This is a genomic window from Streptomyces sp. NPDC059008, assembly GCF_042749045.1.
Taxonomy (GTDB): Bacteria; Actinomycetota; Actinomycetes; order Streptomycetales; family Streptomycetaceae; genus Streptomyces.
Window position 1 is genome coordinate 114,570 of record NZ_JBHYJC010000007.1, and the last position, 113,440, is coordinate 228,009.

Sequence of the window (113,440 nt, forward strand, 5' to 3'; positions counted from 1 at the left end):
CGAGGCTCCGTCGACCGCCGCCCCCGTCGCGGCGCCCGCCGCCCCGGCTTCCACCCCTCCCACCCCTCCCGCTCCCGCGGCCTGCGCGGACACCCCGGACACCCCGGACACCCCGGATGCCCCGGACGACGACGGCATCGCCGTGGTGGGCATCGCCGCCCGCTTCGCGCAGTCGCCCGACGCCGCCGCCCTGTGGGCACACCTCGCCGCGGGCGACGACCTGGTCGGCGAGGTCACCCGCTGGGACCTGGCCAAGGAGCTGGGCGCGGGCGCCGGGCGCCAGTACGGAAGCTTCGTCGACGACATCGAGCGCTTCGACGCCTGGTTCTTCCGGATGTCCGGCAAGGAGGCCACCCACACCGACCCGCAGCAGCGGATCTTCCTGGAGGAGTGCTGGCACGCCCTGGAGGACGCGGGCTACGCCGGTGAACGCCTCGACGGCCGCGGCTGCGGCGTCTACGTCGGCGGCTCGCCCAGCGACTACCAGCAGCTGATCGGCGACGACGCGCCACCGCAGACGCTGTGGGGCAACATCTCCTCGGTCATCGCCTCGCGGATCTCCTACTTCCTCGACCTGCAGGGGGCCGCGCTGTCGGTCGACACCGCCTGCTCCAGTTCGCTGGTGGCCGTCCACCAGGCCTGCCAGGACCTCCGCCTGGGCAACACGTCGATGGCGCTGGCGGGCGGGGTCTTCGTCCAGTCCACGCCGATCTTCTACCGGTCCGCCGTGCGGGCGAACATGCTGTCCGCCCGCGGCCGCTGCCACACCTTCGACGAGCGCGCCGACGGCTTCGTGCCGGGGGAGGGCGCCGGGGTGGTCGTGCTCAAGCGGCTCGCCGACGCGCTGCGCGACGGCGACCAGGTCTACGGAGTGATCCGCGGCTCCGGCATGAACCAGGACGGCACCACCAACGGGCTCACCGCCCCCAGCGCCGGATCGCAGGAACGCCTCCTGCGCGGCGTCCACGAGCGCGCCGGCGTCGACCCGGCCGGAATCCAGCTGATCGAGGCGCACGGGACCGGCACGCCGCTGGGCGACCCCATCGAGTTCGAGGCGCTGCGCGCCGCGTTCGGCGACGCGCCCGAGGGCGGCTGCGCCCTGGGGTCGGTCAAGACCAACCTGGGGCACACCCAGTTCGCCGCGGGCGTGGCCGGTGTCATCAAGGTGCTCCTCGCGCTCCGGAACGAGCAGTTGCCCCCGTCGCTGCACTTCCGCCGGCCCAACCCGGCGCTCACGCTGGCGGGCAGCCCCTTCTACGTCAACACCGAACTGCGCCCGTGGCCCGCACCCGCCGACGGTCCGCGCCGCGCCGGTGTCAGCTCGTTCGGCGCCGCGGGCACCAACGCGCACGCGCTGATCGAACAGGCCCCCGCCGTGCGGACCGCCGGGCACGCCCCCCGGCAGGCCTGGTTGATCGTCTTGTCGGCACAGGACGACGCCGGCCGCCGCGCCCAGGCCGAGCGCCTGCTGGAGCACGTCCTCGCCCACGAGGACCTGGACCTGGGCGACACGGCCTACACCCTGGCCACCGGACGCCGCCACTGCAGCCACCGCTGGGCGGGTGTGGTCGCCGACCGCGAGCAGCTCGCCGCCGTGCTGCGGACCTGGCTGCGCGACGGCCGGGCCGAGCACGTGGTCACCGGTGAGGCGTCCGACGGGCACCGCCGCCAGGATCCCGACGCAGCCGCCCGCGCCGCCCGCCTGATGGCCGGGGCCGAGGGCCACGACGGCCTCAGCGAGCTGGCCGGGCTCTTCGCCCGGGGCCAGGATCTGCGCTTCGCCCCGCTCTTCGGCGACGGCGGCTTCCGGATCGTGTCCCTGCCGGCCTACCCGTTCGCGGGCGAGCGCTACTGGGTCGGATCGCGTCCGGCGGTGCCCGCCGCGCCTCCGGCACCCGCCGCGCCTCCGGCACCCGCCCCGGTCGGCGCCCCGCTTCCGGTCGCGGCACCGTCGCCGCTGGCCGGCCGCCGGCTGGACCGTGACCCCGGCTCGCCGTCCTTCGCCGTCGAGCTGACGGGCCGTGAGTTCTTCCTCGACGACCACCGGGTGCGCGATGTGCCGGTGCTCCCCGGCGTGGCTTATCTGGAGCTGGCGTACGCGGCGGCCCGGGCCGAGGGCATCGACCCCGCCCACGTCCGCCTGCGCAACGTCGTCTGGTCGCGCCCCGCGACGGTCACCGGCCCGACCCCGGTCGAGATCGCGCTGCGGCCGGGCGGCGACGGCGCCCTCGCCTACGAGATCACCACGGCGGCCGGCGGCGAACCGCCCGTCGTCCACGGCCAGGGACGCATCGAGCGCTGCGCGCCGCCGTCCCCCGCGCGTCTGGACATCGCCGCGCTGCGCGCCCGGTGCGAGGTGCGCACGGTGGAACACGACGACTGCTACCGGCTCTTCGACCGTATGGGCATCGGCTACGGCCCGGCCATGCGCGGCATCCGGCGGATCCACGTCGGCGCCGGGCTCGCGGTCGCCCGCCTGAGCCTGCCGCCGGCCGCCCGGGACGGCGCCGGCTGGGACCTGCACCCGTCGCTGCTTGACGCCGCCGTGCAGGCCACCTTGGGCCTGTCACTGGCCGAGGACACCGGCACCGTGGCCGCGGCACTGCCCTTCGTCGTGGAGGAGGTGCGGCTGCTCGCGCCCGTCCCGGCCGACGGGTGGGCCGTGGTGCGACCCGCCGCGGGCACCGGCGGCGGAGCGGTACGCCGCATCGACATCGAACTGTGCGACGACGACGGCGCGGTGTGCGTCCGCCTGCTCGGGTTCACCGCACGCCTCCTGTCCGCCGGTGACGACCTCGCCGGTGGACCGGGCACCGCGGACGACGGTGCCGTGGACGACGGTGCCGTGGACGACGGGGCCGGGGACGACGGGGCCGGGGACGCCACGCTCACCCTGATGCGCGCCGGCTGGCGCCCGGCCGAACCCGCCCGGGAGGCGCGTGCGCCGCAGCGGCACGAGGTGCTGCTCGGCCTCGGCTCACTCACCGGGATCGACCCCGAAGCGGTCCGCGACGCGCTCGGCGTGCCCTGCACCGCGCTGCCCTCCGACGACGACCTGGCCCGGCGCTTCACCCGCCAGGCCGAGACGGTGCTGGCCCGCCTCCAGCAGCTCGTTCCGGCGACCCGCGACGGGCAGGTCCTGCTGCAGGTGGTCGTGCCCGCCGACGGCGACGACCGGGTCCTCGCGGGCCTGGGCGGCCTGCTGCGCACGGCCCGTATGGAGCACCCCAGGCTGCTGACCCAGCTCGTCGAGGTGGCGGCGCCGCTCGACACCGCGACGCTGTGCGCGCGTCTGCGCCAGGACGCGGCGAGCCCCGACGACGAGTCCGTGCGCTACTCCGGCGGGCAGCGCCGGGTGCCGCAGTGGACGGCTGTCGAGGACGCTCGGCCGGTCCGCCCGTGGAAGGCCGGCGGCGTCTACCTCCTCACCGGGGGAGCCGGCGGGCTCGGCGCCCTGTTCGCCCGCGAGATCGCCCGGCGGGCGCCCGGCGCCGTCCTGGTGCTCTGCGGGCGCTCGCCGGAAGGCCCCGCCCAGCGTGAACTCCTGCGTGAACTCGGTGCCTTGGGGGCGTCGGCCGCCTACCGGGTGCTGGACGTCGCCCGACGCGACGCCGTGACCGCCTGCGTGCGCGACGTCGTCGCCGAGCACGGCCGCCTCGACGGCGTCGTCCACACCGCCGGTGTGGTGCGCGACGGCTACCTGGCCCGCAAGAGCGCCGAAGAGCTGCGGGAGGTCCTCGCCGCCAAGGTCGCCGGTTTCGTCCACCTCGACGAGGCCACCGCCGCCCTCGACCTGGACTGCTTCATCGGGTTCTCCTCGCTGTCGGCGTACGGCAACCAGGGCCAGGGCGACTACGCGGCGGCCAACGCCTTCATGGACGCCTACGCCGGCCTCCGCCACGAGCGGGTGGCCAGGGGCGAGCGCCGCGGCCGCACCCTGGTCGTCGGCTGGCCCCTGTGGGCCGACGGCGGTATGCGGGTCGACGCCGCCACCGAACGCCGTCTGCACGACAGCGTCGGCATGGTGCCGATGCGCGCCCCGCACGGCGTGGCGGCGCTGGAACGCGCCTTCGGCACCGGCGACCCGCACGTCCTGGCCGTCTTCGGCGACCGCGCCCGCATCGACGCCACCCTCCTGGCGGCCCCGCGGTCCGAGGGCGCCGCACCGGCGGTGACCGCACCCGACCGCGCCGCCCTCCACGCCTCGGTCCTCGGCCGCGCGCTCGGCCACGCCGCCGCCGTACTGGGCGTGCCGCCGCAGGAGCTGGACGGCGCGGTGCAGCTGAGCGAGTACGGGTTCGACCCGGTCTCGCTCACCGGGTTCGCCGCCCGTCTCACCACGGAGTTCGGGCTCCCGCCCGTGCCCAAGCCCTTCGCCGAACACCTGACCCTGGGAGAGGTCGTGGACCATCTGCTCGACAACCACCCGGATCGCTTCGGGACACTCCCGCCGGCTCCCGCGCCCGAGCGCGCCGCCGGGCCCGCAGGCGCCACCGTGACGGCCGGCCGGGAGCAGCGGCACAAGGCGCTGCTGAAGAGGCTGATCGCCCGTGTGTCCGGCCTGCTGGACGTGCCCGCCGAACGGATCACCGGCGCGGCCGAGATGACCCGCTACGGCTTCGACTCCCTGTCGTTCATCGGGTTCGCCGACGCGCTCAACGCCGAGTTCGGGCTCTCCCTGGCCCCGACCCTGTTCTTCGAGAACCCCACTCTGGACGGGGTGGTCGACCACCTCCTCGACCACCACGCCGACCGCGTCGCCGCGACCGCGGCACCGCAGTCGCCACCGCGCGCGGCGGCCCCCGCCGCCTCGGAGGCCGCCACGGCCGTCACCACCACGTCCGCCGTATGGACACCCGGCGACGAGCCGATCGCGGTCATCGGCATCAGCGGCCGCTTCCCGATGGCCGACGACCTCGACGCGTTCTGGGAGAACCTCAGCGCGGGCCGCGACTGCACCCGTGAGGTCCCCGCCGACCGCTGGGACTGGCGCGCCCACTACGGCGACCCCCTCAGGGACCCCAACACCTCCCATGTGACGTCCGGCGGCTTCATGGACGGCGTCGGCGACTTCGACCCGCTGTTCTTCGACATCTCCCCCAAGGAAGCGGAGCTGATGGACCCGCAGCAGCGGCTCCTGATGCTGTACGTGTGGAAGGCGCTGGAGGACGCCGGTTACTCGGCGGGCGCCGTCGCGGGCACGAACACCGCCCTCATCGCCGGCACCACCAGCACCGGCTACAGCACCCTGGTCACCCGGTACTCGCCGGTGATCGAGGGGTACGACATCACCGGCGCGGCCCCCTCGATGGGCCCGAACCGGATGAGCTACTTCCTGGACCTGCACGGCCCCAGCGAGCCCGTCGACACGGCCTGTTCGAGCGCGCTGGTCGCCCTGCACCGGGCCGTCCAGGCCCTCCGCGACGGCCAGTCGGACCTGGCCGTCACCGGCGGCGTCAACACGATGGTCAGCGTCGACGGGCACATCAGCATCTCCAAGGCGGGGATGCTGAGCCCGGAGGGCCGCTGCAAGACCTTCTCCGACCGCGCCGACGGCTATGCGCGGGGTGAGGGCGTGGGGATGCTGGTGCTCAAGCGGCTGTCGGCGGCCGAGCGCGACGGCGACCACATCTACGGTCTGATCCGCTCGACGGCCGAGAACCACGGCGGCCGGGGCAGCTCCCTGACCGCGCCCAACCCCAAGGCCCAGGCCGCCCTCCTGAAGGAGGCCTACCGCGCCGCCGGGATCGACCCGCGGACGGTCGGCTACATCGAGGCGCACGGCACCGGCACCAAGCTCGGCGACCCGGTCGAGATCAACGGGTTGAAGGCGGCCTTCCGTGAGATGTACGAGGAGCGGGGCGCGGTGGTGGAGGAGGCCCACTGCGGTGTCGGTTCGGTGAAGACCAACATCGGTCATCTCGAACTCGCCGCGGGCGTCGCCGGTGTGATCAAGGTGCTGCTCCAGATGCGGCACCGCACGCTCGCCAAGAGCCTGCACTGCGACACCGTCAACCCCTACATCGACCTCGACGGCACCCCGTTCCACCTCGTGCGCGAGCAGCAGCCCTGGCCCGCACTGCGCGACGCCGAAGGCCGTGAGCTGCCGCGCCGGGCCGGAGTCAGCTCCTTCGGCTTCGGCGGCGTCAACGCCCACGTCGTGCTCGAGGAGTACGTGCCGCGCACGGCACCCGAGCCGGAGCGGGCGCCCACCGCACCCGTCCCCGTCGTCCTGTCGGCGAGCCACCCCGACGTGCTGTGCGCACTCGCCGAGAGCTGGGTGGACGCGCTGCGCCGCGGCGACTACGACGACACCGACCTGGCGTCGATGGCGTACACCGCGCAGACCGGACGCACGCCCATGACCGAGCGTCTGGCCTGCCTGGCCCGCACGACCGGCGAACTGCGGGAGGCGCTGGAGTCCTGGCTGCGCGGCGAGCCCGTGGCCGGCGTCTTCCGCGGCACGGTCCCGCGCGGCGTCGACCTGCCGGACGCACCGGCCGGGTTCGGCCCGCACGACGACCGCTCCGCCGCGGTCCGGCCCGACTGGGCCCGTCTGCTCCAGGCGTGGGCCGACGGCGCCCCCGTCGACTGGGACCGCCTGCACACCGGGCACCGCCCGCGCCGGATCGCCCTGCCGACCTACCCGTTCCGCCTCCGGCGCTACTGGGTCGACACCACGCGCCCCGCGCACGGCGCCCGGCCGGCGGCGCTGCACCCCCTGGTGCACACCAACACCTCGGACCTGAACGGGACCCGCTTCACCTCGCACTTCACCGGCCGCGAGTTCTTCCTCGCCGACCACCGCGTCCAGGCCCGGGTGATGGACACGGTCTCCACCTGGCGGCCCGGCGGCCGGCCCGGCGCCTCCGACGGACCCGTGGACGCCGTACCGGTGCTGCCGGCGGTGGCCTACCTGGAGATGGCGCGCGCCGCCGCGGCCTCGGCGGCCGGCGGTGACGCGCACGCCTGGTCGCTGAAGCTGGCCTCCTGGCTGCGCCCGCTCACCGTGGAGCGGGCGACCGACGTGCACACCGCGCTGACCACCCGGGCCGGCGGCGGACTGGGCTACGAGGTGTACGTCCTGGGCGAGGACGGCGAACGTGTCGTCTTCGGCCGCGGCCAGCTGCGCAGCGCGTCCGCCGCACCCGCCGAGCGGCTCGACCTCGCGGCCCTGCGCGCGCAGTGCGACGGCCCGGTGCTCGACGCCGAGGCCTGCTACGCGCGCTTCTCCGGCATCGGCATGGCCTACGGCCCGGCACTGCGCGGCATCGAACGCCTGCACACCGGCTCACGGCAGTCGATGGCGCGGCTGCGGCTGCCCGCCGCCGCGTCCCGCGAGAGCGGCCACGTCCTCAACCCGGCCCTGCTCGACGCCGCTCTGCAGGCGACGGTCGGCCTCTTCGTCGACGACCCCGGCACGCCGCGCACGGCACTGCCGTTCGCGCTGGCCGAGCTGGAGGTGCCGAGGGCGGTCCCGGACACCGGCTGGGTGGTCGTCCGCTTCGCCGAGGACGACCACGTGGGCGCGGTGCGCCGCCTCGACCTCGACCTGTGCGACGACGACGGCGAGGTGTGCGTACGCCTGCGCGGCTTCAGCGTCCGCACGCTCGGCGGCGGCGAGCCCACCGGTGACGACGGGCCCGCCCGGCCCGCCGAACCGGCACCCGAGCCGCCGTCCGGATCCGACGACGCCCACCTGCTGGACCTGATCGAAGCCATTGGCCGGCGCGAGATGAGCGCGGACGAATTCAAGAGGAGCCTGGCATGAGCACCACCCGCATCGCATCCCTGGACGACCTGCACCGGCTCATACGCGAGGGACAGGTGGGACAGGACGAAGCACTCCGCCTGATCCGCGACTGGAAGCAGGCGCAGCGGCAGACACCGACGCCGGCCGCCCGCCCGGCCGAGGTCGCCGACACCGAGGCCCTGACGGAGCGGGTCTGCGCCGTCGTGGTGGAGAAGGTCTGCGAGCTGCTGAAGGTCACCCCCGACGACCTGGACGTCCACGTCGACCTCAGCGAGTACGGGCTCGACTCCCTCGTCATCACCCAGCTGGTGAACATGGTCAACGACGCCCTGGGCCTGGAGCTGGTGCCCACCGTGCTGTTCGAGCACGCCACGATCCAGGCCTTCGGCGCCCACCTGGCCGACGAGTACGGTCCGGCGCTCGCCGCCCGCCTGGGGCTGCCATCGCCCGGCGCGGCCGTGGAGCAGCCGCCCGTGGAGCTGGCGCCTGTGGAGCCGGCGGCCGTGCAGCCCGCCGGCCCGTCCGTGCCGGCCGCGGCCCTCCCCGCACGGGCCGCTGTACCCGCCCCCGCGCCCGCCGACCGGCCGGGCGACCCGATCGCGGTCGTCGGCATGAGCGGCCGCTTCCCGATGGCCGACGACCTCGACGCCTTCTGGCGGAACCTGCGCGACGGCCGCGACTGCATCGCCGAAGTCCCCGCCGACCGGTGGGACTGGCGCGCCCTGTTCGGCGACCCCCTGCAGGAGCCGGGCCGCACCAACGTCAAGTGGGGCGGCTTCATGGACGGCGTCGCCGACTTCGATCCGCTGTTCTTCGGCATCGCCCCGAGGGACGCCGTCCACATGGACCCCCAGCAGCGCCTGCTGATGCTGTACGTGTGGAAGGCGCTGGAGGACGCCGGCTACGCCGCCGACGCCCTGGCCGGGAGCAGCCTCGGCCTGTTCGTCGGCACCAGCGACACCGGCTACGGCCTGCTCTCCGACCGCAGCAGCGGCCGGGGCGACAGCGTCACGCCCACGGGCAGCGTGCCCTCCGTCGGCCCGAACCGGATGAGCTACTTCCTGGACGTGCACGGGCCGAGCGAGCCGATCGAGACCGCCTGTTCGAGCTCCCTGGTCGCCATGCACCGCGGCGTCGTCTCGATCGAACGGGGCGAGTGCGACATGGCTGTCGTCGGCGGCATCAACACCATGGTGATCCCCGACGGCCACGTCAGCTTCGGCAAGTCCGGGATGCTGAGCCCGGAGGGCCGCTGCAAGACCTTCTCCGACCAGGCCGACGGCTATGCGCGGGGCGAGGGCGTGGGAATGCTGGTGCTCAAGAGCCTGTCGGCGGCCGAGCGCGACGGCGACCACGTCTACGGTCTGATCCGCTCCACGGCCGAGAACCACGGCGGCCGCTCCAACTCCCTGACCGCGCCCAACCCCAAGGCCCAGGCCGCCCTGATCCGGCGCGCCTACCGCGCCGCCGGGATCGACCCGCGGACCGTCGGCTACATCGAGGCGCACGGCACCGGCACCAAGCTCGGCGATCCGATCGAGGTCAACGGGTTGAAGGCGGCCTTCCGTGAGATGTACGAGGAGCGGGGCGCGGTGGTGGAGGAGGCCCACTGCGGTGTCGGTTCGGTGAAGACCAACATCGGTCATCTCGAACTCGCCGCGGGCGTCGCCGGTGTGATCAAGGTGCTGCTCCAGATGCGGCACCGCACGCTCGCCAAGAGCCTGCACTGCGACACCGTCAACCCCTATATCGACCTCGACGGCAGCCCGTTCCACCTCGTGCGCGAGCAGCAGCCCTGGCCCGCACTGCGCGACGCCGAAGGCCGTGAGCTGCCGCGCCGTGCGGGAGTCAGCTCCTTCGGCTTCGGCGGCGTCAACGCCCATGTCGTCCTGGAGGAGTACGTGCCGCGCCCCGCGCCGCCGGTGAGCACGCCGGACCCCGTGGCCGTCGTCCTGTCCGCCCCGGAGCCCGAGACGCTGCGCGCCAGGGCCCGGCAGCTGGCCGAGTGGATCGACGCGGGCCGGCTCGGCGAACCCGACCTGCCCGACCTCGCCTACACGCTGCAGGTGGGCCGGGTCGCGATGGACGAGCGCCTCGCCTTCCTGACCCCCTCGCTCGCCGACCTGCGCGAGCGGCTGGGCAGCTTCCTCGACGGGGGCACCGCACAGGGCCTGCACACCGGCCGGGCACAGCGCCAGGGGCCGTGGAACGAGCTCGCCGCCGACGACGACATCGCCCTCGCCCTCGACAGCTGGATAGCCAAGGGCAAGCTCGGACGCCTGCTCAAACTCTGGGTCACCGGCTTCGACGTGGACTGGCAACGCCTGTACGCCGGCCGGCCGATGCGGCGCGTCCCGCTGCCCGTCTACCCGTTCCGGCTGCAGCGCTACTGGATCGCCGACGCCAAGCGCGCCACGCCGAGCACACCGCGCCCGGCACCGGTGGCCGCGGCGCCGGCCGCACCGCCGGCGCCCTACCGCAGCGAACTGAGCGGGCACGAGTTCTACCTGCGCGACCACCGCGTGGCGGACACGCCCGTCCTGCCCGGCGCCGCCTACCTGGAGTTCGTCCGCGACGCGCTCGTCCGGGCCGCGGACCACGGCACCGCCACGGGCGTGCGCCTGCGCGACGTCACCTGGCTGCGCCCCCTGGAGGTGACGGCTCCGCACACCCTCACCGTCGAAGTGGCCCCGACCGGCGGGGCGTTCGAGGTGTACGCCCAGGGCGACGGCGACCGCGTCCTGCACGCGACCGGCACCGCACACACCGACCCCGCCCTCCTCGCCGCCGACCACACCCACGACATCGACGCACTGCGCGCGAGCCTCCCCTCCCGGCGCGAGGGCGCCGAGTGCTACGCGCTGTTCGCACGCATGGGCCTGGACTACGGCCGCGCGTTCCGGGGCGTGCAGGAGCTGTACCACGGCGCGGACACCGCCCTCGCGCGCCTGCTCCTCCCCGAGGAGGCGACGGCCTCGTCGACGCTCAACCCGGGCATGCTCGACGCCGCCCTGCAGACGACCCTGGGACTGTCGCTCGGTGAGCACGGCGACGCCCCGGAGGGGACGGCGCTGCCGTTCACCGTGCGCGAGGTACAGGTCCTGGCCCCCACCCCGGTCGAGGGCTGGGCGCTGGTGCGCCGGGCCGCGGACGACCGCCGCGACTCCGGCGTACGCCGCCTGGACATCGACCTGTGCGACACACGGGGCAACGTCTGCGTACGGCTGCTGGGCTTCAGCACACGGATGAAGCCGAGCCCGGCGCCCCGCGCCGCCGAACCGGCCGCCGCGCCCGCCCTGCTGATCCAGGCGGACTGGCGCGACAGCGCGGCACCACAGCACCACGGCGACGACCTCGAGCGGCACGTCGTCCTGTGCGAACTCCCGGCGACGGACGCCACCGCGCTCGCCGCGGCGCTGGACGGCGCCACCTGTGAGACCTGGCAGGCCCGCGGTGAGACCCCCGCCCGCTACACCGAGTACGCCGAGCGGTTGCTGGAGCTGCTGCGCGACACCGCGCAGCGGGCCGCCCGTGCGCCGCGCCTCATCCAGGTCGTCACCCCCGCGCACGCGCCCTGGCTGGGCGGACTGAGCGGCATGCTCCGCACGGCCCGCATGGAGCACCCCAAGCTGCTGACCCAGTGGATCGAACTGGACGGTGACGGCGACCCGGCCCCGGCGGAGCTGGCCGGACGGCTGCGGCGCGACGGCGCCGACCCGGCCGAGGAGGCCGTGCGCTATCGCGCCGGACGCCGGCAGGTGCCCCAGTGGCGCGAGGTGGCACCGGCCGCCCCCGAACGGCCCTGGCGCGACGGCGGCGTCTACCTGCTGACCGGCGGCGCCGGAGGGCTCGGCGCCCTGTTCGCCGAGGACATCGCCCGGCGCGTCGCGTCGCCCGCCCTGGTCCTGTGCGGCCGCGGCCCGGCCGGCCCGGCACAGCGGGAACTGCTCACCACCCTGCGCGCCCTGGGCGCCCGCGCCGACTACCGGGTGCTCGACGTCGCCGACCGCGCCGCCGTGACCCGTGCCGTCCGCGAAATCCAGGCCGAGTACGGCGCGCTGCACGGCATCGTGCACGCCGCCGGAGTGCTGCGCGACGGCTTCGTGGCCAGGAAGACCGCGGACGACCTCCGCGCGGTGTTCGCGGCCAAGGTGGCCGGGCTGTACCACCTCGACGAGGCGACCGCCGCCGTTCCGCTCGACTGCTTCATCGGCTTCTCCTCCATGGCCGCCTTCGGCAACGTCGGACAGGCCGACTACGCCGCCGCCAACGCCTTCATGGATGGATACGCCGCCCACCGCGCCCTGCTGGTGGACCGCGGCAGCCGGTCGGGCCGCACCCTGATGGTGAACTGGCCGCTGTGGGAGAAGGGCGGTATGGGCGCCGACCCGTCGACCGTCCACCTGCTGCAGTCCGTGGGCATGCGGCCGATGCGGGCATCCGTGGGCGTCGAGGCACTGGACCGCGTCTGGGCCGCCGGCCTGCCCAGCGCCCTCGCCCTCGACGGCGACCACGCCCGGCTGCGGGAGCGCTTCCTGCCGGCGCCCCCCGAGCCGGGGACGCACCCCGAGCCGGAGGCCGCTGCCGACCCGGCGCCGGCCGCCGAGCCGACGCCGGCCGTCGCACCGGCCACCGAGCCGACTCCGACCGTCGCACCGACACCCGCCGTCGCACCGGCCGCCGAGCCGGCCGATCCGCAGGCCGTGGGAGACCTCGTCGCCGACCTCATGGCGACGCTGCTGGAGGTCGACACGGCGACCCTGCGGTGGGACAGGTCCCTGGGCGACTACGGCTTCGACTCCATCTTCATGATGCAGTTCCTCACCCAGGCGCAGACCCACATCGACGCCTCCCTCACCCTCGACGTCATCGCCGGCTGCGAAACGCTGCAGGACGTCGTCGACGCGATCGCCGGCACGGCCGCGGCCCCGGAGCCCGCTGCGCTCGCCGAGGTCGAGCCGACCCCGGCGGCCGCCGCGCCGGCCGAGGCCCCGGCACGGCGCGCCGAGCCCGCATCGCCGGGCGACTTCCCCGAACTGGTCCGCATGAACAAGGTCACCTCCGGCCGTCCGGTGTTCTGGATCCACCACGGCAACGGCGGCGTGGAGTCCTACGCCCCGCTGGCCGCACGCTGCCCGCGCCCCTTCTACGGCATCCAGCCCAAGGGCTGGATCGACTCCACCGACATCCTCACCGGCCAGTACGCCATGGCCGAGTACTACGCCTCCCTCATCCTCGCCGTACAGCCGGAGGGCCCCTACGACATCGGCGGGTTCTCCCTGGGCGGCCTGTTCGCGTACGAGACCGTGCGCCAGCTCCAGCTGAAGGGCGCCGACGTGCGCACGCTGGTCATGCTGGACACGCTGGACGCCGCCGCCACCAACAAGGCCAACGCCCTCATCGTCGGGGGGAACTTCGACGCCGACGTGGTCACCAAGGTGAGCGACTTCCGCGCCGTCAACCTGATCCTCGGCAACAACCGCTTCGACTCGCACGGAGGCGCCAGCCCCATCCTGCGCCGCGACGAGGTCGACACCACCCTGGACACCACGGCGTTCCTCGACTCCCTGATCGCCGCCGCCCTCGACCGCGGCGTCAGCAAGACCGAGGCGCAGCTGCGCTCCCGCGTCCGTCAGCTGTCCCGCTACTTCGAGGCCACACAGGGCGAGAAGTACTCGGTGGACCCGTTGCCGCGGCGCGACGGAGTGCGCTGCTACTACCTGCGCAACCGGGGCGGCGAGTTCTTCGGCGCCTTCGAGGAGCACATGGTGCTCTTCCCCAACCCCGACCTGCCCACCGTGGACGGCGTGGCGTACTGGCAGGAGTGGGCCGACCAGATCGACGACTTCTTCACCATCGACGTCGACACCTCGATGCACGCCGAGGTCATGACGGCCCCGCAGTCCCTCGACAAGCTGATGCGCCTGGCCGACCGGCTCTACGCCGCCGAGGACGCAGCCCCGGCGACCGACGCGCAGGGAGGCCGCTGACATGAAGGCAGTGGTCTTTCCCGGCCAGGGCGCCCAGCATCGCGGCATGGGGCGCGAGGTGTTCGACGCGTACCCCGAACTCGTCGACGAGGCGTCCGAGATCCTCGGCTACTCCCTGCGCACACTGTGCCTGGACGATCCGCACCGCCAACTGGGCCGCACCGAGTACACCCAGCCCGCGCTGTTCGTGGTCGGCGCGCTCGCCCACCAGCAGTGGCGCGAGCGCACCGGCGGCGAGCCGGACTTCCTCGCCGGGCACAGCCTGGGGGAGTACTGCGCCCTGCACGCCGCCGGCGCCTTCGACTTCGCGACCGGACTGCGTCTGGTCCAGCGGCGCGGCGCACTGATGGCCCAGGCGCGGGGCGGCGGCATGGCGGCCGTGGTCGGGCTCGACGCGGCGGCGCTGGACGAACTCCTCGACGACGGCGGTTTCTCGGGCCGGCTGACCGTCGCCAACGACAACGCCCCGCGGCAGAAGGTGGTGTCCGGCGACACCGCGACCGTCGACGCGCTGGTCGCCCACCTCGACGCGCGCGACGTCCGCTGTGTGCGACTGAACGTCTCCGGCGCCTTCCACTCGCCGCTGATGCGCCGGGCACAGCAGGACTTCGCCCGCTTCGTCGACGGCTTCGCCCTCGGGGACCCGGCCACGCCGGTGATCGCCAACGCCACGGCGCGCCCGTACGTCCCCGGCCGGACCGCGCACACGCTCGTCGACCAGATCGTGCGGCCGGTGCGCTGGACCGAGAGCGTGCACCACCTCCTCGACCAGGGCGTCACCGACTTCGTCGAGCTCGGCGGCCGGGTACTGGGCAAGCTGGTCGACCAGATCCGCTCCGCGCCGCGGCCGGTCGCCCGGCCCGAGGCACCGGCCGCCCCACGCGAAGAGCCGGCCGCCCCACGCGATACGGCGGCCGACACACCGGCCGCCGCGCTCGGCAGCCCCGTGTTCCGCCGGCGGATGGGCGTCCACCACGCCTACGCCGTGGGCGGCATGTACCGGGGCATCGCCTCGGCCGAGATGGTCATAAGGCTCGGCAGCAACCGCATGCTCGGCTTCCTGGGCACCGGTGGCCTGCCGCTCCCGGAGATCGAGCAGCGGGTGAAGGAGGTCCAGCACGGCCTGGCCGACGGGCAGCCCTACGGCGTCAACGTGCTGGCCGACCACGACGACCCCGCGGCCGAGCGCGCACTGGTCGACCTGCTGATGCGCCAAGGGGTCCCCGTCATCGAGGCGTCGGCCTTCATGCAGATGACCCCCGCGCTCGTCCTGTACCGGGCGCGCGGACTGCGCCGCGGTGCCGACGGCCGCACCGTGTGCGACCACCGCATCATGGCCAAGGTCTCCCGGCCGGAGGTCGCCGAGCAGTTCATGGCACCCGCCCCCGGACCCGTCCTGGACAGGCTCCGCCGGGAGAACGCCCTCACCGACGAACAGGTACGGCTCGCCCGGACGGTGCCGATGAGCCACGACATCACGGTCGAGGCGGACTCCGGCGGCCACACGGACGGCGGAGTCGCCACGGTGCTGATGCCCGCCATGCTGGGGCTCCGGCAGCGGGCCCAGGACCGGTACGGCTACCACGAGCCGCTCTGCCTGGGCCTCGCCGGCGGCCTCGGCACCCCCGCGGCGCTCGCGGCGGCCTTCATGCTGGGCGCCGACTACGTACTCACCGGATCCATCAACCAGTGCACGGTGGAATCCGGCATGAGCACCGAGGTCAAGGACATGCTGCAGGACGCCGGCATCGCCGACACCGGCTACGCCCCCGCAGGCGACATGTTCGAGTTCGGCGCCAAGGTGCAGGTGCTCCGCAAGGGCGTCTTCTTCCCCACCCGGGCCAACCGACTGTTCTCCCTGTACTCCCATTACGACGGCCTCGACGACATACCGGAGAAGACCCGTTCCCTGCTGGAGCGGACCTATTTCGGAAAGAGCGTCGAAGAGGTCTGGGACGAGGTGTGCGGTTATCTCCGGTCGCAGGGCCGCGACACCGAAATCGACCGGGCCGACGCCGACCCGAAACAGAAAATGGCCCTGGTATTTCGCTGGTACTTCTTCCACTCCACGCGCCTGGCAATGAACGGCGACGGCTCGGGAAAAGTGAACTACCAGATCCAGACCGGACCGGCGCTGGGCGCCTTCAACCAGTGGGTCGAAGGCACCGCACTCGCCTCGTGGCGGCACCGCCACGTCGACCGCATCGGGCTCATGCTGCTCGACGGCGCCGCCGAGCACATCGCCACCGCGTGCCGGCACTGGCGCGACACCCTCGGAGCGCCCCGTGCGTGACGGACACCCCACCGCAGTCGAGGAGAACGTGATGACCGTGCCGACCACGGGCACCGAAGTCCGGCTCGCCGCCCGCCCCGAGGGGCGGCCGACCACCGCGGACTTCTCGGTCGTGCGGGCGGAACTGCCCGCCGTCAGGACCGGGCAGGTGCTGATCCGCAACCTGGTGATGAGCGTCGACCCGTATATGCGCGGGCGGATGAACAACACCCGGTCCTACGTTCCGCCGTTCACCGTCGGCAAGGCCCTCGACGGGGGCGCCGTCGGCGAGGTCGTCGTCTCGAAGTCACCGCGGCTGGCCGTCGGCGACCTGGTCCTGCACGGCCTCGGCTGGCGGGAGTACGCCGTCGTGGGTGCCGCCGGCGTGGTCCGGGTCGACCCGGCGCTCGCACCGCCCGGCGCGTACCTCGGCGTGCTCGGCATGCCCGGGCACGCCGCCTACACGGGGTTGCTCAAGGCCGCCGAATTCCGTGCCGGCGACATCGTGTTCGTCTCCGGGGCCGCGGGCGCGGTGGGCTCCCTCGTCGGGCAGATCGCCCGGCTCTGCGGGGCCAAACGCGTGATCGGGTCGGCGGGGAGCCCCGAGAAGGTCGCCTATCTGACCGAGGAGCTGGGCTTCGACGCGGCCTTCGACTACAAGGACGGACCGGTCCTCGAACAGCTGGCGAAGGCCGCTCCGGCGGGCATCGACGTCTACTTCGACAACGTGGGCGGCGACCATCTGGACGCGGCCCTGATGGTGGCCAGGCTGGGCGCGCGGTTCGCCCTCTGCGGCAGCATGTCGCAGGGTGACCACAAGGACGGCCCGGCCGGTCCACGGAACCTGACGCAGGCCATCGCCAAGGGCATCACCCTGCGCGGCTTCCTCGTCTGGGGCCACGGCGACCTCGGTGACGAGTTCACCGCCCGTATGGGCGGCTGGCTGGCATCCGGGAGGCTCTCCTACCGGGAGACCGTCGTCGAAGGTCTGCACAACGCGCCCACCGCGTTCCTCGACATGCTGCGCGGCGCCCACACCGGGAAAATGCTCGTGAGAATCGCCGAATGAGGCCGCCGCGCCGTGCAGCGGATAACGGTGAACTCCAAGAATTTCCCGAACTCCATGGAAATTCCCGCGCACATGTTCCGCAAATGCCTTTCGGTCGGTATTCTGATCTCCAGGCGCATACGCCACGCAGTTGGCGGATAGACGGCGAACTCCACGCCGTGCGCAGGGACTTCCCCACCGGCCGTGTCCTTCCCGGCCGTTCGACCCGCGGCGAGTCGGCACTGTCCGACCGACCGGACCCACGCACCCGCCGTGCCGGCACCACCTTCTGATGCACCGGAAAGAAATCGGAGAACTCTCATGTCCAGCACGTCCACGCCCACGTCCCCGGCCGAGTCCACCCTCACGGCCACCCCTGTCCCCGAAGAGGTCGGACGCCTCTACGACCGCCTCACCGCACTGGACACCGAAGCGGTCGGCGGCAGCCTCCACCTCGGTTACTGGGACGTCGACGACCACGACACCCCGCTGGTGGAGGCGGCCGACCGGCTCACCGACGAGATGACCGACCGCCTGCGGATCGTCGAGGGCCAGCGGGTCCTCGACGTCGGCTGCGGAGTCGGTCAGCCGGCCATGCGGATCGCCCGGCGCACCGGCGCCCATGTCACCGGCATCGCGATCAGCAAGGACCAGATCGCCCGCGCCACCGCCCTCGCCGAGGGCGCCGGCCTGGGCGACCGGGTGGAGTTCCGGCACGCCGACGCCATGGAACTGCCCTTCCCCGACGACTCCTTCGACGCCGCCGTCGCCATCGAGTCGATCTTCCACATGCCCGACCGCGGACGGGTCCTCAGCGAGATCCGCCGCGTCCTGCGCCCCGGCGGCCGCCTGGTCCTCACCGACTTCTTCGAGCGCGGCCCCATCCCCGCGGAGAAGCAGCCCGCCGTGGACCGGCTGCTGCGCGACTTCATCATGACGCTGGCCCGGCCCGAGGACTACGTGCCCATGCTGCGCGACGCGGGCCTGCGCTTCGTCGAGCTGCTCGACATCACCGAGCAGAGCGTGCGCCAGACCTTCGAGCAGATGAGCCGGGGCTCCCAGGAGATGCAGACCGTCTTCGACGACGAGGCGGAGGAGAAGTTCAGCCCCGCCTCCATGATCGACGTCGACGAGTTCGGCTCCGTGCTGCTGACCGCTCAGAAGCCCCTCTGACCGGGGACGTTCACGCGGTGGCGCCGCAGGCGCGCCGTCCCGGCCGCCGGGCGACGACGCGACGCACCTCCGGCGCCACCGCGCACCCACCACCGACCAGGAGCGACCTCCCATGACCGAACCGACCGACGGCGGCACCCCGCCCGCCTTCCCCTTCCCCCGCACCTGCCCCTACCGGCTGCCCGCCGAGTACCACGGCCTCCGCGAGACCGGGCCCGTGTCGAAGGTGGTTCTGCCGACCGGCAAGCCGGCGTGGATCCTGACCCGCTACGACGATGTGCGCAAGGCGCTGCTCGACCCCCGCCTGAGCTCCGACCGCGCCGATCCGAACTTCCCGATGCTGGTCGAGATGGCCCGGAGCGACAAGGACTCCACGCTGTCCCTGGCGGGCATGGACGCGCCCGAGCACACCCGGGCGCGGCGCGCCGTGGTCGGCGAGTTCACCTTCCGCCGGATGGAGGCCCTGCGGCCGCGCATCCAGGAGATCGTCGACGAGTGCGTCGAGGCGATGCTCGCCGGCCCCAACCCGGCCGACCTGGTGAAGGCGATGGCCTTCCCGGTGCCCTCCCTGGTCATCTGCGAGCTGCTCGGCGTGTCCGTCGACGACCGCGACTTCTTCGAGGACCGCACCTCCCGCATGCTCAGCATGGCCCTCCCGCCGCTGACCCGGCAGCAGGCGTTCTTCGACCTGCAGGCCTACCTGGACGAACTCGTGACGACCAAGGAGAAGGTCCCGGGGGAGGACCTGCTCAGCCGTCAGATCGCCAAGGGCCGCAAGGACGCCGTCTACGACCACGACGCCCTCGTCGACCTGGCGTTCCTGCTGCTGACCGCCGGGCACGACACGACCGGCAACATGATCTCGCTGGGCATGCTCGCCCTGATGGAGACGCCCGAGCTGCGGGCGCGCATCACCGGCGACCCCGGCAGCACGCCGCAGGTCGTCGAGGAACTGCTGCGCTACTTCACCATCACCGACATCATCACCACCCGCGTGGCCAAGGAGGACGTCGAGATCGGCGGACAGACCATCCGCACCGGCGAGGGCGTCTTCGCGCTGGGCGGCTCGGCCAACCACGACCCGGCCGTCTACGAGAACCCCGGGGAACTGGACGTCGACCGCGGCGCCCGCCAGCACCTCGCCTTCGGCCACGGTCCGCACCAGTGCCTCGGACAGAGCCTCGCCCGTATGGAACTGGAGATCGTCTACGACACCCTGCTCCGCCGCGTCCCCGAACTCCGCCCGGCCGGCCCCGTCGAGGCCCTCCCGCTGAAGAACGACGCGGCCATCTTCGGCCTGCACGAGCTCCCGGTCACCTGGTAGCCGGAGACGATCGGGTGCGGCTCCGGATCCCGGCGGTCAGGGCATACGGCGCGTCACTCAGCAGCGGCGTGGTATTTCGCATTAGCCTTCAGTAACTGTATGAATTCGATCGATTACCAACCGAATTCATTCGATCTACCGGAGATGATATGCAAAAGCTTCGCAAGGCTGCCGTCGTGACAGTCGTCCTCGCCAGCGTCGGCCTCGTCGGCGCCGGCACCGCCTACGCCGGCGGGACGGGTGGCGGCACCCCCAGCCGCACCCGGACGACCCACGTCGAGGCGCCTCAGCAGCAGACGGCCCCTCAGGTCGTCAGCCGGCAGCAGTGGGGCGGCGACCACCACCACCGTCGCAAGGCGCACGGCCACAAGGTCGAGATCCGCCAGCACACCTCCTGCAGGACGCACGACGCGAACGTCGACGTGCTCGGCAACGTAGGCATCCTCAACGGCCTGTTGGCCAACGCCGGCGGCGGCGAGGGCAGCTCGGGCACGCAGTCCACCAGGATGGGCACGCACCTGGGGTGCAACAACATCATCCGCAGGTAACGGAAGCGGGCTTCGGCCCGAGCCGCGGGCGCGGCGCCGGGCCCACGCGAAGAACGGTCGCGTGGGCCCGGCCCATGGTGGGCCGGCCGCGCTCCCTGCCCCGATCTCCGCCCCGTGCTCCTGGACAGGAAATGCCTGAAGACATTCTCCGCGAGAAGATGCGCAAGCTGTTCGACGTCTATGACACCGACGGCAACGGATACATCGAGCGCAGCGACTTCGAAGCCCTCGCACAACGCATCAACGACGGTTTCGCGGACACCGGTTCGCCACGAGCGGCCGAGGTGACCGCCGTCCTCCACGACACCTGGGAGGACCTGGCCTCCCGCATGGACGTCGACTCCGACCAGCGCATCTCCCTCGAGGAGTTCCTCGCCGACAAGCTCGACGCGACGCGAGGCGGGGCGGCCGCCTCGCGCAGGAAGACGCGGCAGGAACGGCGGCGTCTGCTCTTCGGCGTCATGGACCGCGACGGCGACGGACACATCGATCTGGACGAACACCGGCGCTTCTACCGGGCCTTCGGGGTGTCGGCCGCGGACGCCGAAGAATCCTTCGCGGTCCTCGACGTGAACAGCGATGGCCTGCTGTCCGTCGACGAGATGGTCCAGGCGTCCCTGGAGTACAGCACCAGCACCGACCCGAACGCCCGCAGCAACGACCTGCTCGGCCCGCTGGACTAGGGCCTGTCCGATGGGTCAGGGCCGGGTCCGACCCTGACCCATCGGACCGGCCCCAGCGCTCCACCGGCCGGTATTTTCACGCCACATGGCCGGTCCTGCGGCGCACTTCGCCGGGCGCGGGGAGGACGCGGCCGGGGCTGGCACGATGAACGACCATGAATGATCAGGAAACCGCCGCGGCGCACGCTCTGCGCCTGGTGACGGCTCGCTTCCCGCACGCGCTGGGGGCCCTGCTCGGTGGCTCGGCCGCCCATGGCCGCGCCGGCTCGACGAGTGATCTGGACGTGGCCGTCCTCGTACCGGACTCCGACCGCAGCCGCCGGGAGGTCGTCCGCCATGACGGGCGCCTGGCCGAGTTGTTCGTGAACACCGTCGCGGACGTGGCCGAGTTCTTCGAGTGGGACCGAGCCCGTCGCCGCGGCACCGTGCTGTTCGTCTATGCCGACGGCCTGCCCCTGCACGACCCGCACGGGCATCTGGCGCGTACCCGCGATCAGGCGCGAGCGGTGCTTGCGGCCGGCCCTCCCCAGCTCAGCCCGGCGGAGTGGGAACACGGCCGTTACGTCCTGACCTGCTACCTGGACGACCTGGTCGACACCTCGCCCGCCGACCGGTACGAGCAGCTGGCCCTCGCCGACCACGCCCTGCGCGAGGCGACGCACTTGATCACTGCCCACCACCGGGCATGGACGGGGATCGGCAAGTGGCTTCCGCGCAGGCTGCTGAGCGCGGACCCGGAACGGGGCAGGGCCCTGCTGGACGGCCATCGGGCGGTGGCCGAACGCGCCGACCCCGCGCCGTTGGCGGCCGCGGTCGAGCAGGTACTCGACCTGCTCGGAGGGCCGCTGCGGGAAGGGTACGCACGCCCCTGGCGCGCCTGAGTCGCCGGGCAGGCCACCGACCGCGACCCCGGAGCGGCTGTCGGCGGCTCGACGCGACCGCGACACGACACCGTCAAGTGATCGGCGCGTCGTTGAAGTGGTTGTGGGATATGTCGTATTAGCCTTCAGTAACTGTACGAAGTCGATCAGTCACAGATCGCATCCGTCCAACTTACCGGAGATGAATCAATGCGCAAGCTTCACAAGGCTGCTGTGGTGGTTGCCGCCCTCGGCAGTGTCGCCTTCCTCGGCGCCGGCACCGCTCAGGCCCACGACGGCAAGGGAGGCGGCGACACCTGGGTCGTCAAGTCGGGCAGCTCCTGCCGGTCGCACGACCTGAACGTCGACGTCCTCGGCGAGGTCGGGATCCTCAACGGCGTGCTGGGCAACGCGCTCAACGGCGAGGGCCCGGCAGGTGCGCAGTCCACCCCGATCGGCTCGAGCATGGGCTGCAACAACCTGGTCGGCGGCGGCGGCAAGTAAGCACATCGGGCCCGGTGTCCAGGCGCGAGCCTGGCACCGGGCCCTTTCGCGTCGTGGGGACGCCGGCCGACCGGTCGCCGTGCTCGCGGTGCACCTCAGGCGGAGCGCCGACCCGGTGACCGATCCGGGAACGGGCTCCGCCTTCCGTCTCGGGCGAGACGGAAGGCGGAGGGGGCGGAAGGCGGAGGGGCGGGCGGGCTCAGCCGAGTTGGGATCCGGTCTTCTCCAGGGCCTCGCGCACCGGCTGGTAGAAGGTCTGGCCACCGAGGGTGCAGTCGCCGCGGCCGCCCGAGGTCAGGCCGATTGCGTGGTCGCCGTCGAAGAGCGGGCCGCCGCTGTCGCCCGGCTCCGCGCAGACGGTGGTCTGGATCAGGCCGTCGACCGCGCCCTGCTGGTAGTTGACGGTCACATCGAGCGCCATGACCAGACCGTTGCGGACATGGGTGGTGCTGCCGCTGCGCTGCACCTGCTGGCCCACGATCGGCTCGGCCGCCTTGGTGATGGTCTGCATCTTGCCGTTGTAGAGGCTCACCGCGCTGGGGTGCACCACGTCGGCCGCTGTGTACCGGGCGAGCGCGAAGTCGTCGCCGGGGAAGGTGGCGTCCTCCGTCGCCGCGGCCTCGGTGCCCCCCATCGTCGCCGACCAGCTCCGCACCGCATCGCCGCAGTGTCCGGCGGTCAGGAAGTACGGCTGGCCGCCCTTGACGACGTTGAAGCCGAGCGAGCAGCGGGCGGTGCTGCCCCAGATCGCCTCGCCGCCGGCGAGCAGCGGTCGCAGTTCCGCCGACGAGCGGGTGAGGCTGGCCCGGTCGCCGAGCGCCGAGGCGGCCGCCTTGAGCTGCTCGAAGTCCTTGCCCTTGACGGTGGGGTCGGCGACGATGACGACCTTGTTGACGCGGGGATCCATCGCCCAGGACGTCCCGGGAATCCTCACCTGCTCCTTGAGGGTGGCGCGGGCGGTGTCCAGCGTGGCGAGGGAGTGCTTGACGATCTTCGGCTGGGCGCCCGCCGCGCGGACCTTGGCGGCGGCCGCCTCACTGGTCACGTTCACGATGAGCGCGCGGTTCTCCGCGTCGTAGTAGGAGCCCGCCCCCTCGCCGCCGAGACTGGAGCTGATCTCCTTGGCGCGCTGTGCGGCGGTGGTCGCCGTCGGTGGATCGGAGGGCGGGCCGGGAGCGGCATCGGCGCTCGGCTGGGTGAGTACGGCAGTGATCAGGGCCAGGGCCCCGGCACCGGCGACGAGGGTGCGAGGCTTCGATACGCTCGTGCTCTTCAATTCAGGACCTCTGGTGGAGTTCGGGCCGGTAGCGGATGTCCGGCCCCGGAGGGGGGCGGGGGCGTTCCCCGGTGACCAAATCTCTCCCCTGCCCCTGCTGGGTACTACACCCGCACAGGCCACAGCTGAGGCGGAATCACCTGTACGGCCGGTGCGGGGGCTTGCTCCGTGTGACACGACCTCAAGGGGCCGGTGCGGGCCCGGGCGTCCAGCCCGCGCCGGTACCGCCCCCGGCGTGTGTCGACCCACCAGTCGTGGGGCGTATTCCTGATCGAGGCACCGGGTTCCGGCCAACCTGACAGGGGAAGTTGCCCGTTCAGTTGTTCGACACGTTCAATCGACCTTGATCGCGGGAGCACGGATCTTCGGTCGCCGTGCGCCGCCTGAACGAGGAGCAGCTTGCGTGAACGCCGATACCCCCCACATCGACCCGGGTGACTCCTACACCTCGTCCGGCCGGACGGAGAGCCCCGTGTGTTCCTACACGGAGTGGGATCCGCTGGAGGAAGTGATCGTCGGCATCGTCGACGAGGCGAGTTTCCCGACCTGGCACATGGCCTTGCCGCCGGTGCTTCCCGGCGACCAGCACGCGACCTTCCGCCGTAACGCGGGGCAGCCTTTCCCGCCCGAGCAAGTCGCCGCCGCCCGCGCCGAGCTGGAGGAGCTGGTGCACATTCTGGAGGGGGAGGGGGTGACGGTCCGGCGGCCGGAAACCATTCCTCAGCGGACCCCGTACACCACCCTCGACTGGACCAGCACCGGCATGTACGCGGCGATGCCCCGGGACGCGATTCTCGTGGTCGGCGACGACATCATCGAATGCCCCATGGCCTGGCGCTCCCGCTATTACGAGAACCTCGCCTACCGGCCGCTGCTGAAGGAGTACTTCCACGGCGGCGCGAAATGGACCGCGGCGCCGAAGCCGGAGCTGACGGACGCACAGTTCGACCAGGACTGGACCGACCCCGGCGAGGACGGCCCGCAGCGGCTGGTGGTGACCGAATTCGAGCCGACCTTCGACGCGGCAGACTTCACCCGCTGCGGTCGTGACATCATCGCCCAGAAGAGCAATGTCACCAATGACTTCGGCATCGAGTGGCTGCGCCGGCACCTCGGCGACGAATACCGCATTCACGTTTTCGAGTTCAACGACTCGCACCCGATGCACATCGACGCCACGCTCGTTCCGATGGCGCCGGGCAAGCTGCTCATTCACCCCGATCGGGTGCCCGAGGTGCCGCAGCTCTTCAAGGGCTGGGATGTGATGGCCGCCCCCGCTCCGGTCATTCCCGATACGCACCCGCTGTACATGACCAGCAAGTGGATCAACATGAACATCCTGATGCTGGACGAGGAGCGGGTGATCGTCGAGGCGCAGGACGAACCGATGATCGCGGCGATGAAGAAGTTCGGCTTCCAGCCGATCCCCTGCAATTTCCGCAATTTCAACACCTTCGGCGGATCGTTCCACTGCGCCACGGCCGACGTCCGGCGCCGCGGAACCCTGCAGTCGTACTTCTGAGTCGACCGACGGGCCACCCGCCGCCTTCCGGCCGGGAGCCCGCGGCGCGGGCCGTCCTGCGGGGCGGCCCGCGCCGCGGTCACGGACCCCACCTCGTCGCCGGCCACCCCACGCCTACCTGGCTGCGCGCGGTCAGCACGACCTGGGCGGGCGGGCCGGAGACATGAAGTGCCCCGACCACACGAATTCGCCGCCGGGCCGCAGGGTTTCGAGGCTGTACCACAATCTCGTGCCCTTCACGAGCTGGCAGATGATGACCACTTCCGTCCCCTGCCGAAGGTGCGCGAGCTTGCGGGACGAAGAGCTGGGCTTCTCATATATGGGCGCACCAGCAGGATTCAGCACCGACAAGGTATAGCGCGATGCCGCGGCCTTCGGCGTGACCGGGTGTGCGTCCGCGGTCGGTGACAGCGTCGTGAGGCCCAGGAGAGGCACCGCTATCAGCGCGGCTTTTCTTGCGAGCGTGCGAAGGGTCATTTTCCCTCGATTCCAGGAAGGGTGGTCGGGTCGGGTCGTCCGGCGAACGTTGTCGCAGGCGCCACGTTTCATCCTGGTCGGGTGAATTCCCCTTCACAAGGTCCTATTGATTCGCAAGAGCACGGGATTGATGCCCTTTCCTGCATTACCGGAATGAAGGGCCGTCACGGAGGTCCGTGACGGCCGGGGCGACGCCTGGTCACGCCGGCCGCCCGGGGCGTCACGGCCTCCGCCGACGTCCCGGGCCGCCGGCCGGCGCCTGGGCGCAGACGACAAACTCGCCGACCGCGGGGGTCACGTGATGTGCTGAAGGCCCTCGGTGCCTTCATGCCGGGGTACTTCAGCACAACAGGACAAGGAATCACCGTGCCTCCCACAGCAAACGGACCGAAGAAGTCGGAGATGCCGACCCTGCCCACCTGGGTCACCGTCCCCGTCGGCTTCGTCGTCTCTTTCGTCCTCGGTGAGCGCTACGGCTTCCCGTGGTACCTGCGCCTCGCGGTCATGGTCGCCGTCAGCCTCGTGCTCGAAGCGGTCAACCAGGCGGTCCGGCGCGTGGCACGCGGCAGTGCGGACGCGGGCAGGGCGTGAACCGCGGAACCGCCGTGCGGCACACGGCATCGGGGGAGAGCAGTTGACCCCGTACTCCCTGGCGTTCTACATGGACGTCGTCACCACCGGCACCGTGCTCGGTGCGCGTCCCACGGACTCTCCCGACGGGGTCGCCGAGGTCCTGGGGCCGGACTTCGGCGAGAACAGGTTCGGCGACACCGCCTTGTGCCGTGACTACGGCCTGGCCGAGTTCCACTGGGACCGCGCCTGCGCCGAATCCCCCTGGTCGGGCCACCACTTCACCGTGCATGTGCACCGGCTCGGATACCGGAGCCACACGAAGGCGCTCGTCGGCGACGCGCTCCGGGCCCGGTACGGGCGGTTCACGCCCAGGCTTCGGTTCCAGAAGCTGCGGCGCCTACTGGAGCGGCGCGGCATCCCCCTGACGGAGATCCCGGAGTACCCGTCGAACGTGCCTTACTACCGCACGTTCTGGCAGCCGGATTCCCACGTGGCGGTCTCCGTCATCGGCACCTACGGCGAGTACAGCACCCCGGACGATCTACGGGTCGGCGATGTGTACAGCCTCCAGGCGCCGGTGTCCGCCGACGAAGTGGCGTGGCGGAGGAAGAGGGCGGGGTAGCGCCGGGCCGGTGGGTGGGTGGAGGCGACGGGAGGGGCCTGCCACGGCCGCGTACGGCGCGGGGCGCGCGCCCCTCACGTCACGGAGAAGCCGCCGTCCACGAACACCGTCTGCCCCGTCACATACGCCGCGCCCGGACCGGCCAGGAACACCGCCGCGCCCACGAAGTCGTCCGGTTCGCCGTTGCGCCCGGCCATCGTCCGGTTCGCCAGCGCCGCGGGTCGGTCGGGGTCGGTGAACAGCTCCTCGGTCAGCGGGGTGCGGACGAAGCCGGGCGCGATCGCGTTGACGCTGACGCCGTGCCGCGACCAGGCCTCCGCCTGGGAGCGGGTCAGGGCGGAGAGCCCCGCCTTGGACACCCCGTAGGCCCCGCTGTTGCCGAACGCGCGGATCGACTGCTGTGAGGCGAGATGGATGATCCGCCCCCAGCCGCGGTCCGCCATGCCGGGCCCGAAGCGCTGCCCGAGCAGGAACGGCGCGTCGAGGTTGACCGCCATGGTGCGATCCCATTCGGAGGTGGTCAGCTCGCCCAGCGGGGGACGGGGGTTGACCCCGGCGGCATTGACCAGGATGTCCGGTTCGCCGTGCTGTCGCGCCATCTCCTCCGCGCCCTCGCGGACGGCCTCCCGGTCGCGCAGATCGGCGGCTATCCAGTCCGCCGTACAGCCCGCCGCACGCAGCCGCGCGGTGGCGGCGCGCAGCGGCTCCTCGCGCCGGGCCAGCACCACCACCTCGGCCCCGGCGCGCCCGAGTGCCTCCGCGATGGCCAGGCCGATGCCCGAACTTCCGCCGGTGACCAGGGCGGTGCGGCCGGCGAGTGAGAAGAGCGCGTCGAGGTAGGCGGTGGTGGTCATGGTCTGCGGTGCCTCCTGCTGAGGTGCGGCCGTACGGGAGAGATCCGGCGGGTCGGGTACCGGTACCGAGCTGATCTTGCCGGAGGCGTACGGCGCCGCGTCATCCGCCCTCCCGTAGCCCACCCTCCCGTGGCCCGCCCGCCCGGTCGCCCCGTGCGGCTCGGAGCGGGCGCTCCGTGCGAGGGGCGCTCCGGTGACCGGTTTACGGCGGTTCGAGGGGATCGGAACCGCCTCCTCCGGTTTCGCCCCGGGCGGGGTCCTGTCGAGTGGGAGGCGATCACGAGATATCTTGATGTCGAGCAATGTTGCAGACGTGGAGCGGAGCACCCGGTGACTGACTCGACCATCATCTACACCCACACTGACGAGGCCCCGGCCCTGGCGACGTATTCGTTCTTGCCTGTGATCCAGGCATACGCGTCGACGGCGGGCGTCAATGTGGAGACCCGTGACATCTCTCTGGCCGGGCGCATCATCGCGAGCTTCCCCGAGCGTCTGGAGGAGGGCCGGCGCATCGAGGACGCCCTCGCCGAGCTCGGCGAACTGGCCAAGACGCCCGGGGCCAACATCATCAAGCTGCCCAACATCTCGGCCTCGATCCCGCAGCTGAAGGCCGCGATCGCCGAGCTGCAGGAGCAGGGCTACGCGCTGCCGGCCTACCCGGACGACCCCAAGACCGACGAGGAGCGCGACATCCGCGCCCGCTACGACAAGGTCAAGGGCAGCGCCGTCAACCCGGTCCTGCGTGAGGGCAACTCCGACCGCCGGGCGCCGGCGTCGGTGAAGAACTACGCCAAGGCCCACCCGCACCGCATGGGCGAGTGGACCGCCGGCTCCAAGACCAATGTCGCGCACATGACCAACGACGACTTCCGCTCCACCGAGAAGTCCGCGGTGATCGCCGAGGACGGTTCGCTGCGCATCGAGCTGTCGGGCGACGACGGCTCGACCACGGTCCTGCGCGAGTCGGTCCCCGTGCTCGCCGGTGAGGTCGTCGACGCCTCCGTGATGCGGGTCGCCGCGCTGCGCGAGTTCCTCGCCGCGCAGGTCGCCCGCGCCAAGGCCGAGGGCGTGCTGTTCTCCGTCCACCTCAAGGCCACGATGATGAAGGTCTCCGACCCGATCATCTTCGGCCACGTGGTCCGGGCGTTCTTCCCGAAGACCTTCGCCAAGTACGGCGAGGCGCTCGCGGTGGCCGGCCTGACCCCGAACGACGGCCTCGGCGGCATCTTCAAGGGCCTGGAGCTGCTGCCCGAGGGCGCCGAGATCAAGGCGTCCTTCGACGCCGAGCTGGCCGACGGCCCCGAGCTGGCGATGGTCGACTCCGACCGCGGCATCACCAACCTCCACGTACCGAGCGACGTCATCGTCGACGCCTCCATGCCGGCCATGATCCGCACCTCCGGTCACATGTGGGGCCCGGACGGCCAGGAGGCCGACACCCTCGCGGTGCTGCCCGACAGCAGCTACGCCGGCATCTACCAGGTCGTCGTCGACGACTGCCGCGCGCACGGCGCCTACGACCCGTCGACCATGGGCTCGGTGCCCAACGTCGGTCTGATGGCGCAGAAGGCCGAGGAGTACGGCAGCCACGACAAGACCTTCGAGATCCCCACCACGGGCACCGTCCGGGTCGTCGACGCGGCCGGCAACACCGTGCTGGAGCAGGTCGTCGGCGCCGGCGACATCTTCCGGATGTGCCAGACCAAGGACCTGCCGATCCGCGACTGGGTCAAGCTGGCCGTCACCCGCGCCCGGGCGACCGGCAACCCGGCGGTGTTCTGGCTCGACGAGGACCGCGCGCACGACGCGCAGCTGATCCAGAAGGTCAAGACCTACCTCGCCGACCACGACACCGACGGCCTGCAGATCGAGATCATGGCGCCGGTTCACGCGATCAAGTTCTCCCTCGACCGCATCCGCCGCGGTGAGGACACGATCTCGGTCACCGGCAACGTGCTGCGCGACTACCTGACCGACCTGTTCCCGATCCTGGAGCTCGGCACCAGCGCCAAGATGCTCTCGGTCGTCCCGCTGATGAACGGCGGCGGCCTGTTCGAGACCGGTGCCGGCGGCTCCGCGCCCAAGCACGTCCAGCAGCTCGTCAAGGAGAACTACCTCCGCTGGGACAGCCTGGGCGAGTTCCTCGCGCTCGCGGTCAGCTTCGAGCACCTCGCCCAGAAGACGGGCAACGCGCGCGCCCAGGTGCTCGCCGACACCCTCGACCGGGCGACCGGCGCCTTCCTCAACGAGAACAAGTCGCCGAGCCGCCGGCTGGGTGGCATCGACAACCGCGGCAGCCACTTCTACCTCGCCCTGTACTGGGCCCAGGAGCTGGCCAAGCAGACCGACGACGCCCAGCTCGCGCAGGCGTTCGCCGGCCTCGCCAAGACCCTCGGCGAGCAGGAGCAGACCATCGTCGACGAGCTGATCGCGGTGCAGGGCTCGCCGGCCGACATCGGCGGCTACTACCAGCCCGACCCGGCGAAGGCCGCCGCCGTCATGCGTCCGTCGGCGACCTTCAACCAGGCGATCGCGACCCTTTCCTGACGCGAGCGCCGCACACACGGTCCACCCCGCCCCGGCCGGCACCGCGCCCGGCCGGGGCGGCCCCGTCGCACGGTGCGCGCGACGCCGAACCGCCGCCCGGAAGCGATTGCTCCGGCGCCGTACGCGGCATCATCACGCCGTGGACTCCACCCAGCCGCTCCTCTTCCTCGACGTCGACGGCCCCCTCAACCCCTGGCTGGCCAAGCCGCATCGCCGCCCCAAGGGCTACACCACGCTGCGGATGCGCCCCACGGGCTGGGAGCCGCCCCGCCCGGCCCTGCGGGTATGGCTCAACCCCGACCACGGCCCGCTCCTGATGGGTCTGGGCTTCCGGCTGATCTGGGCGACGACCTGGAAGACGGAGGCCAACACCTGGATCGCCCCCGTCCTCGGCCTGCCCGAGCTGCCCGCGCTGGACTGGCCGCGGATGCACCATCAGGACCCGGACGGCGTCCACTGGAAGACCCGCCACCTCGTCGACGCCGCCGGGGGCCGCCCCTTCGCCTGGGTGGACGACGAGATCAGCGCCCGCGACCACGCCTGGATCGCCCGCCACCACAAGGGGCACGCCCTCCCGCACCGCGTCGACCCCACCAAGGGACTCCTCCCGGACGACTTCGCCACGCTCCGGGCCTGGGCAGCCGGACGCTCCGGTACCGGGAGCGGGACGGCGGGGAGGTAGCGCCCGCCGCCGGCCTCAGCCCACGAGGTCCAGTACGGGCCGCAGCCCGTCCGGGCGGCGGTCCACCGGCAGCGGGTCCACCGGCAGGAACCCGCATCCGATCGCCGTGGCGCCGCCGTCCGCCCGGCGGTCGTCCCCCACCATCAGCACGGCGGACGGGGCGAGCCCCAGCTGCCGGCAGGCGAGGGCGAAGAGCCGCGGGTCGGGCTTGTGGATGCCCTGCTCGAAGGAGAGCACACAGCCGTCCACATACCGCTCCAGACCATGGGCGCGCAGCACCGGCCGCAGATCCCAGCCGATGTTGCTCAGTACGCCGACGCGGACACCGCGCCGGTGCAGCTCGGCCAGCACCTCGGCGGCGTCCGGATACGGGTCCCAGGCCTCCGCTGCTTTGTGGCGCTCGTAGAGCGCCTCGTACAACTCCGGGCGGGGGAGCGGCACTTGGCGCGCCAGGCCGGTGTACACCGCGCGGTGGGTTCGGGCGTCGCGGTCGCGGAGCTCCCACAGCCCGGCCAGCTCGGCGGGCAGCTCGGCGGGCGGGGAGCCGCCGGGCAGGGCGCCCGCCCGCTCCAGCTCGGCCGCCTTGCGCGCGAGCTCGGCGTCGTCCATGTCCGTACCGGACGCGGTCAGCGCGGCACGCAGCCAGGACTCGGCGGACTCGGTCCGCAGCAGGGTCCCGGAGAAGTCGAAGAGCACACCCTTGATCGTGGTCATGGGCCTCATCCTGGCCCGTGTGCGGCGCCGGGCCCAGACCGCCTCCCGGGCGCGCGGGCGGTGTACACCGCCGCCGCCCCGGCCACCAGGGCGCCGCCCAGCAGCCAGCCGCCGAGGACGTCCGACGGCCAGTGCACGCCCAGGTACACGCGGGTGACGCCGACACCGACGACGGAGACGGCCACCACCGTCCGGGCGGTCCACCGCCACACCGGCCGCACCCCGTACTCACGCAGCAGCCACAGCAGCAAGGCCCCCGCGACCAATACGGACAGCGCATGCCCCGAGGGGAACGCCGCGTAGTGCGCCGTGTCCACCGGATCCGGCCAGACCGGGCGCGGCCTGCCGACCGCCGCCTTCAGGGCCTGCTGGAGGGCCGCACCGGCGAGCGCGGTGACCGCCACCCAGGCCCCGAGCAGCCGCGCACCGCGCCGTACGAGCAGACACACCGCCACCGCGAGCCCCGCCCGCATCGTCCACGGGTCCCACACCCAGTCGCTGAGCAACCGGTTCAGACGGGTCCAGCCGGGCGAGGACACGGCAGTGGGGTGCAGCGCGCCGGTGACGGCGGCGTCCAGGGACATCAGCGGCGCCCAGCGCAGCACTACCAGAGTGAGCAGCACCGTGAACAGGGCGGCGCAGACCAGGGCGGGGCGGGTGCCGTGGGGCATACCCGGACCCTACGTCAGCGCACTGAGCCCCGGGACGAACGTCACCAGCAGCGGCACCGCGGGCACCAGCGCCGCGACCGCCGTCATCCGCAGCCGGCGGCCGGGGGTGAAGCGGGGCGCGGGGGACAGCAGCCGGTCCACCCGCTGCGGCACCTGGGCGAGCTGGGTCGGGCAGGGGCCGAACACCCCGCGGTCCTCGTTGAGTTCGACCAGCGCCAGGGCTATCGTCAGCCGGCCGAAGCGGCGCGAGGCCGCGTCGTCGGCGGCCAGTTCGACCAGCCGGTGCACCTGGTCGCGGAACGCGGCGAAGACCGGGATCTGCGGGAAGCCGGCCGCGAGCGCCGAGGCGCAGTACAGCAGCAGATCGTGCCGGGCCCGCGCATGACCCTGCTCGTGGGCGATCAGCGCATCGAGCTGACGCCCCTTCAGCCGCCGCAACGCCGAGGTGGTGATGACCAGTTGGGGCGACGGGTGCGCCAGCCACCAGGCCTCCGGGCGGTCGCCCTCCAGGACGACCAGCCGCTCCCCGAAGGGCTTCTCGCCGGGCAACAGAGGGGCGCGCCGCAGGAGGTCGGCCCGACGCTGCCGGCGGCGGGCCCGTACGGCCCGCACCTCGCGGGTCAGCGCGACGGCCGTCCACGCGCCGCCGCCCGCCAGGAGCAGCGCCAGCACACCGGCCCACGGCCCGTACCCCTTGAGCGCGTACGCCTCGACGACCACCCGGGGCGCGAACCCGAACACCGGGTTGCGCACGGACTCCCAGGCCGCGGCCGCGCTCAGCGACATCGCCAGCACACAGCACAGCAGCACGGCGGCCACCACGCACTGCCACACCCACAGCGCGAGCACCGGCTCGCGGTCGGGCCAGTCGGAACGGGCCATCAGCCGCGGCGCCGTCGCCGCGGCCAGCGCGCCGAGAACCATCAGCGCGATCGGGACCATCATGCCGTCACCCTATGAGCGCGCGGATACTCGTTGGTACGGTCACGCATCGGAAGTGACGTATGCCACGCATGCCCCGGGTGCGCCTTCCGGAAGGGCGCCCTCACCCCGGACGGCGGCCCCGCGGGGGTCCGCCGCAGCTCACAGCGCCAGCAGCATCGCCAGCATGGCGATGCCCATCGTCAGCCGGCAGGCCCGCAGCACCCCGGCTGGCCCGGCGGCCGTCGCCACCACCGGCCCGTCCGCCACCGGCCCCCCGGCCACCGCACCGGAAGCCGGCACCAGCCGCAGCCCCGCGGCGAGGACGTACACCGTGTAGTAGACGAGCAGCAGCCCGGTCAGCAAGGGCACTCCGCCGGGCGCCGCGTGGGTCATCGTCATGGCGCCCATCGGCCCGCCGTGGTGCGTCCCGCCGGCGGGCACCGCCATCGCCAGCGCCATGTACACCATCGCCCACGCGCCCACCGCGTGATGCAGATGCCGATGCGTCAGCGCCCACAGGCCCGCGGCCCCGAACGCCGCGGTGAACAGCCAGGGCGACCACGCCGGCGGCGGCACCGCGGACGCCGGCAGTCCCATCACCGCCATCCCCAGCGCCATCAGCCCCTCACCGCGCGCGGCCACCCGCTGTGCGGCCGGTCCGCGGTGCGCCCGGACCAGGCAGTACGCGCCGGTGCCGGCGCACAGCAGCACCAGCAGCCAGCCGACCAACGGTGGTTGGTGCACGAAGCGCCTCCCCAGGGCCCCTGGTACCCGTACGCGTCGGCTGCTAGATGCCCGGCAGGTGCCCGGCACACGGGAGCGCACAGGCGCACAAGAGGGGAGCGCGGGCCGTCTGCCCGGACCGCGAAGGGGAGAAGCGGCGGCCCTTCAGGGCCGGTAGCGCAGCGGATGGTCCGCCGGGACCTCCGTCAGCACGATGCGGTGGCCGTCCGGGTCGGCGATCCACATCTCGACGAGCCCCCAGGGCTCCTGCACGGGCGGCCGCAGCACCTCCACCCCGTGTGTCAGCAACTCCTTGTGCGCCGCCGCCGCGTCCGCCACCTGAAGCCACAGCTGAAGGGTCTGGGTGCCGGGCCCGGCGGCGCGGCCGGAGACCTCCAGGAAACCGCCGCCGAGGAAGTACACCGTGCCGCGCTCGGGGCCGGTGCCGAACTCCCGGTAGATCTCCAGGCCCAGCGCCTCGCCGTAGAACGCCCGGGACCGCTCGGGGTCGGACGGCCGCAACAACACCCTGCTGCTCAGTACGTGCACCATGCCAGGACCCTACGCCGCCGGCCCGCGGGGCCCGCCGAACGACCCGGCGAACGGCACTGACATGACGCGCACGGCTCTTGTTAGCCTCGTTTCGTCGTTTCCGCCCCTGTCGCCGGCCGCATCTCCCGGGCCTGAGAGGACTCCGCAGACCATGCCCACCAGCGAGCTGACCTTTCGTACCGCCCTCGAAGCCGACATCCCCGGGCTCGTCGAGCTGGTCGAGTCGGCATACCGAGGGGACGCGAGCCGGGTCGGCTGGACGACGGAGGCGGATCTGCTGGAGGGGCAGCGCACCGATCCCGAGGGCGTCGCCGCCGTGGTCCGCAACGAGACCGGCCGGCTGCTGATCGCCGAGCGGGACGGCGAGCTGATCGCCTGCTGCCAGCTCGAACACCGTGGGGACCACGCGTACTTCGGGATGTTCGCGGTGCGCCCGGAGCTCCAGGGCGGCGGCCTCGGCAAGATCATCATCGCGGAGGCCGAGCGGACCGCCCGGGAGACCTGGGGCTCCCGCGAGATGCAGATGACGGTCATCCGGCAGCGCGAGGACCTGATCGCCTGGTACGAACGCCGCGGCTACCAGCGCACCGGGAAGCTCAGCCCGTTCCCGTACGGCGATGAGCGGTTCGGCATCCCGCGGCGCGCCGACCTGGAGTTCGAGCTACTGGTCAAGCCGCTGGCCTGAGCGCTCCGCGGCGCTGCCGGGGCGGGCCCTACAACCGCCCGGCCTGGACGATCCGCTGCAGGAACCGCCGGGTGCGGTCCTGGACCGGATCGCCGAAGACCTGCTCGGGGGTGCCGCGCTCCAGCACCACCCCGCCGTCCAGGAAGCACACCTGGTCGGCGACCTCCCGCGCGAAGCCCATCTCGTGGGTGGCCAGGACCATCGTCATGCCCTCTTCCTTGAGATCGCGGACCACCCCGAGCACCTCGCCGACCAGCTCGGGGTCGAGCGCCGCGGTGATCTCGTCGAGCAGCAGCAGCCGGGGCCGCCCGGCCAGTGCGCGCACGATCGCGACCCGCTGCTGCTGGCCGCCGCTGAGCCGGTCCGGGTACTCGCCGGCCCGCCCGCCGAGCCCCAGCCGCTCCAGCAGCTCGTGGGCGCGGGCCTCCGCCTCGGCGCGCGGTACGCCGTGCACCCGGCGCGGCGCCAGCGTGATGTTGTCCAGCACCGTCATGTGCGGGAAGAGGTTGTAGGCCTGGAAGACCACGCCGATCCGGCGGCGCACCGCGTCGGCGTCGGCCCGCGGGTCGGTGATCTCCTCGCCGTCCAGGAAGATCGCGCCGTCGTCGATCTCCTCCAGCAGGTTCGCGCAGCGCAGCAGCGTGGACTTGCCCGAACCGGACGCGCCGATCAGCGCGGTCACGGTGTGCGGGGCGACCTCCAGGTCGACGTCCCGCAGCACGACCGTGCCCCGCCCGTACGTCTTGCGCACAGACTCCAGCCGCAGCACCGGGCCGCCGTCCGGGGTGCCCTTGGTGAGATCCCCGGCGGTCCCGGTCCGCCCGGCCTCCCCGGTGCCCGGCACCGGCGTGTTCTCCGTCGTCCTCATACCAGGCCTCCCTGGGCGCGCCTGCGGTCCATCCGTGCCGTGACCCAGTCCGTGAAGCGCGTCATCGGGATCGTCAGCGCGACGAAGACCAGCCCGGCCACCACGTACGGCGTGAAGTTGAAGTCCTTGCCGGCGATGATCTGCGCCGCGTACACCGCGTCCACCGCGCCGGCGATGGAGACCAGACCGGTGTCCTTCTGCAGCGACACCAGATCGTTCAGCAGCGGCGGCACCACCCGGCGCACCGCCTGCGGCAGGACGACGAACCGCAGCGCCTGGCCGCCGGAGAGCCCCAGCGACCGGGCCGCCGCGCGCTGCGAGGGGTGCACCGACTCGATGCCGGCCCGGAACACCTCGGCCACATACGCCGAGTACGTCAGCACCAGCGCCGAGCCGCCGAGCGTCACCGGGTCGGTGGTCACGCCCTGCAGCCGCAGCGCCGGGACGCCGAAGACCACCATCAGCAGACAGATGATCAGCGGCAGTCCGCGGAAGAAGTCGGTGTAGGCGGTCGCCAGCGCGCGCAGCGGGAAGAACACCGGGCCGCGCAGCGTCCTGGCCACCGCCAGCAGCAGCCCGAGCACCAGCACCGCCGCCCCGCACACCACCAGCAGCCGCAGATTCAGCAGCAGCCCCTCCAGCACCTCCGGCAGCGCCTTGCGGGCGTACTCGGCGCTGAAGAAGGTTTCGCGGGTGCGCGGCCAGCCCGGGGAGTTGGTGATCACGAGGAAGAGCACGACGGCGGTGACCAGCGTGCTCAGCGCGGCGACGGCGGTGGCCCGCCGGGCCCTGGCCCGCTTGACCCGCTCCCGCTCGATCCGCCGCGGCGAGGGCACATACCCGTCGCCGCCGGGCTCCCGGACCTCGTCGCTCTTCTTCAACGCCCCTTCCACGCCGCTCACTTGAGCACCGGAGCGTCGACGGCGTCGCTCAGCCACTTCTTCTCCAGCGCGGCGAGCGTGCCGTCCTTGCGCAGCGCGTCGACCGCCGCGGTCACACATCCGGTGATCCGGCTCTCCTTGTCCAGGACCAGCCCGAACTGCTCCTTCGCGGCACCGGAGACCGGGAACTGGCCGACCACCTCGGCGTCCGTCACCTCCGCCGAGGTGATGTAGAAGGCCGTCGGCAGATCGGTGACGATCGCCTCCACCTGCCCGTTCCTCAGGGCGGACTTGGCGAGGTCGTTCTTCTGGAAGACCGCGGCGGGGCGGGTCGGGCGGATGGTGTCGTTGACGACGTCCAGGCTGGTGGTGCCGACCTGCGCGCCGAGCCTGACGTCCTTGAGGTCGGCGATGCTCTTGGCCCGCGCGGCCTTGGAGCCCTTGAGCGCGACGACCGCCTGGCGCACGTCGTAGTAGCCGGAGGAGAAGGCCACCGCGCGCTTGCGCTCGGCGCTGATGGAGATCTGGTTGATGTCGAAGTCGAACTTCTTCGCACCGGGCGCGAAGGCGTTGTTGAACGGCACGGTCTGCCAGTCCACGGAGCCCTTGCCGTAGCCCAGCCGCTGGGCGACGGCGTAGGCGACCGCCGACTCGAAGCCCTTGCCGCCGGCGGGGTCGTCGTCGACGAACCAGGGGGCGTAGGCGGGCTTGTCGGTGCCGACGGTGAGCCTGCCGGCCGTCACGGTGGCCAGCTTGCCGCGGTCACAGCTCTGTTTGCCCTGCCCGGCGGCCCGCGGGCCACCGGGGGACTCGTCCTGCGGGGCACAGCCGACGGCCGCGGCGAGCAGTACGGCGCCGGCACAAGCGGCAAGGCGAAGAGGGCGGTTGACGAGACGCATGCCCGGAGAGTGGCAGCGCAGCACGCCGTCTGTCGAGATCATTGCGGAAAACGTCCGCATGCTGGAAGTCCGTTGCGCGCCTGTGAACTGCGGATTTCCCCGGCGGGCGGCCGCTACGCGGTGAAGCGCACCGCCCGGCGGATCTCCGGCATGTCCGTCACCACGCCGTCCAGGCCCAGGCCGCGCGCCAGCCGGAGCTGATCGTGGGTGTTGACCGTCCAGCCCAGCACCTTCAGATGCGCGGCGTGCGCCCGCTCGACGAGTTCGAGGGTGAGCCGGCGGATGTTCAGCGAGAGCATCGACGCGCCGACGGCCTGTGCGCGGTCGACGACGTCCGCGCCGTAGCGGCTGCCGACCAGTGCGGTGCGCACCCCCGGCAGCAGGGTGCGGATCGCGGCCAGCGCCTCGTCGTGGAAGGAGATGACGTCCACCCGGCCGGTCAGGTCGCGCGACCGCATCACCTCGGCCAGCGCCTGCGCGGCCGCGACGTCCTTGATCTCGGCCTGCAGCGGCGCCTTGACCGCCTCCAGGACCTCCTCGAAGACGGGGATCCGCTCGCCCTGCCCGGCGTCCAGCTCGCGCAGCTCGGCCAGGGTGCGCTCGGCGATCGGCCCGGCGCCGTCGGTGGTGCGGTCCACGTCCGCGTCGTGCATCACCACGAGCGCGCCGTCCTTGCTCAGATGCAGATCCAGTTCGATGACATCGAGGCCTTCGTGCTCGGCGCGTACGAAGGAGCGCAGGGTGTTCTCCGGCTCCACGCCCATGATCCCGCGGTGTCCGATGGTGAGAAAGGACAAGGCTGCCTCGCTTCTGTCGGCTCGGTACTGCTGTCGGCTCTTTGTCAGTGTCGACCGTCGACCGTCGGCAACGGCGTTCCGAAATGGCGTTCAGCCTAACGGGGACAAGTGCAGATGAACCGGTTGCGGACGCAACCACGGTGTGTCCAGTACGGGTACCCGCCATATCCGGCCCGCAGACCGCTCTTCTGCCGGCGGGGGCGGCGTCCCGCCCGGCCCTGACGGCGGCCGTGTGGCATATGCCATAGGGCCGTCCGGTCGAGTCCGCGCTGGATGCGCAGACCGGGAGGAAGCCCGGAATCCCTTGGCGCTACAGGCAGGAAGTCCCGCCGATAGCACGACCCGCAGGAAAAAGATGCGCGAGTGCCGGGTGTCGGCAGAAAAATTTTCAGCTGGCCCACTTGAGTGAGGGAACCTTGCCTGGTTACCGTGTGCTGACAAGACGATCTACCGCCGGAGGGCAGTCATGACGGAAATTCTTTCGCCTGTGGGTGTCCGGGAAGGCACTCCGACCGCAGAGCGTGTCGTGGAGCACCCGGCGTGGCCCGTCCTGAAGGACGCGGTCGAGACCATCCGGCCCTGGCAGTCCAAGGACGGTTCGATCGATCTGACGGCGGAGGGCGCGCCGAAGGCCGAGGCCGTCCGCGCCGAGGTCGAGCGGGTCGCCGCGGCCGTCACGGAGCTGGGCGCGCTGCTGCCGCACAACGCGGCCTACCACCAGGCGCTCGTCACCGACCTGCGCCGCTGGGCCGACGACGGCTTCGGCGTGCCGGACTTCCTGGACTCGCTGCTCGCCTTCCAGCCCGCGCAAGCGCGCGCCGACGGCCTCCAGCACCTCGTGCTGTTCCCCATGTACACCCAGAACGGCAACCCGAACCGCAACTTCGAGGCCGTCGTCCTGCGCATGGTCTGGCCCGAGTGGCTCTCGGAGCTGGAGCGCACCCGCTACGACAACCCCCTGTTCCTCGGCATCACCTTCGAGGACTTCACGGCCGGCTACGACACCCACTCCGCCGTGCTCTTCCCGGAGACCATCGCGGTGCGCGAGGCCCCCGAGCGGTTCAGCTGGGGCGGCATCTTCTGCGACCGCGAGGCCGCCCGCTTCCGCCGGGTCAGCCACGCCGCCGTCGAGACGCTCGGCCTGGAACTCCCGCGGGACATCCGCGAGATGCTCGACGACCAGGAGCGCTGCCAGGAGGCGTTCGTGCTGTGGGACATGGTGCACGACCGCACCCACAGCCACGGTGACCTGCCGTTCGACCCGTTCATGATCAAGCAGCGCCAGCCGTTCTGGATGTACGGCCTGGAGGAGCTGCGCTGCGACCTCACCGCCTTCAAGGAGGCCGTGAAGCTGGAGGCCGAGGGGTACTCCCAGGCCCGCGACGTGCAGTTCGCAGTGATCTTCGACCGGATGTTCCGGTTCCCCGTGTCCGGCGACCGGATCCGCAACTACGACGGCCTCGGCGGCCAGCTGCTCTTCGCGTACCTGCACAAGCACGACGTCGTACGCTGGACGGACAACACACTGCACATCGACTGGGAGCGGGCGCCCAAGGTCACCAACCAGCTGTGCGGCGAGATCGAAAAGCTCTACCGCGACGGCATCGACCGGCCCAAGCTGGTCCACTGGTTCGCCGCGTACGACCTCGTCTCGACCTACCTCGCACCGCACCCGGGTTCGGTCTGGGCCAAGGGCCCCGACGCCCTCGACCTGGACCAACCGCCGCGCAAACTCGTGGACGACGTGCTGCCCGACGAGTTCCCGCTGAGCATGTTCTACGAGGCGCTCGCCAAGAAGCTGCGCGCTGTGATCACCTCTACCAAGGGCATCACGGCCCACAGCGACGTGCTGGCGGCGGCATGAACAACGACCGGAACACCCGGCCACAGGCCGTCCAGGAGCAGGACGAGGAGGCGACGGAGATGGTTACTTCGACGGGCGGCCAGGGGCCGCTGGAGGGTGCGGTCATCGCGGTGGCGGGAGCGGCCGGACCGGCCGGCCGCGCCACCCTGCTGCGGCTGGCCGAAGCGGGGGCCGTGGTCGTCGGCTCGGACTCCAACCCCGAGCGGCTGGCGGAGGCCGTGGACGCGGCCCGCTACGCGCACGGCGGCGCCACGGTCATAGGAGACACCGTCGACCTCCTCGACCCGGACCAGACCCGCGAGTGGGCGGCCCGTACGGAGAAGGAATTCGGCCGGATCGACGGCCTGGTGCACCTCGTCGGCGGCTGGCGCGGTTCGTCGACGTTCGCGGAGACCGACCTGGCGGACTGGGACCTCCTGCACAAGCTGCTGATCCGCACCGTCCAGCACACCTCCCTCGCCTTCCACGAGCCCCTGGAGCGGAGCGGCAACGGCCGATTCCTGCTGATCAGCGCGGCCGGCGCCTCGAAGCCCACCGGCGGCAACGCCGCCTACGCGGCCTCCAAGGCCGCCGCCGAGGCCTGGACGCTGGCCATGGCGGACGGTTTCCGCAAGTCGGGGGGCGAGGAGGGGCCGCGCGCCGCGGCTGCCATCCTGGTCGTGAAGGCGCTCGTCAACGACCAGATGCGCGCCGAGCGACCGAACGCAAAGTTCGCGGGCTTCACGGACGTCACGGAGCTGGCCGAGGCCATCGCCGGCGTCTGGAGCCGGCCCGCCCAGGAAGTGAATGGACAGCGTCTGTGGCTGACCCCCGAGCCGTGACCGGAGCGAAGACCGACGCCCGGCAGCACCACGACCCCCAGGTACGCGGCTTCGCCAGCGACAACTACGCGGGCGCCCACCCCGAGGTCCTGGCCGCGCTCGCCCTCGCCAACGGCGGCCACCAGGTCGCCTACGGCGAGGACGACTACACCGCACACCTCCAGCGGGTCTTCCGCAGCCACTTCGGGCAGCGCGCCGAGGCGTTCCCGGTGTTCAACGGCACCGGCGCCAACGTCGTCGCCCTCCAGGCCGTGACCGACCGCTGGGGCGCGGTGGTCGCCGCCGAGACCGCACACATCAACGTCGACGAGTGCGGTGCGCCGGAGCGGGTCGGCGGGCTCAAGCTGCTGACCGTACCCACCGAGGACGGCAAGCTCACCCCCGAGCTGATCGACCGCCAGGCATGGGGCTGGGACGACGAGCACCGCGCCATGCCGCAGGTCGTCTCGATCGCCCAGAGCACGGAGCTGGGCACGGTCTACACGCCCGACGAGATCCGGGCGATCTGCGAACACGCCCATGAGCGCGGCATGGTGGTGCATCTGGACGGGTCGCGGATAGCCAACGCCGCGGCGACCCTCGACGTCCCGATGCGGGCCTTCACCAACGCGGTGGGCGTCGACATCCTCTCCTACGGCGGCACGAAGAACGGCGCGGTCTTCGGCGAGGCCGTGGTCGTGCTCAACCCCGACCGGGTGCGTGCGATGAAGCATCTGCGCAAGCTGTCCATGCAGCTCGCCTCCAAGATGCGCTTCGTCTCGGTCCAGCTGGAGGCGCTGCTCGCCAAGGACCTGTGGCTGCGCAACGCCCGGCACGCCAACACCATGGCGCAGCGGCTGGCGGCCGGCGTGCGGGCGATCGACGGGGTGGAGATCCTCTATCCGGTCCAGTCCAACGCGGTCTTCGCGCGGCTGCCGCATGACGTCAGCGAGCGGCTGCAGAAGCGCTTCCGCTTCTACTTCTGGGACGAGCAGGCCGGCGATGTGCGCTGGATGTGCGCCTTCGACACCACGGTGGAGGACGTCGACGGGTTCGTCGAGGCACTGCGGGAGGAGATCGCTCGGTAGGGCCTGTCCGCGGGGTCCGTCCGGTGGTCGTGGCAGGTCGCGAGGCGACGGCGGGCCGACCGCGAAGGTGGCAAGCGAGTCCAGCGCAGTGGAAAGTTCACTGCGCTGGACTTCGTGGTGCAGTTTGCTGAACTGTTCCTGGGCGTGCTCCAATGCCTCCAGGTGGCCGGCCGTCGACCGGTCCCGGCTCGCAGCTACTCCCACCGATCTTCGAGGAACGGCCCCATGCCCAGCCCGACCTGCCCCCTGCACGTCTCCGACGAGGTGCGCGCCCTGGCGCCCGGCTTCGGCTACCTCGCCGTCGAAGCGCACGGTCTGACCAACGGGCCCAGTGACGAGCTGAGCTCCGGGCTCCTGGACGAGGCCACCCGCCGGCTGGCCGGACGTCTCGACGGCCGTGCCCCGCAGGACGACCCGCACATCGCCGCCTGGCGCGCCGCCTACAGCGCCTTCGGCAGCAAGCCGTCGCGCACCCGGAACTCCGCCGAGGCGCTGGCCAAGCGTGCGCTCGCGGACGGGCTGCCGCGCATCAACCGGCTCGTCGACCTCTACAACGCCATCAGCGTCGCCCACCTCGTTCCGGTGGGCGGCGAGGACCTGGACCGGATCCAGGGCGGAATGCGGCTGGTCCGGGCCGCCGGCGACGAGCCGTTCGCGACGGCGGCCGGCGGCGCCGAGGTCGTCGAGCACCCCGATGCCGGCGAGGTCGTCTGGTGCGACGACGAGGGCGTCACCTGCCGCCGCTGGAACTGGCGCCAGGGCGTCCGCACCCGTCTCACCGAGGACTCCGTCAGCGCCCTCTTCCTACTGGAGCGGATGGCCCCGATGACGCTCGACGAGCTGACGTCCGCGGGCGCCGAACTGGCCGAGGCACTGCAGAAGGCCTGCCCCGACGCCCGGATCGAGATCGGTGACGTCTGGTCCGGGTGACCGGGGCCGGACGTCGATCAGCCGCCGAAGGTGAACCCTTCGGCGGCTGATGTCGTGGTGGGGTGCCGGCTGCGGCTACGCGCCGGGCGCCGGTGCGGTGCCGCCCAGGTGCGCCGGGATCCACCAGGTGTCCTCGGGGCCCTTGGGGCGCACGGGGTAGGCGCGCTGGGCCGCCTCCAGCAGGTCCTGCACCCGGGACCGCACCCGGTCGGTGATCTTCTCCGCCTGCTCGGCGGGATCTGCCTCCAGCGGCTCGCCGACCCGGATGGTTATGGGGAAGTGGTTGCGGCCCAGATTGCGCTTGTGGCCCTTGGTCCACAGGCGCTGGGTGCCCCACAGCGCCACCGGGAGCAGTGGCACCCCGGCCTCCTGGGCCAGCCGGGCCGCACCCGACTTGAAGTTCTTCAGGGTGAAGGACTCCGAGATCGTCGCCTCGGGGAACACCCCGATGATCTCGCCCGAACGCAGTGCGGACAGCGCGTGCTTGTAGGCGTGCATTCCCTGCGCGCGGTCGACCGGAATGTGCTTCATCGCACGCATCAGCGGCCCCGACACCTTGTGCCGGAACACCGACTCCTTCGCCATGAAGCGCACCAGCCGCTTCGCCGGCCGGGCCGTCAGCCCGGCGAAGACGAAGTCGAGGTACCCGATGTGATTGCTCACCAGCACCGCCCCGCCGCGGCGCGGAATGTTCTCCGTCCCGGCGATGTCGAATTTGAGATCGAGCGCCTTGAAGAGCGTGCGTGCGGCGCCGATCACCGGCGGATAGACGAGCTCTGCCATTGTCCGGAGGACCCCTTTTTCCCTTTTCGATGCCTGGGGAGGGTTCTCCCGGCGGAAACCTACGCAGGCGTAACTGCGGCTTTCGGGAGATCGTGCCCGATCGAGGCCGCGGCGGCCAGCGTGCCGGGCGCCGCGGACGCGAGATTCTCGTCACGTGGGACCGGGTCAGCCCACCGTTCGCCGCAGCACAAGGTACATCTCGCACCCCAGGCAGTACCCGAAAGCGGCATTGAGGAAGGCCGCCGCCAGTGCGCATCCGGTGGCCGCGAGCCCCAGCCACTGCGGGCCCGCGAAGTAGCCGACCAGCCCCACCAGCGCGAAGAACAGCCCCACGCTCTGGGCGAAGCGCGGCGGGGCCGGGTCCTCGAAATCGGTTGGTGCGGACAGCCGGGGACGCACCGCCGTCCTGAACAGCCAGGCGTAGGGGGAGCGCTGGACACCGGCCGCCGCCCCGACGGCGAAGACCAGGGCCTGCAGGGCCAGCAGCCAGCCGCTCCCGCTGATCAGCACGGCCGCCAGCACCACCGTCGACAGCACCGCCCCGAACCTCGGACCGCGTACGTCAATCCTCTCGACACTCATGCCCCCACCCTCCCGCAGACCGGACCGTTCGCGGCACCGGGAATTCTTTCGGTCTGGTGAACGCTGCATCCCACGATGACTGGACTCATGGTGTGCATCGCGGTACTCGCGGCGGCGAGCGCCTTCGGCGTGTGGCACCGGCGCCGCAATGGGAGGCTGACGGTGCGAAAGCGGGACGAACGGGACGGGGTGCCGCGGCTCGGCGCCGCGGCGATCGGCCGGGAGCTGGGGGAGCGGGCCACCCTGCTGCAGTTCTCCAGCGCCTTCTGCCAGCCCTGCCGTGCCACCCGCCGCACGCTCGCCGAGGTCGCCGAGATGGTCGAGGGGGTGGCCCATGTGGAGATCGACGCCGAGGCCCGTCTCGACCTCGTACGGGAGCTGAACGTGCTGCGGACCCCCACCGTTCTGGTCCTCGACGCGGACGGCGCGATCGTGCGCCGCGCCTCGGGGCAGCCCCGCAAGGCCGACGTGATAGCGGCGCTGGGAGAGGCCGTCCGTGATTGATCTCCCAGATGCCGGGCGGCCCTTGACGCTCTGGGTCACCCGTCGTCACTCTGACGTGATGCGGCCAGGAACCCTTCTCTACGGACGCGCCCACGTCGACCTTCTGCGGACTGCCAGCGCCCGCTGTCCGGGCGTGTGAGCGACGACGACACCTCCGCCGTCGGTGGCCGCGCGGTTGCCGGCGGCTCCGCCCGGGCCCGTACACCACAGCAGAAGGACAACTCCATGACGGCCTCGCCCGATCTCGGCACGCCTCGCGCCGCCTCCCCCGAACTCCTGCGCTCCGTCTTCCGGCAGCACGCCGCCGGTGTCGCGGTGATCACCGCACGGGGCTCCGGCCCGGTCGGCTTCACCGCCACCTCCCTGACCTCCGTCGCCGCCGATCCGCCACTGCTGTCGTTCGGCATCGGCACCGGCGCCTCCAGCTGGCCGGCCGTCTCCGAGGCCGCGCACATAGGCGTCCACATACTCGGCGAGCACCAACAGGAGCTGGCCGCCACCTTCGCGAAAAGCGGCGCCGACCGCTTCGGCCCCGCCACCTCCTGGCGCACCGGCCCCGAAGGCGTGCCCCTGCTCGACGGTGTGCTGGCCTGGCTGGTGTGCGAGGTCGTGGCCCGTGTCCCGGCCGGCGACCACCGCATCGTGCTCGCCCGGCCCGTCGTCGGCGACCCCGCGGGGCCCGGCCGTCCGCTGCTGTACCACCAAGGTCGCTTCAACGCGCTGCGGGACTGACGGGTTCCCGTTCCGCTTCGTCGTCCCCCGATCAGGGCCGTTGGCAAGGTCACATTTCGACAGCCTTGATTCGGGGCACGAGACTGGATGTACTGGTGGGTAACATGACGGTCGGCGCGGGGATCCGCAACCAACCGGGAGCCGCCCCAACAGGCGCCTATGCTGCCAGCACAAGGCAGTTCTGAAGAGACGAAGCAGGTAGGAGAGCCGGCGTGAGCTTGAGGATCGTTGTCTGTGTGAAGTACGTGCCCGACGCCACCGGCGACCGGCACTTCGCCGAGGACCTGACCGTCGACCGTGACGACGTGGACGGTCTGCTCTCGGAGCTCGACGAGTACGCCGTCGAGCAGGCCCTGCAGATCAAGGAAGCCGCCGACGACGCGGAGATCACGGTCGTGACCGTCGGTCCCGAGGACGCCAACGACGCGCTGCGCAAGGCCCTGTCGATGGGCGCCGACAAGGCCGTCCACGTCGAGGACGACGACCTGCACGGCACCGACGCGCTCGGCACCTCGCTCGTGCTCGCCAAGGCCATCGAGAAGACCGGCTACGACCTGGTCGTCTGCGGTATGGCCTCCACCGACGGCACGATGGGTGTGCTGCCGGCGCTGCTCGCCGAGCGGCTGAACGTCCCTCAGGTCACCCAGCTCTCCGAGGTCTCCGTAGCCGACGGCAAGGTCACCGGCCGCCGGGACGGCGACTCCGCCAGCGAGCAGCTGGAGGCCGCGCTGCCGGCCGTCGTGTCCGTCACCGACCAGTCGGGTGAGGCGCGCTACCCCTCCTTCAAGGGCATCATGGCCGCCAAGAAGAAGCCGGTGGAGTCCCTGGACCTGGACGACCTGGGGATCGACGCGGACGAGGTCGGCCTGGAGGGCGCCTGGACCAAGGTCGAGGACGCGACCGAGCGCCCGGCGCGCACGGCGGGCACGATCGTCAAGGACGAGGGCGAGGGCGGCAAGCAGCTCGCCGAGTTCCTCGCGGGCCAGAAGTTCATCTGAGCCCGTCCGCACCTCAACCGCCCTCATTCTTCCCGCAGGAGAACAATCCCATGGCTGAAGTCCTTGTCTACGTCGACCACGTCGACGGTGCCGTCCGCAAGCCCACCCTCGAACTGCTCACCCTCGCCCGCCGCATCGGCGAGCCGGTGGCCGTTCACCTCGGCCCGAACGCCGAGGAGGCCGCCAAGGTCCTCGGCGAGCACGGCGCCGTGAAGGTGCTGGCCGCCGACGCCCCCGAGTTCACCGAGTACCTCGTCGCCCCCAAGGTCGACGCGCTGCAGGCCGCCTACGACGCGGTCTCCCCGGCCGCCGTGCTGCTGCCGTCCTCCGCGGAGGGCAAGGAGATCGGCGCCCGCCTCGCGGTCCGCATCGGCTCCGGCATCATCACCGACGCGGTCGACCTGGAGGCCGGCGACGAGGGCCCGGTGGCCACGCAGTCCGTCTTCGCGGCCTCGTACACCACCAAGTCCCGCGTCTCCAAGGGCACCCCGGTCATCACCGTCAAGCCCAACTCCGCCGCCCCGGAGGTCGCCCCGGCCGCCGGCACGGTCGAGCAGCTCGCGGTGACCGTCGCCGACTCCTCCAAGGGCACCAAGGTCGTCTCGCGCACCCCGCGCGAGTCGACCGGCCGCCCGGAGCTGACCGAGGCCGCGATCGTGGTCTCCGGTGGCCGCGGCGTCAACGGCGCCGAGAACTTCCCGGTCATCGAGGCGCTCGCCGACTCGCTCGGCGCGGCCGTCGGCGCCTCGCGCGCCGCGGTGGACGCCGGCTGGTACCCGCACACCAACCAGGTCGGCCAGACCGGTAAGTCGGTCTCGCCGCAGCTGTACATCGCGGCGGGCATCTCCGGCGCGATCCAGCACCGTGCCGGTATGCAGACCTCGAAGACCATCGTCGCCATCAACAAGGACGCCGAGGCGCCGATCTTCGAGCTGGTCGACTACGGCGTGGTCGGCGACCTGTTCGACGTCGTCCCGGCGCTCACCGAAGAGGTCAAGTCCCGCAAGGGCTGAGCCCGTCGGGCCGTCGGGCCCGCTTCGGCAACCGCACGAGGCCCCGTACGCGCGGTGCGTACGGGGCCTCGTGCTGCCGTGGTCCGGGCGGGGTCTCAGTCGCCGGTCGCGCCGTCGATCCGCTCGCGCAGCAGGTCCGCGTGGCCGTTGTGGCGCGCGTACTCCTCGATCATGTGGACGTAGATCCAGCGCAGGCTCAGCGTGCGACCGGGGCGCGCGGTGAAGGTCTCGTCCAGCCCGCGGTCGGCTACCGCCTTGTCGCAGGCCTCGATCTCGGCGCGGAGGGCGGCGAAGTCCGCCTCGGCGGCGGCCGGGTCCAGGTCGTCGAAGTCGGCGTCGGGGTTCTCTTCGGTGAAGTGGTGGTTGCCGATCCGTTCGCCGGCGAAGCGTATGCGGAACCACGAGCGTTCCACGTCCGTCATGTGGCGTACCAGGCCGAGCAGCGTGAGGCTGGACGGCGGGCTGCTCCGCTCGGCGAGCTGGTCGGCCGTGAGCCCGGTGCACTTGGCGAGCAGGGTGTCGCGGTGGAAGTCGAGCCAGCCCTGCAGCATCTCCCGCTCGCCGGCCACGGTCGGGAGTTCTCTGCGCTGGACGGAGGGTGCGATCCATGTCATGAGGGCGAGTCTGGTCGGCTCCGCCGGGGCGCGCCACGGATTTGTGGAAGGCGGTCGCGCGCCCGTGACCTGCGCCGCCTCGGAGGGGAGGGTGTTGACCTCGCCAACCGACACAGTTAACTTCGCTCTACGGATTGTTGATTCCGTTAAGCGGAAAACGCTCGTGCGGTGGCGCCGGGCGTAAGCACCGGGAGGGTATCGAATGGGGCAGCAGGAGACCGTGGCGACGAGCCTCGCGGACACCGTACGCGAGGGAATCGGAGCCGCCCTCGCCGAGGTGGACGCGGATCTGGCCCGGCGCTACCCCGGTGATCCCGGCACCCGCCAGCCGGTGCACACGGTCTACGTACCCGGCGACGTCTTCACCGCCGGCACCCTGCGCTCCTGGGGCGACCAGGCGCTCGCCGCCCTCGACGAGCACGCCCCCGACGCCGACGCGCTCGCCGCCGTCCTGGGCATCCCCGCAGAGCTCGCCGTCGACGTCCACGACCGCGTCCGGGCCAAGCTGACCCGTGAGCCCGTCGAGGACCTGCGGATCGACTTCGAGGACGGCTACGGCCCCCGCCCCGACGCCGAGGAGGACGAGGCCGCGGCCCGCGCCGCCGCCCTGGTCGCCGCCGCCTACCGCGACGGCACCGCGGCCCCCTACATGGGCATCCGGATGAAGTGCATGGAGGCCGCCGTCCGCGACCGCGGCATCCGCACCCTCGACATCTTCCTCACCGGCCTGATGGAGGCCGGCGGCCTGCCGGACGGCCTGGTCCTCACGCTCCCCAAGGTGACCTACGCCGAGCAGGTCACGGCCATGGTCCGGTTGCTGGAGGCCTTCGAGAAGGCGCGCGGCCTGGAGAGCGGCCGGATCGGCTTCGAGATCCAGATCGAGACCACCCAGTCCATCCTGGGCGCCGACGGCCGCGCCACCGTCGCCCGCATGATCGAGGCCGCCGAGGGGCGCGCCACCTCGCTGCACTACGGCACCTTCGACTACAGCGCCTCCTGCGGCGTCAGCGCCGCCCACCAGTCCCTCGACCACCCGGTGGCCGACCACGCCAAGGCCGTCATGCAGGTGGCCGCCGCGGGCACGGGGGTCCGGCTGTCCGACGGCTCGACGAACGTCCTGCCCGTGGGCCCCACCGCCCAGGTCCACGACGCCTGGCGGCTGCACCACGGCCTCGTCCGCCGCTCGCTGGCCCGCGCCTACTACCAGGGCTGGGACATGCACCCGGCCCATCTGCCGACCCGTTACGCGGCGGTCTACGCCTTCTACCGCGAGGGCCTCGAACAGGCCGCGGCCCGCCTCGCGGCCTACGTGGCCAAGGCCGGCGGCGACGTCATGGACGAGCCCGCCACCGCCAAGGCCCTCAGCGGCTACCTCCTGCGCGGCCTGGACTGCGGCGCGGTCGACCTCTCCGAGGTCGCCCGCCTGACGGGGCTGACGCGGGCGGACCTTGATGGGCTGGCTGGTCGCCGGTAGCTGCGCTTGGCCTGCCTCCCACGTTTTTGGCTTTCCCGCCGTGGTGGTTTTTCGCCGTTGCGCCTGGCGGCGGGCCCCTCCGCTGCGCTTTGCTGCGGCCGACTTATTCGGCTTTCGCACCGTTTCGCCTGCGGCGGGCGGTTGTTTGTCGGGTGCGGTGACAGCCCTACGGACTCCGTCCTGCGGTCTGTCCCCTCCCGTGGGTGGATGGGAAGGAGGCCGGTGGGGGCGGGCCCCATCCGTCGACTACCGGCACATGAACGCCGACGTTCAGCCCCACCGGTCTCCTCCCCTCCCACTCACGGGAGGGGGCGGACCGCAGGACGAAGTCCGGAGGGCCGCACCCGCTGCCGAAAACGCCCCGCGCAGCGGCACCCAGCCCGCCGCTGGGGGTACCTCCCACGCCCTTAAGGCGGTGGGGGAGCAACGGCGACAAACCACCACGGCGGGAAAGCCGAAAACGTGGGAAGCGGACCCTACCCGCTTGGGGGGAGCTCCCCCGACCCCCGAGCGATCAGTCGCGTCGGGATTTCCTCGCGTCGTGGGGGGTCCGCGATGCCGTCCAGGCGGCGGAAGAGCAGACCGGCGGCCGTACGGCCCATGAGGGCCGGATCCTGGGCGACGACCGTGATCGCGGGCCGGACGAGATCGGCCAGCTCGAAGTCGTCGAAGCCGACCAGCGCGACCGGACGCGGGCGTTCGCCCAGGACGCGCACGGCGGTGACCGTGACGCGGTTGTTGCCCGCGAAGAGGGCCGTGACCGGCTGCGCCGCGTCCAGCATGGCGGCCGCGGCGGAGCGTACGCGGTCGGGTGCGGTGGAGCCCAGTGACACCCACGCCTCGTCGACGGGCAGGCCGGCGGCGGCCATTGCCGCGCGGTAGCCGCGCAGCCGCTCCTTCGCGGTGTGGATCCGCGGCTGGTCGCCGATGAAGCCGATCCGGCGGTGGCCGTGCGCGATCAGATGGGCCACCGCGTCCCGGGCGCCGCCGAAGTTGTCGGAGAGCACCGCGTCGGCGTCGATCCGGCCGGCCGGGCGGTCCACGAACACGGTGGCTATGCCGGCCGTGATCTCCGGCTCCAGATAGCGGTGGTCGTCACCGGCCGGAATGACGACGAGCCCGTCCACCCGCCGTGCGCACAGCGCCAGTACCAACTCCTGCTCCCGGGCCGGGTCCTCGGCGCTGGAGCCGTTGATCAGCAGGGCGCCGTGGCCGCGGGCGACCTCCTCGACGGCGCGGCTGAGCGGGCCGTAGAAGGGGTCGGCGAGATCCTCCAGTACGAGACCGATGCTGGCCGTACGGCCCTTGCGCAGGATCCGGGCGGAGTCGTTGCGGCGGAAGCCGAGGGCGGTGATGGCTTCCTGGACCCGGCGTTCGGTGTCCGGGGTGACGCCTGGTTCGCCGTTGACCACGCGGGATACCGTCTTGAGGCCGACCCCGGCGCGCGCCGCGACATCCTTCATCGTGGGCCGGGTGCCATAGCGGCGGGACGTGCCCCGCGCGGTGTCGGTCACGGTGTGCGGTCCTGATTCTGTCGGCGGCCTGGTGTGGCGTCGAGCATAGCCTCTAGACAACGTTGTCAATCGAGGGGAGACTATCGTTCGCACGCCGGGCCGGTACGCCCGGCCCCCGGGCCCACCAGGAGATTCCACACCGATGCAGACGGACCTCAGCGCAGCGTTGGACATTGGCGGCACGAAGATCGCCGGCGCTCTGGTGGACGCACACGGCAGACTGCTCGTACGGGCCAACCGGCCCACGCCCGCCGGTGGTGACGGGGCGACGGTGATGCGCGCGGTGGCCGAGGTGGTCCGGGAGCTGGCCGCGGCGCCGGATTGGGCGCGGGTGGCGGCGGTCGGCATCGGCAGCGCGGGACCGGTCGACGCCCACGCCGGTACGGTCAGTCCGGTCAACATCCCCGGATGGCGCGGCTTTCCGCTGGTCGCCGGAGTGCGGGCGCTCGTCGGGGAGCGCCCCGTCTCGCTGGTCGGCGACGGCGTCGCGATGACCGCGGCCGAGCACTGGCTGGGCGCCGCCCGCGGGCACGCCAACGCGCTGTGCATGGTGGTCTCCACCGGGGTCGGCGGCGGGCTCGTCCTCAACGGCCGGCTCCACCCGGGCCCTACGGGCAACGCCGGGCACATCGGCCACATCAGTGTCGACCTCGACGGCGACCCCTGTCCGTGCGGGGCCCGCGGCTGCGTCGAACGGATCGCCAGCGGCCCGCACATCGCCCGCCGGGCGCTGGCCGACGGCTGGCGGCCGGGCCCCGACGGCGACACCAGCGCCGCCGCCGTCGCCGCTTCCGCGCGCGCCGGCGACCGGATCGCGGTGCGCTCCTTCGAACGGGCCGCCCGGGCGCTGGCGGCCGGGATAGCCGCCACCGCCACCCTCGTCGAGATCGATATCGCGGTGATCGGCGGGGGTGTGGCCGGTGCGGGAGATGTCCTGTTCGCCCCGCTGCGCTCGGCCCTGCGCGACTACGCGACGCTGTCGTTCGTGCAGGACCTGACGGTCGTACCGGCTCAAATGGGGACGGATGCCGGGCTGGTGGGAGCCGCCGCGGCCGCCGCGCAACAGTCCCGTCTCGATGCGTTCGCCCCCACCCCCTGACGACACCACAGGCCCCCGCGCGCCCCTTAGTCTGTTGCCGATCGCGAGCTACGACGCCGTACGGGCGATGTGCACGGCGTACGCGCAACGACACGGGTATCGAGGGGATCTGCGACGGTGACACCGGGGGAGCGCGAGCAGCGCGAGGTGGACGAGACGCGTGCGGCGGACGGCGCGAGCGGATCCGGGGAGGCGGGCGGCGCGGGCGACGGCGCGCCCGTCGCGGCCGCCGCGAGCGGGCCCCGGCGCGGCCAGGACGCCGATCTGACCGGGCGGGTGCTCGGCGGCCGGTACCGAGTGACCGGACGGATCGGGCGCGGCGGCATGGGCGTGGTCTGCCGCGCGGTCGACGAGGTGCTGGGCCGCGAGGTCGCGGTCAAGGTCCTGCGCGCCTACACCGACGCCTCCGCGCCCGAGCTGGCCGATCTGCGGATCCGTATGCAGCGCGAGGCGCGGGCCGCGGCCCGTATCCGGCACTCCGGCGTGGTCACCGTCCACGACGTCATCGACGAGGACGGCCGGCCGGTCATCGTCATGGAGCTGGTGGACGGGCCTTCGCTGGACGACGCCCTGGAGCAGCGCGGCACCTTCGACCCCCGGGAGATCGCCCGGATCGGCGCCCAGGTGATGGACGCGCTGGACGCCGCCCATCAGGCGGGTGTGCTGCACCGCGATGTGAAGCCGGGCAATGTGCTGCTGGACGGATGGGGGCACCTCCCAGGCCGTTCAGGCACTGGGGGAGGGCGGGTGGTGCTCACCGACTTCGGCATCGCCAGCATCGAGGCCCCCGGCGACGGCGCGACCACCAACATCACCCGCAGCGGTGAACTGGTCGGCTCGCTCGACTATCTGCCGCCCGAGCGGGCGCAGGGCCAGGACCCCACCCCGGCCTCGGACATCTGGTCGCTGGGCATGACGCTGTACGCGGCCGTCGAGGGCGGCGGCGCGCCCTTCCGCCGTACGTCGGTGTGGTCGACGCTCACCGCGATCGTCACCGAGGCGCTGCCCGAGCCCCGGCGGGCCGGCCCGCTCACCCCCGTACTCCATGCACTGATGGCCAAGAACCCGGCCGACCGGCCGTCCGCCGCGCAGGCCCGGAGCCTGCTGCAGGAGGTGGCGGAGGGCCGCGAGCCCGCGGTCGGACCGGTCCCCGGTGCGCCGCATCTGCCCACGGCGACGGATCTGCGGCCGGTGGCCCCGCCACCGGCGCCGCAGGAGCCCGGCCCGCAGGGCGCGCCCGCCGGACCGGACCGCGCCGAGGGGCCGCCGGCCAGTTGGCTGTCGGGACCGGGGGCGCAGGTCGCCCCGGTGACACAGCCCACGCCCGCGCCGGTGCCGCCCGCGCCGCAGGAGCCCGGCCCGCAGGGCCCGTCCGCCGTGCCGGGCCCGCAGACACCGGGCTTCTCGTACCCCACCCCCGGCCCCGCCGCCGATCCGCCCGGTGTGGTGGCCGGCCCGCCCGTCGGCAGTACGGGCGCCCACCCTTATCCGGGCAGCCCGTCCGAGCGGGACACCGAGCGGCTGCCCGCCCGCGGCCGCCGCCGTGTCGCGCTGGCCGTGGCGGCGGTGCTCGCCGTCCTGGCGGCCGGTGGCGGAGTGACATATGCGCTGGTGGGCGGGGAGAAGGGCGAGAAGGTCGCGGAGGGCGGACGGCCGTCGGCGCAGCGGCCCGGGGCGCCCGGCGGTCCGGACACGCCGAGCCCGGCCACCGGCAAGGACGACGCCAAGGGCAAGGACAAGGACGAGAACGCGGGGAAGGGGAAGGACGGCGGGCGGAGCGCGTCGCCGTCCGCCTCGGACGGTCCCGCGGACGGCGACGCCTCCCACAAGCCCGAGCCCGGTGGCGCGGGCGGGGGTTCGGGCGAGCAGACCGGCGGTGCGGACGGCGGCCAGGGCGGAACCGACGGCGGCGGCTCGGGCGGTTCGGACGGCGGCGCGTCCGGGGGGTCCGGGGGCGGCACCAGCACGACCGGCGGCAGCGGTGGCGGTGACCCGACGCCGTCGACGTCGTGCGTGTCGATCGGCGGCGGCAAGACCAACTGCGACGTCTGGCGGACCGCGAACTCCTACACCGCCTCCTTCCAGCAGGTCGGCACCCTGAACATGGGCACCAACTACTTCTACTGCCAGGCGAATCTGGGCCGCCGCGAGACGTACGGGGAGTGGACGAACGTCTGGTGGGCCAAGACCGATGACGACAGCGGCAATTCCGGGGTCTATGTGAGCGTCGTCTACCTCAAGGGCGGCGCGAACGACCAGCCCATCCCCGGGCTGCCCACCTGCTGACCACCGGGTCCGCGGACCGGATGCCGGGCGGGCCCGTGGCACCCGCCCGGCGGCCGTCCGCCCGGCTCGTCCGTCAGCAGCTGAACCGGGCGTCGCCCCAGTCGGCGTGGTCGTAGTCGATCCCGTCCCCGCCGTCGGTCACGACGAGCCGGACCGACTCGGCTCCGGCGATCTGGGCGCTGAGGGCGTGCGCGGCGTCCGTGCCGGTGACGGTGCCGCTGGCGGCGACCCGCCGGCCGTCGGCCCACACCTCGAAGCCGGCCGAGCCGTGGTCGCCGGACTCGTCGTCGATGCCGACCCGGGCGCGGAAGGCGGAGCACCGGCCGCCGGTGTAGAAGCCGACCTCGGAGGCCGCGTGCACGCCGAGGCCCTTGGCGAAGCGGGTGCCGCCGATGCCGATCGGCCGGCCGTCCCCGGCGTCGCGCTCCCCGACGCTGGTGTTCCGCTCGACCGGGCCCCAGCCGTTGGCGGCACTCAGCCAGGGGAGTTCGGAGGCGTACGCGGTGCCGGACGGCGGCGGCACCACGACATGGGCGGTGCCGGGCAGGGTGGTGGTGACCCGCTCGCCGTCCGGTGAGCGGTAGTCGGCGGTGAGCGGCAGCGGGTAGGCGCCCGGTGCGGCGCCGGCCGGCGCGGTGATCCGCCAGCTGGTGGTGAGCGTCCTGCCGCCGGGCAGCGCGCGGGCCGTCGCGGGCGAGGTGGGCTCGGCCCGCCACCCGCGCGGGGCCCTGAGGGTCACGGTGAGGTTCCTGGCGGGGGTGCCGCCGAGGTTGCGGACGGTGGAGCTCAGACCGGCCGCGGTGCCGGCCTCGACCAGCGGTGTGCGGTCGGTGCCGGTCTCGACGGCCGGCGGGTGGTCGGCCCAGTGCTCGTCGGCCGCGATCCGGTAGACGGTGGTGCCGTGGGCCGGCACGGTCGCGGAGACGGTGCCCGTGGTGTGGGTGTCGCGGTGCTGCCACAGGTCGCGCAGCCGGTAGCCGGCGGCCTGGGGGAGGCCCGCGTCCCGGGCGGTGGTGGTGATCCGCCGCGGCTGATCGGTCTCGTTGAACAGCGCCACCGCGCGCTCGCCGCCCGCCAGTTCCTTCACCAGTGTCCAGCGGCCGGACTCGGACGTCAGCACGGTGGCCTGCTTGCCCAGCGGGTCCTGGTCGAGCGCGATGATGTCCTTGTTCGCCAGGATCTCGAAGGTCTCCGGGGACGCCTTGCGCAGATCGGAGCCGATCAGCAGCGGCGCGGACATCATCGACCACAGGGAGAAGTGGCTGCGGTACTCGGTGTCCGTCATCCCGCCGTTGCCGACCTCCAGCATGTCCGGGTCGTTCCAGTGCCCGGGACCGGCGGACGGCGCCAGCGGCAGGTTCCGCTTGGCGATGTCCAGCATGCTCGACCAGGAGTCGCTGATGTCGCCGGTGGTGCGCCACAGATGTCCTACGTCCGACGCCCACTCCCAGGGCTTGTTCTCGCCCCATTCGCAGATGCTGTAGACGATGGGCCGGCCGGTGGCCTTCAGCGCGTCCCGCATGGTGCGGTACCGCTGCCTGGCGTCCACGCCCTGGTTATTGCAGTTGTCGTACTTGAGGTAGTCCACGCCCCAGTCGGCGAACTGCTGCGCGTCGGACGTCTCATGCCCCAGCCCGCCGGGGAATCCGGCCTCGTTGCAGGTCTTGGTACCGGCGCTGGTGTAGATGCCGAACTTCAGGCCCTTGGCGTGCACGTAGTCGGCAACCGCCTTGATGCCGTGCGGAAAGCGCTTCGGATCCGGTACGAGCCGGCCGTCCGCGTCGCGCTCGGGCAGCGCCCAGCAGTCGTCGAGGTTGACGTACTGATAGCCGGCGTCCTTGAGGCCCTTGGTGAGGAAGAGGTCGGCGATGCCCTTGACCATGTCCTCGTCGAACTCCGCGCGGCAGTGCGTGGAGTTCCAGTTGTTGAAGCCCATCGGGGGCGTCTTGGCCAGCCCGTCGGGGAGCCGGGGTGCGGGGGCGGCGCGGGAGGCGTCGGCGGGGGCCGGGCCGGCGGGTGTACGGGCCGCGGCGGGCAGGGCGGTCACCCCTGCGGCGCAGAGCAGCGCGGCGGACAGTGCTCCGACGATTCTTCGCCGTCCTCGCCGGTGGATGGTGCGGATATGAACGCGCATGGGTCGCGTCCTCCGTCTTCGCGAGAGATGTGGTGGAAGCGTGTACCTGTCACTGGCGAGTGATTACGGTAGGCCTTGTTGGAGTCTGTTGGAAGAGGGGTGCGGGTGGTTCCTTCTTCGCCTGCCAAAACCCTTGGCTGGCGCGGCTGTTCGGAGTGGAGCTCCCGCGCTCGCGTTCGGTTCTGTTTGTTTTCACTCGTCGAAGGCGGGAGCATGTCCCGGTCGGCGTTCAGAGGCCCAACTGCCCACGGGGAAGAGGCGGGACGTCGGATGTCCCGCCGGACGCTGCGACCGCGCGGTGCGCCGCCGTCATATGCGGCCTGCTGTCCGCCGACGGGGTGCGGGCACCCGCTGTGCGGGTGAGGGTTTCGGTACAGGAGGGGCTGGGGAGCGCTTGTTTGCCGGGGCGTCGCGGCGGGGGATACGAGACCGGCATCCTCCTCACGACGTATGTCTCCACCGGCGCGTCCATGGGTACGCGAAGTCTCCCTGGCCGGGCAGGTGGTCGCATGCACAACGTTCCCGGCCGCCTGTGCGGCCCGTGGTCCCGAGCGTTTCCGTGGCAGGGTGTTGCGGGCAACTCACCTGGGTCTAGGGAAGAGGGGAAACCGTGATCGTCTGGCTGAACGGCACGTTCGGTGCGGGCAAGACCACTGCGGCTCATGAACTGCTCGACCTGCTTCCCGGAAGCACGCTCTACGACCCCGAACTCCTCGGCAGCGGGCTGCGGTTGATGCTGCCGGCCAAGCGGTTCGAGGAGGTCGACGACTACCAGGACCTGCCGGCCTGGCGGCGGATGGTCGCGGACACCGCCGCCGCGCTGCTCACCGAGGTGCCGGGCCCGCTGGTGACGCCGATGACGCTGCTGCGCCAGGAGTACCGCGACGAGATCTTCGGCTCCCTCGCCGCCCGCCGGATACCCGTGCGGCATGTTCTGCTGCATGCGGAGGAAACGATCCTGCGGGCGCGGATAGCGCACCGCGAGGAGACGCCGGGCGACGACGGGGCCAACGCCTCGATCCGCCGCTGGAGCCTGGCGCACCTGGAGCCGTACGCCGAGGCGCTGCCGTGGCTCACGGATGACGCGCATGTCGTCGACACCACCCGGCTCACGCCCCGGCAGACCGCCGAGCGGGTCGCCGAGGCCGTCCGCGCCGGCGCCGGCGCCTGCGACATCGTGCAGACACCCGAACCGACCGCCGAGACGCTCGCGGCCGGCGTCCTGCTCTTCGACGACCAGGACCGGGTGCTGCTGGTCGACCCCACCTACAAGGCCGGCTGGGAGTTCCCCGGCGGCGTCGTGGAGCGCGGCGAGGCGCCGGCCCACGCCGGTGTACGCGAGGTCGCCGAGGAACTGGGCATCGAACTGCCGCACCCGCCCCGGCTGCTGGTGCTGGACTGGGAGGCCCCCAAACCGCCCGGCTTCGGCGGCCTGCGCCTGCTCTACGACGGCGGCACCCTGACCGAGGAGCGGATCGGCAAGCTGCTGCTGCCCGGCGCCGAACTGCGCGACTGGCGCTTCGTCACCGAGGCCGAGGCCGAGCAACTGCTGCCCCCGGTGCGCTGGAACCGCCTGCGCTGGGCACTGCGCGCCCGGGAACGGGGCTGTCCGCTCCACCTGGAGGCCGGCGTCCCCGTCGGCTGACGCGCCGGCCGGGGAGGGGCGCCGCGCCCGGAGGGATTCCGGCCGCGGCGCCCGGTCCGCTTCTCGCACACCTCAGGAGCCGGCCCTCAGCCGTCCGCTGTACGGGAGGTCAGGCCCGGCTGTCCGCGTACCGCTGCAGGAACAGCGCCTCCCCCAGCGAGAGCCGCTCCAGCTCCTCGGGCGAGACGCTCTCGTTGACCGCGTGGATCTGCGCCTCGGGCTCGCTCAGGCCGATCAGCAGGATCTCCGCGTCCGGGTAGAGCCCGGCCAGGGTGTTGCACAGCGGGATCGAGCCGCCCATACCGGACGTCTGCATCTCCTCGCCGTCGTAGGCCTCCCGCAGCGCCGCCGCCATCGACGCATACGCCGGGCTGCCGGTGTCCGCGCGGAACGGCTGCCCCTGCCCGATCTGCTCGACCGAGACCCGCGCGCCCCACGGCGCGGCGCCCTCCAGATGCGCGGCCAGCAGCTTCGTCGCCGCCGCGGCGTCCGTGCCCGGCGGCACCCGCAGACTCACCAGCGCCCGGGCGCCCGCCTGTACGGACGGGGTGGCGCCGACGACCGGCGGGCAGTCGATGCCCAGCACCGTGACGGCCGGCCGGGCCCAGATCCGGTCCGCGACCGTGCCGCTCCCGATCAGCTCGACGCCGTCCAGCACCCTGGCGTCCTTGCGGAAGTCCTCCTCCGGGTACTGCAGTCCCTCCCACGCGGCGTCCGAGGCCAGCCCCTGCACCGTCGTCGAGCCGTCCTCCGCGCGCAGCGAGTCCAGGATCCGGATCAGCGCCGCCAGCGCGTCGGGGGCCGCGCCGCCGAACTGGCCGGAGTGCAGATTGCCCTCCAGGGTGTCGACCTGGACGCGTACCAGCGTCATCCCGCGCAGCGTCGCGGTCACCGTCGGCAGCCCGACCCGGAAGTTGCCGGCGTCACCGATGACGATGGCGTCGGCGGCCAGCAGCTCCGGGTGCGCCTCGGCGTACCGCTCCAGACCGCCGGTGCCCTGCTCCTCCGAACCCTCCACGATCACCTTGACGTTGACCGGGACGCCGCCGTGCTCCTTCAGCGCGCGCAGCGCCGTCAGATGCATGACCAGGCCGCCCTTGCAGTCCGCCGCGCCGCGCCCGTACCAGCGGCCGTCGCGCTCGGTCAGCTCGAACGGCGGGGAGAGCCAGGCGGCCTCGTCCAGCGGCGGCTGCACGTCGTAGTGCGCGTACAGCAGCACCGTCGGGGCGCCGGCCGGGCCGGGCAGGAAGCCGTACACGGAACGGGTGCCGTCCGGGGTGTCCAGCAGCGCCACGTCCTGGAACCCGTCCGCCCGCAGCGCGCCGGCGACCCAGTCGGCGGCCGCCTCGCACTCGCTCGGGGGGAACTGGTCCGGATCGGCGACCGACTTGAAGGCCACCAACTCGGCCAGCTCGGTCCTGGCGCGGGGCTGCAGCGCGGCGACGGTCTGCGCGAGCGGGCTGTCAGACATGGAACGCTCCTTGTGGGCGCGGCGTTGTCGGTACGGGCCGTCCGGGCCTCGTGAGCCGGACGGGCCGGATGTACGGGCATGGGTGCCACCGATCTTCCCACAGGGCCTTCGCGCGAAGAGCGGCCCGTAGGATGCGGGCGGTACGCGCAGCCAGGCATCGAACGGGAGCAGAAGCACAGGTGAGCAGCGAGCGGGCAGCGGAGGACAACCAGCAGGTGTGGGACGTCGTGGTGGTGGGCGCGGGGCCGGCGGGCGCCTCGGCCGCGCATGCCGCGGCCTGTACGGGACGCCGGGTGCTGCTCCTGGAGAAGGCACCACTGCCCCGCTACAAGACCTGCGGCGGCGGCATCATCGGCCCCTCGCGGGACTCCCTCCCGCCCGGCTTCGAACTGCCGCTGCGCGACCGGGTGCATGCGGTGACGTTCTCGCTGAACGGGCGGCTCACCCGCACCCGCCGCTCCAAGAACATGCTGTTCGGCCTGATCAACCGGCCCGAGTTCGACGCCCGGCTGGTGGAGTCGGCCAAGGACGCGGGCGCGACGGTCCGTACCGGCGTCACGGTCTCGCGGGTCGAGCAGCACGGGGCCGAGGTGCCCGACCGGCGCACCGTCGCGGTGGTGCTGGGCGACGGAGAGGTGGTGCTGGCGCGGGCGGTGGTCGGCGCGGACGGCAGCGCGGGCCGGATAGGGGCCCACGTCGGGGTCAAGCTCGACCAGGTCGACCTGGGGCTGGAGGCGGAGATCCCGGTGCCCGAGCCGGTCGCCGAGGACTGGGCGGGCCGGGTGCTCATCGACTGGGGCCCGATCCCGGGCAGCTACGGCTGGGTCTTCCCCAAGGGCGACACCCTCACCGTCGGCGTCATCTCCGCCCGCGGCGAGGGCGCGGCGACCAAGCGCTATCTGGACGACTTCATCGGCCGGCTGGGCCTGGCCGGCTTCGAACCGAGCATCTCGTCCGGGCATCTGACGCGCTGCCGCGCCGACGACTCGCCGCTGTCCCGCGGCCGGGTGCTGGTGTGCGGCGACGCGGCCGGGCTGCTGGAGCCGTGGACGCGGGAGGGCATCTCCTTCGCGCTGCGCTCTGGCCGGCTCGCGGGGGAGTGGGCGGTGCGCGTCTCCGAGGCGCACGACGCGGTCGACGCCCGCCGTCAGGCCCTCAACTACGCCTTCGCGATCAAGGCGGGCCTCGGTGTGGAGATGGGCGTGGGCCGGCGGCTGCTCACGGTCTTCTCCCGCCGCCCCGGGCTGGTGCACGCCGCGGTCACGAGCTTCCGGCCGGCCTGGCACGCCTTCGCCAAGATCACCCGTGGTACGACCACGCTCGCCGAGATCGTGCGCACCCACTCGGTGGCGCGACGGGCGCTGGAGTCCCTGGACCGGCGCTGAGGGTCCGGGCGGTGCGGTGACCGGCAGCCGGCGGCCGCGCCCCGCTCCCGTACTCCCGCGGGAGTACGCCGGATCACCGCGCCCGGCTGACGCCGCCGCGTCCCGTCGCGGTCTAGCGTGACGGCATGGAGAACACACGGCCGCCGTGGGCGCGGCGCTGCCTCGGCCCGGTGTGGGAGCGGTGGCTGTCGGTCCCGTCCGACACCCCGCGCGGCCGGTGGGCCGCCCGGCTGCCCTGGCTCTCGACGCTCGCGGTGACGGTCGTGGTCATGGTCGGCTCGGGCTTCGCCGGGCGCGGTCAGCCGGACCGCGTCGCGCTGGACCCCTTCGGCCGCGCCCTCCTGGCCGTCAGCGCGGCCCAGCTGCTCTTCCGGCACCGCTGTCCGCGCACCGTCGCGCTCGGCACCGCCGCGACCAGCGCCGCCTACCTCGCGGCCGGCTATCCCTACGGACCGGTCTTCCTCCCCCTCGCCCTGGGCGCGTTCGCGGCGATCGTCGCCGGGCACCGCAAGGTCGCCTGGTGCGCGCTGGGCGGGGTGTGGGTCACCCATCTCCTGGTCGCGCACTGGCTCTACCGCGTGCTGCCGCCCCCGCACGACGGGCCCGCCCCCTGGGGCCAGGAACTGTTCGTGACCGCCTGGGCGGTGGCGGTGGTGGCGCTCTCCGAACTCGTGCGGGTGCGCCGCCAGCAGATCGCCGAGGCGCGTGCCGAGCGGGCCGCGGCCGAACGCCGCCGGGCCGACGAGGAGCGGCTGCGGATCGCCCGCGAGCTGCACGACGTCCTCGCGCACAGCATCTCCGTCATCAACGTCCAGGCGGGCGTGGGGCTGGCGCTGCTGGACAGCGACCCGGAGCAGGCGCGTACGGCGCTGACCACCATCAAGGCCGCGAGCAAGGAGGCGCTCGGCGAGGTCCGCCAGGTCCTCGACGCGCTGCGCACCCCGGGTGACGCCCCGCGTGCGCCCGCCCCGGGCCTGGACCGGCTGCCCGAACTCACCGCACAGGCCGAGCGCGCCGGCCTGACGGTGCACCTCACCACCGAGGGCACCCCCGCCGTCCTTACGCCCGGCACCGACCTCGCCGCCTTCCGCATCGTCCAGGAAGCCCTCACCAACACCGTGCGCCACTCCGGTTCGCGTACCGCGCGGGTGCTGCTCCACCACGCTCCCGGGGCACTGGAGATCCGGGTCGACGACGACGGCCCGGCCACCGGCGGCCCGCACCCGGCCGGCGGCGGCAACGGCCTGGTCGGGATGCGGGAGCGGGCCGCGGCGCTGGGCGGCACCGTCGAGGCGGGCCCGCGCCCGGACGGCGGCTTCCGCGTCCTCGCCCGCATCCCGCTGGGGAAGGGGAAGCCGACCGGCAGGGGTCAAGCCCCGGACACGGATACGGTGAACCGGACCGCCGCCACCGAGGAGGAGTCGTGATCCGGGTACTGCTCGCCGACGACCAACTGCTGGTCCGGGCCGGTTTCAAGGTCCTGCTGGACGCGCAGCCGGACATCGAGGTGGTCGCCGAGGCCGGGGACGGGCAGCAGGCGGTCGAAGCGGTGCGCGCGCACCGCCCGGACGTCGCCTTGATGGACATCCGCATGCCGGTGCTCGACGGCCTGGTCGCCACCCGCCGGATCACCGAGGACCCGCGACTGCCCGACGTGAAGGTCGTCATGCTGACCACCTTCGAGCTGGACGAGTACGTCTTCGAGGCGATCCGCTCCGGGGCCTCCGGCTTCCTGGTCAAGGACACCGAGCCGGAAGAGCTCGTACGGGCCGTGCGGGCGGTCGTCGCCGGCGACGCGCTGCTCTCGCCCGGCGTCACCCGCCGTCTGATCGCCGAGTTCGCGGCCCGCTCCAAGGAACCCGCCGCGGCCGGCGCCCTGTCCGCACTCACCGACCGGGAGCGCGAGGTGATGGCCCTGGTCGGCATCGGCCTGACCAACGAGGAGATCGCCCGCCGTCTGGTCGTCAGCCCGCTCACCGCGAAGACGCACGTCAGCCGCACCATGATCAAACTGGGCGCCCGCGACCGCGCCCAACTCGTCGTCCTGGCCTATGAGTCGGGGCTGGTCCGACCGGGCTGGCTGGGCTGACCCGGCTGGCTGGACTGACCCCACGCGAGGTCTCCGACACCGGGGCGGGCACCCGGCCGCCCCGACCGGTGCCGCGGCCGTCCCGACCGGTGCCGCGGCCGCCGCGGCACCGGGTCGGTGAACAGTGCCCCCGCCTCAAACGCCCCCGTGCTCCCGCCAGAGCTCGACGAGGGCCTTGTCGCCGGTGATCGTCAGGGTGTCCCCGGGGAGGCGGTTCCACAGGGTCAGGTACAGCTCCTCGGCCGGGCCCTCGATGGTGCAGTCGGCGGGCTGCGCGGGCTGCGGTCCGTCCGCGACCGCGTCGGCCGGGGTACGCACCACGCGCGGGCGCGCCTCGGAGAGGTGGACGGTCCAGTCGGCGCCGGGGGCGTCGCCGGCGCGCACCCGCAGCGTCCGCGGAAGGTCCGTACGGAGCCGGCTGCGGTCGAGGGAGTGAACGCCCGTCAGGAGTTCGTCGACGCCGTCGGCGGCGAAGGCGGCGGGGAGGGGGGTGAGGGCGGCGCCGAGCGCCTGCTGGGCGTCGACGCGGTGCACCGACGTCTCGTGTGCCTGGCGGCGGGCCCAGAACGCGAGCGGGGACGCCGCGGGCCACATCGACCAGGCCGCCAGGTCCCGCGGGGCGTTGTGCAGGGCGAGGACGAGGTGGTGGTGGCCCTCGCGCAGCCAGCCCACCAGTTCGTCGTCGGACAGCTCCGGCGCCTCGGCGGGACGGCCGGGCTGCTGCACTCCCTGCGTCACGATCTGCGCCGCCCAGCGGTGGACCCGCCCGACGTGGCGGACCAGATCCCGCATCCGCCAGTCGGGACACGCCGGGATCGAGGCGTCCGGCCCGGCCTCCTCGGCGGCGTCGGCGAGCAGGCCCCCGTCCAGTCGGAGCGTTTCGACGAACTCAGTGATCTCCATGCCCCGAGTGTGCCAGCCGCCACTGACAGCCGACCTTCGCGGGGCGGGGCGCCCCGCCCGGGGGCCCGGGGCTCAGGGCCTGTCCGACCCCGCCCCTCGGACACCCCCTAGGGGCGACCGGTGTGGTGCGCGCCGCGGGTCGCATACGCGATCGCGGCCGCCACCGCGGCGAGCAGGGCGAGTGTCGTCAGCGCGACGGGCAGGGTGAACGCCTCGGCGAGGAACCCGATGGCGGGCGGGCCGAGCAGCATCCCGCCGTAGCCGACCGTGGACGCCACGGCGACGCCGTCCGCCCCGCCGGCCTCGCCGGCCCGGGCGATGGCGATCGGGAAGATGTTGGCGAGCCCGAGACCCGCGACGGCGAAGCCGAGGCACGCCGACCAGGCGGTGGGGGCGAGCGCGCCGAGCAGCAGGCCCGCGGTCGCCGTCGTCCCGCCCGCGATCAGCGACCGGGCGGCACCGAAGCGCTGCACCATCGCGGTCCCGGACAGCCGTCCGACGGTCATCGCCAGCGCGAACACCGCGTATCCGGCGGCGGCCGTACCCGGACCGGCGGCCAGATCCTGCGAGAGGTGCAACGCGCCCCAGTCGGCCATCGCCCCCTCGCCGTACGCGGTGCACAGGGCGATCAGACCGAAGACGAGGACCAGGCGGCCCGGACGGCGCCCCCGGTCCGCGCGGGTGGCCCCGGCGCGGTCCGCTGCCGCCGGCATCCGCTCGGGCACGACGGGAGCGGGGTGCCGGTGCAGCGAGCGCCCCGCAACGGCCGTCGCCAGCAGGCCGATCGCGGCGAGCAGCGACAGATGGACGAGGGGGGAGAGGTGGCCCGCGAGCAGCCCGCCGAGCCCGGCGCCCAGCATGCCGCCGAGGCTGAAGGCGGCGTGGAAGCTCGGCATCACCGGGCGCCGCAGGGCGGCGATCAGGTCGACGGCGGCGCTGTTCATCGCGACGTTGAGGGAGCCGTAGGCGGCGCCGAAGACCAGCAGGACCAGTCCCAGCGCGGTCGCCGAGTGGGTGAGCGGCGGCAGCACGATGCTCAGTGCGAGGGCGGCCGCGGAGGCGGTCGTCACGGCGTGGCTGCCGAAGCGCCGGCACAGCCGCCCGGTGATCAGCATGAAGGCGACCGCGCCCGCCGACACGCCGAGCAGTGCGAGCCCGAGCGCGCCCGCGCCGGCTCCGGTCTGCGCCTTGATGGCCGGGATGCGCACGACCCATCCGGCGAAGAGGAAGCCGTCCATGGCGAAGAACGCGGTGAGGGCGATGCGCAGGCGGGTCAGTTCGGGGAGGTCGGGAAGCTGGAGGAGGGGGAGGAGGCGTCGGCGGGGGCGGTGGGATCGGGGGTGTCGATCGGTCGCTGGGGAGCTCTGGTCCCGGGTGAGGACCCTCCGTGTTTTGTTTAGCGTCGGCACAAAGTCAGAATAGGGGTGTGACCCAGACTCGGACAACCAGATTGGAGCGGGGCCGTGGCGCCCTCGGACCCGCACTGGAGCTCGTACACACCGGACGCGCGCCCACGCGCGCCGTCCTGACCTCCGAACTCGGCGTGACCCGCGCGACCGCGGGCGCGGTGGCCGCCGAGCTCGAAGCCCTCGGCCTGATCACCGTCGACTCCCGGCCGACCGCCTCGGCCGGCTCCCAAGGGCGCCCCTCCCACCGGCTCTTCGTGAACGACAACGGCCCCGTCGTACTCGCCGCGCAGATCCACGCCGACGGGTTCCGGGTCGCGTTGGTCGGCCTGGGGGGCCGCATCGTGGCGACCTCGGCCGGCTGCGGCACCATCCCCGCCGATCCGGCCCACGTCCTCGCCGACGTCGTCGCCGCCGGCGCGGACCTGCTGCGCGAGACCGGCCGGCGCTGCCTGGGAGCCGGCCTCGCGGTGCCCTCCGCGGTCGCGGAACCGGACGGCGAGGCGCTCAACCCGCTGCACCTCGCCTGGCCTTCCGGCGCCCCCGTACGCGAACTCTTCCTGCGCTCGCTCACCGAGGCCGCCATCCCGGGCGTGACCGAGACGATCGGCTTCACCGGCAACGACGTCAACCTCATGGCGCTCGCCGAACACCGCCACGGCGCCGGCCGGGGCGCCCGCGATCTGCTCTGCGTGGCCTCCGGGCACCGGGGCGTCGGCGGCGCGCTGGTGCTCGACGGCCGGCTGCACAGCGGGAGTTCGGGCCTGGCGCTGGAGGTCGGCCATCTGACCGTCAACCCCGAGGGGGCGCCCTGCCACTGCGGCAGCCGCGGCTGCCTGGACGTCGAGGCGGATCCGCTCGCCTTCCTCGTCGCGGCCGGCCGCGAACCGGGCCCGGAGGTCTCGCTGCTCCAGCAGGCCGCCGAGCTGCTCAGGGACGCGTACACCGACCCGGGCGTACGGGCCGCGGCCGACCTCCTCATCGACCGCCTCGGGCTCGGCATCGCCGGGCTCGTCAACATCCTCAACCCCGACCGCGTCATCCTCGGCGGGCTGCACCGCGCCCTGCTGGAGGCCGACCCGGAGCGGCTGCGCGCGGTGGTCGCCGACCGCAGCCTGTGGGGGCGCAGCGGCGGGATTCCGATCCTGCCGTGCAGCCTGGACTACAACAGCCTGGTGGGCGCGGCGGAGCTGGCCTGGCAGCCGGTACTGGACGATCCGCTGGCCGTGGTCGAGCGGTAGCCCGTCGGGCGCGTCCGGGCGGTGGCCCGCCGGCCGTGGTCGCGCGGTGGACCTGTCAGCCGCCACCGCCCGTGCCTGCCCACCTGGCGGCGAAGGCGCGGGCCGGGTTGGTGGTCAGGAAGCGCGTCACCAGGTCCTTGCCCAGGGTCAGTTCGAGCCGCTCCCGTTGGCGGCGCAGCAGATGCGGCATACCCGGGCCGCCGTCGACCGACCTGGCGCCGGCCGTCGTGGTGTCGCCGCCGAGCAGGATCCGGTCCCCGAAGCCCGCGTCGGCGAGTGCGGCCAGCGCCTCCGGCAGCCGCCAGTCGGTCGCGTGATGCGCGCGCGAGGGGCCGTCGAAGGCCAGGTACGCCCCCGCCTCGGCGGCGGCCCGGTGGACCACGGGATCCGGTGAGCGGTTGAGATGGCCGAGGACCACCCGGTCCGGCGGGACCGCCAACTCCCCGCAGAGCAGGTCCAGTACGTCCGGCGCGCCGGTGCCCAGCTCCAGGTGGACACCGATCGCCGCGCCGGTCGCGTGCTGGGCCTCGGCGGCCGCGGCCATGGTGTACCGGGTGTGCCGGTCCAGACCGTGGAAGCCGCCGGCCACCTTGATCATCCCGGCCCGCGGGCCGCCCTCGCCGATCCCTTCGGACAGCTCGGCGACGAACAGCCCGGCCAGATCCGGACGGATCCGGTCCAGCAGCTCGGGGGCGTAGTGCGCCGCCTGGTGCAGCCCGGTGGCGGCGACGATCCGCACTCCCGACTCCCTTGCCAGACGCGGGAGTTCGGCCGCGCCCCGGCCCATGCCGTACGGCGTCCACTGGATCACCGCCGCCCCGCCGGCCGAGCGGAAGGCGCTCAGCTCGGCGGCCGCGGCCGCCGCGTCGGCCAGTTCCTGGCCGGGGAGCAGGGGGCTGCGCAGGAAGAGATGGTCGTGTGCGTCGCAGACGCCGAGGTCGGCGGGCGCGATATCGCCGAGGACGGTGCGGACGGCGGGAGCGGGGCGGGCGGAGGCGAGGGCGGGGGCGGCGGGGGCCGCCGCGGGGTGCGGGGTCACCACTGCGGCCCCGCACCCAGCCGGCCGGTGCCCGGAGCGGACAGATGCAGCACCTCGTAGCGGTCGCCCGCGGCCCGGGGGGCGGCGTCCGCCCAGAGGGTGAAGTGGACCAGCTCCCAGCGGCGCGGATCGAGAGCCAGTGCGGTGGTGTGCACCGCCTCCACCGTGGCCAGCTCCTCGTGCGCGGCCACCGCCTGGTCGGTGACGGCGGCCACGTCGGCGTGCTCGTCGAGCGTCTCCGTCCGGCGGGTGAAGGCGCGCGGGGTCGTCCCGGCGGCCGGGCCCGGCCGGTGGAACAGCCCCTGCCAGTGCTGGACCGTCGGCCGCCCGAAGTCGCGGACCACACCGCGGAATCCGTCGCCGAGGAGGAAGCGGTTCATGGCCTGCGGATCGGCCCAGAGGTAGAACGGCGCGTACTGGTTGACGGGCGAGCCGTCGACGCCGCGCTCGCGGATTCCGTAGGCCTTGAGGCCGAGCCCCTCGAAGTCGTCGAGGAGGTGGCCCTTGGACCTCACCCGGTTCCGGATGATCCGCATGTCGTAGTCGGCGGGCAGGGTGATCGCGTACTGCATGGCGTGCATGAGGAGGCTCCGTGCGGGTGCGGGTGCGGGTGCGGGTGCGGGGTCGGGAGGAGGGGCGGCGAGGCCGGTGGTGTGCCGGGGGCCGCGGTCGCGGGTGCGCGGCGGGCCGTCACCCGCCCGGGTACTCCCGCTCGCCGACCCGCTCCGCCCACTCGGTGGTGGTGCCGTCGTCGGCGGCCTCGACGGTCGCCAGGTGCGTCATGAAGGTGTCCGGAGCCGCGCCGTGCCAATGCCGTTCGCCCGGCGCGATCCAGACGGTGTCCCCGGCGCGGATCGGCTCGACGGGGCCGCCCGCGCGCTGCACCAGACCGGCGCCCTCGGTGACGTGCAGGACCTGGCCGTGCGGGTGGGTGTGCCAGGCGGTGTGGGCGCCGGGCGCGAAGTGCACGCTGAACATGCGCAGGCGGGAGGGCGCGGGCGGGGCGGCGATCTCTTCGAGCCAGACGGTCCCGGTGAACTGCGCGGCGGGCCCCGGCCTGCTGGCGGGCCGATGTCGGGTGATCTCCATGGCGGGTGCACTCCTTCACGGGTGACGGGTGACGGGTTACCGGTTGCTGGTCGTTCGTGACGGGGTATCGGGTTACGGGCCGTCGGACCGCGGGCCCGGGGGAGAGGGGCGGACGACCTGTGCGGCGAGCAGCGCCAGCACGCCCTCCACGGCCGCGTCGAACGGCGCCGTGTCATCCGCCGCGCGGGCCAGCACATAGCCGCCCTGGACCACGGCCGCGACGGTGGCGGCGGTGGCGGCCGGATCCAGCCCCGCGGCCAGCTCGCCGCGCCGCTGCCCGTCGGCCAGGACCTCGGCGAGCCGGCCCCGGAGCCAGTCGAACATCTCGTCCAGCGGCGCCCGCAGCTCGGGGCTCTGCACCACGTCGCGGTCCTGCGTCATCCGGCCGATCGGGCAGCCGCGCAGCACCTGCCGCTCGCGCAGCAGGTAGGCCCCGACCCGCTCGTACGCCGTACCGGGGGCGGTCAGGCACTCCTGGGCCGTCTCCTTCATGCCCTCCGCGGTGCGCCGGATCGCCGCCAGTGCGAGGTCGGACTTGCCGGAGAAGTGGTGGTACATGCTGCCCTGGCCCACGCCCGCGCGCTCCAGGATCGCTTTGGGGCTGGTGCCGACGTACCCCCGCTCCCAGAGGAGTTCCTGGGTGCTCCGCACCAGCCGCTCCTGAGTGCTGAGCCGCTCCTGAGAGCCGGGTCGTTCCTGAGTGCTCATGAAGGCACTGTACATACTAGTAGTTACAGAGATCAACAAGGATCCGGCGGGGCCACGGGGGCGGCCGCCTCCCACCCCGCATACCCCCCGGGTGTTCCTCGCGCACTCCGACGTACTCCCCGCGTCGTACCAGCAGAGCCGCTGGCCGTACGACGACCGGCGGCGCCCGGGAGGCCAGGCTCGGAAGGGACAGCGAAGACCACGTCCCACCGAGGAGCTGATGGCGATGTTCGCGCTTGCCGAACGCTGGACCGGCGGTGGCCCGGGCCCCTGGATCCTGTTCGTCCCCGTCCTCTGGGCGCTGGCCGTCTTCGGCGTGGTGACCCTGCTGCGCCGCACCGGTCTGCGACCCGGCGGCCCCGGGCGGGCGTTCCGCGGTCCGCGGGCCACCGCCCGTGCCGACGCGCCCACTCCGATCGCCGTGCTCGGCCGGCGCTTCGCCGCGGGCGAGATCGACGAGGAGGAGTACTGGCGCCGGCTGTCCGTCCTGGAGGAGCACTTCGGCACCGGCCCCAAGGGAGGTACGGCCTGACCGTCCCCGCTCGCATCAGGCGCCCCCTGCGGCCGGGGAGCGCGTCGGCGGCCGTCAGCCGACCCGTGCTCCCCGCGCCCGGGAACGGGTGTCGGCCGTCGTCCGCACGTCGTCCCCCAGCGACAGCGGCTCCCACTGTGCGTGGTCCGCGCGCATCTCCTCGGGGGTGGCGGGCAGGGCCGGAAGGGTGAACCACACGACCTTGCCGCTGCCGTCCGGGCGCATTCCCCAGCTCTCGCTGAGCGCCGCGATCAGCGCCAGGCCGCGCCCGCAGGTCTCCCAGCTGCCGGCGGTGCGGACGTGGGGCAGCCGGGGGTCCTCGTCGTGCACCGAGACCGTCAACCGGTCGAGGAGCAGGCGCAGTTCGACGGTGCACTGTTTGCTGGGGCGGGCGTGCCGGTGGACATTGGCCAGCAGCTCGGTCACGCCGAGCGCGGCGGGGTCGACCAGGGCGTCCAGACGCCAGTGCCGCAGCTGTGCGGAGACGATGGTGCGCACCTGGCCGATGTGAGCCGGAACGGCTTGGAGCTCCACCGTGCAGTGCCTGCTGGGCTGCCTGATCACGACCGCGACTCCCTGATGAGGTCGGGCGCCCCTCGTGCCGGGCAGGGGCGAAGACCGGATCCAACGATGCCCGCTGCACCACAACGTCACCGTTGGTGAACCCTCAGTGATACGAGTTCCAGGGTCGGTCAGGCGGTGCGCTCCCGCAACCGCACCGCCTCGGTCCGGTCGGGTGCTCAGGGGCGTGGCGGACGCGCCGCCTCCAGGGCCTTGAAGAAGAGTTCCGGGGTGCCGAGCGTGAGCGAGTAGCGGTGCCCGTTGAGGGTGGCGAGCGCCCGGTCGCGCGCCGCGAACAGCGGCTTGTGGGCCTGTACGGCCTGCAGCGGGGCGCTGTCTATCTCCGTGCCGTAGCTGGTCAGCAGCGCCAGCCGGCCGTCTCTGATGACGACCTGGCCGGCCCGGGTCAGCGACCGCAGCCACCGCTCGATCCGTACGCCGGTCGCGTTGAACTCCGGCTCCGCCATCGCCGGCACCTCCTCGGTGAGACGGGCAGGTGCCCTCCACCGCCCCTTGTGGGAAGTTTGCCGCGACGGCGCCCGGTGCACCAGTGCCCCTGGTGCCCGACGGGTGCAACAGCCCCTTCCCAGGGCGTCCTTGGGGTATCCCAAAGTGATGTTTATGCAGGTGAGAAGCGTGCGGAGGGTGGCTATAGTCGGAATCGGCCCGGCGTAGTGCGCGGGCTTGGAACCCCTCTTGAGGAGCGCGCCGGTGAGCACCGCACAGCAGCCGCAGAGCCGGCCCGACCACGAGTCCGCGGCCGGGGCCCCGATGCCGACCGTCGACGTCGACCGCACGGATCCGGACTACCGAAGCTGGCTCAAAGAGGCCGTCCGCAAGGTGCAGGCGGACGCCAACCGCACCGCCGACACCCACCTCCTGCGCTTCCCGCTGCCCGAGAAGTGGGGCATCGACCTCTACCTCAAGGACGAGTCGACGCACCCCACCGGCAGCCTCAAGCACCGGCTGGCCCGCTCGCTGTTCCTCTACGGGCTGTGCAACGGCTGGATCCGCCCGGGAAAGCCCGTCATCGAGTCCTCCAGCGGCTCCACGGCGGTGTCCGAGGCCTACTTCGCCTCGCTGATCGGAGTGCCGTTCATCGCCGTGATGCCGGCCACCACCAGCCGGGAGAAGACCCGGCTGATCGAGTTCCACGGCGGCAGCTGCCATCTGGTCCAGGACCCGCGGACCGTCTACGAGGTCTCCGCCCGGCTCGCCGCCGAGTCCGGTGGCCACTACATGGACCAGTTCACCTACGCCGAACGGGCCACGGACTGGCGCGGCAACAACAACATCGCCGAGTCGATCTATCAGCAGCTGCGCCTGGAGCGTTACCCCGAACCGGCCTGGATCGTGGCCACCGCGGGCACCGGCGGCACTTCCGCGACCATCGCCCGCTACGTCCACTACATGCAGTACGACACCCGCGTCTGCGTCCCCGACCCGGAGAACTCCTGCTTCTTCGACGGCTGGCTCACCGGCGACGCGGCGACCGACTGCGCCACCGCCTCCCGCATCGAGGGCATCGGGCGGCCCCGCATGGAACCGAGCTTCGTCCCCGGCGCCATAGACCGGATGATGAAGGTGCCCGACGCCGCCAGCGTCGCCGCGGTCCGCGCCCTGGAGACGGCGATCGGCCGCAAGGCGGGCGGCTCGACCGGTACGGGCCTGTGGAGCGCGTTGAAGATCGTCGCGGAGATGGTCGCCGAGGGCCGTACGGGATCGGTCGTCACGCTGCTGTGCGACCCCGGCGACCGCTACCTCGACAAGTACTACTCCGACGACTGGCTGGCCTCCCAGGGGCTGGACATCACGCCGTACGCGCGCACCATCGAGGAGTTCCTGGCCACGGGGTCCTGGCCCTCCTGAGGCCCGTCACCCCGGTGCCGGCCGCCCGGGCCCGGCTCAGGTTCCGGCCAGGCGGCGGTCAAGAGCCCGGGCCGACTCCCGCAGGGCGCGGCCCAGGCCGGGCCTGGCCAGGGTCACCGCCCAGCGGAACGGCGCCGGGCCGTCGGCCGCGAAGGTCCACCGCAGCCGGGTGCCGGCGCCCGCGGGTGTCAGCCGCCAGTCCTCCAACAGGGCCCGCAGACCAGGGGCGTTGGTGGTGTCGACCCGGTAGGCGTAGTGCTCGTCCGGCTCGGCCGCCAGGACCGTCTCGGCGAAGCGGGTGCCGCCGGTCAGCCGTACTTCCCGGCCCCGGCCGCCATGCGTCGGCACCGCCCGCGCCACGCCCGTGAACCAGCGTGACCAGCCCGCCACGTCGTCCGCCAGCGCCGCGTACACCGCCTTCGGCGGCGCGGCGACCTCCGCGGCGAAGACCAGCCGGAGCGGGGCGGACTCGACGAAGTCGAGCTCGACGGGGCGGAGTCGGCGTGCCATGGGACGAGCACCCCCTACGGGACGGTCGGCGGCCGGGGGCGGCGTGTCCCCGGCGCCGCACACCATAGCTGGCGACCCGTCAGAAGTCTGCGGCCGGGCGCCGACGAGTCCGCCGGCAGGCTGCGCGGGGAGTCCGCCGGCAGGCCGCGCGGGGGAGAGCCGTCTCGCGTCGGCCGCCGTCAGACCTCCGCGTGCGCCGTCAGGCCTCCGGGTCCGCCGGCTGCTCGCCCGCCACCACCAGCTCCGGCGGCAGCTCCGCGAACTCCGCGCGCGCCCCGGCGGACAGCCCGGAGTCCGTCACCAGCACATCGACGTCGTCCAGCGTCGCGAACGAACTCAGCCCGACCGTGCCCCACTTGGTGTGGTCGGCGACCACCACCACCCGCCGCGCGGAGCGGACGAAATGCCGGTTGGTCTCCGCCTCCGCCAGATTCGGTGTCGACAGCCCCGCCTCCACCGATATGCCGTGCACCCCGAGGAACAGCACATCGAAGTGCAGCGTCCGGATCGCGGCGTCCGCCACCGGCCCCACCAGCGTGTCCGACGGCGTCCGCACCCCGCCCGTCAGCACCACCGTCGCCGCCCCCGCGCGCGGGCCCGTGCCGCCGCTGGCCGCCGCCCGCTGCGCGGTGTAGAACACATCGGCCACCCGCACCGAATTCGTCACCACCGTCAGATCCGGTACGTCCAGCAACTGCTGCGCCAGCGCGAACGCGGTCGTGCCGCCCGCCAGCGCGATCGAGCTGCCCGGCGCCGCCATCTCGGCCGCGGCCTTGGCGATGTCCTCCTTGGCGCTCAGCTCCAGCCCCGACTTCGCCTCGAAACCGGGCTCATGGGCGCTCGGCTCGCTGACCGGCACCGCACCGCCGTGCACCTTCTCCACCATGCCCTGACGCGCGAGCACGTCCAGATCGCGGCGGACCGTCATGTCCGAGACGCTCAGCTTGCGGGTCAGCTCGTTGACCCGCACCCCGCCGCGCCGCCTGACCTCGTCGAGAATCAGGGCACGCCGCTGCTCCGCAAGGAGGTTCTGGCTGTCGCTCACCCCGGCCCGTCCCTTCCGCCCGGCTCGCCACGTCGGGTCTGCGCGTAGGCTCCCGCCTGCGATCACTGGTTCCCTCATCCTCGCACGAGCCACCGACAGCGCCCCCGCGCCCGCCGCGAACCCCACCGCGCGGCGCCCCGGTGTCCAGAACCGGTGGATGTGCTCCTGCCGGCGGGGGACAATCCTTGGGGCACCGCACCGCACGGTGCCACATGGACAACGGGGGACAGCCAGTGGAGACCGCGGAACCGACACCGCATGCCCGCCCAACGGATCCGGCCGCGACCGGAGATGGCCCGCCGCCCGACGCACCGCAGCTCTCACTGGAGCTGCTGGTGCACGGCGTCGGCGGCACCACCGCGCAGGAGATGCTCGGCGACCCACGGGTACAGCTGATCACGGGGGACGACACCGCCGCCTGCTACCGCCGTACGGAGGACGCCGACGCCGAGCGGCGACCGGAGGACTACCACGACGAGCCGGTCCGCGAGGCGTACTGCTGGTCCAATCTCACCTCCGGCAACGGCGCCCGTGCCCTGTGGCTGATCCTGGTGCCCTTCATGGTCGCCAACCTCGCCCACTGGATGCGCCCGGCCGCCCCGCCCGACCACCGGGCACAACGGCTCTACGACCTCCTGGTGCGCCTCCTCGCGCTCACCCTCACCGTCCTGCTCGCCGCCGCGGCCTGCGAGGTCGCCCTCGACCTCACGGCCTGGCAGTGCGCCGGCACCACCGTCTGCGTCACCGGCAAGTCCTGGCTGGGCTTCCTCAGCCCCGACAACCACGGCTGGTGGAGCGCCCCCGGCCGCCGGCTCGCGCTCGCCTCCGCGGTGCCGCTGCTCGTCATCGGCTTCCTGTGGTGGCTCTCGCACCGCACCTGGAGCGCCTACGAGTCCGCCTCGCCGCCGCCCCGGCGGCCGGGCAGCTCCCGCTACACCCCGCACACCGAACGCACCGCGCTCAGCCTGGAGGGCTTCTGGTACGGCCGCCGGCTGGTCGCCCGGCTGCGCGCCGCGCACACCACGGCCGGCGTGCTGACCATCGCCGCGGTGCTGCTCGGCGCCGGTGCCAAGGCGGACGCACGGGCCGGCGGCGGGACGGCCCTCGCGGTCACCGGCCGGGCGCTGACCGCCGTGGTCATCCTGCTCGCCGCGGTCACCCTCGTCGTCGTGTGGCGGACCGCCCGCAGCGAGGCCGCGCCGGACGACGAATCCGACCGCCTGGTCGTACGGGCCCTGCCGTACGCCGCGCTCGCCGTGCTGGCGCTGATCGCCGTGCACACCGGCTGGGCGCGCCCCGGGGCCCGCAGCCACGGCCCGCTGCCCGGCGCCGCCGCGTTCGGCGGGATCGCGGTCTTCCAGGGCCTGCTGGTGCTGGCGCTGGCGGTGACGGCCTGGGTGCTGCAGCGCGCCGCCCGCGACGACGCCCGTACCGCCCTGCGCGGCATGGGCGGGCCCGCCGTCGCCCTGCTGGCCTGCGCGGTCGCCGGCGTGCTGTCCGGGGGCGTGGCCCAGCGCTTCGCCGACTGGATGGACGGCGGCGCCACGCCCGGCCAGGCGCACGCCCCCATCCCCGGCCCGCCGGTCCTGCTGTCCTGGCAGGCGTCGGCCATCCCCGCACTGCTGGTGGTGTTCGCGGTCGTCGCCGTCCTGGCGGCCGTCCGCGTGGTCATCGTGCGCGGGCGGGTCGTCGAGGACGTTCCCGGGCTCTACGACCCGCGCGAGCGCCCCGACGAGCGCCGTACGAAGCGGATCGCCGGCACCATCGCCCGCGCCGGACTCACCGACGCGGCGCCCGTCCTGGTCGCCGCCACCGCCGCGGTCACCCTCGTCCTGGGAGCCGGTGCGGTGGCCGGCGCCTGGCTCACCGACCGGGCGCCCGGCCCCGCCACCGCCGGCGCCCCGCCCGTCGTGCACGCCGCCGCCCAGACCGCGGAGTCCCTCGGCTCCTGGCTGATGAGCGCCGGCGTGATACTGCTGATCGCCATGGGCCGGCGCGCCTACCGCGACCACTCCGCCCGCCGCACCATCGGCATCCTCTGGGACGTCGGTACGTTCTGGCCGCGCGCCGCCCACCCCTTCGCGCCGCCCTGCTACGCCGAGCGCGCGGTCCCCGACCTCACCTGGCGGATGGCCACGTGGACCGAGCGGTTCAACGGCCGCCTGGTGATATCAGGGCACTCCCAGGGCAGTGTGCTGGCGGCCGCCGCCGTCTGGCAGCTGGACCTGGTCACCCGCAGCCGGGTCGCCCTGCTGACGTACGGCAGCCCCCTGGAGCGCCTCTACGGGCGCTGGTTCCCCGCCTTCTTCGGCCCGCCCGCGCTCACCGGACTGCACCGCGAGATGGATGACTGGCGCAACCTGTGGCGCTTCACCGACCCCATCGGCGGCCCGATCCGGCTCACCTGCGAGGACGGCCGCCGGGTCGACCAGGGGCCGCTGCGCGACCCGCTCGCCTTCGGCCGCACCCTGCGCAACCCGCTGCCCGCCCAGATACTGGGCCACGGCGACTACCAGACCGACCCGGTCTTCGACACGGTCCGCGCCGAGCTGATCGCCCGGCTCGACCCGGAACTGCCGGCCCAGCGACCCGCCGGCAGGGAGGCGGACGACCGCCCGCCTCAGGCGAGTTCGGGCAGATCGTCCGCGTAGAGCAGGGTCAGGTCGTCGGTGCTCGGGTCGGTCAGCTGAGCCACCCGGCCCGCGTGCCGCTCGACCATCGCCTCGAACGTCTGCCGCGCGGTACGGCCGTTGCCGAAGGAGGGGCCCTTGGGGAGCACGGTGAAGTACTTCAGCAGCGCCTCGCCGGCCCCCTCGGCGAGGCGGTACTCATGCTCCTCGCCCTGCTGCTCGACGATCCGCAGCAGCTCCTCGGGAGCGTAGTCGCCGAAGGTGATGGTCCGTGAGAAACGCGATGCCACGCCGGGGTTGACCGCAAGGAAGCGCTCCATCTCGGCGGTGTACCCCGCCACGATCACCACCACCGCGTCCCGGTGGTCCTCCATCAGCTTCACGAGGGTGTCGATGGCCTCCTTGCCGAAGTCCCGGCCGGAGTCCTCGGGCGAGAGGGCGTACGCCTCGTCGATGAACAGCACCCCGCCGCGCGCCCGGTCGAAGGCCTCCTGCGTACGGATGGCCGTCGAGCCGATGTGCTCGCCCACCAGGTCCACCCGCGACACCTCGACCAGGTGCCCGCGCTCCAGCACCCCCAGCGACGCCAGGATCTCGCCGTAGAGCCGGGCCACCGTGGTCTTGCCGGTGCCGGGGGAGCCGGTGAACACCAGATGGCGGCGCACCGACGCGGCCTTCAGACCCGCCTCCTGCCGCCGGCGCCCCACCTCGATCATGTTGATCAGGCTGCGGACCTCGCGCTTGACGCTCTCCAGCCCCACGAGGGTGTCGAGCTCGCCCAGCACCTCGCCGGACGGCCGGCTGCTGACGACCGGCTCGGCCGCCGGCGTGGCGGCCGGCGGCGGGCTCTGCGCCGGGACGCTGCCCAGCAGCCCGGCCGTCTGGGTCGCCGGCTGCACGGCGGGCGGCACGGCGGCGGCCGACGGCACCGCACGGCTCTCGTCGCTCGTGCAGTCCTGGACCGTGGGCCCATCCCCCTGCCCGCCGCCGCCCTCGGCGAACTCGTAGCCGCCGCGCGCACAGCGCTCCGTACGGCACCGGGTCAGCGTCGTACGGCAGCCGTCGATCACATGGAAGCCGAAGCCCGAACTCCCGGTGACCCGGCAGCCGTGGAAGGTGCCGCGGCCCTCGGCCGAGACATAGAACCCGGCCTCGGCCGGTCCGCTGACCGTGCAGCCCTCGATGGTGGGGTCCGCGCCCTTGGTGACGATCACGCCGGTCTGCGCACCGTCGATGGTGCAGTTGGCGAGCGTTCCGCCGCTGCCGTGGTCGCGGAACCACGCACCGGTCGCCGCCTCCCGGATCCGGCAGTCGTCCAGCTGGACGGTCGCCCCGTCGCTCACCGACACCGCGGTGTTGCGGACCTGCGCGATATCGCAGTCGACGACGTCGGCGCGCGAGCCCCGGTCCAGCACGAACAGCGCGTCCGGCACATCGTGCACCCGCGTCGAGTCCAGCACGGCGGTGGCGCCGTCGCTGACCCACACCGCCGGATAGTCGCCGGTGCTGTCGTGGATCTCGCACTGGTTGGCGTCCACCCGGGTGCCCGGGTCCCATACGGACAGACCGTTGCGCCCGAAGTGCCGCACCGTGCTGCGGGTCAGCGTCAGCACCGAACGGGACCGCAGATCGACCGCGTTCTCCGGGATGTCGTGGATGTCGCAGTCCGCCAGCGTCAGGACCGCGTCGGTGTCCAGGGTGACGCCGTCGGCGGAGGTCCGGTGCACCGTGCAGTCCGTGAGATGGCCGGTGGCCCGCGCGGCCACCTGGATCCCCGCGCCCTTGATCTCGTACAGCTCGCAGCCCACCGCCTCGACCGCGCTGCCCTCGCCGTTGACCGACAGTCCGGCGCCCGAGGCGTGGTGGATCCGGCAGTTCTCCAGCCGGGGATGGGCCCCGCCGCGCACCGCCACCCCGGCCTGCCCGGCGGCCACCACCTCGCACTCCTCGAAGAGGCCGCCGGCACCTTCCAGGACGCTGATGCCCACCCCGCCCGCGTTGTCGACCGTGCAGCGGCGCACCGTCGGGCGGGCGCCGCCGCGGACCTCGATGCCGGACGCGGACCGGGTCACCACCCGCAGGCCGGACAGCTCCGGCGCGCCGTCCTCCACCAGCAGTGCGGGCGAGGCCGAGTCCGTCGCCTCCAGATGCAGATCGTGGACGGTCGCCGAGGCTCGTATCGTCAGCGCCACCCCGTCGGCCGGGGCGATCCGCACCGAGCCGCGCGCCCCGTCCGGGCCCCGCAGCGTCACCGCGCGCAGCAGCACCAGGTTCTCCCGGTACGTGCCGGCCGGGACGGTCAGCACATCACCGTCCCCGGCGGCCTCCAGGGCGGCGGCGAGCGAGCTGTACTCCCCTGTGCGGCGCCGCCACCGCGACGTTCCGGAGTGCGTCACCTGGACCGAGCCCTGTGCCATGGCGCTGTCGTGCCCCCACCTCGTGCGGCTGATGTCGACCCGGCAACCATCCGTACGCGGATGTCCGCATTCGGGTACTCCAGGCCCCAGCCCAGAGGCTGGCGCCCCCACCGTAGCGCGCCCGGGGGGCGGCAGTTGACACGGTCAGCACCCGCTCAGCAGCGAAGGACCGGGCGGCTCAACTCCCGGCGTCGGCCCGGCCCCAGTCCTGGCCCGCGCGCTCCCACTCCGCATCCCAGCGGCGGAAGCGACGCGTCATCAGCTGCCCGACGACCAGGCGCCGGCACCCCTCGATCAGCGCGCCGACGGCGGCCGTGGTGCCCAGACCGGCCAGCACCGCATGCGTACCGGCCGTGTCGACGTCCATCGGCCGGGGCATCACCCGGCCCCGGTCGTCGGTCCAGATGCGGAACCGCTCGCCGGACTCCACCGGACGCGGTGCGGCGAGCTGCCCGCTGTGGGCGCTGCCGTCCACGGCCGTCCAGCGGGCGATCACCCGCAGGTGGGCATCGCGCTGCGAGGAGGTCTCCGGGTCGGGGTCGAGCGGAGCCCGGGAGACCAGCCGGTCGACCGTGGCCGACACCAGATGGCGCTGCTGATACTGCAGCCTTACGGTCTCCAGCAGCGCGCCGTGCGCCGCCCGGCCGGTGAACCAGCCGGCGGCGGGCGCCCCGAAAGCGATCAGGAGGGCGGCGGCGAGCGCCAGCCAGGCCTCGATCCGATCGGTCCGACGCCGCAGCGGATTGCGCCGCCAGCGCCATACCCCTCGCATCGCGCGCATCGTCGCCCCCTCTCCGTGTTGGTAAATACCGCATCAGGGGTGCTCCACGCGAGAGTTCTGCCAAGAGAGAGCCACATCACGCCGTACGGAAAGCGGCTTCGCGGCCCCACGGAGCCGGAGCCCGGGGCCCGGGAGCTCAGTGCAGCCGTACCGCCAGCGTCACCACCGCGCCCGTCCCGTCCGTCCCCGGCACCGCCCCGGCGACCTCGAACCGGTCCGCCACCAAGCGCGCCAGCCACAACCCGCGCCCCTTCGTCGCGCCGTCCAGACCCGGCAGCAGCTCGGGGATCACCGCCTCGCTGAATCCGGGACCCGCGTCGCTGATCCGGCACTCCAGCTCGTCGCCCACCCGACGCAGCACCAGCCGCCCCGAACCGCCCGCGTGCTCCACGGCGTTCCCCGCGATCTCGGCCACGGCCAGCACGAACTCGCCCCGCCGCGGCTCGCACAGGCCCTCCCGGGCGGCGCACTCCTCGACCAGCAGCCGCAGCTGGGGCAGCAGCCGGGCGCTGAAGCGCCGTTGGAGCAACCGGTGGCCGGACTCCTCGGCCGGGTCCTCGACCGGGCCCGCCGGATCGGGGTTCACCACGGATGCACCACCTCCGTCAGCACCAGCAGCGGCACCGTCCCGCTGCCCAGCCGCCGCAGCATCCGGCGCTGCCCGCGGTGGCAGCGCACCTCGATCAGTTCATGGCCCACGGCGCCGCGGGCCAGCATCAGCAGGCCGACGGCGCAGCCCACCGACAGGAAGTGCAGCCGGGTCAGATCCACCGTCAGCCGCCGGACCGGCGCCGTGTGCGCCAGCGCGATCTGCAGCGCCCTGCCGAACGCGTCCTGATTCGCGCCGTCCGCCTCCCCGATGAAGCGCAGCGCGCCGTCCGGGTCGCGCACCGACCGCAGCGCGCCCAGACGCTCCAGCAGCGCGCGCGGATGCGCCCGTTCCATGGCGGCGACGACCTCGCGGTCGAACCGGCGCCGGTCGTAGGCGCAGATCTCCGTGTACGGGCGGCAGGTGAAGAGCGCCTGCGCGCCGGTCTCGCGGCGCATCATCGTCTCGACGTCCGCGCCGAGGGCGGCCACCCAGCCCATGTCGATGAACGCCCGTAGGCCCGTATAGCCCTCGGCCGTGGCCCGGTCGGTCTCCGCGGACAGCCGGCCCATCTGCCGTGCGGCGGTGAACACGCTGTCCGGCGCGATCATCTGCTGCATGCTGTCCACCACCAACTGGCCGCGGGCGCGCGCCCGGACGGTGCTGCGGCTGGGGAAGTCGATCCTGGCCAGCACCTCCTCCTCGGGCACCCCGGGGCAGGGCAGGACCAGTACCTTCTCGCCGCGCGCCAGCCCGAGCCGGACGAATGCCGTGACGACCTCCCAGCGCACCTCGTCGTTGCCGTAACTCACAAAGGCGTGGTCTCCGGGCCGCAGATGCTGGACAGGGATCAGATGGTCGCTCTCGGTGTCCCTCGCAGGCATCGTCACGCGGTCCTGGTCTCCCGTCGCCCTGGCCCCTCCGGCGGCGCCGGGCGCCCACCGCCGCCGACGTCGCCGGGCCGTGATGGTCCGGCAGCCGACGCGAGCGCCCGCGGCGCGGTCACGGCGCGGGACCGCGCCGGCCCGTCAGTCGAGTATCTCGAACGGGTCGCCGAGACGGATCGTGCCGGCCGAGCGGGGAATCAGATTCTGGCCGAAGACCAGCCGGTCTCCGAAGCGGCGACGGCGCGCGAGGGTCCGCAGCGGTTCCTTGCCGCGCTCGGCGGTGCGCTGGTCGGTGGTCGTGACCACACAGCGTGCGCAGGGCTTGACCACCTGGAAGACCACCTCGCCGATACGGATCCGCCGCCAGTCGTCCTCGGCCCAGGGGGCCGTGCCGTCCACCACCACATTGGGCCGGAAACGGTTCATGGGCAGGGGTCCCTCGTCGGCGTGGTCGCCCTGCGCGATGAGCGAGTTGAGGGCGTCCAGCGACGAGGCGGTCGTCAGCAGCAGCGGGAAGCCGTCGGCGAAACCGACCGTCTCACCGGGCTCGCAGTACTCGGGGTGGATCGGCCGGCGCTTCTCGGGGGCGTCGAGATGCACCAGCCGGCACTCGACGCCCAGATACCCGCGGAACCACTCGGCCGCCGCCTCGCCCGCGGGTACCGCCGCCACCTCGTCCTTCCAGACCTCCACCGCGACGGTCTCCCCGCACCCGGGCAGCTCGACCGTCAGCGCCGCCATGCCGGGGGCGGTGAGCCTGAGGGCACCGCCCGGCAACCCCTCGGCGCGCGCCAACGCCAACGTCGGCTGCTGCCGTTGGGTGATCATCCTGTGCTCGGCGTCCACCAGCATCCATCGCCGGTCCCCGGCGAGCCCCCACGGCTCCACGACCGCCTCGCCGGGATCGGAGCCCGCAAGGGACTTGACCGGGTAGCGATGGATCGACTGGAGCGTGGGCCTGGGCATGGGTGCCATCCTGCCAGCCGCCTCGGACAGTTGACCGACCGCCCAGGTCAGTACCCGCGCGGATACTGCCGGCCGTACGGATCGTCGTACGGGGCGGCCGGCCGGGGCGCGACCGGAGCGGCGGGGCGCATCGCCTCGTACCCCGTGCCCATGCCCGGTGCCGGACGCTGGGGCTGGGGCTGCTGCGGGGCCTGGTAGCCGCCACGGACCCCCGCCTGCTGGGGGATGTACGGCGCCGGGGCGTGCTGCAGCGGAGCGACCGGCTGCGCGGCGGCACCCGGGTACCCCTGCCCCGACGAGGGGTGGGAGGGAGCGGCCGGCAGCGCAGGAAGCGCCGAGGGCAGCGCCGGCAAATAGGACGAACCCGTGTCGTAAGGGGAGGGGTTCACCCGGATCGGGGCGATCTGGGGCGTACCGCGCTCTGCGACGAGGCTGTCGTAGATCGGGGTGTCCGGGAAGGAAGGCGAAGCGTAGTAGCCGCCGCCGTAGGTAGAGCGGGGGGAGGTCATGCGTCATAAGTTAAGCCCACGATGTGCTGATTGGGGAGTCTGGAAAGAGGGTTGTTTTACGTGTTCGGAGAGGCCATGGATCGCCAATGCGAGCGAACTTGGGAAAATCGGTCGCGATCGCCCGTAGGGATCGTGTAAAGACCTCGCTTCTCGCGGGTGAACGGGGGACGTTCGGCACGGTTCGGGCCAAGTAGGTTGGGAGTGCCACCACTGACGGGGCACGGCGGACGAGAGGAAGGCGCAGTGATGTCGATGCTCAAGGGCGGCAACGTCCCGGTCCCGGCCCAGGCGGTCCGGGTGGAACTGGGCTGGCAGGCCGCCCCCGGGGCGCCGGACGTGGACGCCTCCGCGCTGCTGCTGGTGTCCGGAAAGGTCCGCGACGACGGCGACTTCGTCTTCTACAACCAGGCCGCGCACGCCTCCGGCGCCGTGCGCCACGAGGGCAAGCGCCCGGCCGGCGCTGCGATGACCGACACCCTCACCGTCTCCCTGGCCGCCGTCGAACCCGCCGTCGACAAGGTGGTGCTGGCCGCCTCCGCCGACGGCGGCGCCTTCGGCGGCGTCCCCGGGCTGCACATCCGGGTGCTGGACGCGGCGAGCGGCGCCGAGATCGCCCGCTTCGACAGCCGGGACGCCACCACGGAGAGCGCCTTCGTGCTCGGGGAGCTCTACCGGCGCCAGGGCGGCTGGAAGTTCCGCGCGGTGGGACAGGGCTACGACACCGGACTCGCGGGCCTCGCCACCGACTTCGGCATCAGCGTCGAGGAGCCCGCGGCGCCGCAGGCCCCCGCGCCCGCCCCGGGCCCCGCCTCGCCGCCCGCGCCGGCTCCCGCGCCCCCGACGGCAGCGCCTGCGCCCCCCGTGGCACCTTCCGCGCCCCCGTTGCCGACGGGTCAACCGGCGGCGTCAATTCCGCCCCCGCCGGGGCAGCCCGCGCCGGCTTCCGCGCCCGCTCCGATTCGTCTGACAAAAGTCACCCTCACGAAGGACGCCCCGGTCGTTTCGTTGACGAAGCAGGGTGGCACCTCCGGGGCGATGCGGGTGAACCTCAACTGGAGCAGCGGCGGCGTGGGCAAGCGGCTGACCAAGAAACTCGGCCGCAAGGCAATGCAGGCCATGGGCGCCCGCGGCGCGCTGCTGCCCTCGTCGGGCGAACTGGACCTCGATCTGTGCGCGCTGTACGAACTCACCGACGGCGCCGCCGGAGTGGTCCACCCGCTCGGCAACAACTTCGGCACCCTGCACGCGCCGCCGTACATCCAGCTCGACGGCGACGACCGCACCGGCTCGGTCGCGGCCGGCGAGAACCTGACCATCAACCTCGACCACCAGGCGCGCATCAAGCGCATCCTGATCTTCGTCACCGTCTACGCCGGGGCCCGCAGCTTCGAGGGACTCAGCGCCACGGTCACCCTCCAGCCCCAGCACGGAGCCCCCGTCGAGTTCTCACTGGACGCCTGCACGGTGCCCTCCAACGTCTGCGCGCTGGCCCTGATCACCAACACCGGCAGCGAGCTCGTCGTCCAGCGCGAGGCCCGCTACCTCGTCCCCGAGCCCGGCATCAGCCCGCAGCGCACCGTGGACTACGCCTACGGCTGGGGCCTGGACTGGTCCCCGGCCAGCAAGTGACGCGGTCCTCCAGGGGGCGGACCGACGCCAGGGGGCGCGTCCCAGGGCCGGTCCGACCCTGACTCATCGGACGGGCCCTAGTACGTCCGCCCCTTCCAGGCCGCGCCGCGCCCCCGGTAGTGCTGCACCGCCGAATCCACCGTCATCAGCAGATAGAGCAGCGCGGTGAACGGCAGCAGCGGCGCCGCCCAGGCCGGCTGCCCGTAGTAGCGCAGCATCGGCAGATAGGTCCCGCACATCACCGCCCAGGCCGCGCCGCCCAGCGCCGCGGCCGCCGGGCCGCCGCCGGTCAGCCCGGCCGCCAGCGCGAGCGGCGGCGCCAGATACACCAGCGCGAGGCCGAGGGCCGTGCCGAGCAGCAGCAGCGGCTGATGCCGCAGCTGGGCGTACGCGCTGCGCGAGACCATCCGCCACAGCTCGGCCAGCCGCGGATACGGCCGCACGCTGTCCACATGGTCGGCCAGCCCCAGCCAGATCGTGCCGCCGGACCGCCGCACCGCCCGCGCCAGCGTCACATCGTCGATCACCGCGCCGCGGATCGCCTCCGGGACACCGGCCCGCTCCGCGGCCTCCCGCCGCAGCAGTACGCAGCCGCCGGCCGCCGCCGCGGTCCGCGCCCCCGGCCGGTTCACCCAGCGGAACGGGTAGAGCTGCCCGAAGAAGTACACGAACGCCGGCACGATCAGCCGCTCCCAGGGCGTCACCACCCGCAGCCGGGCCATCTGCGACACCAGATCCAGCTGTGCCGACCGGGCCGCCGCCACCAACTCCCGCAGGCTCTGCGGACCGTGCGCGATATCCGCGTCGGTCAGCAGCAGATACTCCGGCGCCATCCGCTCCCGGGCCAGCGCGATGCCATGGCGCAGCGCCCACAGCTTGCCCGTCCACCCCGGCTCGGGCTCACCTGGCGAGGCCACCGTCAGCGGCAGCCCGCCCCGCGCGTCGGCCAGCTCACGGGCGAGCGCGCCCGTGCCGTCGGTACTGCCGTCGTCGACCAGGAACACCTCCGCCCGGCCCGGGTACTTCTGCCCCAGCAGCGAGGGCAGGCTCTCCGGCAGCACCGCGGCCTCGTCGCGCGCCGGGACCACCACCGCGACCGACGGCCAGCGCCCGGGGTCCCGGCGGTCCGGCAGCCGTACGTCGGTACGCCAGAAGAAGCCCTGCCCCAGCAGCAGCCACGCCCAGGTCACCAAGGACCCGGCACCGATCCAGCCCATCGCTCCCACCCGCGCAGTCTGCCGCACCACCGCGGCGACGGCCCGGCTTGCCGGCCGACGTGTCCCCACCGGACGCCCCGGCCGGTATGACAAGTCGGACGGCCGGCCCGGTAAAGTGTCCGGGTGAAGATCGCGCTGATGGACTCCGGGACCGGGCTGCTCGCGGCGGCGGCCGCCGTACGGCGACTGCGGCCGGACGCGGATCTGGTCCTCTCCTCCGACCCCGACGGCATGCCCTGGGGCCCGCGCACCCCCGACGACGTCGCCGAACACGCCCTGGCGGTGGCCCGCGCCGCCGCCGCGCACCGCCCCGACGCGCTGATCGTCGCCTGCAACACCGCGTCCGTCCACGCGCTGCCCGTCCTGCGGGCCGAGCTGGAGCCCGCCGTCCCGGTCATCGGCACGGTCCCGGCCATCAAGCCCGCCGCGGCCGGCGGCGGCCCCGTCGCCATCTGGGCCACCCCCGCCACCACCGGCAGCCCCTACCAGCGGGACCTGATCGAGCGCTTCGCGCGCGGCGTGACCGTCGCCGAGGTGCCCTGCCCGGGGCTCGCCGACGCGGTCGAGGCCGCCGACGAGACCGCCATCGACGCCGCCATCGAGGCCGCCGCGGCCCGCACCCCCCGGGACGTCCGGGCCGTCGTCCTGGGCTGCACCCACTACGAGCTGGTCGGCGACCGGATCCGCGCCGCTCTTCAGCAGCCCGGTGCCCCCGCACTCGTCCTGCACGGCTCGGCCGAGGCCGTCGCCGCCCAGGCACTGCGCCGCGCCGGCACCGAGCCGGCGCCCGCGGCCGCCCCGACCGGCGGACTCAGCGTGCTCCTCAGCGGCCGCCCGGCCGCACTGCCGGCCGTGGCCCTCGCCTACGCCGAGGGCCGGCTGCTCGCGGGGAGCCGTACGGACCCCGCGGGCGTGCTGAGCGGCTGACCGCGCCCGTCCGGCGCACTGCCATGGCGTGCGAAGACGCGTACGCTGCGTCTCATGAGGGACCACCCCCACGAGGGGGCAGCAGCCCCCGGCGACCACGGCAGTGCCGGCGGAGCCGGCGAACCGGCGCCGCGCCTCAGCGGCTCCCACGCGGAGATCCCCGAGGTCTGGCACGGCAGCGCCACCAACCGCATCCAGTGGCTCCTGGCCGCGGTGGGCGCGGCGTGTCTCGCGCTGGGCATCGAGCTCGCCGTCGACAGCAACTGGACCTCGGGCCTGGCGCCCCTGGTGATGTCGGTGGTCGGCTGTGTCGCGGCCGGCCTTCTGGTGCTCTTCGGCACCCTCGCCTTCGTCCATGTGGCCGTACGCGTCGACAAGGACTGCCTGGAAGTGCGGTGCGGCCATATAGGGGTGCCGCGCCGCCGGATCCCCCTCGACACCGTCGTCGACGCCGACTTCGCGCCGCAGGTCACCCCCCGCCACTGGGGCGGCTGGGGCTACCGCTGGCGGCCCGAGCAGGGCACGGCCGTGGTCGTGCGCCGCGGTGAGGGCCTGGTGCTCAAGCTCGGTGACGGGCGCACCTTCACCATCACCGTCGACGACGCCGAGGGCGCCGTCCGGGCCGTCCGCCACCGGCTCACCCCGCGCAACGGGACCCCGGCGGGCGCCTGAGCGCGGGCCCGGCGCGGGGGCGGGACCTCCGCCCCGGGGCCGGGGGACTTTCCGCGGCTCCGGCCGCCGGTCCCGTCCCGTAGGGTCGAAGCATGCCAACGCCCGACTTCATCCGTGACCTGCGGAATTCCATCGGCCCCCAGCTGCTGTGGCTGCCCGGGGTGAGCGCGGTCGTCTTCGACGACGAGGGCCGCGTCCTGCTGGGCAGGCGGGCCGACACCGGCGGCTGGTCGGTGATCGGCGGTATCCCCGAACCGGGCGAGCAGCCCGCCGAGACCGCGCTGCGCGAGGTCTACGAGGAGACCGCGGTGCGGGTCGTCGCCGAACAGGTCGTCCTCGTCGAGACCATGCCGCCCACGCACTACCCCAACGGGGACGTCTGCCAGTTCATGGACGTGACGCTGCGCTGCCGCGCGATCGGCGGCCGGGCGCGGGTCAACGACGACGAGTCCCTGGAGGTGGGCTGGTTCGCGCTGGACGCCCTGCCGGAGCTGAACGAGTACGCGCGCACCCGCATCAAGCGGGCCGTGGAGGCCGGGCCGACCTGGTTCCACGGGATGGGGGAGGAGCCGGAGGGACGGCAGTTCCCGGCGTAGGCCCCCCGGCCCCGTCGGCCTAGAGCTCCTCCGTCGACGGCTCCTCCATCGGGCCCGACGGCTCGATGGGGAGCGTGGGCAGCTGGGACGTGCCGGGGGAGTCCGGCGAGTCGGCCGGCTCCTCCGTGTGCATCTCGCGTCGGTCCTTGCGGCAGCTGGTGATCCAGGTGCCGGTGGGGCCGCTCTCGTACTGGCAGAACCAGCCGCGTACGGCCAGTGTGCCCTGGTCGCTGTCGCCCTCCCGCGGCGCCCGCAGCAGGAACTCCGACATCACGTCGCGGGCCTCCGCGCAGCCCACCGTGCCGCCGGCACCCGGATCGGCGTACAGCGCCACGTCGCCCGCCGTGCCCAGGGCGTCCTTGATCGTGCCGCAGCTCACCGGCTGCCCGGGGACGGCGGGCGAGGGGACGCCGGGCTGCTCGGGGCCCGGCCCCGCCCCGGTACCGGCGGACGACGGCACAGCGGTCGTCCGCCCGCCGTTCTCCGCTTCCCCGCACCCCGCGGCGGCCAGGGCGAACAGCACGGTCGGCAGGGCGATGAGCCTCCGCATGTCGGACTCCCTCGTGGCGGCGGTGCACCAACGGCACGTTGCGTCGTACGACGCTAGGAGCCCCGCGGGGCCGCGGCGATCCGGGACGGCCGATCGGGTGAAGTGTGCCCGGGGCAGGGCGCGGTGGCACGGCGGGCGTGCCCGGCCGCCACACCGGGTCCCCGAAGTGTGGTGCCCAGGCACATCGGTGCCGTCCGCCGCGCTGCCTAGGGTGCGGACATGACCATGACCGGTACCCCAGGATGCCCAGGAGAAGCAGGAGTCCCGGGTACCCCGGGCACACTCCGCACGCCGGGCCCGGTGTCCCTCGAACTCGACGGCCGCACCGCCCTCGTCACCGGCGCGGCCGGCGGCATCGGACGCGCCTGCGCGCTGCGGCTGGCGGCGGCCGGCGCCACGGTGCGCGCCGTCGACCGGGACGCGGCAGGCCTGGCCGGGCTCGCCGCGGCGCTCCCGGACGGCACCCGCGGCGCCATCGAACCCCGCCCCCTGGACCTCACCGACCTGGACGCCGCCGAACGGGCCGCGGCGGGCGCCGACCTGCTGGTCAACAACGCCGGTATGCAGCTCGTCCGCCGCATCGAGGCCTTCCCGCCCGAGGTCTTCCACGAAGTGCTGACCGTCATGCTGGAGGCCCCCTTCCGGCTGCTGCGCGGCGCGCTGCCCCATATGTACGAGCAGGGCTGGGGCCGCGTCGTCAACATCTCGTCCGTGCACGGGCTGCGGGCGTCGCCCTTCAAGTCCGCCTACGTCGCCGCCAAGCACGGCCTGGAAGGCCTGTCGAAGACCGCCGCCCTGGAGGGCGCCCCGCACGGCGTCACCAGCAACTGCGTCAACCCCGGATACGTCCGCACCCCCCTCGTCGAGCGCCAGCTCGCCGACCAGGCCGCGGCACACGGCATCCCCGAGGAGCGCGTACTGGCCGACCTCCTGCTCGCCGACTCCGCCCTGAAGCGCCTGCTCGAACCGGAGGAGGTCGCCGAGGCCGTCGCCTACCTCTGCACCCCGCAGGCGTCCTTCATGACGGGCGCCTCGCTGGTCCTGGACGGCGGCTGGACGGCGCACTGAGCGCTCCGTACCGCCCGCGCATCGCGCCCGGTGCGAGGGCCGCGGACTCTGGCGCGCGGCGACGACCCGAAGGTATCCCTGTGACCATGCCCGACGATCAGCCGACGCCCGCGCCCGGTACCGAGTCCGCCGACGCCCCAGCCCACGACCGTGACGCGGGCCCCGCCCCCGGCGACCTGGGCTTTCTCGGCCTGCTGGCCACCGGGGCCGCCGCCGAGGACTACGAGCGCCCGGTGCTGCTCGCCCGCGCCGAGGGCGCGTCCGCCGGCCGGCTGGCCGCACTGGAGCGGGCCAAGCTGCTCGCGCTGCGGGTGCGCACCGAACTGGAGGACCGCCGGCGGCGCGAGGCCGAGCTGTCCGCGCTCCACGCCACCGCGCACGACCTGGCCGGGCTGCGCGACCTGGACGCCGTACTGCGGGCCATCGTCCGCCGGGCCCGCTCCCTGCTGGGCACCGAGGTCGCCTACCTCACCCTCAACGACCCGTCGGTCGGCGACACCTATATGAGGGTCACCGACGGTTCGGTCTCCGCGCGGTTCCAGCAGCTGCGGCTCGGCATGGGCGAGGGCCTGGGCGGGCTGGTCGCACAGACCGCCCGCCCGTACGTCACCGACAGCTACTTCCACGACGAGCGGTTCCGGCACACCAGGACCATCGACTCGGGCGTCCGCGACGAGGGGCTGGTGGCGATCCTCGGAGTGCCGCTGATGCTCGGCAGCGGCGTCATCGGCGTCCTCTTCGCCGCCGACCGCCGCGAGCGGGTCTTCGAACCCGGCCAGATCGCGCTGCTGGCCGCCCACGCGGCGCACGCCGCCGTCGCCATCGACACCGCCAACCTCCTCGCCGAGACCCGAAAGGCGCTCACCGAACTGGAGGCCGCCAACGAGATCATCCGCGATCGCAGTGCGGTCATCGAGCGGGCCGCGGACATCCACGACCGGCTGACCGAACTGGTGCTGCGCGGCGGCGGGGTGCGGGACGTCGCGGACGCGGTGGCCGAAGTGCTCGACGGCGAGGTGGAGTTCGCCGATCCCGAGCGGGCACCGGCCGCCGCCCTGGACCGTTCCCGCGCCGACGGCCACGCCGTACGGGACGACGGGGGTACCTCCCGGGCATGGGGGTCCCCCCGGTCGAGCGGAGCCGGGAGTGGGGGAGAAGCCGGGAGCGGGGGAGACTGGGTCGCCGCGGTGGGGGCGGGCGGCGAGGTCCTGGGCGCCCTGGTCCTGCGCGGCCGTCCGATGCTCGACCCCGTCGACCAGCGGATCCTGGAACGGGCCGCCATGGTCACCTCCCTGCTCCTGCTCGCCCGCCGGACCGCCGGCGAGGCCGAGGCGCGGGTGCGCGGCGAGCTGCTGGACGACCTCCTGGACGCCGCCGGCCGCGACCCCCGCCTGCTGCGCGAACGCGCGGCCCGGGTCGGCGCCGACCTGGACGCGCCCCATGTGGTCCTGGCGGCGCGGCCGGCCGATGCGCCGACTGCCGGCTGCGCGGGCCCGCCGCCCCCCGACGGTGCCGACCGCCGGCGCCTGTGGTCGGCGGCCGCCCACCTCGCCGCCACCCGCCACGGCCTGGCCGCCGTACGGGACGGCGGCGCGGTCCTGCTGCTGCCGCTCGGACCGGACGGCGACCCGGCGCACACCGCCCGCCGGATCGCCGCCCGGCTCCGGGCCGCGCTGCACGCCCCCGTCACGGTCGGTGCCTCGGCCCCGGTGCCCTCGCCCGCCGCCCGTCCCGCGGCCGTCGCGGACGCCTACGCCGAGGCCCGGCGCTGCCGGGAGGCGCTGGGCGTCCTGGGCCGGGCCGGTGAGGGCGCGGCCGCCGCCGACTTCGGCTTCCTCGGTCTGCTGCTCGCCGACACCCGCGATGTGGACGGCTTCGTCCACCGCACGCTCGGCGCCGTCGCCGACTACGACGCCCGCCGCGGTACGGAGCTGCTGCGCACCCTGAGCGCCTATTTCGCCTGCGGGATGAGCCCGGCCCGCACCAAGGACGAGCTGCACGTCCATGTGAACACCGTCGCCCAGCGCCTGGAACGGGTGAGCCGGCTGCTGGGACCCGATTGGCAGACCCCGGCCCGTGCCCTGGAGATCCAGCTGGCGCTGCGGTTGCACCGGCTCTCCGGGGCCGTGGCGCGCGATACGGAGGAGTAGCGGCAGCCGGCTCCGGGTGCGCGCCCGCGCGGCCTGCGGCAGCGTGGACCCGGAGCTTGCGCTCCTTCCCCGGACACACAAGGAGTTGGATATGCCGGACAAAGGCGCCAGGGACAAGATGAAGGGCAAGGCCAAGGAGAGGGCGGGCCAGGCCAAGGAGAAGGCGGGCCAGGCCATCGACGACGAGCGGTTGAAGGCCGAGGGCCGCACCGACCAGGTCAAGGGCAAGGCCCAAAGCGCCGTCGGAGAGGCCGAGGAGAAGATCCGGGGCGCGAAGGAGAACATCCGGGGCGCCAAGGAATCCCTGCGGTCCAAGGACGAGCGGCCCTGACGTCCGGCGGGGGCGTGGCGGGCCCGCTGCCCGTCTCCCGGAGCGTCCCACGGCCCGTCACGCCCCGCCGTACATCAGGCCTTCGCCACCTCAGCGGAGTCCGTCGCCGCCCCCTCCACCTCCGCGAGATCCCGGCTACGGGTCTCCCGCGCCGCGCCCACCGCGATCAGCGTCAGCAGCGCGGCGCCGATGACGTACAGGGCGATCGGCGTCGGGCCGCCGTACTCGGCGAGCAGCGCGGTGGCGATCAGCGGGGCCGGCGCCCCGGCCGCCACCGACGAGAACTGGGCACCGATCGAGGCACCCGAATACCGCATCCGGGTCGCGAACATCTCCGCGAAGAACGCCGCCTGCGGCGCGTACATCGCACCGTGGAAGACCAGCCCGACGCTCACCGCGAGCAGCAGCGGCCCGAACCGTCCGGAGTCCACCAGCGCGAAGAACGGGAACGCCCAGCCGGCGACGCCGACCGCGCCCAGCAGATAGACCGGACGGCGCCCGATCCGGTCCGACAGCGCGCCCCAGGCGGGGATGACCGCGAAGTGCAGCGCCGAGGCGATCAGCACCGCGTTCAGCGCGGTCTGCTGTCCGAGTCCGGTGTGCGTCGTCGCATAGACCAGGACGAACGCCGTGACGACGTAGTACGAGATGTTCTCGGCCATCCGCGCGCCCATCGCGATCAGCACATCGCGCCAGTGGTGCCTCAGGACCGCGACCAGCGGCGGCTTCTCCACCGCCGCGCCCCGTGCACGCCGGGCCTCGGCGCTGCGCAACGCCGCTCGGAAGACGGGCGATTCGTCCACCGACATCCGCATCCACAGTCCGACGACGACCAGTACGCCCGAGAGCAGGAACGGCACCCGCCACCCCCACACCACGAACGCCTCCTCCGGCAGCAGCGCCGTCATCAGCGACAGCACGCCGGTGGCCAGCAACTGCCCCGCGGGCGCACCCGTTTGCGGCCAGGACGCCCAGAACCCACGCCGCCGGGCGTCGCCGTGCTCCGACACCAGCAGCACCGCGCCGCCCCACTCGCCGCCCAGGGCGAACCCCTGGACCAGCCGCAGCACGGTCAGCAGCACCGGCGCCGCCGTGCCGACCGCGGCGTGCGTCGGCAGCAGCCCGATCGCGAAGGTCGCACCGCCCATCATCAGCAGGCTCAGCACGAGCAGCCGCTTACGGCCCAGCCGGTCCCCGTAGTGCCCGAAGACCAGCGCCCCCAGGGGCCGGGCGGCGAACCCCACCGCGTACGTCAGGAACGACAGCAAGGTGCCGACGAGGGGGTCGGAACCGGGGAAGAAGAGCTTGTTGAACACCAGCGCGGCGGCGGATCCGTAGAGGAAGAAGTCGTACCACTCGATGGTGGTGCCGATCAGGCTCGCGGCGACGATGCGCTTGAGGTCGGCGGGTGGTGGGGCAGCGGTCGCGGGGGAGGGCATCGGCACCACTTCCTGACGAGGGGCAGGGACGATTCGTCTCGCCACACCGTAGGAACGCGCAGGTCATGCGCACATGTGGCGGGGCGCCACACTTCGGGCCCGAACCGTGCGCGCGGGCACCATGACGCGGGGCAGGCGGCGGAGGAACGGCGGGCACCCGGACGGCGTCACTCGTGGTCGCGCAGGAAGGCGGGGATCTCGGCGCGGGTCGGGTGGTTCGGCAGGGGGGCCGCCTTGTCCTGAAGGAACGTGGTGATGGCGGCGGCGGCCCGGTCGTTGTTGCCGTCGAGGCCGTTCCACATGTGGTGTCCGACGCCGGGCAGGTACTGCGTGCGCTGGATGGCGGGATCGGCGGCAAGGACGGCGGTCGCCCATTGACGGACCTGGGAGGAGCACTCGGCGATCATCAGCATCGCGGGGGTCCGGGAGTGCCTCAGTCGAGGGGCGAGGGAGGGGGAGGCCTCGATCGTCCGCTGGACGCGGAGGCTGGCGGCGGGGCTGAAGGAGAAGTTCCGTTCCGTGTCCTCTACGGGGATGCGGTGCGCGTCGCGCGCGCAGTAGGCGGATGCGGTGTCGCTGCCGAGATCGGCGGCGGCGAACGCGTTGTCGCCCTCGGCCTGGCCGATCAGTCCGGTGTCGGGGCTGAGGAGTCCCAGTCGCAGCAGCCCGAATGCGACGGCGTAGCGCGGAACGCGTGTCGACCGCGGTCCGGTCATGGCCGGCGCGAGGTCGCGCGCGGACTCCCGGCCCTTGTGCCCGGTGATGCGCGCGGTGGGACCGTCCATCGGGCCGGGTTCGGCGATGATCGCCCGGTGCAGGCGCGCCGCGACGCGCGGGTCGGCCAGGGCTCGGGTGAGCACGATCCCGCCCGAGGAGAATCCGAGGATGTCGACCCTGCCCTTGCCCAGGCGGTCGACGAAGGCGGCGAGATCGCGGACCGACCGGGAAATCGTGTACTGGCCCATGGGGAGCAGGTCGCTTCGTCCCCCGCCGGCCTGCTCGTAGGCGTAGACGTCATAGCCCTGTCGCGCCAGGAGCCGCAGGAACCGGTGGTCGAGCACCGAAATGCCGCGCACCGGCCCGCCGTTGAGGTACACGAACGGAACGGGGTGTCGGGTGGCGGGGCGCGCGGGCGGGTAGTGGTACACCGCGACCCGGCTGCCTGTGGCCAGGGCCCAGTGCTGGGTGGCCACGAAAGGCAGGTCGGGCGGGGACCGCCGTGCGGTGGGCGCGGTCGGGATGCAGACCGACGCCGTCAGTGCTGCCGCGACGACCACCGGCAGGAACGGTACGAGCCGCGCCCACCGGGTGCGGCGCCGGCCCCGCCACAGTGCGGCGGCGGCCGCGATTCCCACGGTCGCCGACCACGCCGGGAGCCCCGAGCCTGCCCCGTCCGTGAGGACGATGAGCGCCAGGAAGAGGACCACCAGCCCCGCGACGGAGGTCAGGGCTGGCGCCAGGCGAGCGGCCATGCGGACAGGACGTATCACGGACAGGGGCATGAGCCCGCCTCCAGGAGTTTCAGAACGCTGTTTCAAAACGACGTTATCAGAGTGGGTAAGCTGGCCGTCGTGGGTAGGCCGAGAACGAACGACGAGACCGTCAAAGAGCGCCTTGTGGTGTGCGCGACCGAGATGCTCGCCACCCGTCCGCGCGAGTCGGTCACGGTCCGCGCCCTGGCCGCTGTCGCGGGGACGTCGACGACGGCGGTGTACTCCTTGTTCGGCGGCAAGGACGGGCTGATCGGCGAGGTGCGCAACAGGGCCGTCGCCGGCCTGTTCGAGGAGGTGTCGGCAGTGCCGACCTCCGAGGACCCCCTCGCCGACCTCTACGCACTGGCCGCCGCCTACCGTCGATGGGGGCGCGAACACAGCCACCTCTACTCGGTGTTGTTCGGCGGTGTGCAATCCTTCGACCCGTCGGGCGCGGTCGGCACCAGCGACCCCGTCCGGCCGCTCCTCGCGGCGATCGAGCGCGCCGTGGCGGAGTCCGTCCTCGCCGGCGAGGCGACGTTCATCGCCCTCTCGCTCTGGGTGGCCCTGCACGGGCTGGTGACGCTCGAACTGGCCGGCGCCTTCGACGCCGCCACGGCCGAGGCCGCGTTCCGGTCGACGATTCCCGCGACATTGCGCGGCTGGACGACCCCCGAGGTGTTCCGCGGCCTTCGCCACGCCGACCCCGCCTCGTAACGGCGGTCGCGGGCACCCGGCGACGGCTGGGGGCGGGCCCGGTAGCCCGGGTTCAGGGACCGGTCAGGCCGGCCCCGCGGGCCGATGTGTGGGCGTGGTCGTCAGGCCGGGGCCGGGGCGTCGCCGTGCGGTGCGGGCGGGGACGTCAGCGACGCCAGGTAGTCGTCGAGGAGTTCCGCCTGCCGCTGGGCCGGGAACGCCGTGGGGTCGAACAGGGTCTGCACCACCAGCCCGAGCACGAAGGCCTGGGCGCCCGCCGCGATGCGGGCGGGGTCTCCGGCGGGCAGTTCGCCCAGCCGCTGGGCCGCGGAGATCAGATCGCTCAGCTTGTCGCGGCTCCGTGCGTACCTGCGGGCGTGGTCGCCGCTCAGGGCGGAGTCGGCCAGGGCGACATCCCAGGAGGACACCCAGATCCGGTTGGCGTCGGTGGCCTCGGCGTTCAGCGGCAGGATGTCGAGCAGGGCGGCCCGGACGGCGGACAGGCCCGCCCCGGCGGCGCGCCGGGGGCGGGAGGCGCTGCGCTCCTCCAGCAGGTCGAGGGCGTGCGCGACCAGGTCGCGCTTGGCGGGGAAGTAGTGGGTGAGTAGGCCGGTGGTGGCGCCGAGTTCGGCGGCGACGGCGCGCAGGGTCAGCCCGCCGAAGCCGTGCGCGGCCAACACCCGCCAGACCGCCTCGGAGACGTCGCGACGACGGGCCTCGTGGTCCCCCTTGGTGCGTGGCATGCTGCTACCCTACATAGCCATAACGCTTGTTACGTGAATGGGGTCATCAGTTCGCCCTCCCGCTGCGGGACAACGCCGGCCTGGAGCCGCTGGAGATCTGGCACGCCGAGGAGTTCGCCGGCCACCTGGAACGGGCCCGCGAACACATCCGGCCGTGGGTCGGGCCGGCGTTCGTCACCGACGGCCTCGACGGAGCACGGGCCACACTGCGCCGGTACGCCGAACGGCAGGCCGCGGACGGCGCCCGCCTGTACGGCATCCGACTCGACGGCGCGCTGGTCGGCGGCGTGATGTTCACGGACTTCAGCACCGCCTCGGGCTCGTGCGAGATCGGGTGCTGGCTGGAGCCGGCCGCCGAGGGCCACGGCCTGGTGACCCAGGCGTGCCGCGCCCTGCTGGACTGGGCGTTCACCTGCCGGGGACTGCACCGCGCCGAGTGGCACTGCCGGTCCGACAATGACCGAAGCTCGGCGGTGGCCAAGCGGCTCGGCATGACGCTGGAGGGCGTACGGCGCGAATCCTGGCCCTACGCGGGCGTCCGCCACGACAAGCAGATCTGGGCGATCCTCGCCCCCGAATGGCGAGCCGCGGAGAACGCCGGCTGACGAGGGGCCGCGGCACCGAGTCGTCCGCCAGGTACGCGTAGCCCCCGACACCCCGGCGAGCTACGCGGTCGTAGCCCCGGCCGGTCGAGCGGGGACGAACAAGTGCCGGACTGCTGGTGCTGGTGCGCAGGGCGCCTCAACGCCGTGCGTGGCGGATCGTCAACCGTCCGAACCCCATGGTTCCGGAGATCCGGATCCTCGGCCCGTCGGGACGGGAGCGCCGCCGGGGCTTGTAGCGCGAGTCCTTCCACCCGGTGTGCAGGCCCTCGGTGTCGACGATCGCGTCGCGAGGCACCGTGATCTTGGCCCTGCCGGTGCCGAGCTGTAACTCGATGTCGACGACCGGATGCTCGATGACCGCCCGGGACAGGTCCAGGTGCACCCTTCCGAATGCGGACGCGACCTTCAGGGTCCGGGGCACCCGCCATCCGCCGCGCCGCCGGATCCGTCCGCCGGCGACGGCAATGGTGGACGTGGTGCCGGCATGCTCCTCCGGGAGCGAGGCCAGAGCCGCCGCCAGCTCGCTGTGCGTCTTGGCGGTGAGCACCTGGTGGAGGCGTTCGTCCAACTCCTCGTGCGGGAGGTGACCTTCGGCGTACGCCTCCTGCAGGCGCTGCACGGCCGTGTCGCGGTCGTCGTCGCTGAGCGGTCGCGTCGGGTCTTTCGGCGGGGAGGTCACCGTTTCACTCTAGTGCCGTGACGGTGCTGCCGACGCGCCAAGTCTCGTAGGCAGCAACGTATTTGACGGAGAGTCGGCCACTCGGCGCCGCAGCAGGCACGGAAAGCGGGGACTTCCGCGGTCTCGCGGAGGCCGTTGACGGGAGCGCCCCCGCGTCGGTCGCCGGCGGCGACGCCGTGAGCACGCGGCGCCACCGGCACAGGTCGGGCGGGCGCGGGCCGACGTGCGCCGTGCGCGGCATCGCCGCAATCTGGACGCATGGCCTATCGGTGCACGACGGAAGGTGAGCGATGAAGTGCGCAGTCATCGGCGGTACCGGTCTGATCGGATCGCAGGTCGTGAAGAAACTGAACGCCGCAGGGCACGAGGCGGTGCCGCACTCGCTGTCCACGGGTGTCGACGTGATCACCGGCCAGGGCGTGGCGGAGGCGGTGGCCGGAGCCGACGGCGTCGTCAATCTGACGAACTCCCCGACCTTCGACGACGCCTCTCCCGCCTTCTTCCAGACCTCGATGGACAACCTCGTGGCCGCCTGCCACAAGGGCGGGGTGGGGCACTTCGTCATCCTCTCGATCGTCGGCGTGGACCAGGTGCCCGACCTCGCCTACTACCGTGCCAAGGCCCTGCAGGAAGACATCCTCAAGGCCGGGCCGATCCCCTATTCGATCGTCCGCGCCACCCAGTTCATGGAGTTCATCAACGCCGTCATGGCCATGTCCACCGAGGGTGACACCGTCCGCCTGCCCACCACCCCGATCCAGCCGATCGCCGCCCAGGACGTCTCCGACACCGTCGCCGAGGTCGCCGCCGGAACGCCTCTGAACGGAACCCTCGACGTCGGCGGGCCCGACGTCCGTCCCCTCGACGAACTCGGCCGGATCACCCTGGACGCCCGACCCGACGGCCGCACGGTCGTCACCGACGACACCGCCGGCATGTTCGCCGCCGTCGACGGCGATGTGCTCACCACCAAGGGCGACGCACGCATCGCCCCCACCCACTACACCGACTGGCTCGCCCGGCAGTCCGGCTGACACCTACGAGCTGCCCGCCTTAGCGCCTGACCCCGCCGCTGACGGCCGAGACGAGGTCGTCGACGGCCTGGATCACCGCGTCCGCCCGCTCCTCGTGCAGCCACCCGTGCCCCGCGTCGTCGAGGACCCGCTGCTCGCCGCGCGGGGACTCGGCGGCCACCTCGGCGTGCAGGGCGCGCTTGCTCTCGTTGATCTCGCGGAGCAGTTCGGCGGGCCACAGATGGGCCTGGGTGGCGTCGTGGCCCAGGGCCGTGAGCACGATCAGCGGCACGTCGGGGGTGGCCGGGGCGTGCCGGAACTCGGCGGCGACCTTGTCGTAGAGGTTGTGGTTCTCGCGCGAGGCGGCCCGCCAGGTGGCGAGGTGACGCTCCGCCAGGGGCTCGCGCACCGGCTCCGGCCAGGCGGCGAAGTGCCGGAGCATCTGGGCGCGGGACTGTTCGAGCTGTTCCGGCGTGGGCTCGGCCGACTCCTGGCTCCGCATGTGGTCCAGCATCTCGTCGAGCCTCTCCCGTGCCTGCCGGGGAGCGCGGGTCGCCAGGTCCTCGTGGAAGGGGTCGAGCAGGAGCAGGCCGGCCACCTCGTCGGGGAAACGCCTGGCGTAGTGGCGCGCGTAGGCGCCGCCCAGGGAGTGGCCGATCAGCAGGTAGGGGCCGGGAACGCCGACGGTGTGGAGCAGTTCGTGCAGTTCGTCGGTGACTTCGGCCGCGGTGCGGGGCAACTCGGCGGGGTGGCTCCAGCCGTTGCCTCCGCGGTCGTAGAGGACGCTCGTGGTCAGCGCGGCGACACGGTCGTGGATGTTCAGGTAGTCCAGGCTCATCATCCCCGCCCCCGCCAGGAATATCGCGGGCGGTCCGCCGGTGCCGGAGCGGTGCAGCATCAGACGACGACCGCCGCCGATGTCGTGCAGACGCCCCAGGGGAGGTGGCGTACGGGTCATGGGCTGCTCCTCTGCGATGCCGATGCGAAAGGGCTGCGCCCCCGCACTCGTTCTCAACTTTGAGAACGGTATCACTCGTGAGATCGTATGCCCATGGACACGGTCGACCTGCTCCTGCACCCCGTACGGCTGCGCATCGTGCACACCATGTCCGGCGGCCGGACGCTGACCACCTCGCAGCTGTGCGCGCTGCTGCCCGACGTGTCGAAGGCCACCGTCTACCGGCATGTGGGCCTGCTGGCCGACGGCGGCCTGCTGGAGGTCGAGGGTGAGCAGCGGGTGCGCGGCGCCGTCGAGCGCCGCTACCGGCTCCGGCGTGAGCGGGCGGTGATCGACGCCGACACCGCCGCTGCGGTTCCGCCCGAGGACCACCGGCGGGTGTTCGCCGTGGCGATGGCGACCCTGCTGGCGGAGTTCAACGCCTACCTCGACCGGCCCGGTGCCGCCCCCGCCGCCGACCTGGTGGGCTACCGCCAGCACGCGATGTGGCTCAGCCGGGACGAACTGGCCGCGCTGATCGACGAGATGCGCGACGTGCTGATGCGCCGGATCACCAACGAGCCCTCGCCCGAGCGCACCCGCTACCTGATCAGCCCCATCCTCTTCCCCGCCGAGGAGCCACCCGCGGCCGGCGGCGAGCAGCCGTCTCCGCACCCGGCCGACGGGACGTGAGGCGGGACCCGGGACCGCGCGCACCGGGTGCCGGGGGTGCGGGATACTGCCGTACACAACTGCTGGCAAGGGGGGAGCGGTGCGACCGCTGGCGAAGAACGATCCGCGGCAGATCGGCCCGTTCCGGATCATCGGGCTGCTCGGCGGTGGCGGCATGGGGCGGGTCTACCTCGGCCGCGCGGCGGACGGGCGGACGGTGGCGGTGAAGACCGCGCGCGCCGAACTCGCCGACGACCAGGGCTTCCGGACGCGATTCGCCCGTGAGGTGGCCGCCGCCCAGCGGGTGGGCGGACCGTTCGTGGCGCCGGTGGTCGACGCCGCGCCGCACGACGACATGCCCTGGATGGCGACCGACTACGTGCCCGGCGTCTCGCTGACCGCCGCCGTGCACGACTGCGGGCCGCTGCCCGAGCACACGGTGCGGCTGCTGACCGCCGGCCTGCTGCACGCCCTGACCGCGGTGCACGCGCACGGCCTGGTGCACCGCGACCTCAAACCGTCGAACATCCTGCTCACCGCGGGCGGCCCGCGCGTCATCGACTTCGGCATCGCGCACTCCGCCGCGGACACCGCCCTCACGACGACCGGCACCGCCCTCGGCACCCCGGGGTTCATGGCCCCCGAGCAACTGGTCATGACGGGGCCCGAGATCACCGGCGCGGCGGATGTGTTCGCGCTCGGCGGGGTGATCGTCTTCGCGGCGACGGGCGGCGGCCCGTACGGGCACGCCGAGCCGCAGATCCTCATGTACCGCACCGTGCACGAGGAGCCGTTGCTCGACGAACTCCCGGAATCGCTGAGGGAGTTGGCGGGGGACTGCCTGGCGAAGGAACCGGCGCGGCGGCCCGCGCTGCCCGCGCTCATGGCGCGGGTGGGCGCACCGGGCCCGTACGGCGACTGGCTGCCGGAGCCGATCGCCGCACAGCTGCGCCAACTGTCCGCGCGGCTCGGCGACCCCAGGGCCCGGGACACCCGCGCGCCGCGGCCGGCTGCCGAGCGGCCCGTCGACGTCGCCTTCGACCGGCTGCCGACCCGCACGGCCGTGGACGGCCCGGCGCCCTCGCCGCCCGCCCGGCCGACGCACCCACTTCAGCGGCCCGCGTCCCCGGGGCCGAGCCGGCGCCGGGTGCTGACCGCGCTGTCCGCCGTCGGGGTGGTGGCCGGCGGCGGGGCGCTGGCCTGGACGCTGCGGCCGGACGGCGGGACCGGCGGGGACGGCGGCAGCACCGGTACCAGCGCCGGGGGCAAGCCCGGCAGCAGCAGGAAACCGTCCGCCCAGCTGCCGGCGGAGATACGCGCCAAGGGCATCGTCACCATCGGCTCGGACCTCGCCTACCCGCCGATGGAGTTCCTCAGGGACGGCGCGCCCGCCGGCCTCGACGTCGACCTCGCCACCGCCCTCGGCCGTGAGCTGGGAGTGCGCTGCAGGTTCCAGAACTCCGCCTTCGACACCCTGCTCACCGGCCTGCAAGCGGGCCGCTTCGACCTGGTCGTGTCGGCGTTGACCGACACCAAGGACCGCCAGCAGGGGACCGGCGCCAGCGCCAGGACCGGCGGCGTCGACCTGATCGACTACTTCAGCTCCGGTGTAGCCGTCGTCGTCCGCAAGGGCAATCCGGAGGGCATCGAGAAGCCCGTGGAACTGGCCGGCAAGGCGGTCGCCGTACAGCGCGGCACGCTCGCCCATGACCTCCTGCGCGAGCTGAACCGGCAGGTCCCCACGAAGCTGAGGATCAGGCCGTTCGACTCACCGGCCGAGGTCTACGACGACGTCGCCGAGCGCCGCTCCTCGGCCTGCCTCGACGACTTCCCGGTCGCGGCCCACACCGCGGCGACCCGTGCGAACGGCGGCGCGCTCCAACTCAGCGGTACGCCGCTGGAGCCGTTCCCCCTCGGCATCGCGGTCGCCAAGGCCGACACCGCCCTGCGCGACGCCGTGCGGGGGGCCCTGGACCGCCTCATGGCGAGCGGCGAGTACCGGAAGATCCTCAAGAGGTGGTACGTCGAGGGCGGCGCGATGGAGCGGGCGCTGGTCAACGGCGGCCGGTAGCCGGCGGCGTCACTGCCAGCTGGAGACGGAGACCGACTGCACGGAGCCGCCCGGCCGCAGTGCGCCGACCTGTACCGCGCAGTGCGGCGCCGAGTAGAAGGAGCGGGACCGGTCGCCGTTGTTGTAGATCGACTGCGCGGTCTGGACGGGCGTGGCCGCGCACCCGCGCTGCGCATCCGACACGGCCCGCATCTCCCCCTGGAAGGCGGGCTCCGGCCAGAAGCAGACCGAGCCCCGCGGGCAGCCGTGCGGGTCCGACACCTTGCCGGTCCCCGCGTGCGCCGGGACGGTGGCGGTCAGGGCGAGAGCGGCCGCGGCGGCCAGGGAACCGAGTGCCGCGGTGACGTGCTGTGAGCGCATGGGATCTCCCGTGACAGTCGAAACGTGATCCGCACGGGGCGCCCACCTGGGCCTGCGCCGGATGTGCGGGCGGGCTTGGCCTGGTCACACCCACCGGTCCGAGGGACCTTGACCAGGCCAAGGCCGTAGGGACGAGTGTGTGGCAACAGCCGGCGCCGCGTACGGCGTTCGAGTCGCCGTCACGCTTCCGGGCAGCCTTGTACGAGTGTCCGCACGCGCGAGGCGACGCGTTATTCGAACTGTGCGATGCGCGGTGGTGCCGAGGCGGGCGCGGCGGCGTCCCGGCCCCGGCCGGTCACTCCCTTCGATGCTCAGCGCGGAGTGATGGCGATGCCTTCGGGCTCGTGCCCGGTGGGCAGGGTGGAGCGCAGCCGCCGGGCGAAGGGATCGATGACCGACACGGTGTCGGACTGCTCGTTGGTCACCCACACCCGCCGGCCGTCCGGGGTGACGGCGACGCCCTGCGGCTGTACGCCGACGTGGACGTGGCCGACGATGTGACGGGAGGGGATGTCGATGATCAGCAGGCAGTCCCGGGCCGAGTCGGCGACGTACAGGCGCCTGCCGTCGGGGCTGACCGCGTTGCCGAGCGGCGCCCGGCCCCCCGGCAGCGTGGCGACCACGGTGTCGCTGTGGGGGTCGATGACCGACACCGTGCCGGAACCGGTGTTGGAGACGAACACCCGGTTGCCGGAGGGCGAGGAACTGATCCCGCTGGGGAAGTCCCCCACATGGATCTCCCGGATCGCATGCGAGCCCGGGTCGAGCACGGTCACCTCGCCGCCGCCGTTGTCGGTCACATAGGCGCGTCCGTCCGGAATCGTGGTGATGCTGTGCGGCAGCGGCCCCACCGGCACGGTGGCGACCACACGGCGGGCCCGTACGTTGACGACCGAGACCGTGTCCGAGCCGAAATTGGCCACCAGCACACGGTGGCCGTCGCGGGACGGCATCGCCGCGAAGGGCCGGCGCCCCACGTGCACGGTGGCGATGACGAGCCGGGAGGCGGTGCCGATGAAGGAGACGGTGTTCGAACGGCTGTTGGCGACATAGACCACTTCGCCGTCCGGCGCCGCACCCACTCCGGTCGGCCCGTGGCCCACCTGGACGTCGCCGACCCGGCGGTCCAGACGGGTGTCGTATGTCGAGACGGTCGCCGAGCCGCTGTTGGCCACGTAGGCGCTGACGCGCACGGGGTAGCGGGCGGCGGAGTGCCGGGGTGGGGGGTTCGGCGGTGTACCGGCCGCGGCCAGCCCGCAGAGCAGCAGCACGGCGGTGGCCGAGCTCCACCACAGGCGACGGCGGCGGGAGGGTGGCGGAAGGTTCGGATGATGCCAGTCAGGTCCTCTGCCGGGCGGGCCGCTGGTACGAGGGAAACGGTGCATGGCTCTCCTGCAATCAATAGTGATCATTACGGCTCCACAAGATCAGGGATCCCGGGCCACCGCCCTCGGCCATGCCCCAGGCGAGTGAACCGCCACCCACTCGTTGTGCGGTGCACGCGGTCGGCCGTCGCCCGGTCGGCCGAGCGGGCGGATCCGCGATCCGTCCCCGCGGAGGCCGGCCGGGTCCGGCCCGTTCGGCGGCGCCCGCCTCCGGCCACCCGCCGGCGGCCCGCGCCCAGCCGCCCGCACGGTGCCCACCACACCGGCCGGATCGGCCGACCGCCATACTGCGTGCGTTCTTTCCGACGCCCGAAGGGAACCGCACGCCGTGCCCTCTCCTGCCGAACTCCCCCTCACCCGCACCTCGGTGGCGATCGTCGGTGCCGGCCCCGCCGGCTTGGTCGTCGCCAATCTGCTGCGCGCCGCCGGTGTGGACTGCGTGGTACTGGAGGCGGAGAGCCGGGAGTTCATCGAGCGGCGGCCGCGTGCCGGGTTCATCGAGGAGTGGGCGGTGCGCGCGCTGGCCCGGCACGGGCTGGCCGACCGGCTGCTCGAACGGGCCGAGACCCAGGCGGAGTTCGAGTTCCGGTTCGACGGCGAGCGGCACACGGTCCGCACGGCGGAGCTGTCGGGGCGGCGCCACTACGTCTATCCGCAGCCGCTGCTGGTCACCGACCTGGTCGCGTCGTACGTGGACACCGCCGGCGGCGACGCCCGCTTCGGCGTACGAGAGGTGCGGCTGCACGACCTGACCGGCGACCGGCCGGCCGTGTCGTACACCGACCCGGCGACCGGCGACCGGCACCGCGTCGAGTGCGAGTTCATCGCGGGCTGCGACGGCGCGCGCGGGGTGACCCGGGCCGCGATACCCGCCGACCGGGCGGTCCTGACCCGCTACGACCACGGCGTCGCCTGGCTCGCCCTGCTCGCCGAGGCCCCGCCCTCCGCCCAGGGCGTGGTCTTCGGCATCCACGAGCGCGGATTCGGCGCCCATATGGCCCGCAGCCCCCAGATCACCCGTTACTACCTCCAGGTCGCCCCCGGCGAGGACGTCCGCGACTGGCCGCACGACCGGGTGTGGGACGAACTGCGGCTGCGCCTCGCCGCGGCCGGGGCCCCGTCGCTGAACGAGGGGCCCCTGCTCGAAAGGGTGGTTCTGGACATGCACAACTACGTACTGGAGCCGATGGCGTACGGCCGTCTGTATCTGGCGGGCGACTCGGCGCACCTGGTCGCCCCGATCGCCGCGAAGGGCATGAACCTCGCGATCAACGACGCGCTGCTGCTCGCCGACGCGCTGATCGCGCACCGCAGGGGCGACGACAGCGGCCTGGACGCCTACTCGACGGCGTGTCTGCGCCGGGTCTGGCAGTACCTGGAGTTCTCGCAGTGGCTGTCCGAGACGCTGCACGGCGCCTCCTCCGGCGACCGGTTCCGGGCGGGCACGGCGTCGGCCCGGCTGCGCCGGCTGCTGGGCTCCCAGTCCGCGGCGCAGGCGTTCGCCGGGCTGTACATCGGCGAGGAAGCCGACCTGTGAGACGGGGCGGGACGCCGCCGGGAGGTGGTAGAACCTTCGCGAAACCTAGTGTTGAGGTACGGAGAAGGGAGACGTCATGTCCTCGAAGCGCCGTCGTAAGAAGAGGGCCCGCCGCAAGGGCGGAGCCAACCACGGCAAGCGGCCGCAGTGCTGATCTGAGGGCCCCACCCGGTCCCCGGCCCAAGGGGCACCCGCGTGCCCCTTGGGTATGGCCCTGTATGACCCGGTTGACGGCGGATGGACCCGGGTGTCCTATCATCGATCGATGATCTTCATTGTCGTCAAGTTTCCGGTGAAGCCCGAGCACGCCGAAGAGTGGCCCCGGCACGTCGAAGCCTTCACCGCCGCCACCCGCGCCGAACCGGGCAACTTGTGGTTCGAGTGGTCCCGCAGCATCGAGGACCCCCACACCTACGTCCTGGTCGAGGCGTTCAAGGACGACGCCGCCGAAGCGCACGTCAACTCCGACCACTTCCGCGCCGGTCTGGAGACCATGCGTCCCCTGCTGCGGCGCACGCCCGACATCGTCAGCACCACCATCGAGGGCGCGGACGGCTGGAGCGCGATGGGCGAGATCACCATCGACTAGCCGTCGGCAGGCGTGCGGCGCCCGCCGGCTAGCCGACCAGGTGGCCGACGAACCAGTCCCTGGCGAGATCGGCGACCTGGTCGAGGGCGCCGTGCTCCTCGAAGAGGTGGGTGGCGCCGGGGACGACCTCCAGTTGGGTCTCGCAGCGCAGCGCCGCCTCGGCCTCGCGGTTGAGGTCGAGGACCAGGGGGTCGTTGCCGCCCACGATGAGCAGCGTCGGGGCCCGTACGCCGGCGAGCAGCGGACCGGCGAGGTCGGGGCGCCCGCCGCGGGAGACCACGGCGCCGATGTCCGCGTTGGGGGAGGCGGCGGCCCGCAGTGCCGCCGCGGCGCCGGTGCTCGCGCCGAAGTAGCCGATCGGGACGGCGGCCCGGCCGCGCAGCCAGTCGGTGGCGTCGGTCAGCCGCTCGGCCAGCGTCTCGATGTCGAAGACGTTCGCCCGGTTGGCCTCCTCCGCCGGTGTGAGCAGGTCGAAGAGCAGGGTTCCCAGGCCCGCCCGGTTCAGGGCCGTGGCGACCAGGCGGTTGCGCGGGCTGTGGCGACTGCTGCCCGAGCCGTGGGCGAACATCACGATCGCCTTGGCGCCGGCGGGCAGGTTGAGGTCACCGGTCAGCCGGACCCCGGCGGCGTCGATCGCCACCTCCTCCTCCACGTCCGAGCCACCCCCCGCATCGGCCAGCGGATCGCTGTCCGCCGCCGCGCCCTCCCCCTGCGCGGCCCGCTCCAGCAGGGACACCACCTCGTCGTCAGGGGTCTGGGAGAAGTCCCGGTACCACTCGCCGACGGCGGCGAAGCCGAACGGGGTGGACAGGCAGACGAATTCATCGGCCTTGCTGCGGAGCCGATCGGCCGCGTCCGGAGGCGCGACCGGTACGGCCAGCACCACACGGGTCGCGCCCTGCGCCCGTACCACCTCGCACGCGGCGGCCGCCGTGGCGCCGGTGGCGATCCCGTCGTCCACCACGATCGCCGTCCGCCCCTCCAGATGCAGCCGGGGCCGGCCGGCGCGGAACCTGTGCGCCTGCCGTAGGAGTTCCGCCTCCTCGGCCTTCTGCACGGAGTCCACATCCGACTGGTCGAGCCGGCCGCGGCGGACGATGTCGTCGCTGATCACGCGGACGCCGCCCTCCCCGATGGCGCCGAAACCCAGCTCGCGCTGGTAGGGGACCCCCAGCTTGCGGACCACGATCACATCGAGCGGCGCCTTGAGCGCCCGCGCCACCTGGAAGGCCACCGGGACCCCGCCGCGGGGCAACCCCAGGACGACGGGCTCCTCGCCCTCCAGGTGCCGTAGCGCTTCGGCGAGGCGCTGCCCCGCATCCGTACGGTCGGTGAACAGCACAGTGTGCACCCCCTACCCAGGGGAGACGGAAGCCACGTCCACACCTCACCTCCGCACTACCGCAGATGCCGGTGCTCCGCAAGTCGGGAGGCCGGTGCCGTGCGGCCGTGGGTCCGGGCCGGGCGGGGCGTGGTTACCGTCGGCGTATGGCAGGAATCGGAGCGGTTCTGATCGACATCGACGGTGTGCTCACGGTGTCCTGGAAGGCGCTGCCCGGCGCCGTCGAGGCCATGGACCGGCTGCGCGCCGCCGACGTTCCGCTGGCCCTGGTCACCAACACCACCTCACGCACCCGCGCCGAGATCGCCCGGCGACTGGCCGGGGAGGGCTTCGCGGTCGACGCCGACGACATCCTCACCGCCCCCGCCGTGACCGCCGCCTACCTGCGCGCACACCATCCGGGTGCGCGCTGTCTGCTGCTCAGCAGCGGCGAGGTGGCGGACGACCTGGAGGGCGTGGAGATCTGGCCGGGCAGCGGTGCGGAGGCGGGCCGGGACGGGCCGGACGTGGTGGTGCTCGGCGGGGCGGGCGAGGAGTTCGACTACCCGGCGCTCAACGCCGTCTTCGGGTATCTGCGGCGCGGTGCCCGGCTGGTCGCCATGCACCGGAACCTGTACTGGCGGACGGCGGGCGGGCTCGACCTCGACACGGGGGCGTTCCTGCTGGGGCTGGAGCGGGCCGCCGGGGTCGAGGCGGTGGTCACCGGGAAGCCGGCCGCGGAGTTCTTCGCCGCCGCGCTGGCGCATCTCGGCGTCCCCGCCTCGGCGGCGCTGATGGTGGGCGACGACATCGAGTCGGACGTGCTGGCGGCCCAGCGCTGCGGGATCACCGGCGTCCTCGTCAGGACCGGAAAGTATCTGCCGCAGACGCACCGGGCGGCCCACGGCACCCCGGACCACGTACTCGACTCGTTCGCCGACCTGCCGGATCTGCCCGGGCTGCTCGGACGGTGACCGCGGGTGACCGCTAGGGGGTGCCGGGTGTGCTGAGCAGCGTCGCGATGTCCGCTGCCTTCCAGTGGCCGGACGCGCCGGGGCAGCCCGCCAGATACTCGGCGGTCCTGAGCGGGCTCCACCCGTGGGAGTCGATGATGCCGGCCGCGATGTGCTCCAGGTAGGCCGCGGAGGGCGGATTCAGGTTCACGGCGATGTCGTCGCTTCTCCACGGGGCGGTGAGGGTCACTACCGGCAGGCCGTCCAGCGCTCCGGCGCACACCAGGGTCTCGTACCGGCCGGGGCCGATGTGGGCCCGGCCGCGGGTGAGCACATCGGTCAGATCGAGCTCGTCACCCGGCTCGCGGTCCATCTCCTGGGCGGCGATGTCGGAGAACTGAGAGATCGTCAGAAGGTAGGCGCGTCCCGGGAGTTCGGCTGCGGGATGCCGATCCGGTGCGTAGTCGGGGTCGTAGAAGGCCCGGCCGCCGGTCCACACCGTCGATTCGGTGGCGAAGTACATCCGGCCGGGCAGCATGACCGGCGCGGTGTCCGCGGGCGGGCGGGGGTCCCGGCAGCCGGGGTGGCTGCGCAGCCCGCCGGGGGGCCGGCCGCCGGCGAGGTAGTAGGTCAGCCGGTCGAGGTGCATGTTGGAGCCGTACGCGGCGTACCAGAGCTGACGGCCGGGGCGCCGGCCGTGGTCGGGATGCGGGGCTTCGGGGCGTCGGGGCCGGATCACGTCCTCACGTTACGCGGCCACGCCCGGCCCGCCGGACAGCCGCTCCGCGCCGGGCCGCCGACCCGCCCCTGCCGGACGCGGGCCGGGCGGGCGGGGACGGCGCCGCGGAGGCACCATGGCCCTATGCTGCTGGCCGAGCTCGCACGGGTGTCCGGGGCGGTCGCCGCGACCTCGGCGCGCTCACGGAAGATCGCGCTGCTGGCCGGGCTGTTCCGGGCCGCCGCTCCCGAGGACGCCCCCGTGGTCATCCCGTATCTGGCCGGGCGGCTGCCCCAGGGGCGGATCGGGGTCGGCTGGAGCGTGCTGCGCGAGCCGGTCGCGGCGGCGGAATCCGCCACCCTGACGGTGGGCGAGGTGGACGCGGCGCTGACCGGCCTGGCCGGCGTCTCGGGGACCGGGGCGCAGCAGGAGCGGCGCACACGGGTGCGGGCGCTGCTGGCCGCGGCGACCGCCGACGAGCAGCGGTTCCTGGTGGGACTGCTCACCGGCGAGGTGCGCCAGGGCGCGCTGGACGCCCTCGCGGTCGAAGGGCTCGCCGCGGCGAGCGATGTGCCCGCGGCGGAGGTGCGCCGGGCGGTGATGCTGGCGGGATCGCTGCCGGACGTCGCGGCGGCCCTGCTAGCTCAGGGGCCGCCGGCGCTCGTACGGTTCCGCCTCACCGTCGGCCGACCCGTCGGGCCGATGCTCGCGCACAGCGCCAAGTCGGTGGCCGAGGCGATCGACCGGCTCGGCGCCTGTGCCGTGGAGGAGAAGCTCGACGGCATCCGCGTACAGGTGCACCGGGACGGGCCCGACGTCACGATCCACACCCGCACGCTGGACGAGGTCACCGCCCGCCTGCCCGAGGTCGTCGCGGTCGCCCGTGCGCTGCCGGCCGAGCGGTTCATCCTGGACGGCGAGGTGATCGCCCTGGACGACGCGGGCCGGCCGGTGCCGTTCCAGCGGGTCGCGGGCCGCTTCGGCTCGCGGGTCGACGTCGCCGCCGCGCGGGCCGCGCTGCCGCTGTCCCCGGTCTTCTTCGACGTGCTGTCGCTCGACGGCCGCGATCTGCTGGAACTGCCCGGCGCACAGCGGCACCGCGAGCTGGCCGGGCTGGTCCCCGAGCAGGTGCGGGTGCGCCGCTGCGTGGTGGCGGACCCGGCCGACGCCGCGGCGCGGGCGGCGGCCGAGGAGTTCTGGTCCCGGACGCTGCGCCGGGGCCATGAGGGCGTGGTGGTCAAGGCGCTCGACGCCCCGTACAGCGCCGGCCGCCGGGGCGCCGCATGGCTGAAGGTGAAGCCCGTACACACCCTCGACCTGGTGGTGCTCGCGGCGGAGTGGGGCCACGGCCGGCGCACCGGGAAGCTGTCCAACCTCCACCTCGGCGCACGCGGGCCGGACGGCGGATTCGTCATGCTGGGCAAGACCTTCAAGGGGCTCACCGACGCCACCCTCGACTGGCAGACCGAGCGGTTGCGGGCGCTGGCGGTGGCGGACGACGGCTACGTCGTGACGGTGCGTCCGGAACTCGTCGTGGAGATCGCCTACGACGGACTGCAGACCTCGTCGCGCTACCCGGCGGGTGTGACCCTGCGCTTCGCGCGGGTGCTGCGCTACCGGGAGGACAAGACGGCGGCGGACGCGGACACGGTGCAGACCGTGCTCGCCGCACACGATGCCGCCGGGGGAGCGTAGGACCGTGGCGGGCAGGCGGAGCGCCGGGCTGCTGCTGTACCGCGACGGCGGCGAGGGCACCGAGGTCCTGCTGGCGCACATGGGCGGTCCGCTGTGGGCCCGGCGGGACGCGGGCGCCTGGTCGGTGCCCAAGGGGGAGTACGTGCCGCCGGAGGAGGCGCTGGCCGCGGCGCGGCGGGAGTTCGAGGAGGAACTGGGGATGCCGCCGCCCGACGGGCGGTACGTGCCCCTGGGGGACGCCCGCCAGTCGGGCGGCAAGGTGGTGACCGTCTGGGCCGTGCACGGCGATCTCGATCCGGAGCGGATCGTGCCCGGCACCTTCGACATGGAATGGCCGCGCGGCTCCGGGGTGATCCGCAGCTTTCCCGAGATCGACCGGGTGGCGTGGTTCCGGCCGAAGGACGCCGGGGAACGGCTGGTCAAGGGCCAGCGGGTGTTCCTGGAACGGCTGGCGGAGCGGCTCTCGGGCCCCCGAACGGCCCTGTGAAGGCCGGGACTTGACCCCTCGGACAAGGCCCTACGGCAGCACCTGGATCTTCCGCCCCTCGCCCGCCTGGAACCGGCCCAGCCCCTCCGCGTAGTCGTCCAGCGGCAGCCGGTCGCTGATGAAGACCTCCGGATCGAGGACACCGGCCGCGAAGAGCCCGGCGGCGCGTTCGTAGCTGTGCAGGACGGCCATCGAGCCGGTGATGGTGATCTCCTGGTTGTAGATGCGGTACGGCTCGATGGTGGCGCGCGCGGCGTAGTCGGCGACGCCGAACTGGAGGAAGGTGCCGCCTCTGCCGACCCGGCCCAGCGCGTCCTGGATGGCGCGCTCGTTGCCGGTGGCGTCGATGACCACGTCCCAGCCGCGCGGGCGGTCCAGCTCGTCGGCGGAGCCGGCCGCGTTGCTGCAGCCCAGGGTGCGGGCGGTGGCCAGCCGCCGGGGGTTGATGTCGACGACGTCGACGCCGGCCGCGCCGGTGCGCTTGGCCAGCTCCAGCATCATCAGGCCCATCGTGCCCGAGCCGTAGATCAGGACGTGGGTGCCCAACTGCTGGGAGCGCAGGATGTCGTAGCCGCGTACGGCGCAGGACAGCGGCTCGATCAGGGCCGCGTCCTCGGTGCGTACGTGGTCGGGCAGCTTGACGCAGTTCGCGACGGGGGCGACGGCGAACTCCGCGGCGCCGCCGGCCGTGGTCACCCCGATCGCGGACCAGCGCTCACAGAGGTTGTTGCGGCCGATGCGGCAGTAGTGGCATTCGTGGCAGTAGAGGGAGGGATCGACGGCCACCCGGTCGCCCTCGACGAGTTCGGTGACGGCACGGCCGGTGGCGACGACCGTACCGGCGAACTCGTGCCCGGGGACCACCGGCAGGGTGGGCGCGAACTCGCCCTGGAGGATGTGCAGATCGGTGCCGCACAGCCCGCAGGCGGCGACCGCGACCACGACCTCGCGGGGACCGGGGGAGGGGTCCGGCACGGTGGCGACCTCGACCTTGCCGGGGGCGCTGATCACTGCGGCTTTCATTTCACGGCTCCGAGCGAGAGGCCCTGGACGAGCTTGTCCTGGGCGGCGAACCCGGCGAGGAGCACCGGGAGGGAGATGACGGTGGCCGCGGCGCACACCTTGGCCAGGAACAGGCCCTGGCTGGTGACGAAGCCGGTCAGGAACACCGGGGAGGTCCCGGCCACGATCCCGGTCAGGACCCGGGCGAAGAGCAGTTCGTTCCAGCTGAAGATGAAGGAGATCAGGGCGGTCGCGGCGATGCCGGGCATGGCGACCGGGGCGACGATCCGCAGCAGGGTGGTGTGCAGCCCCGCCCCGTCGATCGACGCAGCCTCCAGCATCTCGACCGGGACCTCGTTGAGGAACGACCGCATCATCCACACCGCGATCGGCAGGTTCATCGAGGTGTAGAGGACGACCAACAGCCAGATGTTGTCGAGCATCCCGGTGTTCTGCGCGACGAGGTAGATCGGCAGCAGTCCGGCGACCAGCGGCAGCATCTTGGTGGAGAGGAAGAAGAAGAGGACGTCGCTCCACTTGCGTACGGGCTTGATGGACAGCGCGTACGCGGCGGGTACGGCCAGCGCCAGTACCAGCAGCGTGGAGACGACCGAGGCGGTCAGCGAGTTGATCAGCGGCGGCCAGGGGCTGACGCCGGTGCCCTGGCCGAAGAACTCGCGGTAGCCGTGCAGGGTGAGGGGGGCGCCCACGCTCGGCGGGTTGGTCGCCGCGTCCGTCTCGCTGTGGAAGGACGTCAGCACCATCCAGGCGACGGGCAGGAAGAAGGCGATCCCGCAGAGCCAGGCCGCCAGGC

General features: G+C 73.1%; 100 protein-coding genes (2 of these 100 only partly in view). 53 read left to right on the plus strand and 47 right to left on the minus strand.

The annotated features are described in order from the left end of the window. The 10 genes from ACFWZH_RS11985 to ACFWZH_RS12030 form a co-directional block, all read left to right on the plus strand. Positions 1-7,771 carry the 3' portion of an SDR family NAD(P)-dependent oxidoreductase gene (locus ACFWZH_RS11985; protein ID WP_384428348.1) on the plus strand. Its footprint begins 16,496 nt before the window's first position, so only the last 7,771 of its 24,267 coding nucleotides appear in the window; its start codon lies beyond the left edge, outside the window; its stop codon occupies positions 7,769-7,771. Beyond that, on the plus strand, positions 7,768-13,743 hold the full coding sequence (locus ACFWZH_RS11990) for an SDR family NAD(P)-dependent oxidoreductase (protein ID WP_384428350.1): 5,976 nt from the start codon (positions 7,768-7,770) through the stop codon (positions 13,741-13,743). The genes ACFWZH_RS11985 and ACFWZH_RS11990 overlap by 4 nt, the downstream gene beginning before the upstream one ends. Position 13,744: 1 nt before the next feature. Next, positions 13,745-16,036, plus strand: a complete 2,292-nt coding sequence (fabD, locus tag ACFWZH_RS11995; RefSeq protein ID WP_384428352.1) for an ACP S-malonyltransferase — start codon at positions 13,745-13,747, stop codon at positions 16,034-16,036. A gap of 31 nt (positions 16,037-16,067) precedes the next feature. After that, positions 16,068-17,084 carry an NADP-dependent oxidoreductase gene (locus ACFWZH_RS12000; RefSeq protein ID WP_384428353.1) on the plus strand — a complete coding sequence of 339 codons (1,017 nt, stop codon included), beginning with the start codon at positions 16,068-16,070 and terminating at the stop codon, positions 17,082-17,084. 300 nt (positions 17,085-17,384) lie between these two features. Further along, positions 17,385-18,236: an SAM-dependent methyltransferase gene (locus ACFWZH_RS12005; protein WP_384428355.1), complete on the plus strand. Its 852-nt coding sequence runs from the start codon at positions 17,385-17,387 to the stop codon at positions 18,234-18,236. A gap of 112 nt (positions 18,237-18,348) precedes the next feature. After that, positions 18,349-19,560, plus strand: a complete 1,212-nt coding sequence (locus ACFWZH_RS12010; RefSeq protein ID WP_384428357.1) for a cytochrome P450 — start codon at positions 18,349-18,351, stop codon at positions 19,558-19,560. Positions 19,561-19,736: 176 nt separating this feature from the next. After that, positions 19,737-20,108 (plus strand): hypothetical protein, encoded by a 372-nt coding sequence (locus ACFWZH_RS12015; protein WP_384428359.1) that lies wholly within the window; start codon positions 19,737-19,739, stop codon positions 20,106-20,108. Between the two features lie 131 nt (positions 20,109-20,239). Further along, positions 20,240-20,791 carry an EF-hand domain-containing protein gene (locus tag ACFWZH_RS12020; protein ID WP_384428361.1) on the plus strand — a complete coding sequence of 184 codons (552 nt, stop codon included), beginning with the start codon at positions 20,240-20,242 and terminating at the stop codon, positions 20,789-20,791. A 155-nt stretch (positions 20,792-20,946) separates the two neighbouring features. Next, positions 20,947-21,672 carry a nucleotidyltransferase domain-containing protein gene (locus tag ACFWZH_RS12025; RefSeq protein ID WP_384428362.1) on the plus strand — a complete coding sequence of 242 codons (726 nt, stop codon included), beginning with the start codon at positions 20,947-20,949 and terminating at the stop codon, positions 21,670-21,672. 189 nt (positions 21,673-21,861) lie between these two features. Next, positions 21,862-22,155, plus strand: coding sequence for a hypothetical protein (locus ACFWZH_RS12030; RefSeq protein WP_384428364.1), 294 nt, complete (start codon positions 21,862-21,864; stop codon positions 22,153-22,155). 199 nt (positions 22,156-22,354) lie between these two features. On the opposite strand, the gene ACFWZH_RS12035 is transcribed toward ACFWZH_RS12030, so the two are convergent. Then, positions 22,355-23,431, minus strand: coding sequence for a S1 family peptidase (locus tag ACFWZH_RS12035; RefSeq protein WP_384428366.1), 1,077 nt, complete (start codon positions 23,429-23,431; stop codon positions 22,355-22,357). Between the two features lie 403 nt (positions 23,432-23,834). Here ACFWZH_RS12035 and ACFWZH_RS12040 point away from each other — a divergent pair, with 403 nt between their 5' ends. Further along, the gene (locus ACFWZH_RS12040; RefSeq protein WP_384428368.1) at positions 23,835-24,953 is read left to right on the plus strand and encodes an amidinotransferase; all 1,119 of its coding nucleotides are present in this window, start codon (positions 23,835-23,837) and stop codon (positions 24,951-24,953) included. 132 nt (positions 24,954-25,085) lie between these two features. Here the strand turns inward: ACFWZH_RS12040 and ACFWZH_RS12045 are convergent, their stop codons facing one another. Then, positions 25,086-25,430, minus strand: coding sequence for a hypothetical protein (locus ACFWZH_RS12045; protein WP_384428370.1), 345 nt, complete (start codon positions 25,428-25,430; stop codon positions 25,086-25,088). Between the two features lie 366 nt (positions 25,431-25,796). Between ACFWZH_RS12045 and ACFWZH_RS12050 the strand changes: the two genes are divergently transcribed. Together ACFWZH_RS12050 and ACFWZH_RS12055 are read left to right on the plus strand one after the other, a co-directional pair. Next, entirely contained in the window at positions 25,797-26,021 is a 225-nt protein-coding gene (locus ACFWZH_RS12050) for a hypothetical protein (RefSeq protein ID WP_384428372.1), read from the plus strand. A gap of 43 nt (positions 26,022-26,064) precedes the next feature. Beyond that, positions 26,065-26,625 (plus strand): hypothetical protein, encoded by a 561-nt coding sequence (locus ACFWZH_RS12055; protein WP_384428374.1) that lies wholly within the window; start codon positions 26,065-26,067, stop codon positions 26,623-26,625. 74 nt (positions 26,626-26,699) lie between these two features. Here ACFWZH_RS12055 and ACFWZH_RS12060 read toward each other — a convergent pair whose 3' ends face one another. Then, complete coding sequence (locus ACFWZH_RS12060; RefSeq protein ID WP_384428583.1) at positions 26,700-27,479, minus strand: SDR family NAD(P)-dependent oxidoreductase; 780 nt, start codon at positions 27,477-27,479, stop codon at positions 26,700-26,702. 330 nt (positions 27,480-27,809) lie between these two features. Between ACFWZH_RS12060 and ACFWZH_RS12065 the strand changes: the two genes are divergently transcribed. Together ACFWZH_RS12065 and ACFWZH_RS12070 are read left to right on the plus strand one after the other, a co-directional pair. After that, a complete protein-coding gene (locus ACFWZH_RS12065) occupies positions 27,810-30,029 on the plus strand; it encodes an NADP-dependent isocitrate dehydrogenase (protein ID WP_384428376.1) in 2,220 nt (739 codons plus the stop codon). Between the two features lie 139 nt (positions 30,030-30,168). Beyond that, positions 30,169-30,711, plus strand: coding sequence for a hypothetical protein (locus tag ACFWZH_RS12070; protein WP_384428378.1), 543 nt, complete (start codon positions 30,169-30,171; stop codon positions 30,709-30,711). A gap of 15 nt (positions 30,712-30,726) precedes the next feature. Here ACFWZH_RS12070 and ACFWZH_RS12075 read toward each other — a convergent pair whose 3' ends face one another. The 5 genes from ACFWZH_RS12075 to ACFWZH_RS12095 all read right to left on the minus strand — a co-directional run bounded on the left by ACFWZH_RS12075 (position 30,727) and on the right by ACFWZH_RS12095 (position 34,295). After that, a complete protein-coding gene (locus tag ACFWZH_RS12075; protein ID WP_384428380.1) occupies positions 30,727-31,425 on the minus strand; it encodes an HAD family hydrolase in 699 nt (232 codons plus the stop codon). A 5-nt stretch (positions 31,426-31,430) separates the two neighbouring features. After that, positions 31,431-32,096 (minus strand): phosphatase PAP2 family protein, encoded by a 666-nt coding sequence (locus tag ACFWZH_RS12080; protein WP_384428382.1) that lies wholly within the window; start codon positions 32,094-32,096, stop codon positions 31,431-31,433. A 9-nt stretch (positions 32,097-32,105) separates the two neighbouring features. Then, positions 32,106-33,041 carry a M56 family metallopeptidase gene (locus ACFWZH_RS12085; protein WP_384428384.1) on the minus strand — a complete coding sequence of 312 codons (936 nt, stop codon included), beginning with the start codon at positions 33,039-33,041 and terminating at the stop codon, positions 32,106-32,108. A 138-nt stretch (positions 33,042-33,179) separates the two neighbouring features. Next, positions 33,180-33,764, minus strand: a complete 585-nt coding sequence (locus tag ACFWZH_RS12090) for a DUF5134 domain-containing protein (RefSeq protein WP_384428386.1) — start codon at positions 33,762-33,764, stop codon at positions 33,180-33,182. 144 nt (positions 33,765-33,908) lie between these two features. After that, complete coding sequence (locus ACFWZH_RS12095; protein WP_384428388.1) at positions 33,909-34,295, minus strand: VOC family protein; 387 nt, start codon at positions 34,293-34,295, stop codon at positions 33,909-33,911. A gap of 151 nt (positions 34,296-34,446) precedes the next feature. On the opposite strand from ACFWZH_RS12095, the gene ACFWZH_RS12100 reads away from it, so the two are divergent. Then, on the plus strand, positions 34,447-34,980 hold the full coding sequence (locus ACFWZH_RS12100; protein WP_384428390.1) for a GNAT family N-acetyltransferase: 534 nt from the start codon (positions 34,447-34,449) through the stop codon (positions 34,978-34,980). 28 nt (positions 34,981-35,008) lie between these two features. Here ACFWZH_RS12100 and ACFWZH_RS12105 read toward each other — a convergent pair whose 3' ends face one another. The 4 genes from ACFWZH_RS12105 to ACFWZH_RS12120 all read right to left on the minus strand — a co-directional run bounded on the left by ACFWZH_RS12105 (position 35,009) and on the right by ACFWZH_RS12120 (position 38,425). Beyond that, positions 35,009-35,848, minus strand: coding sequence for an amino acid ABC transporter ATP-binding protein (locus ACFWZH_RS12105; RefSeq protein WP_384428392.1), 840 nt, complete (start codon positions 35,846-35,848; stop codon positions 35,009-35,011). Beyond that, positions 35,845-36,750: an amino acid ABC transporter permease gene (locus ACFWZH_RS12110; RefSeq protein WP_384428394.1), complete on the minus strand. Its 906-nt coding sequence runs from the start codon at positions 36,748-36,750 to the stop codon at positions 35,845-35,847. The genes ACFWZH_RS12105 and ACFWZH_RS12110 overlap by 4 nt, the downstream gene beginning before the upstream one ends. Then, a complete protein-coding gene (locus ACFWZH_RS12115) occupies positions 36,747-37,628 on the minus strand; it encodes an ABC transporter substrate-binding protein (RefSeq protein WP_384428585.1) in 882 nt (293 codons plus the stop codon). The genes ACFWZH_RS12110 and ACFWZH_RS12115 overlap by 4 nt, the downstream gene beginning before the upstream one ends. Before the next feature lie 113 nt (positions 37,629-37,741). Further along, the gene (locus ACFWZH_RS12120; protein WP_384428396.1) at positions 37,742-38,425 is read right to left on the minus strand and encodes a glycerophosphodiester phosphodiesterase; all 684 of its coding nucleotides are present in this window, start codon (positions 38,423-38,425) and stop codon (positions 37,742-37,744) included. Positions 38,426-38,891: 466 nt separating this feature from the next. Between ACFWZH_RS12120 and ACFWZH_RS12125 the strand changes: the two genes are divergently transcribed. The 4 genes from ACFWZH_RS12125 to ACFWZH_RS12140 all read left to right on the plus strand — a co-directional run bounded on the left by ACFWZH_RS12125 (position 38,892) and on the right by ACFWZH_RS12140 (position 43,107). After that, positions 38,892-40,289 (plus strand): DUF6421 family protein, encoded by a 1,398-nt coding sequence (locus ACFWZH_RS12125; RefSeq protein ID WP_384428398.1) that lies wholly within the window; start codon positions 38,892-38,894, stop codon positions 40,287-40,289. Beyond that, complete coding sequence (locus ACFWZH_RS12130) at positions 40,286-41,110, plus strand: SDR family NAD(P)-dependent oxidoreductase (protein WP_384428400.1); 825 nt, start codon at positions 40,286-40,288, stop codon at positions 41,108-41,110. Before ACFWZH_RS12125 ends, ACFWZH_RS12130 begins: the two co-directional genes overlap by 4 nt. After that, positions 41,089-42,177, plus strand: a complete 1,089-nt coding sequence (locus ACFWZH_RS12135; protein WP_384428402.1) for a threonine aldolase family protein — start codon at positions 41,089-41,091, stop codon at positions 42,175-42,177. Before ACFWZH_RS12130 ends, ACFWZH_RS12135 begins: the two co-directional genes overlap by 22 nt. Before the next feature lie 225 nt (positions 42,178-42,402). Then, complete coding sequence (locus ACFWZH_RS12140; protein WP_384428404.1) at positions 42,403-43,107, plus strand: B3/4 domain-containing protein; 705 nt, start codon at positions 42,403-42,405, stop codon at positions 43,105-43,107. A gap of 75 nt (positions 43,108-43,182) precedes the next feature. Here ACFWZH_RS12140 and ACFWZH_RS12145 read toward each other — a convergent pair whose 3' ends face one another. Then, positions 43,183-43,890 carry a lysophospholipid acyltransferase family protein gene (locus ACFWZH_RS12145; protein ID WP_384428406.1) on the minus strand — a complete coding sequence of 236 codons (708 nt, stop codon included), beginning with the start codon at positions 43,888-43,890 and terminating at the stop codon, positions 43,183-43,185. A gap of 165 nt (positions 43,891-44,055) precedes the next feature. Beyond that, entirely contained in the window at positions 44,056-44,472 is a 417-nt protein-coding gene (locus tag ACFWZH_RS12150) for a DUF4395 domain-containing protein (protein WP_384428408.1), read from the minus strand. Between the two features lie 75 nt (positions 44,473-44,547). Here ACFWZH_RS12150 and ACFWZH_RS12155 point away from each other — a divergent pair, with 75 nt between their 5' ends. From ACFWZH_RS12155 to ACFWZH_RS12170, 4 genes are all read left to right on the plus strand, one after another. Beyond that, positions 44,548-44,976 carry a TlpA family protein disulfide reductase gene (locus tag ACFWZH_RS12155; protein ID WP_384428410.1) on the plus strand — a complete coding sequence of 143 codons (429 nt, stop codon included), beginning with the start codon at positions 44,548-44,550 and terminating at the stop codon, positions 44,974-44,976. A gap of 225 nt (positions 44,977-45,201) precedes the next feature. After that, a complete protein-coding gene (locus ACFWZH_RS12160) occupies positions 45,202-45,708 on the plus strand; it encodes a flavin reductase family protein (protein WP_384428587.1) in 507 nt (168 codons plus the stop codon). Positions 45,709-45,920: 212 nt separating this feature from the next. Continuing rightward, complete coding sequence (locus ACFWZH_RS12165; protein WP_384428412.1) at positions 45,921-46,706, plus strand: electron transfer flavoprotein subunit beta/FixA family protein; 786 nt, start codon at positions 45,921-45,923, stop codon at positions 46,704-46,706. A 50-nt stretch (positions 46,707-46,756) separates the two neighbouring features. Continuing rightward, positions 46,757-47,719 carry an electron transfer flavoprotein subunit alpha/FixB family protein gene (locus ACFWZH_RS12170; RefSeq protein WP_384428414.1) on the plus strand — a complete coding sequence of 321 codons (963 nt, stop codon included), beginning with the start codon at positions 46,757-46,759 and terminating at the stop codon, positions 47,717-47,719. A 95-nt stretch (positions 47,720-47,814) separates the two neighbouring features. On the opposite strand, the gene ACFWZH_RS12175 is transcribed toward ACFWZH_RS12170, so the two are convergent. Then, complete coding sequence (locus ACFWZH_RS12175; protein WP_384428416.1) at positions 47,815-48,333, minus strand: DinB family protein; 519 nt, start codon at positions 48,331-48,333, stop codon at positions 47,815-47,817. A 202-nt stretch (positions 48,334-48,535) separates the two neighbouring features. Between ACFWZH_RS12175 and ACFWZH_RS12180 the strand changes: the two genes are divergently transcribed. Then, positions 48,536-49,807, plus strand: coding sequence for a DUF6986 family protein (locus tag ACFWZH_RS12180; RefSeq protein WP_384428418.1), 1,272 nt, complete (start codon positions 48,536-48,538; stop codon positions 49,805-49,807). Between the two features lie 476 nt (positions 49,808-50,283). On the opposite strand, the gene ACFWZH_RS12185 is transcribed toward ACFWZH_RS12180, so the two are convergent. Then, positions 50,284-51,321: a LacI family DNA-binding transcriptional regulator gene (locus tag ACFWZH_RS12185; protein WP_384428420.1), complete on the minus strand. Its 1,038-nt coding sequence runs from the start codon at positions 51,319-51,321 to the stop codon at positions 50,284-50,286. Between the two features lie 142 nt (positions 51,322-51,463). Between ACFWZH_RS12185 and ACFWZH_RS12190 the strand changes: the two genes are divergently transcribed. Together ACFWZH_RS12190 and ACFWZH_RS12195 are read left to right on the plus strand one after the other, a co-directional pair. Further along, positions 51,464-52,420 (plus strand): ROK family protein, encoded by a 957-nt coding sequence (locus tag ACFWZH_RS12190; protein WP_384428422.1) that lies wholly within the window; start codon positions 51,464-51,466, stop codon positions 52,418-52,420. A gap of 117 nt (positions 52,421-52,537) precedes the next feature. Then, complete coding sequence (locus tag ACFWZH_RS12195; RefSeq protein WP_384428424.1) at positions 52,538-54,706, plus strand: protein kinase; 2,169 nt, start codon at positions 52,538-52,540, stop codon at positions 54,704-54,706. Positions 54,707-54,779: 73 nt separating this feature from the next. On the opposite strand, the gene ACFWZH_RS12200 is transcribed toward ACFWZH_RS12195, so the two are convergent. Further along, positions 54,780-56,840, minus strand: coding sequence for an NPCBM/NEW2 domain-containing protein (locus ACFWZH_RS12200; RefSeq protein WP_384428427.1), 2,061 nt, complete (start codon positions 56,838-56,840; stop codon positions 54,780-54,782). 610 nt (positions 56,841-57,450) lie between these two features. On the opposite strand from ACFWZH_RS12200, the gene ACFWZH_RS12205 reads away from it, so the two are divergent. Further along, entirely contained in the window at positions 57,451-58,485 is a 1,035-nt protein-coding gene (locus ACFWZH_RS12205; RefSeq protein WP_384428429.1) for an NUDIX domain-containing protein, read from the plus strand. Between the two features lie 109 nt (positions 58,486-58,594). Here the strand turns inward: ACFWZH_RS12205 and ACFWZH_RS12210 are convergent, their stop codons facing one another. Then, positions 58,595-59,956: a dipeptidase gene (locus ACFWZH_RS12210; protein WP_384428431.1), complete on the minus strand. Its 1,362-nt coding sequence runs from the start codon at positions 59,954-59,956 to the stop codon at positions 58,595-58,597. A gap of 179 nt (positions 59,957-60,135) precedes the next feature. Between ACFWZH_RS12210 and ACFWZH_RS12215 the strand changes: the two genes are divergently transcribed. The 3 genes from ACFWZH_RS12215 (at position 60,136) to ACFWZH_RS12225 (ending at position 63,430) form a co-directional block, all read left to right on the plus strand. Then, positions 60,136-61,341, plus strand: a complete 1,206-nt coding sequence (locus ACFWZH_RS12215) for a geranylgeranyl reductase family protein (protein WP_384428433.1) — start codon at positions 60,136-60,138, stop codon at positions 61,339-61,341. A 125-nt stretch (positions 61,342-61,466) separates the two neighbouring features. Beyond that, positions 61,467-62,768, plus strand: a complete 1,302-nt coding sequence (locus ACFWZH_RS12220; RefSeq protein WP_384428434.1) for a sensor histidine kinase — start codon at positions 61,467-61,469, stop codon at positions 62,766-62,768. Then, a complete protein-coding gene (locus ACFWZH_RS12225; RefSeq protein ID WP_384428436.1) occupies positions 62,765-63,430 on the plus strand; it encodes a response regulator in 666 nt (221 codons plus the stop codon). Before ACFWZH_RS12220 ends, ACFWZH_RS12225 begins: the two co-directional genes overlap by 4 nt. A gap of 135 nt (positions 63,431-63,565) precedes the next feature. Here the strand turns inward: ACFWZH_RS12225 and ACFWZH_RS12230 are convergent, their stop codons facing one another. Then, positions 63,566-64,333, minus strand: a complete 768-nt coding sequence (locus tag ACFWZH_RS12230; RefSeq protein ID WP_384428438.1) for a maleylpyruvate isomerase family mycothiol-dependent enzyme — start codon at positions 64,331-64,333, stop codon at positions 63,566-63,568. Positions 64,334-64,440: 107 nt separating this feature from the next. Continuing rightward, positions 64,441-65,742 (minus strand): MFS transporter, encoded by a 1,302-nt coding sequence (locus tag ACFWZH_RS12235; protein ID WP_384428440.1) that lies wholly within the window; start codon positions 65,740-65,742, stop codon positions 64,441-64,443. A gap of 17 nt (positions 65,743-65,759) precedes the next feature. On the opposite strand from ACFWZH_RS12235, the gene ACFWZH_RS12240 reads away from it, so the two are divergent. After that, positions 65,760-66,980: an ROK family protein gene (locus ACFWZH_RS12240; protein ID WP_384428442.1), complete on the plus strand. Its 1,221-nt coding sequence runs from the start codon at positions 65,760-65,762 to the stop codon at positions 66,978-66,980. 55 nt (positions 66,981-67,035) lie between these two features. Here the strand turns inward: ACFWZH_RS12240 and ACFWZH_RS12245 are convergent, their stop codons facing one another. The 4 genes from ACFWZH_RS12245 to ACFWZH_RS12260 form a co-directional block, all read right to left on the minus strand. Further along, entirely contained in the window at positions 67,036-67,932 is an 897-nt protein-coding gene (locus ACFWZH_RS12245; RefSeq protein WP_384428589.1) for a phosphotriesterase, read from the minus strand. An 83-nt stretch (positions 67,933-68,015) separates the two neighbouring features. Continuing rightward, positions 68,016-68,600, minus strand: a complete 585-nt coding sequence (locus ACFWZH_RS12250) for a DUF4865 family protein (protein WP_384428444.1) — start codon at positions 68,598-68,600, stop codon at positions 68,016-68,018. A gap of 109 nt (positions 68,601-68,709) precedes the next feature. After that, positions 68,710-69,108, minus strand: a complete 399-nt coding sequence (locus ACFWZH_RS12255; protein ID WP_384428446.1) for a cupin domain-containing protein — start codon at positions 69,106-69,108, stop codon at positions 68,710-68,712. 72 nt (positions 69,109-69,180) lie between these two features. Continuing rightward, entirely contained in the window at positions 69,181-69,816 is a 636-nt protein-coding gene (locus ACFWZH_RS12260) for a TetR/AcrR family transcriptional regulator (protein ID WP_384428448.1), read from the minus strand. A 226-nt stretch (positions 69,817-70,042) separates the two neighbouring features. On the opposite strand from ACFWZH_RS12260, the gene ACFWZH_RS12265 reads away from it, so the two are divergent. Further along, positions 70,043-70,348 (plus strand): SHOCT domain-containing protein, encoded by a 306-nt coding sequence (locus tag ACFWZH_RS12265; protein WP_384428591.1) that lies wholly within the window; start codon positions 70,043-70,045, stop codon positions 70,346-70,348. Between the two features lie 54 nt (positions 70,349-70,402). On the opposite strand, the gene ACFWZH_RS12270 is transcribed toward ACFWZH_RS12265, so the two are convergent. Together ACFWZH_RS12270 and ACFWZH_RS12275 are read right to left on the minus strand one after the other, a co-directional pair. After that, positions 70,403-70,912, minus strand: coding sequence for an ATP-binding protein (locus tag ACFWZH_RS12270; protein ID WP_384428450.1), 510 nt, complete (start codon positions 70,910-70,912; stop codon positions 70,403-70,405). Positions 70,913-71,088: 176 nt separating this feature from the next. Then, positions 71,089-71,376 (minus strand): hypothetical protein, encoded by a 288-nt coding sequence (locus ACFWZH_RS12275; RefSeq protein WP_384428452.1) that lies wholly within the window; start codon positions 71,374-71,376, stop codon positions 71,089-71,091. A gap of 304 nt (positions 71,377-71,680) precedes the next feature. Between ACFWZH_RS12275 and ACFWZH_RS12280 the strand changes: the two genes are divergently transcribed. Beyond that, positions 71,681-72,778, plus strand: coding sequence for a PLP-dependent cysteine synthase family protein (locus tag ACFWZH_RS12280; RefSeq protein ID WP_384428593.1), 1,098 nt, complete (start codon positions 71,681-71,683; stop codon positions 72,776-72,778). Positions 72,779-72,814: 36 nt separating this feature from the next. Here the strand turns inward: ACFWZH_RS12280 and ACFWZH_RS12285 are convergent, their stop codons facing one another. Both ACFWZH_RS12285 and ACFWZH_RS12290 read right to left on the minus strand, forming a co-directional pair. Further along, positions 72,815-73,288 (minus strand): SRPBCC family protein, encoded by a 474-nt coding sequence (locus ACFWZH_RS12285; protein WP_384428454.1) that lies wholly within the window; start codon positions 73,286-73,288, stop codon positions 72,815-72,817. 199 nt (positions 73,289-73,487) lie between these two features. Continuing rightward, complete coding sequence (locus tag ACFWZH_RS12290; RefSeq protein ID WP_384428456.1) at positions 73,488-74,333, minus strand: DeoR/GlpR family DNA-binding transcription regulator; 846 nt, start codon at positions 74,331-74,333, stop codon at positions 73,488-73,490. A 212-nt stretch (positions 74,334-74,545) separates the two neighbouring features. Between ACFWZH_RS12290 and ACFWZH_RS12295 the strand changes: the two genes are divergently transcribed. Continuing rightward, on the plus strand, positions 74,546-76,984 hold the full coding sequence (locus ACFWZH_RS12295; protein ID WP_384428458.1) for a hypothetical protein: 2,439 nt from the start codon (positions 74,546-74,548) through the stop codon (positions 76,982-76,984). Here the strand turns inward: ACFWZH_RS12295 and ACFWZH_RS12300 are convergent. From ACFWZH_RS12300 to ACFWZH_RS12325, 6 genes are all read right to left on the minus strand, one after another. Next, positions 76,954-79,380 (minus strand): right-handed parallel beta-helix repeat-containing protein, encoded by a 2,427-nt coding sequence (locus tag ACFWZH_RS12300; RefSeq protein WP_384428460.1) that lies wholly within the window; start codon positions 79,378-79,380, stop codon positions 76,954-76,956. The genes ACFWZH_RS12295 and ACFWZH_RS12300 overlap by 31 nt on opposite strands. A 178-nt stretch (positions 79,381-79,558) precedes the next feature. Then, complete coding sequence (locus ACFWZH_RS12305) at positions 79,559-80,161, minus strand: hypothetical protein (protein WP_384428462.1); 603 nt, start codon at positions 80,159-80,161, stop codon at positions 79,559-79,561. A 136-nt stretch (positions 80,162-80,297) separates the two neighbouring features. Next, positions 80,298-80,750, minus strand: coding sequence for an ATP-binding protein (locus tag ACFWZH_RS12310; RefSeq protein ID WP_384428464.1), 453 nt, complete (start codon positions 80,748-80,750; stop codon positions 80,298-80,300). Then, on the minus strand, positions 80,744-81,634 hold the full coding sequence (locus tag ACFWZH_RS12315) for an MEDS domain-containing protein (RefSeq protein ID WP_384428465.1): 891 nt from the start codon (positions 81,632-81,634) through the stop codon (positions 80,744-80,746). Before ACFWZH_RS12315 ends, ACFWZH_RS12310 begins: the two co-directional genes overlap by 7 nt. Positions 81,635-81,778: 144 nt before the next feature. After that, on the minus strand, positions 81,779-82,603 hold the full coding sequence (locus ACFWZH_RS12320; protein ID WP_384428467.1) for an MOSC domain-containing protein: 825 nt from the start codon (positions 82,601-82,603) through the stop codon (positions 81,779-81,781). A 47-nt stretch (positions 82,604-82,650) separates the two neighbouring features. After that, entirely contained in the window at positions 82,651-83,112 is a 462-nt protein-coding gene (locus ACFWZH_RS12325) for a DUF6643 family protein (protein WP_384428469.1), read from the minus strand. A 246-nt stretch (positions 83,113-83,358) separates the two neighbouring features. On the opposite strand from ACFWZH_RS12325, the gene ACFWZH_RS12330 reads away from it, so the two are divergent. Then, positions 83,359-84,741 carry a TerD family protein gene (locus ACFWZH_RS12330; RefSeq protein ID WP_384428471.1) on the plus strand — a complete coding sequence of 461 codons (1,383 nt, stop codon included), beginning with the start codon at positions 83,359-83,361 and terminating at the stop codon, positions 84,739-84,741. 77 nt (positions 84,742-84,818) lie between these two features. On the opposite strand, the gene ACFWZH_RS12335 is transcribed toward ACFWZH_RS12330, so the two are convergent. Beyond that, entirely contained in the window at positions 84,819-85,958 is a 1,140-nt protein-coding gene (locus tag ACFWZH_RS12335) for a glycosyltransferase (RefSeq protein ID WP_384428595.1), read from the minus strand. Between the two features lie 123 nt (positions 85,959-86,081). On the opposite strand from ACFWZH_RS12335, the gene ACFWZH_RS12340 reads away from it, so the two are divergent. The 3 genes from ACFWZH_RS12340 (at position 86,082) to ACFWZH_RS12350 (ending at position 88,153) form a co-directional block, all read left to right on the plus strand. Then, the gene (locus ACFWZH_RS12340) at positions 86,082-86,885 is read left to right on the plus strand and encodes a glutamate racemase (protein WP_384428473.1); all 804 of its coding nucleotides are present in this window, start codon (positions 86,082-86,084) and stop codon (positions 86,883-86,885) included. A 54-nt stretch (positions 86,886-86,939) separates the two neighbouring features. Further along, a complete protein-coding gene (locus ACFWZH_RS12345; RefSeq protein WP_384428475.1) occupies positions 86,940-87,557 on the plus strand; it encodes a hypothetical protein in 618 nt (205 codons plus the stop codon). A gap of 92 nt (positions 87,558-87,649) precedes the next feature. Continuing rightward, the gene (locus ACFWZH_RS12350) at positions 87,650-88,153 is read left to right on the plus strand and encodes an NUDIX domain-containing protein (RefSeq protein WP_384428476.1); all 504 of its coding nucleotides are present in this window, start codon (positions 87,650-87,652) and stop codon (positions 88,151-88,153) included. A gap of 19 nt (positions 88,154-88,172) precedes the next feature. Here ACFWZH_RS12350 and ACFWZH_RS12355 read toward each other — a convergent pair whose 3' ends face one another. Next, complete coding sequence (locus ACFWZH_RS12355) at positions 88,173-88,703, minus strand: hypothetical protein (protein ID WP_384428478.1); 531 nt, start codon at positions 88,701-88,703, stop codon at positions 88,173-88,175. A gap of 225 nt (positions 88,704-88,928) precedes the next feature. Here ACFWZH_RS12355 and ACFWZH_RS12360 point away from each other — a divergent pair, with 225 nt between their 5' ends. The 3 genes from ACFWZH_RS12360 (at position 88,929) to ACFWZH_RS12370 (ending at position 92,252) form a co-directional block, all read left to right on the plus strand. Then, positions 88,929-89,771: a 3-hydroxybutyrate dehydrogenase gene (locus tag ACFWZH_RS12360; RefSeq protein ID WP_384428597.1), complete on the plus strand. Its 843-nt coding sequence runs from the start codon at positions 88,929-88,931 to the stop codon at positions 89,769-89,771. Positions 89,772-89,857: 86 nt separating this feature from the next. After that, entirely contained in the window at positions 89,858-91,921 is a 2,064-nt protein-coding gene (locus tag ACFWZH_RS12365) for a helix-turn-helix domain-containing protein (RefSeq protein ID WP_384428480.1), read from the plus strand. A gap of 91 nt (positions 91,922-92,012) precedes the next feature. Continuing rightward, complete coding sequence (locus ACFWZH_RS12370; RefSeq protein WP_384428482.1) at positions 92,013-92,252, plus strand: CsbD family protein; 240 nt, start codon at positions 92,013-92,015, stop codon at positions 92,250-92,252. A 74-nt stretch (positions 92,253-92,326) separates the two neighbouring features. Here the strand turns inward: ACFWZH_RS12370 and ACFWZH_RS12375 are convergent, their stop codons facing one another. Together ACFWZH_RS12375 and ACFWZH_RS12380 are read right to left on the minus strand one after the other, a co-directional pair. Beyond that, positions 92,327-93,691, minus strand: coding sequence for an MFS transporter (locus tag ACFWZH_RS12375; protein ID WP_384428484.1), 1,365 nt, complete (start codon positions 93,689-93,691; stop codon positions 92,327-92,329). 167 nt (positions 93,692-93,858) lie between these two features. Continuing rightward, the gene (locus ACFWZH_RS12380; RefSeq protein WP_384428486.1) at positions 93,859-95,163 is read right to left on the minus strand and encodes an alpha/beta fold hydrolase; all 1,305 of its coding nucleotides are present in this window, start codon (positions 95,161-95,163) and stop codon (positions 93,859-93,861) included. A gap of 99 nt (positions 95,164-95,262) precedes the next feature. On the opposite strand from ACFWZH_RS12380, the gene ACFWZH_RS12385 reads away from it, so the two are divergent. Next, positions 95,263-95,880, plus strand: a complete 618-nt coding sequence (locus ACFWZH_RS12385) for a TetR/AcrR family transcriptional regulator (RefSeq protein WP_384428488.1) — start codon at positions 95,263-95,265, stop codon at positions 95,878-95,880. Between the two features lie 101 nt (positions 95,881-95,981). Here ACFWZH_RS12385 and ACFWZH_RS12390 read toward each other — a convergent pair whose 3' ends face one another. Then, positions 95,982-96,602 (minus strand): TetR/AcrR family transcriptional regulator, encoded by a 621-nt coding sequence (locus ACFWZH_RS12390; protein WP_384428490.1) that lies wholly within the window; start codon positions 96,600-96,602, stop codon positions 95,982-95,984. Between the two features lie 26 nt (positions 96,603-96,628). On the opposite strand from ACFWZH_RS12390, the gene ACFWZH_RS12395 reads away from it, so the two are divergent. Then, a complete protein-coding gene (locus ACFWZH_RS12395; protein WP_384428492.1) occupies positions 96,629-97,207 on the plus strand; it encodes a GNAT family N-acetyltransferase in 579 nt (192 codons plus the stop codon). A gap of 136 nt (positions 97,208-97,343) precedes the next feature. On the opposite strand, the gene ACFWZH_RS12400 is transcribed toward ACFWZH_RS12395, so the two are convergent. Then, positions 97,344-97,886 carry a DUF1707 domain-containing protein gene (locus ACFWZH_RS12400; RefSeq protein ID WP_384428494.1) on the minus strand — a complete coding sequence of 181 codons (543 nt, stop codon included), beginning with the start codon at positions 97,884-97,886 and terminating at the stop codon, positions 97,344-97,346. Positions 97,887-98,176: 290 nt separating this feature from the next. Between ACFWZH_RS12400 and ACFWZH_RS12405 the strand changes: the two genes are divergently transcribed. Further along, positions 98,177-98,920 (plus strand): SDR family oxidoreductase, encoded by a 744-nt coding sequence (locus tag ACFWZH_RS12405; RefSeq protein ID WP_384428496.1) that lies wholly within the window; start codon positions 98,177-98,179, stop codon positions 98,918-98,920. A 19-nt stretch (positions 98,921-98,939) separates the two neighbouring features. On the opposite strand, the gene ACFWZH_RS12410 is transcribed toward ACFWZH_RS12405, so the two are convergent. Then, complete coding sequence (locus ACFWZH_RS12410; protein WP_384428498.1) at positions 98,940-99,857, minus strand: alpha/beta fold hydrolase; 918 nt, start codon at positions 99,855-99,857, stop codon at positions 98,940-98,942. 93 nt (positions 99,858-99,950) lie between these two features. Here ACFWZH_RS12410 and ACFWZH_RS12415 point away from each other — a divergent pair, with 93 nt between their 5' ends. Both ACFWZH_RS12415 and ACFWZH_RS12420 read left to right on the plus strand, forming a co-directional pair. Then, entirely contained in the window at positions 99,951-100,529 is a 579-nt protein-coding gene (locus ACFWZH_RS12415; protein ID WP_384428500.1) for a helix-turn-helix domain-containing protein, read from the plus strand. A 79-nt stretch (positions 100,530-100,608) separates the two neighbouring features. Further along, positions 100,609-102,579: a bifunctional serine/threonine-protein kinase/transporter substrate-binding domain-containing protein gene (locus tag ACFWZH_RS12420; protein WP_384428502.1), complete on the plus strand. Its 1,971-nt coding sequence runs from the start codon at positions 100,609-100,611 to the stop codon at positions 102,577-102,579. 9 nt (positions 102,580-102,588) lie between these two features. Here ACFWZH_RS12420 and ACFWZH_RS12425 read toward each other — a convergent pair whose 3' ends face one another. Together ACFWZH_RS12425 and ACFWZH_RS12430 are read right to left on the minus strand one after the other, a co-directional pair. Then, positions 102,589-102,939 carry a peptidase inhibitor family I36 protein gene (locus ACFWZH_RS12425; RefSeq protein WP_384428504.1) on the minus strand — a complete coding sequence of 117 codons (351 nt, stop codon included), beginning with the start codon at positions 102,937-102,939 and terminating at the stop codon, positions 102,589-102,591. A 311-nt stretch (positions 102,940-103,250) separates the two neighbouring features. Next, on the minus strand, positions 103,251-104,210 hold the full coding sequence (locus ACFWZH_RS12430; RefSeq protein ID WP_384428506.1) for a YncE family protein: 960 nt from the start codon (positions 104,208-104,210) through the stop codon (positions 103,251-103,253). A gap of 442 nt (positions 104,211-104,652) precedes the next feature. On the opposite strand from ACFWZH_RS12430, the gene ACFWZH_RS12435 reads away from it, so the two are divergent. The 3 genes from ACFWZH_RS12435 (at position 104,653) to ACFWZH_RS12445 (ending at position 106,450) form a co-directional block, all read left to right on the plus strand. Then, complete coding sequence (locus tag ACFWZH_RS12435) at positions 104,653-105,861, plus strand: 4-hydroxybenzoate 3-monooxygenase (protein ID WP_384428507.1); 1,209 nt, start codon at positions 104,653-104,655, stop codon at positions 105,859-105,861. 76 nt (positions 105,862-105,937) lie between these two features. Then, the gene (locus ACFWZH_RS12440) at positions 105,938-106,015 is read left to right on the plus strand and encodes a 50S ribosomal protein bL37 (protein ID WP_384428599.1); all 78 of its coding nucleotides are present in this window, start codon (positions 105,938-105,940) and stop codon (positions 106,013-106,015) included. A 111-nt stretch (positions 106,016-106,126) separates the two neighbouring features. Beyond that, positions 106,127-106,450 (plus strand): putative quinol monooxygenase, encoded by a 324-nt coding sequence (locus ACFWZH_RS12445; protein WP_384428509.1) that lies wholly within the window; start codon positions 106,127-106,129, stop codon positions 106,448-106,450. Positions 106,451-106,478: 28 nt separating this feature from the next. Here the strand turns inward: ACFWZH_RS12445 and ACFWZH_RS12450 are convergent, their stop codons facing one another. Then, the gene (locus ACFWZH_RS12450; protein WP_384428511.1) at positions 106,479-107,792 is read right to left on the minus strand and encodes a phosphoribosyltransferase family protein; all 1,314 of its coding nucleotides are present in this window, start codon (positions 107,790-107,792) and stop codon (positions 106,479-106,481) included. A 146-nt stretch (positions 107,793-107,938) separates the two neighbouring features. Between ACFWZH_RS12450 and ACFWZH_RS12455 the strand changes: the two genes are divergently transcribed. Next, positions 107,939-108,745 carry an HAD-IIA family hydrolase gene (locus tag ACFWZH_RS12455; protein ID WP_384428513.1) on the plus strand — a complete coding sequence of 269 codons (807 nt, stop codon included), beginning with the start codon at positions 107,939-107,941 and terminating at the stop codon, positions 108,743-108,745. Between the two features lie 13 nt (positions 108,746-108,758). Here ACFWZH_RS12455 and ACFWZH_RS12460 read toward each other — a convergent pair whose 3' ends face one another. Continuing rightward, the gene (locus tag ACFWZH_RS12460) at positions 108,759-109,463 is read right to left on the minus strand and encodes a histone deacetylase (RefSeq protein ID WP_384428515.1); all 705 of its coding nucleotides are present in this window, start codon (positions 109,461-109,463) and stop codon (positions 108,759-108,761) included. 123 nt (positions 109,464-109,586) lie between these two features. Between ACFWZH_RS12460 and ACFWZH_RS12465 the strand changes: the two genes are divergently transcribed. Both ACFWZH_RS12465 and ACFWZH_RS12470 read left to right on the plus strand, forming a co-directional pair. Next, on the plus strand, positions 109,587-111,137 hold the full coding sequence (locus tag ACFWZH_RS12465) for an ATP-dependent DNA ligase (protein ID WP_384428517.1): 1,551 nt from the start codon (positions 109,587-109,589) through the stop codon (positions 111,135-111,137). 4 nt (positions 111,138-111,141) lie between these two features. Beyond that, the gene (locus ACFWZH_RS12470; RefSeq protein ID WP_384428519.1) at positions 111,142-111,624 is read left to right on the plus strand and encodes an NUDIX domain-containing protein; all 483 of its coding nucleotides are present in this window, start codon (positions 111,142-111,144) and stop codon (positions 111,622-111,624) included. Positions 111,625-111,654: 30 nt separating this feature from the next. On the opposite strand, the gene ACFWZH_RS12475 is transcribed toward ACFWZH_RS12470, so the two are convergent. Then, a complete protein-coding gene (locus ACFWZH_RS12475) occupies positions 111,655-112,647 on the minus strand; it encodes a zinc-dependent alcohol dehydrogenase family protein (protein WP_384428521.1) in 993 nt (330 codons plus the stop codon). After that, on the minus strand, positions 112,644-113,440 hold the 3' portion of the coding sequence (locus tag ACFWZH_RS12480) for a carbohydrate ABC transporter permease (RefSeq protein ID WP_384428523.1). 79 nt of this gene lie beyond the right edge of the window; 797 of the gene's 876 nt are visible here — the last part of the coding sequence; the start codon falls outside the window, past its right edge — the gene reads right to left on this strand; its stop codon occupies positions 112,644-112,646. Before ACFWZH_RS12480 ends, ACFWZH_RS12475 begins: the two co-directional genes overlap by 4 nt.

What these genes read in the sequence shown, in the direction of transcription:
- ACFWZH_RS12085 (WP_384428384.1), bottom strand. Translation starts at nt 33,041, where the DNA reads ATGATGGTCCCGATCGCGCTGATGGTTCTCGGCGCGCTGGCCGCGGCG.
- ACFWZH_RS12390 (WP_384428490.1), bottom strand. Translation starts at nt 96,602, where the DNA reads ATGCCACGCACCAAGGGGGACCACGAGGCCCGTCGTCGCGACGTCTCC.
- ACFWZH_RS12190 (WP_384428422.1), top strand. Translation starts at nt 51,464, where the DNA reads ATGCAGACGGACCTCAGCGCAGCGTTGGACATTGGCGGCACGAAGATC.
- ACFWZH_RS12265 (WP_384428591.1), top strand. Translation starts at nt 70,043, where the DNA reads ATGTTCGCGCTTGCCGAACGCTGGACCGGCGGTGGCCCGGGCCCCTGG.
- ACFWZH_RS12445 (WP_384428509.1), top strand. Translation starts at nt 106,127, where the DNA reads ATGATCTTCATTGTCGTCAAGTTTCCGGTGAAGCCCGAGCACGCCGAA.
- ACFWZH_RS12255 (WP_384428446.1), bottom strand. Translation starts at nt 69,108, where the DNA reads ATGGAGATCACCCGACATCGGCCCGCCAGCAGGCCGGGGCCCGCCGCG.
- ACFWZH_RS12355 (WP_384428478.1), bottom strand. Translation starts at nt 88,703, where the DNA reads ATGCGGAGGCTCATCGCCCTGCCGACCGTGCTGTTCGCCCTGGCCGCC.
- ACFWZH_RS12000 (WP_384428353.1), top strand. Translation starts at nt 16,068, where the DNA reads ATGACCGTGCCGACCACGGGCACCGAAGTCCGGCTCGCCGCCCGCCCC.
- ACFWZH_RS12335 (WP_384428595.1), bottom strand. Translation starts at nt 85,958, where the DNA reads ATGGGCTGGATCGGTGCCGGGTCCTTGGTGACCTGGGCGTGGCTGCTG.
- ACFWZH_RS12145 (WP_384428406.1), bottom strand. Translation starts at nt 43,890, where the DNA reads ATGGCAGAGCTCGTCTATCCGCCGGTGATCGGCGCCGCACGCACGCTC.
- ACFWZH_RS12125 (WP_384428398.1), top strand. Translation starts at nt 38,892, where the DNA reads ATGACGGAAATTCTTTCGCCTGTGGGTGTCCGGGAAGGCACTCCGACC.
- ACFWZH_RS12350 (WP_384428476.1), top strand. Translation starts at nt 87,650, where the DNA reads ATGCCAACGCCCGACTTCATCCGTGACCTGCGGAATTCCATCGGCCCC.
- ACFWZH_RS12315 (WP_384428465.1), bottom strand. Translation starts at nt 81,634, where the DNA reads ATGCCTGCGAGGGACACCGAGAGCGACCATCTGATCCCTGTCCAGCAT.
- ACFWZH_RS12155 (WP_384428410.1), top strand. Translation starts at nt 44,548, where the DNA reads ATGACTGGACTCATGGTGTGCATCGCGGTACTCGCGGCGGCGAGCGCC.
- ACFWZH_RS12410 (WP_384428498.1), bottom strand. Translation starts at nt 99,857, where the DNA reads ATGACCCGTACGCCACCTCCCCTGGGGCGTCTGCACGACATCGGCGGC.
- ACFWZH_RS12030 (WP_384428364.1), top strand. Translation starts at nt 21,862, where the DNA reads ATGCGCAAGCTTCACAAGGCTGCTGTGGTGGTTGCCGCCCTCGGCAGT.
- ACFWZH_RS12360 (WP_384428597.1), top strand. Translation starts at nt 88,929, where the DNA reads ATGACCGGTACCCCAGGATGCCCAGGAGAAGCAGGAGTCCCGGGTACC.
- ACFWZH_RS12220 (WP_384428434.1), top strand. Translation starts at nt 61,467, where the DNA reads ATGGAGAACACACGGCCGCCGTGGGCGCGGCGCTGCCTCGGCCCGGTG.
- ACFWZH_RS12455 (WP_384428513.1), top strand. Translation starts at nt 107,939, where the DNA reads ATGGCAGGAATCGGAGCGGTTCTGATCGACATCGACGGTGTGCTCACG.
- ACFWZH_RS12330 (WP_384428471.1), top strand. Translation starts at nt 83,359, where the DNA reads ATGTCGATGCTCAAGGGCGGCAACGTCCCGGTCCCGGCCCAGGCGGTC.
- ACFWZH_RS12405 (WP_384428496.1), top strand. Translation starts at nt 98,177, where the DNA reads ATGAAGTGCGCAGTCATCGGCGGTACCGGTCTGATCGGATCGCAGGTC.
- ACFWZH_RS12025 (WP_384428362.1), top strand. Translation starts at nt 20,947, where the DNA reads ATGAATGATCAGGAAACCGCCGCGGCGCACGCTCTGCGCCTGGTGACG.
- ACFWZH_RS12295 (WP_384428458.1), top strand. Translation starts at nt 74,546, where the DNA reads ATGGACAACGGGGGACAGCCAGTGGAGACCGCGGAACCGACACCGCAT.
- ACFWZH_RS12140 (WP_384428404.1), top strand. Translation starts at nt 42,403, where the DNA reads ATGCCCAGCCCGACCTGCCCCCTGCACGTCTCCGACGAGGTGCGCGCC.
- ACFWZH_RS12045 (WP_384428370.1), bottom strand. Translation starts at nt 25,430, where the DNA reads ATGACCCTTCGCACGCTCGCAAGAAAAGCCGCGCTGATAGCGGTGCCT.
- ACFWZH_RS12160 (WP_384428587.1), top strand. Translation starts at nt 45,202, where the DNA reads ATGACGGCCTCGCCCGATCTCGGCACGCCTCGCGCCGCCTCCCCCGAA.
- ACFWZH_RS12200 (WP_384428427.1), bottom strand. Translation starts at nt 56,840, where the DNA reads ATGCGCGTTCATATCCGCACCATCCACCGGCGAGGACGGCGAAGAATC.
- ACFWZH_RS12005 (WP_384428355.1), top strand. Translation starts at nt 17,385, where the DNA reads ATGTCCAGCACGTCCACGCCCACGTCCCCGGCCGAGTCCACCCTCACG.
- ACFWZH_RS12115 (WP_384428585.1), bottom strand. Translation starts at nt 37,628, where the DNA reads ATGCGTCTCGTCAACCGCCCTCTTCGCCTTGCCGCTTGTGCCGGCGCC.
- ACFWZH_RS12475 (WP_384428521.1), bottom strand. Translation starts at nt 112,647, where the DNA reads ATGAAAGCCGCAGTGATCAGCGCCCCCGGCAAGGTCGAGGTCGCCACC.
- ACFWZH_RS12020 (WP_384428361.1), top strand. Translation starts at nt 20,240, where the DNA reads ATGCCTGAAGACATTCTCCGCGAGAAGATGCGCAAGCTGTTCGACGTC.
- ACFWZH_RS12325 (WP_384428469.1), bottom strand. Translation starts at nt 83,112, where the DNA reads ATGACCTCCCCCCGCTCTACCTACGGCGGCGGCTACTACGCTTCGCCT.
- ACFWZH_RS12170 (WP_384428414.1), top strand. Translation starts at nt 46,757, where the DNA reads ATGGCTGAAGTCCTTGTCTACGTCGACCACGTCGACGGTGCCGTCCGC.
- ACFWZH_RS12370 (WP_384428482.1), top strand. Translation starts at nt 92,013, where the DNA reads ATGCCGGACAAAGGCGCCAGGGACAAGATGAAGGGCAAGGCCAAGGAG.
- ACFWZH_RS12075 (WP_384428380.1), bottom strand. Translation starts at nt 31,425, where the DNA reads ATGACCACGATCAAGGGTGTGCTCTTCGACTTCTCCGGGACCCTGCTG.
- ACFWZH_RS12320 (WP_384428467.1), bottom strand. Translation starts at nt 82,603, where the DNA reads ATGCCCAGGCCCACGCTCCAGTCGATCCATCGCTACCCGGTCAAGTCC.
- ACFWZH_RS12275 (WP_384428452.1), bottom strand. Translation starts at nt 71,376, where the DNA reads ATGGCGGAGCCGGAGTTCAACGCGACCGGCGTACGGATCGAGCGGTGG.
- ACFWZH_RS12150 (WP_384428408.1), bottom strand. Translation starts at nt 44,472, where the DNA reads ATGAGTGTCGAGAGGATTGACGTACGCGGTCCGAGGTTCGGGGCGGTG.
- ACFWZH_RS12210 (WP_384428431.1), bottom strand. Translation starts at nt 59,956, where the DNA reads ATGTCTGACAGCCCGCTCGCGCAGACCGTCGCCGCGCTGCAGCCCCGC.
- ACFWZH_RS12250 (WP_384428444.1), bottom strand. Translation starts at nt 68,600, where the DNA reads ATGCACGCCATGCAGTACGCGATCACCCTGCCCGCCGACTACGACATG.
- ACFWZH_RS12285 (WP_384428454.1), bottom strand. Translation starts at nt 73,288, where the DNA reads ATGGCACGCCGACTCCGCCCCGTCGAGCTCGACTTCGTCGAGTCCGCC.
- ACFWZH_RS12060 (WP_384428583.1), bottom strand. Translation starts at nt 27,479, where the DNA reads ATGACCACCACCGCCTACCTCGACGCGCTCTTCTCACTCGCCGGCCGC.
- ACFWZH_RS12080 (WP_384428382.1), bottom strand. Translation starts at nt 32,096, where the DNA reads ATGCCCCACGGCACCCGCCCCGCCCTGGTCTGCGCCGCCCTGTTCACG.
- ACFWZH_RS12095 (WP_384428388.1), bottom strand. Translation starts at nt 34,295, where the DNA reads ATGGTGCACGTACTGAGCAGCAGGGTGTTGTTGCGGCCGTCCGACCCC.
- ACFWZH_RS12010 (WP_384428357.1), top strand. Translation starts at nt 18,349, where the DNA reads ATGACCGAACCGACCGACGGCGGCACCCCGCCCGCCTTCCCCTTCCCC.
- ACFWZH_RS12180 (WP_384428418.1), top strand. Translation starts at nt 48,536, where the DNA reads ATGGGGCAGCAGGAGACCGTGGCGACGAGCCTCGCGGACACCGTACGC.
- ACFWZH_RS12415 (WP_384428500.1), top strand. Translation starts at nt 99,951, where the DNA reads ATGGACACGGTCGACCTGCTCCTGCACCCCGTACGGCTGCGCATCGTG.
- ACFWZH_RS12280 (WP_384428593.1), top strand. Translation starts at nt 71,681, where the DNA reads ATGCCGACCGTCGACGTCGACCGCACGGATCCGGACTACCGAAGCTGG.
- ACFWZH_RS12375 (WP_384428484.1), bottom strand. Translation starts at nt 93,691, where the DNA reads ATGCCCTCCCCCGCGACCGCTGCCCCACCACCCGCCGACCTCAAGCGC.
- ACFWZH_RS12345 (WP_384428475.1), top strand. Translation starts at nt 86,940, where the DNA reads ATGAGGGACCACCCCCACGAGGGGGCAGCAGCCCCCGGCGACCACGGC.
- ACFWZH_RS12230 (WP_384428438.1), bottom strand. Translation starts at nt 64,333, where the DNA reads ATGGAGATCACTGAGTTCGTCGAAACGCTCCGACTGGACGGGGGCCTG.
- ACFWZH_RS11990 (WP_384428350.1), top strand. Translation starts at nt 7,768, where the DNA reads ATGAGCACCACCCGCATCGCATCCCTGGACGACCTGCACCGGCTCATA.
- ACFWZH_RS12365 (WP_384428480.1), top strand. Translation starts at nt 89,858, where the DNA reads ATGCCCGACGATCAGCCGACGCCCGCGCCCGGTACCGAGTCCGCCGAC.
- ACFWZH_RS12260 (WP_384428448.1), bottom strand. Translation starts at nt 69,816, where the DNA reads ATGAGCACTCAGGAACGACCCGGCTCTCAGGAGCGGCTCAGCACTCAG.
- ACFWZH_RS12465 (WP_384428517.1), top strand. Translation starts at nt 109,587, where the DNA reads ATGCTGCTGGCCGAGCTCGCACGGGTGTCCGGGGCGGTCGCCGCGACC.
- ACFWZH_RS12380 (WP_384428486.1), bottom strand. Translation starts at nt 95,163, where the DNA reads ATGGCCGCTCGCCTGGCGCCAGCCCTGACCTCCGTCGCGGGGCTGGTG.
- ACFWZH_RS12105 (WP_384428392.1), bottom strand. Translation starts at nt 35,848, where the DNA reads ATGAGGACGACGGAGAACACGCCGGTGCCGGGCACCGGGGAGGCCGGG.
- ACFWZH_RS12130 (WP_384428400.1), top strand. Translation starts at nt 40,286, where the DNA reads ATGAACAACGACCGGAACACCCGGCCACAGGCCGTCCAGGAGCAGGAC.
- ACFWZH_RS12100 (WP_384428390.1), top strand. Translation starts at nt 34,447, where the DNA reads ATGCCCACCAGCGAGCTGACCTTTCGTACCGCCCTCGAAGCCGACATC.
- ACFWZH_RS12300 (WP_384428460.1), bottom strand. Translation starts at nt 79,380, where the DNA reads ATGGCACAGGGCTCGGTCCAGGTGACGCACTCCGGAACGTCGCGGTGG.
- ACFWZH_RS12425 (WP_384428504.1), bottom strand. Translation starts at nt 102,939, where the DNA reads ATGCGCTCACAGCACGTCACCGCGGCACTCGGTTCCCTGGCCGCCGCG.
- ACFWZH_RS12440 (WP_384428599.1), top strand. Translation starts at nt 105,938, where the DNA reads ATGTCCTCGAAGCGCCGTCGTAAGAAGAGGGCCCGCCGCAAGGGCGGA.
- ACFWZH_RS12175 (WP_384428416.1), bottom strand. Translation starts at nt 48,333, where the DNA reads ATGACATGGATCGCACCCTCCGTCCAGCGCAGAGAACTCCCGACCGTG.
- ACFWZH_RS12305 (WP_384428462.1), bottom strand. Translation starts at nt 80,161, where the DNA reads ATGCGCGCGATGCGAGGGGTATGGCGCTGGCGGCGCAATCCGCTGCGG.
- fabD (WP_384428352.1), top strand. Translation starts at nt 13,745, where the DNA reads ATGAAGGCAGTGGTCTTTCCCGGCCAGGGCGCCCAGCATCGCGGCATG.